Here is a 112,525-nt window from a genome sequence, read left to right on the forward strand (position 1 = left end):
TCCGCTGATCCGCCACCGTTTCAATCGCCACCGGAATCTCAAACAGCCGCGTCAGCACGTCCGGCTGCATGATGTCGGCTGGCGTACCGCGCATAAAAACGGCGCCGTTTTTCATGGCAATGATGTAGTCGGAATAGGCGGAGGCGAAATTGATATCATGAATGACCAGAATGATGGATTTGCGCAGTTCATCCGCCGCCCGTCGTAATTGCTGCATCATGGTCACGCTGTGTTTCATATCCAGATTATTTAGCGGTTCATCTAACAGAACGTACTGCGTATCCTGGCACAGCACCATCGCCACAAAGGCCCGCTGCCGCTGCCCGCCGGACAACTCATCCAGATAACGCTGTGCCAGCGGCAACAAATCCAGAAAATACAGCGCCTGCTCAATATGGTGTCTGTCCGCTTCCGTTATCCGTCCTTTTGACCAGGGATAGCGGCCAAAACTGACCAGATCGTACACCGTCAGCCGATGGGTAAAATGATTCTCCTGCCGTAGCACCGACAGCACTTTCGCCAGCTGTTCAGTGTGCGCCTCGTTCACCACCAGCGAATCGATTCTGATTTCACCGCTGTCCGGCGTCAGCAGTCGGCTCATCACCGACAGCAGAGAGGATTTTCCGGCACCGTTAGGACCAATGATGGCAGTGATGCCCGACGCGGGCAGGGTTTCATTGATATTGTTGAGAACAGAAAGCGTGCCGTAGCGCTTATTCACATTCACCACTTCAATCACGTTGCCACCTTTTTAAGCACCAGATAAAGAAAGAGTCCACCGCCAACACATTCAATGATGACGGACAGCGTGCCTGCCCTGTCCAGCAGTCGCTCCAGAATGAGCTGTCCGCCGGTCAGCGTAATCATGCCGATGAGTACCACGGCAGGCAGCATCTCGCGATGACGCCATGAGCCCATGGCGGGCCAGGCCAGATTCACGATCAACAAGCCCAGAAACGTCATTGGCCCCACCAGCGCGGTTGAGATCGCTACCAGCAGGGAGATGAGCAGCAACAGACCGGTCACGTAGCGCTGAACGGGCACGCCGAGTGCGGTGGCGGTATCGCTGCCCAGCGCCAGCACGTCAAGGCGATGGCGCATGCGCCAGATGATTACCGTCACAACAGCAATGACGCTGCCTGAGAACAGCAGGACGTCGCTGTCGGCGCGGGTAAAGGTGGCAAACATCCGGCTCTGTAAAACGGCAAATTCTCCCGGTGATAGCAGGCGCTGCATCAGTCCGGACAGACTGCGGAACAGCGTGCCGAACACCAGGCCTGCCAGTAAGACGCGCTGGAGTTCCAGCCCGCTGCGGTTAAATAACCAGCGGTAAAGCAGCGTGGCAAACAGCATCAGAAGCGCCGTTTCGCCCAGAAACTGCACCACAGGGTAGGTCTGGCTCAACGGCGACAGGTGAATAAAAAAGACCATCAGCGTCTGAAGTAAAATAAACAGCGACTCCAGCCCCATGATCGACGGCGTAAGAATGCGGTTTTGCGTGATGGTCTGGAAAAGCAGCGTGCTGATGCCCGAGGCAAACGCAACCAGCACCATAGTCAGTAAAATCTGCCCGCGGTGTTTCAGGAGATAGCCGATATTGCCCTGCAGGTTAAGGGTCAGAAACAGCGTGCAGAGCGCAATCGCGATGATGGTCAGCAAACACAGCCGTCCGGCAGGGGAGCGCATCCTGTTCAGCACGCGAGACGGCAGCGAACACTCAACGGCCATGGCGTTTCCCCTTCATAATCAGCAGCAGAAACACCGCCGCGCCCAGTACACCGAGCAACGTACTGACCGGGATCTCGAACGGCTGCACGATAAGCCGCCCCAGGATATCGCAGCTTACTACCAGCATAGCCCCCGTCAGCGCGACCCAGTGCACGGTGCGTCGCAGGTTATCGCCAGCCAGCAGGCTGACAATATTCGGCACGATTAACCCCAGGAACGGCAGGACCCCGACGACCACGATAACCACGCCGCTGATGAGCGCAATCATCGCCATGCCCGTGAGCTGAACACGACGGTAGTTCAGCCCGACGTTTACGGAAAAGTCATGCCCTAAACCGGCGACCGTGAAGCGGTCGGCAAGCAGGCCAGCGAGCAGGGCGATCATCCCTACTAGCCACAGCAGTTCATAGCGCCCCTGCATCACGCTGGAAAAATCCCCCGATTCCCAACTGCCCAGCGCCTGCAGCAGGTCAAACTGCATCGCCAGAAAGGTGGTGACCGAACTGAAAACGGCCCCCAACATGATGCCGGTCAGCGGCACAATAAGGGCGCTTTTCTGACGAACATGGGCGATTAACAGCATAAACAGCAGGGTACCGGCCAGGGCGAACAGGGCGGCAATGCCCATTTTGACTATGACGGGCGCGGCGGGATAAAACAGCATGACCAGCAGTAAGCCCAGGCCGGCGGACTGTGTCGTGCCCACGACAGAGGGCTCGACAAAACGGTTTTGCGTCAGCATTTGCATGATTTGCCCTGCAACGCTCATGGCGCTGCCAGCCAGCACCAGCGCGACCGTGCGCGGCACGCGACTCACCCACATAATCTCCCGCATGTCGGCATCGCGCCACACGTCCATCAGTGACAGCTGCGTGACGCCCGTCATCACACTGAGCATCATCAGCGCCCCCAGCAGGATCAGGCTAAAGCTAAAGGCCACGGACTTCATTCTGGGCGGACGCCGGCTGTGCTGAGTGCCTGCCTGATCTGCTCCATCATCAGGCTGTAACTCTGGATCCCGCCAGCGAGGTACAACGAGGCCGAATCCAGCCAGATTATCTGCTGTTTTTTCCATGCCGTGGTGCGGCGCACCAGCGGATTATCCAGTACCTGCCGGGCAGAAACGCCCGCCTTGCTGCCGATGGCGCTGTCGCGATCCAGAACGAACAGCCAGTCCGGATTGGCCTGCATGATGAGTTCGGGCGAAATGGCGTTTCCGTGTTTACTGGCGGTCGGCAGGGCGATGGCCGGTCTGAACTGCAGGACATCAAAAATAAAACCAAAGCGGGAATGCGGTGTGTAAGCACTGAGTTTGCCGCCGTTGACCATCAGCATCATGGCCGTGCCTGCCTGAGCCGCCTGGCGGCGAAGGTCAGCAACCTGCGCATCAAATCTCGCCAGAACGGTGCTCGCCTGCGCCTGTTTACCCATGATTTCACCCAGTTGCGTGGTTCGCTGACGCAGGCTGTTTAAAACATCATTGGGATCGATATCCAGCGATACGGTCGGCGCAATGTCGCTGAGTTTGTTATAGGCCGCCAGGGCTCTGCCGCCGGCCAGAATCAGATCCGGCCTGGCGCGGCTCAGGGCCTCATAGTCAGGCTCAAATAACGTGCCCGCATTGAGGTACTCATCACTGTTGTAGCGCGCCAGATGGGCCGGATAGCTTATCGCGGTCCGGGGCACGCCCAGCGGATGAATTCCTAACGCATCGGCACTGTCCAGCGTTACCGGGTTTAAGATCACCACACGTTGGGGATGCAGAGGAATAGCCGTTGTGCCCTGAAAATGCGACAGCTGGACGGTGGGCGCGTCGCTGGCCGACGCCAACGGCGCGCTCAGTAAGCAGGCGAGCGCCAGTAAACCTGCCAGACGGGAAAAACGCATACCTTCTCCTTGTACGTTGTCATTGTCCGTAAAAGTGTGCCCGGTTGTCGGGCTGACCATCCGCTTTCCGCCCTGGGTACGTGGTATGTTCAGCAGGGCGAGCGGACCCTCAGTGTTATCAGAACGAAGCCGTCACGGAGGCGTACAGCGTTCGTCCGGGAACGTAATAGTTATTGCCGCTGGTGGTACTGGCTGAGGGTTGCGCGGACACCGGATTTTTATCGAAAAGGTTATCGACGCCCATGTTGAATTTCAGATGCCTGGTCGCCCGGTACTGCCCGGACAGGCCATAAATCATATAGGCCTGGCGGATACGTGCAGTTGCGGTATTGCCGCGTGCGGCCTGATCCGCGCGGTTATTCAGCCCCAGCATTTTTCCGTAGTATTTGGCGGTCATCGACAGACTGATCGCCTCATTGACCTGCCAGTCCAGCGAGGACCAGGTGGCGAGTTTTGGTGTGGTCACCAACATGACGCCCAGTGTGTCTTCCGCTTTGATCATGCGCGTGAAAGTGTTATTCAGGGTCAGGCTTTTCAGCCAGGGGCCTTTCTCTTCCGTAATCAGAGGCACCGTCAGGCTGCCTTCCACGCCCTGCGTGCGGGCGGTATCCAGATTGACGCGCTTCAGCCAGTAGCTACCGGACGCATCGCCCGGAATATAGCCCACCGGCGCGGAAGCAATTTTGTCCTGAAAGCGGCTGTCAAAGAAGGTTAAGCCCACGCCCCATCCCGCATAATCGTACAGGGCGCCCACTTCCCAGTTCTGCGACAATTCAGGCTTCAGCGCGTCATTCCCCAGGGTATAACAGCTCCCGCCCTGGTAATCGGCATAGCCGTTACAGCCGGCACCGCGGGAGGTTTCGATAAAGCCTTTGCTGGCCTGACGTACGCTGGGCGCCTTAAAGCCTTCAGAATAGCCGCCTTTCAACGTCAGAGCGTCCGTGGCTTGCCAGACAAGATAGGCGCGCGGCGTGGTCCGGTTGCCGTAATCGGTATTATCCCGGCGCAGGCCCAGCGTCAGGGCCAGATCATCCCGCAGGTCAATCTGGTTTTCGATGAAGATGCCCGTGCTTTTCGCTTCGCCAGTATGTTTACCAAAGGTATCGGCCGCGTCGGCTGTCACGCCCAGCGAGCGTGGGTTATGCAGCTCTTCTTTTTTCCATTGCGCGCCCACGGTCAGGTTTTGGGGCAAACCGAGTTCGAAGGGCAGGTTGAGATCGCCTTCAATAATGGATTCTTTATTCCACAACGTGCTGTCCTCGCTGCCCTTCACCGCGCCGTTGGCGATAACCGGTACGTCCGACACCCAGTTTTTAAATTTATTCTGATAAGCGCTTAGCTTCGCCGTGCCAAATGCAAAAATGCCGCGGTAATCCAGCGCATAGTTTTCACGCTCAAGCTTACTGGCCCCGCGCAGATTAATTTCACTGCCGTTACTGGCGACGCCGGGAAGACCTTCTTCGGTTCCCTGCTGCGTAGAGATCGTCAGCCGATGCTGGCGGGTAATATCCCAGCCCAGTTCGGCACCGTAATTTTCATTCTTGCGTCCCTCCTGACCGCTTCCCCAGCGCAGTGCGCCGGTGTCGCTTTTATCCGCCTGGCGCTTATTCCATGAACCATTCAGACGCAGGTCAAACCCTTTCCCCAGTGGGCCGCCAACGCTACCTGTCCAGGTCTGGGTACTTCCCCGCTTATCGTCCTGCGGCTGGCGCGTGCCTGCGGTTAAGGTACCGTGCCAGACATCACTGTTTTTCTTCGTGATGATATTCACCACGCCGCCCATCGCATCCGAGCCATAGAGCGCGGACATCGGTCCCCGCACCACTTCGATGCGTTCAATGGCATCAACGGGGATCCAGTTGATATCGTCGAAATAGTTTTGCTGCGTGTTTTTGATGCCGTTGCTGGAGCTCATGCGTTTGCCATCAACCAGCAACAGCGTATACGCCGCTGGCATACCGCGCAGTTGAATACCTGAGCCCACATCTGTTCCGATGGCTTTGGATACGCCCGCGACACGTTCCAGCACATCCGCAAGATCGGTGGCCGATTTACCAACGTCCTGTGCCAGTTGCTGTGCGGTAATCACGGAAATTGATGCCGGAGCATCTTTCAGACGCTGTTCGACAGCTGAAGCCGTCACCACCATCACCTCTTCATCGGGATCAGTGATCTCCGGCTCAGCAAACGCAGGTGAAGCTATGCCAAAAACGGGAATGAACAGACTGGTTTTGATACGACGGGCGAGAGGGGTTAACGACGTCATAACGGTTAATCCTTTAACGGTTGTTTGTCCTGAAGATATTTACGGGCTGATAAACAGCATAAGGTGATATATAAATGGGAATCAAATCAATAATCATTATCAGTTGGCGGTGAAATAAATGCGCAGGGTAATTGCGTGGGAATTTTAATGATTCAGGATCGGCGGGAATGATCTGGAAGCGGGAAAGGGTAGTTGCTTTTTATGTAAGACAGGCCTTTGATATATAAAGATTTAAGACGAAGAATTTCTTCTTTTGCTGATTGGATTTCTGAATAATTCCCTGCCTGTAAGTTTCTTTTTAATATTATCTTTTTTTACGTTTTGGATGATATTTACGAAAGGTAAAAGATGTTCTTGCTAATTTATATGATTGTTAAGAGGTTGAGAAAAATGACTTGGATCAATAATAAGTCTGATTATGTGAAATATTTGATTCTGTTTTGTGAAATAAGCTGGCTTAGCATAATAGCGTTATTTAAATGAATAATGGTTTTCCCGTAATGCATTGAGGTCTACCATGACGCATGGGCCATTAAGTCAGTCAATATCGGATACCTGCAATAAATGACCATGCTTCTCTGGAACCGGTAAGTTTTGAATGCGGGTTTCAAAGGCACAGGAGGGGACAAAAAAGCCCGCAGGCTTGCGCCGTGTGGGCTTTCAGGGCTGGCGGAATCTGAATTGGCTATTTAATGTATTGAAATTATTTAACTAAGTTCTGAGTCATTTTTTCTTTGGTGCCTATACAGGTGCCTAAAAGCATTTTCACCTTTTCTGACGAAAAAGAAAGTGAGACAGGCAGGAAGATTAAATATGACAAAAGCAAGCTGATAGCGCTACCCCAGTTTGTCCAAGGGTGGCAACTAGGCCCCGTAGGTCATTGTTTTAGCGCCCTTTGCGCACAAGTATATTTAGACTGAAGGACGTGAATTGTCGTCGACAAAGACACGATTCCAAAGATACTGCCGCTGACTCTAATCCCTGATGTTTTAGGGCTCAACACTTTATGTGGATAAAATTAATTCGTTTGGTTTCCTCTATAGACAAGCTTACGAGTGCTTTGAGCTGAGTTTTGGTATGCTATAGGTTTGGATGTTGCAAGTTAACGTCTGGGTGAGGCTTGTAAGTGAATGATAAATATGCTGATTGGATAAGCAGAGAAGTAAAAATGCTAACAAATCGTTCTGTGTACGTAGATCCGTTTGTTCCCATAGCATCTATGCTTCAAAATAAATATGTCGAATAAAAGAGAGAAAAACCAAGCTTATCATGCACTTTAATAGGTTTTATTCTACCAGTTTTAGATTACGATAGGCTGGATGTAACAGCAATGCTGGCATGGGGTTACAAGTTAAATGAATGAAATTATAAGGAATTTTTAGCGTGAGTGCGTTAACCAATGACGTATTCATCAGTTTGGGTGAATTGACAGATGGGGTCGTAGCACAAACAGGGCCCACTTGACCTGCTCCCCGTTGATTAACACACCCCGATGTTAGTAATGTCTTCATAAGCCACATGAGGACATCCCCATGAAGAAGCGTTTTTCCGACGAACAGATCATCAGTATTCTTCGCGAAGCGGAAGCCGGGGTTTCTGCCCGTGAGCTCTGCCGTAAGCACGCCATTTCCGATGCCACTTTCTACACCTGGCGCAAGAAGTTTGGTGGCATGGAAGTCCCTGAGGTGAAGCGGCTTAAATCTCTTGAAGAGGAGAACGCCCGCCTCAAGAAGCTACTTGCCGAAGCCATGCTGGATAAGGAGGCGCTTCAGGTGGCTCTGGGGCGAAAGTACTGACGACAGGCCAGAAGCGGGAAGCCGTTGAGTTTATGTGTGATGCGACCGGTCTGTCGCAACGTCGTGCCTGCAGGCTTACAGGTTTGTCCCTGTCGACCTGCCGTTATGACGCTCAGCGTCCATCTGCTGATGCACATTTATCAGGGCGTATCACTGAACTGGCGCTTGAACGCAGACGTTTTGGTTACCGGCGCATCTGGCAGCTACTGCGTCGGGAGGGCCTTCACGTCAATCACAAGCGGGTATACCGTATTTACCACCTTAATGGACTGAGCGTAAAACGCAGACGACGCCGTAAAGAGCTGGCGACCGAACGGTTTCCGCTTCTACGTCCGGATGCGCCGAACCTGACATGGTCGATGGATTTCGTTATGGACGCACTGGCCAACGGTCGCAGGCTCAAGTGCCTGACCTGTGTGGATGATTTCACGAAGGAGTGTCTGACGATCACCGCTGCTTTCGGTATTTCAGGCATTCAGGTCACGCGTATTCTGGACAGTATCGCGTTGTTTCGCGGTTATCCGGCTACGATAAGAACCGATCAGGGCCCGGAATTTACCTGCCGCGCGCTCGATCAATGGGCTTTTGAGCATGGTGTGGAACTACGGCTTATCCAGCCGGGCAAGCCGACACAGAACGGATTTATTGAGAGCTTTAACGGCCGATTCAGAGATGAATGCCTGAACGAGCACTGGTTCAGCGATATCGTTCACGCCAGGAAAATCATTAACGACTGGCGGCAGGATTATAACGAGTGCCGTCCACATTCATCGCTGGATTACCAGACGCCAGCTGAATTTGCAGCGGACTGGCGAAACGGGAAATATGAAGAAAAACCAACCGACATTACTAACTGAAGGTTGTATCTAATCTTGGGAGCAGGTCACCACCACTGCATTAGTGCCACTCATTCGGCTAGATACTCCGCTCGGTTGTATGCTGCTACGATCTCGTCTTTCTTTGAATGAGCAAGTGCTGCTTCGAGAACTTCAACTCTGAATTTGCCGTATTCTTCTGCGGCTGTCCTCGCGATAGAACGCATATTGTGAGCTACAAGCCCACCTCCGAAGTCCATTTGAACAATAGCGGCATTGGCTGTTTGTTCATGCATATGGTTTAGAGGAGCCTTTATAATTGGGAAAATCCAATCTCTGTGCCCACTCACTGGTTTCATTGCTTCAAGGATACGCAAAGCTTCCCTGTTTAGTGGAACTTTGTAAATTTTTCTTATTTTCATCAAATCTGCAGGAATAGTCCAAATGCCATTGGCTGTATCAATGTCAGCCCACCTTGCACGAACGGCTTCACCCGGACGAACCCAAGTTAACAATTGCCATTCAATCAGTAGTCTTGTCTCCATACGTACAGAAGCATTGTTCAATGTAGCCAGAAAGCACGATAATTCAGAAGGAGGTAGTGCTTGCATATTCTGCTTTTTGGGCTTTTTAAAGCGCTGTGCAAGGTTATCAACTGGATTGAACTCAATGAGTTCTTCAGTAGCTGCCCAACGAAAAATTTCATTTAGTCGGGAGATAATACGCCTCAGGGTTCAAGAACCCCACGTTGTTCGATTGGGTCAAGCTGTTGCTTCAAGAGTTTGGGGCGAATCTCTTTTATCGGAACATTACCCAATCCAGGGAAGACGTTACGTTCAAGGCTACGCCAGATATCTGCTGCATGATCTTCTGAAATCCCTGACGTTCTTTTCTTCTCTTCGAGCCATTTTCTTGCCACCACCTGCAATGTGTGTTCAGTGGCCGCTTTTAGTGCATGCGCTTTATCGGCTTTATGGGTTTGCGGATCAATCTGCTGGGCGAGTAGTGCGAGGTAATGGTCTCTAAGAGAGCGAGCTTGCGCGAGGGTAAGGTGAGGGTAAGTTCCTAAACTCATTTTCGTTCGTTTCTTAGTCACACGAACCGCATACCTGAAGTACCAGTTTTTCTTGCCACCTTTCACGGTTGGCGATATGCGCAAAAACAAGCCGTCACCATCGAATAGATTAACTTCTTTCTCTACAGGCTTAGAGCTTTTGATTTGAGTATCATTGAGTTTAGTGACGACTTTCGGCATGTTTGGACCCTCAGATTTTGGACCCATGGGCGTTGGGTCCAAAACAGGGTGTCATATGGCGTGGATTCTAGCAACTCTCGGTGGACAGCTATGGACACAAAAAAGCCCGCAGGGCTTGCGCCGTGCGGGCTCTTAGGACTTCATCGGATGACTCTGGTAATCACCGATGGAGAATTTTGGTGGAGCTGGCGGGAGTTGAACCCGCGTCCCAAAACTCTATCCAGCATTGATTTAATTGAACATTTTCAAAAATATAATTTTCGCGTGCATTGTACGTGCATTTTCATGTCCTCTCAGTGTCCTTTCTCTGTCGCAATCGTCCCGAAGCCCTTAACTATTTTCCCGACTGTTTTCCTCCAACAACTGCAAGCTGCGTTGGTTGCTTTGATGTGTTTCCGTCATAATCTTTCAGATACGAACCGTAGTGCCTGAAAAGCATTTCCGGACCTTTATGGCCCATCTGCCCAGACAGCCAGTAAAGATTTACGCCGATACTGATATGCCGGGTCGCATAGGTGTGTCGTGTCTGATATGGATTTCGGTACCGAACCTGCGCGCGACGTAATGCAGGCATCCAGGCCTTTTTACGAATTGCGGCAGAACCGCTCCACGGCTCCATTGTTTTCGGATCCTCGAACACATATTCACTTCGCATAAAGGTGTAAGGCCGCATCCCCGTCAGCGCCGCCAGCGCCATTTCATCCAGTTCAACTTTACGGGTACCAGCTGCGGTTTTCGTGCCTTTGATGACACCCACTACACTCGCCTTTTGAACGTGTACCGTGTTGTGCACAAGGTCTATGTCCTGCCAGCGGAGTGCACACAGTTCAGAACTGCGGAGGCCGGTATGCATGGCGAACTGGAAGAGGTAACGCCATTGATCATGGGTGCAGGCTGCAAATATAGCTTTGGCCTCCTGTGGAGTGAACGGGTCAACGATATAATCGTCTTTGTCGTCGGACGTCTGTTTAGGCCGGTAGCGTGATGCAGTAACGAGCGACACCGGATTTAGTTCGATAAGCCCATCAGTAACGGCCTCGTCCAGCGCACTGCGGAGGAATGACAGCAGATTCCTGATGGTTTTTAACTTGGCATTTTTATTGCTGATCCACGTCTTCATAGCTCCGGCTGTCAGTTCGGTGACAGGCAGAGCATGAAGCGCGGACAATGACGTGATGCACTTCTGATAGCCATTAATGGTGGAGGGGGATAATTTGCGGTTTGTGCAGATCGTAATGTACTCGTCCAGGTATTCCCTGACCGTTTTCGTTTTCTTCACTTCACCGAACGTGGCCAGCTTCCTCGATTTTGGGAAGTAATCGCCGTACAGAAAAGTGCCCAGAGATATTTTATTTTGTATCTCGCCCAGAAGGCGATCGGCATATTTAATATTGCGTGGGTTTACCTCTAAACCGGAAAGGGGTTCCCGACAGAGAACCCCTTTAAAGGTGAAGGTAAGCTGAAGAGTGTCGCCGGTTTGGTGGCGGCGAACTGTCACGCCCCGCGGTAAAGCGGATCCCTGCTCTTTCTTGCCCATCTGTTTACCTCATCAAGATCAATCCAGCGCTCTTTAACGCCGTCCACTTTTAATACGTGAACACCCTCCTGCCAGATCTTCCTTTGTATCCGTTTGTTAATGGCTTCGACCGATTCGCCGGTGTTTTTGCAGTAGGTGGAAAGGGGAACACAATCAAGACTCATGCGATTTTCTCCTGTGAAAGAGGCGAACACATTTCCGGTAAATTGGCTCTTACAAGCGCCTCGGCAAACGGGGGCGGGACGGCATTGCCGCAGCGGGCAACCTGTTTATCTTTGGCATATTTGGTACCGCGATAATCCCTGTCGATGACATACCAGGAAGGGAAGCCCTGAGCGGCATAGAGCTCATGCGGCTGGAGCATGCGCATGCCGATATCGACAATCTGGTAATCAGTGCCATCAACCGTTACCAGACCAAAGCGGTCGTTTGTGGTCACCGTTCCCAGCGGTGCGTCCAGACCTACGCCGCCTTTTTCATTCCCGTAATACTTCATCAGGAAAGCCCGGACCTCGCCCAAGTGGTTACCGTTTGCCGTGATGGTGTGTGCCGGACTGTCAGTTGTCTGGCCCGTATTGGTGCCGCGAAACTTGATCAGGTTGGACGTGACGACAGCATGATGATTTCCCGTCGTCACTGTGTGAGCGGGTTCCTCAACGGAGCCGCCCGGGTGGCCCGTGTTGTTAACCATGATGTTAGCGGTAACCAGAGCATGATGATCCGTTGTGGTGACGGTATGCGCTGGCCCGTCAGCCGCGGCGCCGGGGCCGGTATAGTTGCCGCCGAAGTGCTTAGCCATAAACGCGGTAACCAGCGCACTGTGCCCGCCACCGCCAGCGGTGACCGTTGCTGCAGGTTCATTTACAGGGTGACCAACGCTATTGCCGAACTGACGTGAAACTAGCGGGGCTAATTGAGCCTCAACCATTCCCAGCGCATGACCGTTGCCGCCCGGACGTTTAGAGGTACCCGCCGTAATGGTAGGGACCGGTTCGGTAATATCCTGCCCGGTTGCACCGGTACGGAATTTTGTCAGATGTGGCGTGACTACTGCATAGCCCTGTTTGCGCGTGATTGTCTGTAGCGGGTCGTGCAGCGACTGTCCGCGAAAGCAGTCATAGCCACCTTTGCTGGTGGTGTGATTGCACTTGACGATAAACGGAGTCGGGTTGTCGAGCACGAACCGCTGGATGCCGCGCGCAATCCGTTTCATCGTGTTTTCTGCCAGTGGCTTACTGCGTCCAAATATGCTCGGACAGGGGATAGACCAGTCGATGCACTCGGCAGCCGTCCGCCATGGCTTGAGATGTCCGGACTGGACGGCCAGGCTTTTCGGATCACCGTGTGACGGCTCCGGCCACGTTACTGGTTCTCCGTCAGAGCGCATTACCATAAAGAAGCGTTTACGGATGGTTGGCGCGCCGAAATCGCAGGCGCGTAACTCCCGGTGTTCAACTGCATAGCCCAGGCCTTTAACCAGTTTTTGCGCATCGGCACTGTGCCGGCCAATTTGCAGGAAGTCGCATACCTCATCCAGCGAAGGGTGATCCGCATGTACGCCGTTACCCAGCATGCCGACGAAGGCGGCAAAGGTTTCACCCGCGCGGGCCGGGTCTGGTCGTTCCTCCGTAGGTAACAGTGGTCCCCAGGTTTTAAACTCTTCGACGTTCTCAAGCATGATGACGCGAGGCCGCTTTGCCAGCGCCCAGCGAACAACAATCCATGCCAGACCGCGAATTTCTTTTTTAACCGGCTTACTGCCTTTGGCTTTGCTGAAATGGCGGCAATCAGGTGAGAACCATGCCAGACCTACGGGCGCGCCTGCGGTCGCTGCCACCGGGTCAATGTCGAACACAGACTCACAGTAATGAAGCGTGTCAGGGTGGTTGGTGGTGTGCATGGCGATCGCGTTAGGATCATGATTAATAGCGATATCGACACTGCGGCCGGTTGCCATCTCAATGCCGGTGCTGGCTCCGCCGCCCCCGGCAAAATTATCGACAATGATTTCTCTCACAGGGTTTGTTCTCCGAAAGTGGCCGTCAGCGACTGAGCTGCAGCAATGATTTCTGTTGAGGGCTGGCGCTCCAGCAGCATACGGTTCATGTGATGCATGACCTTGCGCTGGTGCTCGGTAGCGATTGATTTAAGGCCTGGCAACTGATCGGCTAATAGCTGTACTTCGGCTGGCCAGACATCATTCGCTGACTCGGGGATAGGGACCGGAATATTTCGAGGCGTCAGACGTTGCGCGGCTCGCTCAATTTGAGCCATAAACGTGGCGCCGCGGGATTCCAGCAGATCACGATTGATGTAATCGAACTTTGGACCTCGCCAGGACTTATCGAAAACCGCGATAGCTGCCCCGAATCCGGCAGACGATTCGCTGGGCTGGCCTTCCTCTGGTCGATACCATACGGGCAGGTCAAAACTGATTCGGCCACGAATGAATGCGATATGGTCGGCATCTTCTGGCCACCAGACTTCGCCAGTTGCCGCTTTAATAAGAAAGACATAGCGGCCGCCAGCCTCCCGCATTTCCAGCGTATGGGCCATTATCTGGCGCATGCCGGTTATGTACTGCCCGTCGTGCTGTGAGGCGCGTGAATAGGGTGGGTTAGCGTAAGCAGCACCGTTTAACTCTGCCAGGCGTTCCGACCAGTTCTGCGAAAGTGCGTTATCTTCGGCGCTGTAATAAGACTCGCATTTGGCATTACTCTCATCGGCGAAGAGGTCCAGCACGAACGGTCCGAACATCGAGTTTATTCCCCACCAGAGCGGATCAGGCGTGCGCCATTGATCGCCAATTTTTTTAAGCTCGTGGGTGGGCTGGGCGCGCAAAGTCTCCAGCGCCAGACAATATGGCGATAGTTGGGTTGGTTCCATGCGTGGGATACCTCAAATCAGCGTTTGAATTTTCTTGATAAATCAATCTGGTAGTAAGAACAAAAATCCACTACATGTGGGCATTCGGCGGGAGTTTCGGTTTCGTTTACTACGTCGCAGCCACCTTCATGAAGGCAAATACAGTTCAGGCAACTGAGACGATTTTCAAAGCAGTTTTTTGCCATCTGGTAGCCATTGCACCGGCCACCACTAAAGCGATGCGGGAAATCATAGGCGGAACAGCAGCAGGTGACCTGCCGGCCCTCCAGTAGGCTTTCCCTGGGATAACTGAGTTTCCATTGACTCACCTCACTGGAGATAAAGCTCAAGGCAAAACATAGCGATGAGCAGCATGATCCAGACGACTCCACTAACGGCGACGTCGTATACAGGTTTGTGGTGCGCGTAATGCGCCAGGAGTTTCGATTTCATTTGTGAGGGACATTAAAAAACCGCTTTCGCGGTTTGGGATGAATCAGGTGCTTTTCCAGCCTGGCAGAAGCCTTTCTGAGTTTCTTTGCTCTTCGAGAAAATGCTCATGAGCAAAATTGAAGGCTTCATTTTCAGAGCTAAACAAGCGGTCGCTAAGGGGGTGCCAGTCACGTTCCTTAATAGCCCGACATAATGCCTTCCAGCCGCCCTCGACAGGTTTAATCATGTAGCCAGGAATATAGAGATATTCCTTGTTAAGATCCGGCCCAGATTCCCCAGGTTCAAGGAGATAAAAGGTTATGCCACCATTGGCAAATCGACGCATACCAGCCACCAAATTACTGTTTATTTATACAGTAATTTAGCGTCTGACCTCCGCACATTCAAGCTGAGAAATCGGCTCTCGTTTAAGCAGTTGTTCTTTAACGTGTTCACATGCGGCCAAGGTCGGAAAGATGTCTTCGCTTACAGGGACGGGCAGTACAGAGGAAATGATAAGGACGAAGCCGATCAACATGGCGATTCCTTATTTTCTGGCGGCTTTACATAGCCCGCTCTCACCAGTTCCACCAGCGACACGCCCAGCGCATCAGCATATTTTTCACAGGTCGCGATGCTGGGCGAGTCACGGTTTATGTTTTGGTAAACTGCGCGCTGTTTGTCACCACAGTTGACCGCCAACTGATGGACAGAAAGGCCGTTTTTGCGGCAGAGTTTTCGCACTGCCAGGTTTAGCGAAAATTTCTCAGTCATGCTGCGCACTCCTTTTTCTGTTGAGCAGCTGGATTAAGCCACAGGCATTCAATTCTTTTCACTGACCCTGAATGACCATTTGCTGTAGTGGAGCGGCTTACGCGTTTCCAGCTCGAGAGTAGGTCGTTATAAATTTCGCTGTCATAGCCGCAAAGTATTACTTTGCCACTCAGTGATTTAAGGAAGGAAAGCAATTTGATGTGTTCACTACTTGTTAATTCAAAACGGTAGGCACTATTTTTGGCGACGTTCACACGCGTTTCATGCATATAGGGTGGATCTACAAAATGCAAAGTGCTTTCAGTGTCATGATCTCTCATGCATTGAATTGCATCACGGTTTTCAACGAGCACACCTGAGAAACGGCTTGCTACGGCAACGAGGTTATCTGGTTGCCTTGCAAAGATAGCCTGAGCGGTAGCGCTATTCCGTTTTGTATCCAGTCTAAAACCTGTAGAGCCTTTTGTTGCTCCTGCGCTGCCAAAGCCCATCGCAGCGCGGACTATAGTTCGCCTGGCTCTTTCTACAGGATCCTCTGACGGTTGATATGCGTTATAAAATTCTTCACGTGAATAGGGCGTAAGCGCGCATGCCTCAATAAGCTTTAAGCTTTTGCTGGAATCACGAAGGACTCTGAAAAGATTGACTATTTCACCATCAAGATCATTATAAACCTCTGCTTCACTAGGTTCTTTTTTCAACAGAACCGACGCAGCGCCGCCAAAGGGTTCAACATAACAACGATGGGACGGAAAGTGACTGGTTATCCATGACGCTAAGCGAAATTTACCGCCGTGATAACGGATAACAGGATGTTTTATTTTATCCATCATAATCATCACCGTTATCTAATGGGCAATGTCGGCCGGAATGCTCGGGCTCGTTATCACGAATTTGCGGACATTGGCGGTGATAACATTCACCATCTTTTCCAGCCGCACAGTGTTCCAGTGGTGCATCCTGAACCTGAATGGCTTTTGCCACGCGCGCCTCTTCTACTGACACAAGCCGAATTTCCACTGGATGAACGGGGCCGGCCTTAAGTTGACCGCCGTCTAAAGTGCTCAACTGTGCAGCAATCAGATTGGCTTCAAACTCGCTCAGCTTACGCATGTAGCCCTGACCTGTAGCGGCATCAGTGAAAACAAATGCAGCATTAGATAGTTGTATTGTTTTAGCCATTACCATCCCCCCCAGCTATATTCGGAAGCAACTGGCCCAGGGGATTCACTGGCAAGAAATTGGGGATCTCCCGGCGCGCTTAGCACCTTTCCATCCTGAATGTATCCGGCGATGCTCAGCCCTTTCAGGCACATTTCGACTGTTTCGGCAGTAAGGCGAAGTCGGTTTAGCTGGTAGGTTTTGCGGTAAACGAATGCCCGCATCGCTTCCTCTTTCGACAGGTGATAACCAGAACGAGCGGCATGTTTAAGGCAGCGTTTAACCTGCTTGTCGCCTGGTTTACTGCGATACGTTCTCATCTGCTCTATCGACATCTGAGGCAGGTCCCAGGTGTGCCAGAAGGTTTTTTCCGTCTCGCGTATTATCACGTTTTCCCAAAGCATGACGACAGGGCGTCCCTGGCTATCGTTGCCCTCAACGTAGCGATAGCAAAATTTTTTCTCTTCCATTATTCACCGTCCTTAACTTTCAAATCGTTGTAACGTTGAAGGAAAAGCACACGTGCCTGGCGCGGGTTGAGCGGGGCGATAATGAATGTGGTATTTGCCTCAACACCATCCAGCATGGGCCAACGCTTGCCATCGTCTAAATCAAGGTCGCGGCGTTCGGTCGCGAGCATGACCAGATCCGCATTCTTGACCGGGGCGCTTATTGCGTGGGGTAAGCCGAATTTATCCGCTATGGCTTCCTCAACCGACTTGATCATGAGGCGGTAATCAGGCAGCAATTGCTTAAGCTGCGAATTAATGTCGCTGCAGTATGCCTCGGCGGCATCGTGCAACAGGGCTTCGAGCGCGAACTCTGGCTCTACCAGATAGCTGACGTGAACGGAGTGCTGCGCCACGCTGTAAAAGTCCTGCACATGACCGGTGAAGCGGCAGATGTTGGAAAGGGCGCAGGCGATGTCTTCAATGCAGATAGCATCCGCTGTCACATTGGTGTAATCGAAATGCTTGCCTGACTGAGTGGTTATCCATGACATAGTAAAATCTCATAAAAAAACCGCCTCAGATGCAGGCGGTTATGGTGAACGGCAATCAAAATTAAGGTTGTTTTTTGTACATCATCAGAACGGGATATCGTCGTCGAAATCAGGTGGAGGATTGCTATTATTACGAGGACCTCCACCAGCAGCCTGAGCTAATCGTGACTGTGGCTGTTGAGGTTGACCCCATCCATTGTTAACACCGCCACCTAACATTGAGCCCGGACCACTGTGCGTTTGCTGCGGCTGGCGTTCGTCTTTGTCAGTCAGTGAGGCAACGAGTTTATCCACCACCTCAGCGGGTAGGTTTTCTGTCGCTTCTTTATATGTTTTGCGGGTTTGTGGTCCAAAGGCCTGGCGAATTTCGAAGCGGTAACCGTCTTTTCCGTCCTGTTTGGTATAGAGAACTTTTTGCAGAACAAATCCGATGGGTTTGCCTTCCAGATCCTTGCAGTGATATTCGACTTCATTTTTGTCGTTACGGACTTCTGTAGCGTGTAGGGCTTTTGTTTTGGTCAGGCCCATAATCGCCTGAATCATTGCGTTCCCGCTGCGTAAGGGATTGCCGTCACGACCAACATAAGAAACACGCAGAAAGTTGATAGTGCCAACATCAGAATCAAGGGAAAACTCCATGGACTCTGATTTCGATTCGGCGTCTCGCGCCTGGGTAAAAATGGCTGATTTGATGGTACCAGCGTAAGCGCCACCCTCAGATGCGCCAGAAGGTCCGGCCGTCTTGGCTGATTCAGGATCGAATGTGAAAATTGGTTGCTGCATTATGCGGTTACTCCGTCATTAAGTTCGTAATAGTCCCGGATCGCCGTATCAACAGCGTTCAGGTCGTTATCAATCTGGAATTGGTCGAACAGGCCGATCGGGGATTTAACCGGGTCTGTGCCGTCTGACTGGGTGGTAAAGTAATAGCGACCGTCAGACACGCCAGTGCGCAGGGCAATACTGAACATCCCCTCAACCGTGATTTTCTCGTCCAGCATTTTGCCGATGGTCTTCATCTTGATTCGGCCGGCTGGTGTCTCTTCCGTGTGAGCGAGGAAATAAACAATCAGATCGTCTTCCGCTGCCTGCGCCGCCCGGATCACGTCCCATGCGCCGCCCCCAATCTCTGTGAACTTCTCGAACGACTTTTCACTGCGGCGCCGCATGAACTGGTTACCCATCACATACTGAAAATCGTCAACCACAACGAATTTCTTACCGGCGCGGCGGGCGTGGGTGATGATCAGCACAATGTCGCCAGGCACATCAGTAAAAAACACGTTGCCGGTTTTGGCGGTGAAATCGCGAGGTTTCCAGCCAGAGGATTTAAACGGGAGACGTTTGTTTTCCGGGTTAACGAGAAAGCCATCATCAGGTTTCAGGTGCATCAGGCTGGCAGACTTGCCTGAACCGGAATCACCCAGGATAAGAACCGGAATGCCCATATCAGCCCTCCAGGTAATGTTGCATGGTAAATTTCTGGTCTTCATCCAGATCCATATTTGCCAGCGCCCAGCGAAGATAACCCTGGTCCTGTCCGGCAATCTCTTCGAAGGTTTTGCCCTTATGCTTGCCAAAGCGCATCGTGTGAAGCAGGGAAGGCCGCGCAGATATGTCGCGCATCTGGGCTATCGTCAGGCGCGCGTCACGGTTCAGACGTAGCAGAAGCGCCGCTGTAACGTAACAGTCGTACAGCGCCCGGTGCGCGTGAAGGTTTTCAGGCACATCAACATCGAGCATGAAGTGATAACGCAAATACTGGTTGGAATGGCTTTCCAGCTCTGGATAAAGCTTGCGGGCCAGTTTGAGCGTGCAGATCCACGGCGCGGTTATCTGTGGCAGCTTTGGCCGGTCAAACGCGGCGTTGTGCGCCACGTAAACGTCGGCACCCAGATAACGATCAATTACATCGCTAAGTGGCGGGGCATCGGCAACCATCGCCTCAGTGATGTGATGCACTGCCATGGCGCCAACGGTAATCGGCTCGGGCGGCTTAACAAAATCGCTCATAGGGTTACACAGTTTGCCGCCAACGATGTCGATACTGGCCAGTTCACACACGCCACCTTCAAAGCTGGTAGTTTCAGTGTCGATCACGCGAATGATGGTGGACATTCAAAGCTCCTGATTTAGCGTCCGCGTTTGCTTCACGCTGGGCCAGCTGGTGGGCCAGCATTTCCAGATCTGCCGGACTGATTTGATTTTGCTCGCACAGCGCCAGGATGGTACTCAGCGCCAGCGAACGCATTGCCTCATTAAGGGCGAATTCAGTGGGGATGGTTGTCACTGTCATAGCAGGCACATTCCCGCCACCACACACAATGCGATAAGCAGCGGCGTCAGCCAGTGGCGCGGCTTTGGATGGAAATCAGCGCCCGTCAGGCGATGTTTGAACTGCAGGCGATCTACAGGGCTCATGAGATACGTCTCCTTGGTTTGCCCTGGCGCGCTGCCGGGACGCGGATTGTTTGCTGGTAAAGGTTTGCGCAGCCTTTGTCGCTGCAGAATGAACGGACCTCGCTGCGGTTCCAGAATCTGATAGCAACTTGCTTTATGTCCGTGGGGTGCCGGAACCGGGCGCAGTATTCGCACAGTTCCGATTCGATAAATTCCGTGCCTGACTCGAGTAACAGCCATTCGAAATGGCGTTCCCGCTGGCCGTTCTCATCGATGTAATAAACAAAGGTTTCATCCTCACCCTTATAATTCGGTTCGATTGTGCAGCCGTCGAAAACGACAACGAGGGCACCGATACGGATCGGCGTTCCCTCGGGCAGTTCGCTGATGCGCTGCCGGGTCAGTTTTGGGATGAAATTCATGGATACCTCGGAGCGCTGAAAAGCAGTCAAAAAAATGCCCCCGAGGCGGGGGCCAAAGACTACACAGCAATGTGGGGTTGTGGCGCCAGGTGCTGATCTTCTGGTTGTCTCGAAGGACTGCAATTCACCACAACGGGGAGAGCGCTACCTTTGACCACCTTACGCCGCATACCCGTAACGCTGCCTTTGCGACCTAACTACCACGCCGCCAGGGGAGGTTACACAGGTGCTGACACGCATATCCGGTGTAGCGCTCTTTCCGTTGTGTGCTGGCCCCATCCTCCAGCTTCAAGCCCGCGTTTACTTTTAAGTCCAACTGAACTGCTGCGGGATTCCGGACTTTGCCCTGGTGAGGCGAAAAACTTACTGACCAGTTCGTTTTGATGTTGCGCCTGCTATTTTACGCAGATCAAAAAAACTGATGAAGATTTGCGCTTTGCACACTACATCCCGCCAGTGTTGCCCGTTCGCCGCCTTCACTTTCGCGCGGGGGTAGCCTTCTCACCGACCGGATCGCGCCCGGTGATACGCCGCATTTATGCGTTGGGGTCTAAACAAGGTTCGTGTGCTGTTTCGACTTTGCGGATTGTTAAAGAGCAGAACAGCTGTCTGCGATGGGCTGCGTCTTGCTGTGCAATAAACGTTACCCCAAGGTAATCCACCTGTCTATACCCAAAGGTAAACAATTTAGGCGAAAAAGTTTACCTGATTGAAATTTCAGGTAATTTAATTTTTTGACTTGAGAGAGTTCAGATATAAAAAAACCCGCTTGAAGCGGGTTAGATTTGATGGCTTACGGTATTTTTTGCCACTTCACATCGATCACAGTGCCGATAATGGTGCAATTTCCGTCAATTTCAGTAATGGGGTATTGGGGATTAAGGGGCTTAAGGAACTTACGACCGGCATCCTCGATATACATTTTGAAGGTTGCCTCATTGTCATTCGTTAACTTGGCGACAACCAGTTTACCGCTTTTTGCTTCTTTGCTGGGATCCACCAAAATAATCATGCCTTCTGGCACGGTGAATCCAACCGGGGAAGTCATTGAATCACCACGAACCGTGAGCCAGAAAGATTGAGGACCAGCATTGATAGTTGTTTCTGGCCACTCGTCAATTTCATGTAATTTGTAGGGCTCTATAGCTTCTAGCCATTGCCCTGCGCTTACCCAGCTGATCAACGGGAATCCTTTCGTTTCTTTGTGTTTCTGTGCGAACTGGACATTTCCATGGCCATCATCAGAAATGCCATCCATCCAGCCACGCGGTAAAGAAAAAGCTTTTTCGATGACTTCAACCATATCATCCGCGATTCGCTTTTTACCTTTTTTACCATCTTCATAAAGCATGCGCGAGACGTAAGAAGGTTCTCTTTCGATTTTGCGAGCAACATCCACAGCTTTTCCGCCGCAGAACTCATCTCGAATCTGTATTAGGCGCTGACGCCTTTTCTCGTATTTGTCCATGTCCGACATCATAAATTTATTTACCCTGTGGTAAATGGCCTGCGGGTATTGCTTAAAGCGTTACCTGTGGGTAAACTCCATCAGATTAAAGGTAAACAGGAACCATGAGATGGAAGAGTTACGGATCTACCTAAACGCCCTATCTCTCAGTGAGCAACGCACTTTTGCGGATACGTGCGGAACAACCATTGGTTATTTGCGTAAAGCGTTGAGCAAAAACCATGAGCTTGGACCGGCGCTGTGCGTGCTCATTGAAAAAGCCAGTGATGGAAAAGTTACACGTAAAAACCTCCATCCTACTGACTGGGAAAGCATCTGGCCTGAATTAAAAGCGGCTTAATTTCAACAATTACGAGGGAAGAAAGTAAATGGAATCAACTGCAATTTCGAGCAATTCGGTACGTGTTAACTGTAAGCCGGAAACGCTGGAGAGCTTTTTTCACCGTGAGGCAATCACTCAAGGTAATAAGGCCCTGGCGCTCGATATGGGGATTCATCCTTCTGGTCTCAGTCGTCAGAAGATCCGCATCTGTCAACTGGCATGCCGAATGATTCACCAGCTGGGTTTGCCAGAGGGATGTATTGCGGCGCCGGGGTGTGAGCAAAACGTGATTCTGACAGGTGAAGAGGCGCGAACGCTCTTATCGATGCTTGAGAACATTCGTTTGAAAGAGGGGGGCGCTGGTGGATGAAAGGTTTGTTGAAACCGACAAGCGCTTTCAGGACAAGCGCGGCATTGTCGTGCGCATCATCAGTTACGACAGGCAGGAACGCAGGGTCATCTTCATGCGGCCTGATTACGAACATCTGTGCTGTGTGCCGAAATGGTACTTCGAGAAGTATTTCATTGAGGTGGGAAAGAGCGACTGAACAGCGCGAACTGTCCAGTCGTGTACAGCGTTGCTTTTGGGAAGCGAGGTTAATTATGCGACAAAAACGCCGTAAGCCGCAACAGGAAACTACTGTACATAAAGACATGGCGCGGGATGAACTCGCACGCCAGTATTCACCTGATGCCTGTCGGCTGCTACGTCAGGCACTGGAGCAGGCGAAGCGGGAGAGGTCCGGCCATGAGTAATACCGCAGAAATAATCCAATTTAGCGCCCGTCCGGGGCGTGAGGAGCAGCGCGTGGCCGATACCGAAGATGGCTTCATGCGTGTCGCTAATGAGCTTACCGATCAGCTGTTACTGGCTGATCTTACTGCTCGTCAGTTAAAAATCATGCTGGCCGTGATGCGTAAAACCTATGGTTTCAACAAGTCCATGGACCGGATTACCAATACCCAGATCGCTACAATGACGGGCATTCACCATACACACGTATGCTCTTCTAAGCGTCAGCTTATCGAGCGTGGATTTTTAGTCCAGGGTGGCTCGAAAGTGGGCATCAACAAGTATGTCTCAATGTGGGATATGAAGAAGATTAGCCAAAACAGCGAATGTTTAGCTGACTCAGCTAATAAAAGTTTAGCCGAAACAGCTAATACCCATTCGCTAAAACAGCTAAACACAAAAGACAATATTCAAAAGACAATAAATACAGATCCCCCTAAAGCCCCCAAGGGGGAATTTTCGGAGGAAGTTTTATCACAGGCAAAACAGGTCCTGGAGTATTACAACGAGGTCACAGGCACCACCTGCCGCTCTGCAGAAGCTTTTGCCGTTTTACTTACTGAACGTCCGTCCCGCGAAGCCTACACCGTTGATGACCTAAAGCTGGTGGTGCGCTGGGTCGCGGAGACGTGGAAACGCCGTAACGGTACGGTCGCCAAGCCCGCGAACATCTGCCGTGTGAACCGCTTTGACGGCTATCTGGCTGATGCCACCCAGTGGGATGAAAATCAGGTTGAAGTTGACTGCGATGCCGTGATCGATGCGTACAACGATTTAGCGGCCGGCCGTCTGATGTATGCCGAAATTGACGAAGACAGAGTGAAGGCTATCCGCCGTCTGGCGACACACTTCCCACGTGAAAAATCGGCAAACGAGTGTTTCCGCAATTATTTCAGCGCTTTTTTCAATGAGGCCCGCGCATCCTATTTCGGCAAAAGCAACAGCGGCTGGCATGCAAACTTCGACTGGCTGATGAAGCCTGACACGTTACTGATGATTCGGAGGGGCAACCATGTCTGATCTGTATCTCGAAGCCAGCGTGCTGGGTTGTCTGCTTCATTCCGGTTTGACGCCTGATGCCTACGATGTCCTGGCTACCGTCGAGCCAGCAGCATTCACGAACCCGTTTTACTCAAAGCTGTATACCGAGATTAAGCGCCAGGCGACGCAGAAAAAAATGATTGATGCGCTGCTGGTGGCTGAGGCCATGGGCAATGAAAACGGTATTTTTGCTGATGTGATGGAAACCATGAAGATGGTGCCCAGCGCGGCGAACATGAAAGGCTATGCAAAAAGCCTCAATGAAAAATACATGGTCCGGGGCTTTATCAGTCTCATGGAAAGCCATTACGAGAAGATCACCAGCGCCTACAACCATGATACCGCGATGGAAGGTATTCAGGACTTCACGCGCCAGCTGATGAACATCAGTCGGCCAGATGAAGAAGTGCTGCCGGTCCGCGCCAGTGAACTGCTTAACGGGTATATGGACACGCTGGAAAAACGCGTGGCCGGTGATGAAGAGTCGAACACCATCAAAACGGGCATTGATGATCTGGACGAAATCACAGGTGGTTTAAACGACACCGACCTGATCGTTATCGCTGCCCGCCCGGGCATGGGTAAAACCGAGCTGGCATTGAAAATCGCCGAGGGCATAGCCCAGCGCACTGTTTCTCTCGGTACTGAGCGGGTGCAGCGCGGCGTTCTGATTTTTAGCATGGAAATGCAGGCAGGCCAGATCATCGAGCGCCAGCTGGCGAATGCGTCCAACGTTTCAGTTTCCAAACTGCGCAAAGCCAGCCACCTTGACGATGAGGACTGGGGCCGGATCTCCATGGGGCTGGCTGAGCTTGCGAATCTCGATGTCTGGGTTGTCGATGCAACAAACCTCAGCATTGAACAAATCAGAGCGGTGGCCACACGTCATAAAAATCGTTATCCGGGTCTGTCGCTTATCCTGGCTGACTATCTGGGGCTCATCAAAAAGCCATCGGCAGAACGTAATGACCTGGCGATCGGTGAGATAACACGCGGCCTCAAAACCATGGCGATGGAGCTTAACACGCCCGTTATCTGCCTCAGCCAGCTGTCGCGCGAAGTTGAAAAGCGCCCGAACAAACGCCCTTTAAATGCCGATCTGCGTGACAGTGGCAGCATTGAGCAGGACGCAGACGGCATCTGGTTCATTTATCGCGATGGTGCCTATAACCCGGACAGCCCGGCCGCGCACCTGGCTGAAATCATTATCGGTAAAAACCGTCATGGCCCACAGGGTGGCGTGGTTTATCAGGAATTCCGAAACGGCCATTTCCGTGGAACAGATCAGGCAATAGCGGCGCAGCTTGCCCGCGAGAGACCGGCGCACGCTGGCCGGGATAAATCATCACGCAACGGTAATGAATCAACGGGGAGACTATTTTGATCAAAATTTATGACATCACGCCATTGGGCAAGCCCCGTCAGACTCAACGTGACCGCTGGGCAAAACGGCCGGCTGTCCTCCGGTACCGGGCATTTTGCGATGAGGTGCGCTTAAACCAAATCAAGTTGCCTGACAGCGGTTGTCACATCACGTTTGTATTGCCCATGCCCGACAGCTGGAGCAAAAAGAAGCGTGCGCAGTTCAGCGGCCAGCCCCACCAGCAAAGGCCCGATGTCGATAACCTGCACAAAGCGTTGATGGACGCCGTGTTTGAAGAAGACAGCGCCGTATGGGATGCACGTATTACAAAAATCTGGGGAGAAAAAGGGCAGATAAGGATCGAGAGCATTGCCTGAAATTATAAACGCAGCAAAATTCAGTAAGGAGAATCACCTTGAACCTTGAAAGCACGATAAAGTTTTTCGCACCAAAATCACCTATGTTCAGCGATTCTCCACGGGCAACGGCCAGTGACAGCCTGGATATTTCGGATGTGATGGCATCCTTCGGACTGACTGGCGCGCAGGCTCGTTTCGGATTTGAATTATTCCTGTCCAAGCATGGCATCACGTCCAGTGATCGCGCCGTAGAAATGTTAACTGAATTCGGTCTGAGTAAGGCGGGGCTTTTCCGGGCAGTCGCCGAACTCGATGAGAATATTAAACGCGAATTTGTGCAATTGCTCGCAACGTTTGCCTACATGGACTATTCGCGCAGCGCGGCAAGTACACGCCCCTGCACCTGCTGCGGTGGTACCGGGTTTATCGACGCGGAGGTATTCACCACTAAATCACACATGCCTTTTCCGGCGCGGGAGTTGGTGAAAGCCTCAGTACGTATGGGCGTCGAAGGCTTCGTACCGTCCAGTTATGAAAAAGTCAGAGAGGTAAGAGAGATTCAGCGTGTCCGTTGCGGCACCTGTGAAGGGAAGGGCATGATCAGCAATGCGTGTCGCTGTCATGGTAAGGGTAAGGTGCTGGACATTGAGCAGAGCGAGATTCAGGGCGTACCTGTCATGAAAACCTGCACGAAATGCACCGGCCGCGGCTATGCGCGCCTGCCTGCTGAAACTGTGCGCCGTGCTGTTGGGTATGCCGTTATGGCAGTGAGCCAGCCAACGTGGTCACGCAATTTCAAACCTTTCTATGAAGCGCTCATTACCCAGTGCCACAAGGAAGAGTCCATAGCGGGGGATATGCTACAGCGTGTGACCGGAAACAGTGAAATCAGGAATATGAAGCAATAAGATTTATCTCATGTATTGACGGCGTGAATAAAATGGACCATTATCACGCCAATGATGGGATTTCTCCGCGCTGTTCATCAGCGGGAAAAAACCGGACAGTTGCAAGTTGTGGATTAACTGAAAGCGCCCGCGGCCTTACCAGCCAGCGGGCGTTTTTGCTTTAAAGGCTTGTGAGGTGGCATGAAACAGATTGCTGTTTGTGCCTCCGGGCCATCGCTCACCAGAGAAGACTGCGCACTAATCAGTGACGCAGGAATTCCCCTGATTACAGTGAACTCCAGCTGGAGCGCCGCGCCTCAGTGCCGGTACATCTACGCCGGGGATCTGGACTGGTGGGATAAATATCACGCACAGATTTCATCTGCCGCAGAGCGCTGGACCTGTAACGAGCGGGCTGCTTCGCGTTATGGTTTGCGGCTTTTCGATACAGACACGTCTGGTACATTCAATTCCGGCCAGCGCGCCATTCTGTTTGCCATGCACCTCGGCGCTGAAAACATCATTTTGCTCGGCTATGACTGCTCGGTGACAAACGGGCTGCACTGGCACGGGGCGCACGACGGTATAAGCAATCCGACACCAGATAATGTCCGGCGCTGGCATAGCGAATTTGCGCGCATTGCAGATTCACACCCCCGCGCCCGGATAGTGAACTGCAGCAGACAAACCAGCCTCACCTGTTTCACCAGGGCGTCGCTTGAGGACGTAATCAGGGAAATTCATGAAACCAATATTCATTGATGGCATGCAGGGGCTGGGAGATTCGATTTATCAGCGTGCTTTTGTGAAGCAGTTGCCGCCCGGATCGTTCATCAAAACCGCGTGGCCGGAAATTTATCAGGATTTGCCAGTATTCACTGTGCGCAGTGAGACAACACTTCGTACACAGCGTAAGAACGAAGACAGTTCACGGGCTGACTGGCAGACGTTGCCCGACAGTTACGACACGCGCCGCATATTCTACGGGCCCGCTGAGCTTGAGCGCGGTTCTATCATCGATGCCATGCGCGAGCGTTTTCATACTGAGCCAGGTCAGTTCGATTTGCCATCGTTCCACGCTGGTCAGCATTACAGCGATAAGCCGGTTGCAGTCATCCGGCCCGCTACAGTGCGCAGTGAATGGCGTAGCGACTCCCGTAATCCGGATCCTGATTACCTTGTCCAGGCGTCCCGCATCCTGCGTCGTCACTTTTTCGTTATCAGTGTTGCGGATCTGGAAGAGGGAAAAGAGTGGCTGGTGGGTGAGAAGCCCGAAGCAGATTTGTATCTGCACAGCGGCGAACTGAATCTGTGCAGCCTGCTTTCACTGGTGGAAAGTGCCGCGGTCGTCGTCACGCCAGTTGGCTGGGCGCTGCCCGCTGCTATCTGTTACCAGACGCCTGTTTTTGTTGTGGCTGGTGGGCGGGGTGCGCATAACGCGCCTGATGTCGTGACTGACCACACAATGAATCTTCAAAACGTTGGCTGGGCGATTCCTGACAATTACTGCCGCTGCCATCAGTGGGACCATCAATGCGATAAGCGCATTACCGGATTCAGCAACAAATTTGAGGCCTGGCTGAATGAGAGAGTTTTATCAGAGAGTTGATAGCGAACTGGTGTTCTTTCCCGAGCTGGGGATAGGTCGCTATCCGGTACCGTACGAACGTCCTTATAACGTGGATTACTTCGAGCGCTATAAGAGAATGGCAGACACCGAAACCGGGCGCCTGCTCACACTGTCACGCATCGAGTTGATTGCGCGCCATTACCATGGACCTGTCCTTGATGTAGGGATTGGCGCTGGACAGTTTGTTGCCTCGCGTGCAATGACGTTCGGCTATGACGTCAACCCCGCTGGCGTGGAATGGCTGAAAGAGAAAGGGCTCTACCGGGATTTATATAAAACATCCTGTCCCGCGATCAGTATGTGGGATGTGCTCGAACATATCGACGATCCGGAAGCAGCAGTAGCCAGAGCCGGTAAATTCGTATTTGTGTCTATCCCGATTTTCCGTGACAGCGCGGACATCCTCCGCTCTCATCACTTCCGTAAAGATGAACATATCTGGTACTTCACCGACGAAGGTTTGCGTAACTGGTTCAGTAAGCAGGGCTTTGAATGCGTGGAACACAATCAGATGGAATGTGACCTGGGCCGCAAGGGCATTGGGACTTACGCATTTAAGCGCATCAACTAAATCCGCATTGCGGATCCTCACCATTGGCTACCCAGCGGCGGCAGGAAGCTTTTTCACTCGACATGTAAAAAGCTAACCGGGCTTGTCCAGTTCAGAAAGTAGACAATTCCTAATTGGATAAGTCCCCGTCTGGGGGTGGATATGAAAATTATGCCTGACAAAATTGCATCAGGGGTTACCTACTGCGCGTCGGGTGGCCTGGTCTGTAACGGCCTATTCAACTGGTATGACTGGGTTTATCACCTGGACTGGAATTTTATCGGTCTGGTCAGTGGCGTGATGCTCGGTATAGCGACCTTCGTCGTGAACGCTTATTACAAGCGCAAAGAGAGCAACCGTGAAGAGATGGCCAGAAAGTTCGAGGCAGAGCAGGAGAGTTTGCGCACTGCGGCGATCCAGAGTTATTTGAACCGCTCACCCTCGCATGACGAGGACAAAGCGCCCGAAGTAGTCGATACAGTCAATAAGGCTTTGAAGCTGGCGGAGAAAGCATAATGGCTATTTCACCTGCTTTACGTAAAAGCCTCATCACAGCAGCTGGTGGCGGTGCGTTGGCCATCGCGGCTGTTCTGGTTCCAGGTCTCGAAGGCAATTCTTACACGCCATACCGTGACGTCGGCGGCGTCTGGACTGTATGCAACGGCATAACCGGCCCGGACGTGATTCAGGGGAAAACATATACCCAAAAAGAGTGCGACGCGCTTCTGCAAAAGCACCTGCAGCCCTATGCCCGGTCGGTGGAAAGGTCCGTAAAGGTGCCGTCGAATGCATATCAGAAAGCCGCACTTATCAGTTTTAGCTATAACGTCGGCATTAATGCATTCGAGCACTCATCGGTACTGCGCAATCTTAATGCCGGTCGCTATCAGCAAGCCTGTGATGGCCTTCGCAGCTGGGTATATGTTGACCGCGTGAGGATTCAGGGGCTGGCGAACCGCCGTGACGTTGAGCGGGAGATCTGCAACTGGAGCATGAACCCATGACCTGGTTAATTATTAACTGGCGCGTTGTGCTGGCGTTCCTGCTGGTGGTGTTGATAGCGGCTTTATTACTTGCTGCTGCCCACTACCGTGATTCAACACTCAGAGTGGAGCAACAGCGCGATGCGGCAATCCAGCAGACAAAATCAGCCGAGGCTGTCACCAAAAATGTTATCTCTGCCGTTCGACTGTTTAACGATATTGCAGCCTCAACGCAGGGACAGAAACAGCAGGCCAACACCGACAGCGAAAACCGAATTGTTGTTATCCGTAAGGCGGTGGAGACAGACAAATGCGCTGCTCTGCCTGTTCCTGCTACCGCTGCTAACGAGCTGCGCACGCACAGAAACCAGATTCGTTCAGGTTCCACCAGTCCCGATCCCGGTAGAATTAACCGCTGATTGTCCGGTACCGGAAATTCCCGATCCACTTACGTGGGGTAGCAGCCTGGAATTAAACGAAAGGCTGTTAACCGTGCTGGGAAACTGCAACAAGGACAAGGCCAGCATCCGCAAAATCGAATTATCCCGACAAGGTAAATAGCCTCATGTTCACTACTACCGCACTTATTACGTGGGCGCTGATTGCGTTCGTCACTGGGTTTGCCGTTGGCTGGCTGGTGGGCCTGTTCCGCTGGAAAAACAGCCCTGTTAAAGCTGAGGCCGAATCAACAGCCATTCGTGACGGGTGGCAGGATGTTGAGCAACGTTTTCAGGCTCAGATTGACGAACTGAAAAGCAAACTGGCTGAGCAGGCCATCGCTCAGCCGCAGGAGGCGCAGAGTGAAGCGCCAAAAAAGATTTAAACGATGCCCTGTTTCGTTCCAACGGGGAGCAAACCAATAGCGAGGAAATAAAGATGCCAGATGATGTAATTGAAGATAACGGCTCATCAACAGTGGTGCCAGCCCCTGTAACTGTATCGACCGATAAAACAGATGCAGTGCTTGCCAAGGTGAAAGAACTGCTGAAAGTGGCAGGCCATGACGTTGAGTCTGTATTCGACGATGTTGTTGCACTGGCTAAAAAGCTGGCGTAATCATCACAAGGCGCATTCACGAGTGCGCCTGATGATGATTAATTCTACTTCACTATTAACATTGTTGGGGCTAATGTATGAGTTGAAAAACATGGGAGGTTAAATGCAAAACATACAGTCAGCAACATTGACAAAAACTTTGAAGTACATCTCAAAAAATGGCATTCAATTCAAGTATGAAATATACCAAAGTAGTGACGGTATGTGCTTGTTTGCAATGGTTTATAGGCTATTCGAATTAATAGAAGGCTCTGAAACTTGGGTATGGGCAATGCTTGATGAAGAGGTCGTCTTACGTACCGATGGCCAGCATCCTGACTTTGCAGCGCAGGATTCACGTAAACATTTCCAAGACAATTATGCAAGTGAGTAGTTTACTAATTACTCCTTGACTTACTTTTTACTATGCATTTTTGTTGATATTTCATGGCACATTAATTTGGGTAGAAATGAAATGACTAGTGACTATTCAGTTGAGCTTTATTCTGTAGGTGAAGAACATATTTATCGCGGTGTTGCGGAAATAAAAGAGGTGGGCACATCGTTGTACATCTATGGGCCTTCAAATAGCTTACGGGCTGTCCTCGATAAAAACGATATTAAAAATTTGCGCCCTATTCGTGACAATGAATAACGAATTGCAATTTGCATGCTTCTAACAAACCGCCTTAGGGCGGTTTTTTATTGCATTGATATCACGTAACTAACCTTTACCAGAGGTTGCAATGAATGGTCGACCTATGCCGCCCGGTGAGCTAATGGAAGAGTTTAAGCCATACATATCTCTCGCTCCGGCAAATGAAATTGGCTATTGGGTTCAGGATCAGATAGTCAGCCCAGAAGGGCGTCTTTATAACCCAGACCATGCTCACCTTGCCGAAGCTGATATTGGCTTTTTATGGGCGGCATCAGCTTTCATCAAAAAGGGCCGCACGGTATTAGGACAGGCCGAAGAAGTGATGATGCGTGCGGGTGGCTGGCAAAAAGCCCGAATGGAACAGCAGTTGTATGAATGGTTTGGCCGTAAACCTGATTTCATTATCACCCTGGCGGCTGATTTCTGTATGAACTGTAGCGATCTGGAGTTCTGTGCGTTGGTTGAGCATGAGCTTTACCATTTTGCACAAAAAACAGACGAATTTGGCGCTCCTGAGTTTACGCGAGATGGACAACCCAAGCTTTGCATGCGCGGCCATGACGTCGAAGAGTTCACGGGCGTTGTTCGCCGCTATGGCGCCAGCGAAGAAGTTAAGCAGCTTATCGACGCTGCCAGCCAACCAGCAGAGGTGGCAAACATAGACATAGCCAGAGCGTGCGGCACGTGCATGCTGAGGCTCGCATAAACCAGGACAGAGCAGGACGGATGGTAAACTATGGCGGCGCTTAAACCGGAAATTAAAGCCTTTATAGTTCAATCCGTTGCTTGCTTTGATACGCCATCTCAGGTGGCCGAGTCCGTCCTGAAAGAATTTGGCGTGAAGATCAACCGCCAGCAGGTTGAGCAACACGACCCAACGAAGGCCAGCGGTAAGAAGCTGGCAAAGAAATGGGTGGACATGTTCAACGACACGCGCAACAGGTTTCAGACGCAAATAGCTGATATCCCGATCGCCAATAAGGCATACCGACTACGGACGCTTGACCGCATGGCGACGCGCACCGAAACCATGAAAAACTTTGCACTTACTGCCCAGTTGATTGAGCAGGCGGCGAAAGAGGTGGGCGACGCGTACACCAACAAGTTGAAGGTGGAAAGCACCGGGGCAAACGGTGGGCCTATCAAAACTGAGAGCGTTTCGCTGACCTCTGACGAGGCTGCGGAGCTGTATAAGAAAATGATGGGATAACTACTGGAAATAGCGGTTTCGTCACCTTTTCGGGCTATGCATTTTCGAGCCTCTTTTATGCATCGTTTATGCAGTTCGTTTTCAGCTTTTCCCTAATGAATTCATCATGAAATACGCCTTTGGCAGCTAACTTCGCGTGAGTGCTGTTTCGCCAGTGCGGGTAACATCCCTTATGTTAAATAGGGGCCAAATGACCCCAAAAAAGCTAGCTGTGAGTTTTAACCACGTGCAATTCTTGCAGGCTCATCTTCAGCAACACGAAAACGCCAGTAAAAGCCAGATTTTACCCAAACGACATCTTCACGGTTGAGCTTTAGAAAAGCATTTAAAACAGGCCGTCCTAAAACCTCGTTGCCTTCACTGTTGATGGTTAGATGAGAAACATCATTACTTTTTATTAAGTGATCAACTACATCATCTTGATAAAGGCAACCATCTTTAACGAGTGCCGCTTGCATCCACTGAGCGACTTGTTCAGTGGTCATGCTAAACAGCCTCTAATGAGGCTTCTGAAAAATGTCCCCGCTCAAGTTTACGGCCTGCAAACCACTGACACCAGTAGGTATAAGTGTTCTGATTCGTATCGTGAACTGATTGAACGGTCATGTCGGGACCACCTGATTTGAGTTTCACTTGATCGCCAACATCAAACTGGTTGCTCATAATTTTCTCCTTTTGTGTATAAGCATATTTAATATGTTTCTTTTTATTAATTCTTTCAATAACGGTTGAATAAAATGCCGATCCCATTCCCGTTCGATTTCAAGAACCCTGACTATACGCAGGTGTTTGAATGGCGGATGGAGCGGTTACAGCGGATCCGCGCTAATCCCGAAGTGTTGCCAGCGCTGAAAGCGTTCTACCGCGATAATCCTGCCCAGTTCATTATCGACTGGGGCATTACGACAGACCCGCGAAATCTTGATTACGGCCTGCCCGTGTCCATCCCGTTCCTGCTGTTCCCCAAACAGGAAGAGTGGATTCACTGGATTATGGACCGCCGCGGCAAACACGAAAACGGCATCACCGAGAAAAGCCGTGAAATGGGACTGAGCTGGACCTCAATCGGCCTGGCCTGCTCCATGTGCCTATTCAATAAAGAAATGGTGATTGGCTTCGGTTCGCGCAAAGAGGAATACGTGGACAGTACCGGCGATCCTAAAGCGCTTTTCTGGAAGGCGCGTAAGTTCGTCGAAATGCTACCCGTTGAGTTTCGCGGCGACTGGAGCGCGAAGAAGCATGCGCCCTACATGCGTGTAGAGTTCCCGACTACCGGCGCAGTGCTCAAAGGCGAAGCGGGCGATAACATTGGGCGTGGTGACCGTACCACGCTTTATTTCGTGGATGAGGCCGCGTTCCTGATGCGTCCCATGCTGATTGAAGCCTCTCTGTCACAAACCACACGTTGCCGTATCGACCTCTCATCGGTTAACGGCATGGCGAACCCGTTCGCGCAAAAGCGTCACGGCGGGCGCATTCCTGTATTTACCTTTCACTGGCGCAGCGATCCGCGCAAGGATGACGAGTGGTACCGCAAGGAGTGCGAGAAGATTGATAACCCGGTTGTTGTTGCTCAGGAACTGGACCTTAACTACGCCGCATCGGCTGAGGGTGTGCTGATCCCGAGCGAATGGGTGCAGGCTGCTATCGATGCGCATATCCATCTGGGTATCCAGCCCACTGGCAAACGCCTGGGCGCAATGGACGTGGCCGACGAGGGCCGGGATAAAAACGCTTTCTCTTCGCGTCATGGCTTCCTGCTGGAGAATATCCGCGAGTGGTCAGGCGTAGGCAGCGACATTTACGGATCGGTAGAGAAAGTCTTTGGCTACTGCGAAGAGGACCGGCTCGAAGAGTTTCGTTTCGACGAGGACGGGTTAGGCGCGGGCGTGCGCGGTGATGCACGTGCCATTAACGAACTGCGCAAAGTAGCTCGCCGACCGATGATACTGGCCACGCCGTTTCGTGGCAGCGGTGGCGTGTTCGATCCGGATGATGAAGCGGTACGCGGCGACAACGGCCAACAGGCCCGACTGAATAAGGATTTCTTTGCCAATGCCAAGGCCCAGAGCTGGTGGTATCTGCGCAAACTCTTCCAGAACACCTATCGAGCTGTAAAGGAGGGGATGGCCTACAACCCCGACGAAATCATATCGATCAGCAGCGCCATGGCGAACAAAGACAAACTCGTTATCGAATTGTCTCAGCCGACCTACTCAATAAACGGCGTTGGCAAGGTCGTCGTGGACAAACAGCCTGACGGCACCAAATCGCCTAACCTGGCCGACTCCGTGATGATCAACTATGCGCCAATGAATAGCGATCTGGACATCTGGATGCGCCTGTAACGAGGAAACGATGGCACGTAAACAAAACAGCAGCGCCGCGCGTACTCCCCAGGCTACGGCGGACAGTTACGACAATTTCATGGCCCGCGTTGGCATGCAGCAGCAGAACCAGCACGCCGCATCGTCATACCGGGCAAATTTCACCAGCCGCAACCGGCTACAGATTGAATGGGCCTACCGCTCATCGGCCATAATTGGCTCTGCTGTGGATGCCGTGGCCGACGACATGACCCGCAAGGGCATTCGCATCACCTCAGAGATTGACCCGAAAGAGCGCGGTGTAATCGAGTCACTCTTTGATGAGCTGGAACTGTGGGACCGCCTCAACGACACGATCAAATGGTCGCGCCTCTATGGCGGTGCGGTCGGTTTCATCATGATCGAGGGCCAGGCTCCGTTTACGCCTCTGCGGCTGGAGACAATTGGCGAGGGCAAGTTCAAAGGAATACTGCCGCTCGACCGCTGGATGATTAACCCTAACCTGCAGCGTCGTATCAGGGATATGGGCCCAAACCTTGGGAAGCCTGAGCGATACGACGTGGTTACGACTGCAACGGGCATACCCGCCTGGAGCATTCATCACAGCCGCCTAATCCGTTTCGATGGCGTAACGCTGCCTTATCAGCAGGCCCAGACCGAAAACGAGTGGGGCATGTCTATCATCGAACGTATCTGGGACCGCCTGACCGCGTTTGACAGTGCAACCATGGGCGCGGCGCAGCTAGTCTATAAAGCCCATTTAAGGACATACAAGGTTGATAAACTTAGAGAAATTATCGGGTTGGGTGGGAAGGCATTCGAAAATCTGCTGAAAAATTTGGATCTCATACGCATGTACCAGAGCAATGAGGGCATGACCCTCATGGATGGTAAAGATGTTTTCGAGACCCACCAGTATTCCTTTGCTGGCCTCGACGACGTGATCAGCCAGTTCGCTGAGCAGATAAGCGGCGCGACGGGGATCCCGCTGGTCCGTCTCTTTGGCCAGTCACCAAAAGGTTTCTCTACCGGCGATGCTGACCTGTCGAACTATTACGACACCATCGGTACCCAACAGGAACGTCGGTTGCGTCAGCCGCTGCGTAAGCTGTTCGACGTCATGTATCGCTCTGAGCTGGGCAAGCCGTTGCCTGATGACTTCACGTTTGAGTTTAACCCGCTCTGGCAGATGTCGGATGTTGACCGCTCGACGGTGGCTGTTAATACCGTGAATGCTATCAGTACGGCATTCAACGATGGCCTGATGACTAAAAAGGCGGCTATGACCGACCTTCGCGAAGCATCCGATGTCACCGGCATAGGTGCATCAATTACCGACGAGGATATTGCTGATGCCGAAGAAGAAGACCCGCCAGGCATCGGAGAGATTGACGACCCGAAACCGCTCAAAGGCGGCGGAGACCCGGTATCAAACGAGCCTACGCAAGATAGCGCGAGCCGTGGGCGACATAGTAAATGGCCGCTACGATGGTTCAAATGACAGCGTTCTGGAAATCATCGATGCGCTGGAAAAATACAGCGACATCATCGACGGCTGGGCGAACCGCGTAGCGAAAGAGTTTGCGCTGGAAGTCGCCCGCCAGAACGATAAGGAGTGGCGGCAGCACAGCCAGTACATCAGCGCTGAGTTGCGCCATATCGTCCAGAACACGCCGATCGGCCAGGTGATGCAAAGCATCGTCGCCGAGCAGGTTAAGTACATCAAATCGCTACCCCTTGAAGCAGCAGACCGCATCTATGACATCCAGAACAAGGCGATTGAGGCGGTTGTAGCTGGTGGTCGTGCTGAGCCCTTTGCGAAGGAAATAGCAGCATCAGGAGATGTCGCAGCATCACGCGCGCGTCTGATTGCGCGTACTGAGATTGGCCGGGCATCCACTGCGCTGACACAGGCCCGCTCTCTTGCCCTTGGCTCAACAGGCTACATCTGGCGCACCGCCGAAGATGGTGATGTGCGTCACTCGCATGCGGAGATGGAAGGCAAGTTTGTCAGTTGGGATAGACCGCCAACGCTTGACGGTTTAACGGGCCATGCTGGCGCGCTGCCTAACTGTCGTTGTTACTGTGAGGTTGTTCTTCCTCATGCAAATGTCGTCAGCCTGCCAACGGGCGACAGGATCCGCCGTGTCATAACGGTTGATGGCAAACCAGTAAGGGTTGCCGCTATCAAAATCAAACGAGCTGCTTAGGCAGCTTTTTTTACGCCTGCAGGTAACCGATGAAATATCTCTTTAATACCCGCCTGGGTGAAACCCGTTACCGGCTGGCTGACGGTTCGTTGTTGTGTAAAGACGTCCCGATTGGCCGCACAGGTTCACAGCTTTACAGCGCGCTGGACCTGCCAAAGCTTGAGCCGGATTCAGACGGGGAAATCGTCGTCGAGCGTACCGCTGATGAGGTTTTCAGCCCGGAAACGCTCGCATCCTTCGAGGGTATGACTGTAACCATCCTTCACCCCGAGGATGAAGAAGGGAATATCAAATTTGTCGATCCGGAGAACTGGCGGGAATTAGCCGTTGGACACCTTCAAAACGTGCGCCGTGGTACCGGCTCACAGTCAGACCTGATGATTGCGGACCTCATCATCAAGGATGAAGAAGCGATCGACTACATCGAAAACGGGCTGCGCGAAGTTTCGTGCGGTTACGACGCCGAGTATCAGCAAACCGCCATCGGCAAGGCAAAGCAGTACCAAATCACCGGAAACCATGTGGCTCTCGTCCCAAATGGCAGGGCCGGATCACGTTGCGCAATTGGAGACAGAAACACGATGGCAACTAAACAAAACTGGTTCACTCGCTTAAAACGCGCTGTGAAAACAGGCGATGCAGACACCATGAATGAGCTTCTGGAGTCGCCGCCGTCGAGCATGACGGGCGATGAAGGTGGCGATTTACCGCAGGGCGTTAACCTCAGTATCAACCTGGCGCCACAGCATCCCATGCCGGATCGTGATCCGGAAATGGGTGGGCTCAAAACCGGCGACAATGAAGAACAGATTCCTGCCTGGGCGGCGGCGATCATCGCGCGTCTCGACAAGCTGGAGGGCAAAACTACCGACAGCAGCGAAGACGAAGAAGATAAGCGCAAAACGGGTGACTCGGACGATGAAGACAAAGAGAAGCCAGTGACCGCCACGGGCGACTCTGCTTATCGTGCAGAACTCATCATGCCCGGCATCGACCTTACCCAGGCCATGAAGCCCACGGCGTTCAAACGTCATGTGCTGGCCTCAGCCGATCAGGCGCTGGTGCGTCAGATTGTGGGTGATGCAGCAATTAAACAACTGCCAAAACCACAGGTCGAGATGGCGTTCACCGCTGTTTCTGAACTGGCAAAAGGCCGCAACACTCAGGCGCTGCGTACAACTGACAGCATGCGTAAGCCTGGCAACTCAAACGCTGAACTCAATCAGCAAAACAAAGATTTCTGGTCTAACCGCTAAGGAAAATCCATGAGCAATGCACTTCTCTACCGGATGCCTGTTGGCAAGGCCGGTTCAATCTCACGCCCGCAGGATTTGACGGTCGAGCCGGTCATTCTGAACTCAGCCAATCCTTTCTCTGCTTATGGGCTGGTGGGCAAGTTCGTCGACGGTATGTTTGTCCCTCTTAGCGACGGCGACACAGCCGCTGTTTTTCAGGGCATCTACGTTCGTCCTTATCCCACAACTTCTACGCCTGACATGGTTCGCCAGGTTGGCGCAGATAAAAACTTTCCCGGCGATGCAATGAAGCGCGGCTATATGACGGTCAGCGTTGGCGCGGATGCCACCACCATCACGAAGGGCGCGGCGGTAAACGTCGTTGTCAGTCTGGATTCATCCATCAATGTGCCGCTGGGTGGTTTTTCCGCTACGCCCATCAACGGCAAAACGGTCGTGCTGCCTAATGCGCAGTTCACTGGTGCGGGCGATGCCGATGGCAACGCCGAAATTTCCTACAAGATTTAAGGACTGAAAATGCAGACTTTTGACCAACGCACCATTGATGGCACTGGTGCCTTTCTGGTTGGGGAGCTTGAGCGCCTCGACCAGACACTGAATGCGCCTCTGGTTAGCTATACCTGGTCGCGTGACATCCAGTTACGTGAAGACGTTTCAATTGCCGACGATATTTCGAGCTGGACCAACACCAGTTTTGCCGCGGCCGGTTCTGGTGCGAATCCCAACGGAAAAAACTGGGTAGGTAAAGACTCGACCGCGATTGCTGGCGTGAGCGTCGATATCGATAAAGCCGGTAATCCGCTCAGCCTCTGGGGCATGGAACTTGGCTGGACTGTTATCGAACTGCAGGCTGCTGAACAGGTTGGACGCCCGATCGACACTCAGAAGTATGAAGGCATGCAGCTTAAGTGGCAGATGGATAATGACGAACAGGTTTACGTAGGTGACACCGCGCTGAACCTTAAAGGCTTGTTCAATCTCAATGGCGTCACCCTCAATAACGCGCCGAAAACGTGGGCTAACTCTACCAACGATGAAATCCTGGATAGCGTTAACTCGATCCTGACCGCAGGTTGGCTGGCATCTGCATATTCAGTGGTGCCGTCCAGTCTCCGCATTCCGCCTATCCAGTATTCATTACTGGCCAGCCGCAAGGTTTCAGAGGCGGGCAATATGTCGCTTCTGACCTACCTGGCAACAAATACCATCGCTTTCCATAACAATGGTCAGCCGTTGGATATTAAGCCGGTTAAATGGCTGGCCGGTCGGGGCGTTAGCGGTAAAGATCGTATGGTGGCCTATACCAACGATAAAAAATACGTGCGCTATCCGCTCATTGCGTTGCGCAGTATCCCGATCCAGTATCGTGGCCTTTATCAACTGGTTACCTATTACGGCAAGCTGGGTGCTGTCGAACCTGTCTACCGTGAAACCATTGCCTACTGTGATGGCATCTAATCCCCTTCATGCAGCCCCGTAAGGGGCTTATCTGGAGCCTCAAATGGCAAAGAAAACACAGGTAGAAATTTTGGTTCACAAGGCATTTTTATTCACCAGTCCAAAAGGGGAGCAGACACCATTTCTCGAAGGTCGCTATAACGTTGATAAGGACGTTGCTGACCACTGGTTTGTTGCGGCTCACTCAACTCAAACGGGCGGAACATCGACCAGTGGCAGTGATGAGGAATTACAGGGTCAGATCGACAGCCTTAAAACTGAACTGGATGAAAAGGCCAAAACCATCGTTGATCTGAATGAGCAGATTGAAGCGAAGGATAAAGCCAATTCGGTCCTGTTAGAACAGCTGGAAGCCGCTCAGAAAGCCCTGAAGGATAAATAATATGGCGAAGAATGAAACGCTACCCACGGTAGAACAGTTTCGCGTCGCTTTTCCTCAGTTCGCCGATCCGGCCAGATTTCCCGACATTCCTATCACTTTTCGCCTTAACCTTGCCGACATCATGCTGAGTGAAAAGACCACGGGTAAAGAGATGTTTCCTTACCTGGTGGGATTGTTTGTCGCTCATTACATGACGCTCTGGCTGGCTGACTCTAAGGCGGCATTGGTGGGCGGCGCGGGCGGTTCAACCAACGGCGTGCAGGCGTCGAAATCGGTCGATAAGGTCAGCGTGAGCTATGACACCGGCGCGACACTGAACCCTGACGCGGGATTCTGGAATAACACGCGCTATGGCGCTGAGTTCTGGCAGCTGATCATTATGTTCGGGGCCGGAGGCCGTCAGCTATGAAATCGGGGCTCACCATTCGCAGCGATAACGCTGCTGCCATTCTTGCCGCGCTTAAGTCCATCGCAGATAAAGATGTGCTGGTGGGCATCCCAGAAGAGAAAAGCGAGCGTGATGATGTGCCGTTCGGCAATGCCGGGATCGGCTACATCAACGAAAACGGTTCACCTAAGCAAAACATACCGGCGCGCCCTCATCTTGTTCCGGGCGTGCGTTCTGTTCAGGACCAGACCTTACCGGAACTGCGCGCGGCGGCACAGGCTGCGCTCAGCGGTAACGCGGCGGCTGCGGATCTGGCCCTTAATCGTGCCGGGGTTTTAGCTGCAAATGGTGTGAAGCGCTACATCACAATCACCAACTTCACGCCGCTGGCGGAATCCACGCTTGCCGCCCGGGCGAGTCGCGGGCGTAAAGGTGCTGCGCTCGAACTGGAACGGCGTGCTGCCGGGGAGGCGCCGGACAATGCCAATGCTCGACCGCTTATTGATACTGGCCAGTACCGGCGCGCCATTACCTCTGTCGTGAGGGCAAAAAATGCCAACTCTTGATGTTTCCGATGTGCTGATGTCGCCGGAGTTTTGCGACACAGAATTATGGTACCGCCGTAACGCCCAGACGGTCGATGCGGACGGGATGGCGTCAAATGAGGTCACACGACAGCAGTTTGCTGGCGTGGTGACGGTTGACCGCTCCCTGGAGGCCCGGCGTATGGAAGCCGGGCAGGTTATCGCTGGTGCAATTCTTGTCATCACCCCGACCCAGTTAATCAGCGGTAAAACCGCGCTGGATGCGGATATCGTTGAATACGCTGGCGCGGATTACCGTGTCACCTTCGTAGATCCGTATCCGCGCTATGGTGCCGGTTTTGTTCAGGCTCACTGTGAGCTACAGCCGTTTGACGGTGGCGCAAATGAGCAATGACAGCACGCAGGCGGGGTATCTGACGCCTGTCAGCGCGCCACAGGCTTACGATGAAACGCTGGAACGTCTGCTCAGCCGATGGGTAAAAGCGCTTTGTAGCCTTCCTGACGGGATGGTGCGACCGCGCTGGACGCCGGTTCAGGCGGCAATGCCTGCGCAGGAGGTTAACTGGTGCGGATTCGGGATCACCGGCTTTACCGGGGATGATTCCCCGGCGTTTGTGCAGCAGTCGGAAGATGATGCTCAGATGTGGCGCCATGAAATTGTTGAATGTATGGCCTCTTTTTATGGTCCGTCGAGCCAGCAAATTGCCACCCTGTTTCGCGATGGTATGCAGATCCCCCAGAACAACGCAGAACTAAACAGCATCGGATTGTCATTTTTTGATGCCAGTCCCGTTTCATCATTCCCCGAACTCATCAACAACCAGTGGGTGCGTCGCTACGACGTCACCGTGCGCATGCGCCGTAAAGTGATCCGCGATTATGGGGTTAAAAGCCTTATCGGCGGACAAATTTCAATCTTCGGAGAGTAACCTATGTCACAGGGATTACCTGTATCCAACGTGGTCAACGTTGATGTGCTGCTGTCGCCAACGGCGGCAACGGGGCGCAACTTTGGATCGCTGCTCATTCTCGGCACATCAACGGTTATCCCTGTGTCCGAGCGAATTCGCCTTTATACCTCATCCTCCGATATCGGCAGCGATTTCGGTACTGACAGCCCGGAGTATCAGGCAGCACTGGTCTATTTCTCACAGTCGCCCGCGCCAACGCAGGTTTATATCGGTCGCTGGGCTAAAACGCTCAAATCTTCCGAGGCGGGACCAGCCGAAACCATGCTGCAGGCCGTAAACGCCGCCCTGCAGTTTAACAACTGGTATGGCCTGGCAATTGCTGACAGCGCGAACCTGCAGGATGCTGATTTGCTGGCTGTGGCGGCAGCGGTTCAGGGTGCCAGCGTCAGCCGCATCCTGGCAGTATCAACGTCCGATCCGAAAGTGCTTAATACGGGCGATACGTCGAATATCGGCTACAAACTGAAAGCGGGCAGCTTTGGCCGCACGTTCTGGCAGTACAGTTCCACCAGCAAATACGCGGCGATTTCGGCGTTTGGTCGTGGCTTTACCGTTAATTTTAACGGCTTCAATACCGCCATTACGCTGAAATTCAAACAGGAGCCGGGCATCACTTACGAGGTGCTGACCAGCCCGCAAGCCGCCGCTATCGATGCCATTAACGGTAACGTTTATGTGTATTACGCCAACGACACCGCAATCCTTCAGCAGGGTGTTATGGCAAACGGCGATTTCTTCGACGAGCGACACGGCCTGGACTGGCTGCAGAACTATGTTCAGACCAATTATTTTAACCTGCTCTACACCTCCCTGACCAAAATCCCACAGACCGACGCTGGTGGAACGCGCCTGCTTGCGAACGTGGAAGATTCAATGGACCAGGCGGTAACAAATGGCCTGATTGCGCCCGGCGTCTGGACAGGTGGCCCGCTGGGCGAACTGTCGTCCGGCGATACGCTGACTAAAGGCTATTACGCCTACATTCAGCCAATGGCCCAGCAGGCACAGGCAGACAGACAGAAGCGAAAAGCACCACCTGTTCAGGTGGCCTGTAAGCTGGCCGGTGCCATTCATTATGGCGACGTCACGATCAACGTAGTGCGCTAAGGGGAAACTGATGGCTACTTATTCATTTATGGACGTTACGGCGTCCCTTACCGGGCCATCCGGCGCGCTTGACCTGGGTTATGGCTCAGCGAACTCCGATGAGGGGATCGTGGTTGCGATGTCAGAGGCAAAAAACACGATGACAACAGGTGCTGACGGCGAAGGCATGCACAGCCTGCATGCAGGCAAAGCCGGTACCGTCACCGTTAACCTGTTGAAAACATCCCCGCTCAATAAAAAGCTGTCAATCATGTACAACGCCCAAAGCCTTTCATCAACGCTCTGGGGTAACAACGTTATCGTGGTGCGTAACACAGCATCGGGTGACCTGGTTACTGCGCGCGGATGTGCGTTCCAGAAACAGCCGGATTTCAGCAATCCGAAAGTAGCAGGCATCGTTGCCTGGGTTTTTGACTGCATCAAAATTGATGAACTGCTCGGGGAGTATTAACAGATGGAATTTCAGATCAAAGGCATCGACTATCGCACTTCGAAACTCAGCGTTTTCGATCAGCTTAAAGTGTCGCGCAAACTGCTTCCTGTGCTGGCGGGACTCCTGGCGGAATATGGCAGCATTCGCGACATGATTCCAAAGAAGGGCGATAACGATGCCGATCCTGAGCATTACAGCGCGATTTTTGAGAAAGTCTTGCCCAAGGTAGCCGACCAGCTGGCAGCACTCAGCGAAGAAGACACCAACGCTATTATTTTTCCCTGTCTGGCAGTCGTCTCTCGCCGTCAGGACAAATCATCATGGGTGCCGGTTGCGCGCCAGAATGAACTGATGTTCGACGACATCGATTTGCTGAGCATGCTTCAGATGGTTGGTCGCGTGGTGGGCGACAGCCTGGGAAATTTTTTGCCCGCACTCCCCGACAAAGAGACGCCGCCCCCGCCAGCGGCCTGACGCTCGACACGCTTCCGGATGGTGAAGATTACCTGATGCGCCCGGTAGATGCCGGGTACATCAGTTATTCGGACCTTAAAAACGGCGCTTTAGATCTGGCAGACATTGCCCGCATGAATGACTGGCTGGATTTAAAAGCCGATAACAACGCGCGGATCCGCCGCTGGGAGCAACAAAACCAATGAATGCCGAAACCATCAAGGACTTTCTGGTCAGCCTGGGCTTTCAGGTTGATGAGGCCGGTTCACGTAAATTTAATGCTGTTGTGGCCGGTACCACGCTGCAGGTTGTGAAAATGGGGGCGGCCGTCGAAGGTGCGGCGCTCTCCATCCTTGCCTATACGGCAAAGATTGCCAGCGGTCTCGATCAGCTTTACTGGTCCTCGCAACGTACAGGCGCAACGGTCGCTGGTATACAGCAGATTGGCTATGCCGTTTCACAGCTGGGCGGTACCGCTGAGGGTGCCCGGTCATCGCTGGAGAGCCTGGCGCGCTTCATGCGTAACAGCCCTGGCGCTGAGGGGTTTCTCAATCGTCTCGGCGTGCAGACCCGCGACGCCAGCGGCAATATGCGCGACATGGCCAGCATTTTCACGGGTGTGGGCGACAAGCTACGCAACATGCCTTATTACCGGGCGAACCAGTATGCCCAGATGCTGGGCATTGATGAAAACACGTTGCTGGCCATGCGCCGTGGCGTGGGCCAGTTCAGTGCGCAGTATGCGCAGATGGCGAAGGCGATCGGCTTCAACGCCGATCAGGCTGCTGTCAGTTCTAACCGCTTCATGACGTCACTGCGTTCATTCGGCCAGATGGCATCGATGGCACGGGATAAAATCGGTTCCAGCCTCAGTGAGGGCCTGGCGGGTTCCATTGATAACCTGCGCAAACAGGTCATCGATAACTTCCCGAAAATAGAGCAGGCCATCACCAGTGGCGTTAAAGGCATACTGTGGCTGGCTGACGTGATAGGGCGTGTCATCTTTCGCCTTATTGAGGCCGCTGGCGATATAGAAAGTTGGTGGGCATCGCTGGATAAAGGAACCAGGCAACTGATTGAAGTGTTTGGGGCGCTGGTTATTGCCTGGCGAATCCTGAATACCGCTTTCCTTACTTCTCCCATTGGCATTATTACGATGCTGGGTGCTTCCATACTGGCGTTGTATGACGATTACAGAACGTGGAAGGAAGGCGGGAAGTCGCTGATAGACTGGAAAAAATGGGAACCTGAAATAACCAGTGCTGTTAAGGCAATTAAGGATCTCAAAAACTCTCTTCGCGATGCAGGCGACCAGCTTGCCCGCCTGCTCAACATCGATTTAAGTAACTGGACACTGAAAGGCGACATCCAAAACCTGACCAGACAATTTGGTGAGTTGGGCAAAATGTTGTCGATGATTGGTGATCTGATGAGTGCCATCAACGAAGGGCGATGGGTCGATGCAGCACGCATCGGCAGTCAGATTTTACATCAGGGCAAAGGCAATGCTGATGCGCTTCCGGCTGTTTCTTCAAGCGCTGAGGGTGCAGCCGACTGGTTGAAGGATAAAACAGGCTTTGATCCGCGCAGCATTGGTCAGACGGTAAATGGCTGGTTCGGAGATGTTAAACGACCTCAGCCAACGAAAGCGGGCGCCGCGTTACTCGGCTGGATGCAACCGGCATTACAGCGGCTTGAGCAACTGTACCGACTACCCGAAGGTTTGCTGCGTAGCGTGGCAATCGCGGAATCGTCTGGTGACCCTATGGCGATGTCTGGCGCTGGCGCAGAGGGACTTTTTCAGTTAATGCCCGGAACTGCCAGAGATTTGGGTTTGCGGAACGGTGAAGCATTCGATCCGATGAAGTCAGCACAGGCCGCAGCTAAATACCTTTCGCAGTTGCTTAAATCCAACGGCGGCGACCTCAGCAAAGCGCTGGCATCGTATAACTGGGGGATTGGTAACGTGCAGAAGCACGGCATGGCGCTGTTACCCGAGGAAACCCGCAACTATATCCCACGAGTGATGAGCAACATGCCGTCTGGTGGTGCCCAGGTCAGCCAGGAAACAAACATTTATATCCATGGTGTGACAGATCCGGGAATGGCCGGTAAAGCCGTTGCCGATCAGCAGACGTCCGTCAATTCTCGTTTAAGCCAGACATTATCAACGGGGCCGCGTTAATGGATATTTTATCAACGCTGTTTTCTCTGCAGAGTCGAAAAATAGGGATGATGATCCCCGATGTGGTAGTGAGCGAAAAGCACAGCGACACGCTGGAAATTACGGAACACCCCGTCGAGGATAAAGCCCCGGTAGCCGATCATGCTTTTCGCCGGCCTTCTGAGGTTGTCATGGAGGTGGGGTTTGCCGGGGGCGGTTCTCTGCTGGATTTGGTCAACCTGTCGCCCGTTGGCCTCAGCATTGGCCTTAGCCCCAAAGAGGTTTACGCCGAGTTGCTGACGCTGCAGCGCAGCCGGGTTCCGTTCAGCGTCACAACGGGCAAGCGCATTTATAACAACATGCTGATCAAGGTGCTGGAAGTCATAACCGACAAGCAGACAGAAAATGTCCTGTCAGCGACTTTAACGTTGCGCGAGGTGTTGATCACGTCCACTAAAACCATTTCAGTGGCGGACAAAGCGGATATGAGTCAGGGCGTCAGCACGTCCGCCATTCAAAACTCTGGTGTTAAATCTTCGAAGCCGGTTAATCAGTCGCTTCTTTCTTCTATAGCCGGTCTCTTTTAGGGGGCGCAATGCAGGCTAACGAAATTCCGCTCTCACCGGATAATCAGCAGTTCAGCACTGACATTAATGGTGTGAGCTATCAAATCCGCTCTCTGTGGCGCGACAGCGCTGGATGGGTTGTCGATTTGATGGACGGCAGCGGTGCGCCAGTCGTTTCAGACATTCCACTGGTGACCGGGACCAACCTTCTTTCGCAATACGCTTATCTTAATCTCGGCTTTGGCCTGGTTGTGGTCTGTGATGATCCGGGCCAGGACTATCCAGCTAAAACCGACCTAGGCATAAAAAGCCATTTACTGGTCGTCACGGAGTAATCATGTCTCAAAACTGGATGCGTCATTTCGAGTTGCAGATCCTGTCTGAAAACGGGCAGGGCATCAGCCTCAGTGATTTTAAGGTCGTATTTAATATCACCTGGACTGACACGCGCTGGCCGCGTGTGGCAATGGTGCGGATCTACAACCTGTCAAAAGACACCAGCTCGCGAATCCTGGGTAAAGAGTTTGCGAAAATTAAAATCATCGCGGGCTATGATGGTCTTGCTCAGACGACAGACGAAAGCCAGGTCGGAAATGTCAGCCAGCTTTCAGCCGATCAGGTTGGCCAGACGGGCGGCACCAATTTCGGTGAAATTTTCAGTGGCGATATCCGCTTTACGATTACCGGACGCGACAACCCGACAGATACGTGGGTGCTGATTCAGGCCATTGACGGGCATCAGGCGTTTATGAATGCCACGGTCTCTAAAACCCTCGCAGCCGGTTATACGGTCGCGGATGTGCACGCTGCTGCCATGGACAGTTTTAGTCCCTTCGGCGTCAGTCAGGGCATCACCGGCGATATGCCGCCGACTGTGTTCCCGCGCGGTCGCGTCATTTATCAGTCCACACGTGATGTTATGGACAACGTGGCCGCGCAAAGCGGTGCTACCTGGCAGCTGGTGGACGGACAGGCACAGATGGTGCCAACCAATAAATACATTCATGAAGCGGTTGTGTTAAACAGCGACACGGGCCTGATCGGGATGCCGCAGCAGACCATGGGTGCTGGCGTCAACGTTCGCTGTCTCATCAATCCCAACATCCGGCTAAACGGGCTGGTGGAAATCGATCAGGCGTCAGTTTACCGGGCGAGTCTGTCGGCGGACGAGGTTAAAGCGCTGCCCAGCCGTGCCGATGAAGTGAATACGAACGGCAACCTGTCGGTGAACGGAACGCTGCAACAGCCTGCAAGTATTGCGGCTGATGGCGTGTATATCGTTAAGGCTATCGATTATACTGGTGATACCAGAGGCCAGCCGTGGTATATGGATTTGATGTGCTTTGCGCGCGGTTCGGCTGACCTTCAATCGGCAGGAACTTTAAATAGGAGCGCAGGAGAGTGAAAGGAATTGTACTTATAGCCTTTTCTGTACTGACTTTTGCAGCTACAGCCAATGATGACCAGCCCAGACCACTGATGCAGTGTGGTCCCTTTACTTTGTCATCAAGTAACGATGGATTCATGCATATCAATAATGTTCGGCCTGAAACCCAAAAGTTCAGATTTTTAGGTGAACAGGGAGACTATAAAAATTTATCGTATCAATGGATGGTGCAGCGCGGCGATGCGCCCGGCTGGTACGGTATGGACTACATCAAGCGCAATGGCAAAGCCATCCTGAACGTTGAATCCATCCGCATTAACATGGATCAGCCAAGGATATTTAGCACATTCAATTGCCACAAAATTAACTAAGGTATCTAATGACAACTCTAGCGCAAATGAATAAATGGACGCAAAATCAGCAGTATAATAATATCAATAATGAGCTTTTTGACATTGAAGTCGAGTTATTTGAATCGCCAGATGATTTTGATTACTGGCAGGGACATATTAAAGTATCCCATGCAACATATGGAAATATTAACTTCGTATGTTATCTTCCTAAAGAATATTTCAATACTTTTTCTTATGCACAGCTTATGATTATGAGTGGTCCCCTAAGCCGAGTTAAGTCAATCCTTGACACTGCTAATGGTGGAAGTTTTCCAAGAAATATGTATAGAAGTCCTGATGGATGGATGCTGTTCTAAATAAACCCGCCTCGGCGGGTTTTTTTATACCCGGAGAAAAGTAAATGGCGGTAACCCCTCAGTCTCTGGCCGGTGGTGAAGAGCAGGCGATGAAAGTCCTTTCGGACACCATCTTTTCAGTGCTTCGCGTCTCCATGCCTGGAATCATCGAGTCATTCGACCCGATTGCGTGCACATGTAGCGTACAGCCCGCGCTAAAAGGTCAGGTTGCAGACGAGTTAGGCAATTTTAAATCGGCACTGTTGCCGGTGCTGGTGGACGTTCCTGTAATTTTCCCACGTGGCGGCGGTTGCACAATCACTTTTCCGGTGAAAGCTGGCGATGAGTGCTTGGTCATTTTTTCTGATCGCTGTATCGATTTTTGGTGGCAAAACGGTGGCGTGCAGGAGACTGTCGATCAGCGCCAGCATGATTTATCCGATGCTTTTGCAATCGTTGGGCCTCAGTCACAGGCAAACGTGATTGGCAGCGTGAGCACAACAACCCTGCAGATGCGAACGGACGACGGGGCGGCTTATATCGAACTGGATCCTAACAGTCATTCTGTAAACGTTGTGGCGCCGGGCGGATTCAACGTTACGACGCCGCTGGCCACATTCAGCCAGGCAGTAACGATTTCGGGGCTGTTAACGTGGGCTGGTGGAATGGTGGGCAGTATTATATCTGGCACGGCGGCAAAAATTACGGGCGCTATCCAGTTTTTCGGCACGCTCTCTTCGAACGGCAAAGACATCAGCGATGGCCACACGCATAAGGGTGTGCAGAAAGGTACTGATAATACAGGCGGGGTGAACTGATGCGATACCGACGGGAAGATGACGACGGCGATTATACGTTTGGTCAGGGTGATGACACCTGGCTGATTAACTCACCGGAGGCAGTGGCGCAGGCCGTTAAGACCAGGTTTTTGCTCTGGTACGGTCAGTGGTTTCTCGATACAACAGCAGGAACGCCATGGGTTCAGTCCGTGCTCGGAAAGCAGAAGCCCGAAACCTACAACCTTGCCATACGTCAGCGCATCCTTGAAACACAGGGCGTTAACTCAATCATTTCATTCACCACTGACCTCAACACTAAAACTCGCCGGGTGACGTTCACGGCGACGATCGACACCATCTACGGGACAACGACCGTTAACAGCGAGGCGTAATGGCTCTCAACTTAGACACGCTGGGTTTATCGGCAACGGTAAACGCCCAGGGGATCAGCGCGCCTGATTACCAGACAATCCTGTCCACTATCACTGGCTATTTTCAGCAGATTTACGGCACGGATGCTTACATTGATCCGGACAGTAAAGACGGGCAGATGATATCGCTTTACGCACTTGGTATTCATGACGCCAACAATACCGCGATTCAGGTTTACAACTCGTTTTCCCCGTCAACAGCCATGAACGACGCACTTACACGTAATGTCAAAATAAACGGTATTGGCCGCAATGGTGAGACGCGTTCTGTGGTGGATTTGGTCTGTACTGGTACTGCTGGCCAGACCATCACTAATGGCTCAGTAAGGGATGCGAATAACATCATCTGGAATTTGCCAGCCTCGGTCACCATACAGCCGGTAGGTCAGGTTACAGTCACAGCTACATGTGCGACGCCTGGCGCAGTTGCGGCGATGCCGGGAACAGTGAACCAGATAAACACGCCGACTCGCGGCTGGACATCTGTTACCAACCCGTCAGCGGCGACGGTAGGCACAGCTGTGGAGCAGGATTCAGCACTGCGGATCCGCCAGAGTCAGAGCGTTGCGTTGCCATCTCTCACCCCTTTTGCAGCGCTGGACGGTGCGATAGCCAACGTGGCAGGTGTGACACGTCACAAGCTCTATGAAAATGACACAGGAAGTCAGGATGCAAACGGCCTTCCGGCGCATTCGGTCGCGGCCATTGTCGATGGTGGAGACGTCACCGCTATCGCCCAGACTATCATCGGCAAGAAAGGACAGGGGGTTTCCACGTTCGGTAGCACATCTGTTCTGGTGCCGGATTTTTGGGGGAATCCACACACGATTTATTTTTCCAGACCTTCGCCGGTGCCTGTATTCGTGGCAATCACGCTTAAGGTTTTCACTGGGTACACAACTCAGGTAGGGAACGACATAAAAACGGCGATAGCGGATTATATTAACTCGCTTTCCATTGGTGATGATGTCTTGCTCTCCCGTGTGTATTCTCCGGCTAACCTGGGTGTTATGAGCGGCGGTGAAAGCCGGTATTACGACATCAACAGTCTCCAGATCGGGCGGACTGCTGGTGGCGTGACTGCCGCCAACATCATCACAGCTTATAACGAGGCCGTAACGTGCTCAGTGGACAACATCGCGATTACGGTGACGTCATGAGCAAGTACACCGATCTGATTACCAACTATCACGCCGGAAAGCCTAAGTTTGTTGCCCATGTAGACCTTTCTACACGTCCATTTTCCGATGTATCTACAGCCCTGAACGGATTGCTTACAGCCTTCGATATCGACACAGCTGTAGGCAAGCAACTGGATATCCTCGGCGAATGGATTGGCCGTTCTCGCATCGTCAGTCAGCCTATTTCCGGTATTTACTTTTCATTCGACACGGACGGGCTCGGTTGGGATCAGGGAGTCTGGCAGGGACCGTATGACCCGGATGCAGGTTTTACCAGCCTTAGTGACGATGTGTACCGCGTTATTCTGAAAGCCAAAATTGCTATCAATAACTGGAATGGTCAGAACGAAACGCTGCCTCCCATCCTTAATACGGCGCTGTCCGGTTCCGGCCTGAAAATGCAAATCGTCGATAACCAGGACATGACGATATCCGTCTGGGTATTCCCGGAAACCGATATCAGTAATGTCTCTCTGGAGCTCATATCTGCCATCAGACAAGGCTACCTGACGGTTAAAGCCGCTGGCGTCTGGGCTGGTGATATTCAAACACCCTCAATACTCACTCCATCGGCTGGAAGTCAGTTCTTTGGTTTCGATCTCGAAAATGAATACATAGCCGGATTTGATGAAGGCGCATGGGAGAAAAAACTGTAATGGCTACTAATAATTTCAAAGCGTTCGCGACAGCCAATGGTGCCAACGTTACAGCACAATCAGATTATGAGGCGTTGACTGCCCTGTTAACTGGTTTTCAGAGTGGCAAGGCATCAGCTGCGCAAATAAATAAAGCGCTTCGTCAAAGCAGTACAATTGCAGCTGTTTTAGCTCAGTACATTGCAAACAATTCCGGCAATGATGTATTGGATAACGGTGATACAGCAGGCATCCTGGCTAATCTGATTTTAGCCATCCAGTCATCTGTTAAAGGTACCGCACTTCCGCTTCTCACAGGAATTACTGGTGAGGCGCGCAATGTCAGAATGAGTGTTACCACGGCCTCAGCTACAGCTACGATTACCGCTGATGAAGTGATTGTGAGTACAGGACTGGGTGGAAATCAGTACCGCGTAGCCAACGTAAACAAAACCATCAACATCGGCACTGCCGGGTTAGGGGGAATGAACACTGGATCTGCGCCAAATCCGGGGTTTGTAGCCATCTACCTCGTTTATAATCCCACAACAGGCGACTCTGCGTTGGTGGCGGTGAACGCAACATCCTCAAAGGCTCCTGAAAGCTTTGGTATATTCAGTCAATTTCCGGCCTATACGGCAAGTGCTCTGCTGAGTGTATGGCGCTGCTACTCCGGAACACTTGCAGTTGGAGAACAGTTCGGAAGGTCAATTTACACAGCCGATCTTACTCTCGTTGCCCTGTCAGGGAACGTTAGTTCGTTAACCGTCTTGAACATTTCACCCTACATCCCCTTAAATGCGAAAGTATGGAATGGATATGGTTTGATCAACGGAACTTCATCGGCGGTGAATAATAACTTCACAATCTCAGGCACGTCAGGTTCGGTAGGTATAGTCGCTATCGGTACGGGAAACTCAGGAAATTTGTCTTCATTTGCTGATGTGCCTATTCCCGTTCCGCAAACAACCTACTATCTGATGCAAACGAGTGGAACTTTTTCAAATGGTTCAATCCACACTACAGGGTACAAAATATGACATCGGTTTATGTTGTTTTTAAGGACGATACTCAAAAAGAAGTGGCTACAGCATTTCCGGGCCCACAGGATGAAAGCGTTTACCCCGGAATTACTGAGCTTGATGATGAAGATGAGCGGTACACAAGTTTTATGCAAAAAGCTAACAGCTTCTTCGGAGCAACGACCTGAACGGCTTTTTAATACTGATACAGTTAGAGAAGGGAATGGGCTGAAAGTAACGAAGGTTTTTTTTACAATTAGACACAAACAGAAAAGCCTCGGACCGAAGTCTGAGGCTTTTTCTTTGGATCCAACTGCGCGTGCATTTCACGTGCACTTGTTTTTCTTATCAAGGTCCACTTACTGTCTGGTCAGTGTCCGTAAATGGTTGTTCTGACTACCATTGTCCGGGTGTGGTCCTGTCAAAAATGGTGGAGCTGGCGGGAGTTGAACCCGCGTCCGAAATTACTACACCGTCGGCACTACATGCTTAGTCCAGTCTTTACATTCGCCGGTCAGCTGCGGACGGACACGCCACTGACAGACTAGCCTGATTAAGTTTAACGCTTCAACCCCAGGCAGGGCATCCACGCGATCTCTTTTGGGTTTGACCTCTCTTGATCCCCGTCCTAAGAGCGGAGGCTAGGGAGAGAGGGCTCTCAGCAGGTTATTAAGCTGCTAAAGCGTAGTTTTCGTCGTTTGCGACTATTTTTTTGCGGCTTTTTACGAGGCCAACCGCCCCTCGGCATGCTCCTAAGGCTTCACAATCCCGTCGAATCCAGAATCAGCCCCAGAACTTCAAATACTAGCAAAAAAGCGTATCGAATTCCAGTATTTAACGATTGGCATTCTTCATAATACGCGCTTTGTCCATTTGCCATTCACGATCTTTGATGTCGTTACGCTTGTCGTGTTCTTTCTTACCGCGAGCCACGCCGATTTTTAACTTACACCAGGCGTTTTTCCAGTAGAGCGACAGCGCAACAACGGTATAGCCCTCGCGATTAACGCGGCCATACAGTGAATCCAGCTCACGCTTTTTCAACAGCAGTTTACGGCTGCGGGTAGGATCGCAGACTACGTGCGTTGAAGCCACGGCGAGCGGCTGGAAGGTTGAACCGAACAGATAGGCTTCGCCATCGCGCAGCAAAATGTAGCTGTCGCTGATGTTCGCTTTACCTGCACGGAGTGATTTAACTTCCCATCCCTGTAGCGACAAACCGGCTTCGAACTCTTCTTCAATGAAGTATTCGTGGCGGGCGCGCTTGTTCATGGCAATGGTGGCAGAACCGGGTTTGTGTGCTTTTTTCTTTGTCATAATGCCGCGTATTTTACATCACTTGGTCGGTTATCGCATCCCCAGTCCAGCGGGGCAGCAGGAAACAGGGTATTCTAGCACACCATGACAATGAGGAATTTTTGTTTAATCGCTGAAAATGCTATTATTTAGCGGTTTTGTGACGAACAGGAACCATTATGGCTCAGATTAGTCGTTCGGCGCTGGTCCCCTTTAGCGCCGGACAAATGTACCAACTCGTAAACGATGTCGATGCCTATCCGCAGTTTCTGCCGGGCTGCACCGGTAGCCGCGTGCTGGATGCCTCTGAAAATCAGATGACGGCGTCAGTCGACGTGTCTAAAGCGGGCATCAGTAAAACCTTTACTACCCGTAATACGCTGACCGACAACCAGAGCATTCATATGCAACTGGTCGACGGCCCGTTCCGCAAGCTGACCGGCGGATGGCGCTTTATCGATCTCGGCGATGATGCCTGTAAGGTCGAATTAAGCCTGGAGTTTGAGTTCACCAATATGCTGGTTGAAATGGCATTCGGTCGCATCTTCAAAGAACTGGCCAACAGCATGGTGCAGGCGTTCACGCAACGCGCCAAAGAGGTTTACAGTGCCTGATATCTCGGTTGAGGTGGTGTACGCCCTGCCTGAAAAACAGTATCAGCAGTACGTAAAGCTGGAAGAGGGCAGTACGGTCGAGCAGGCCGTCAAAAAATCAGGTTTGCTTGAGCTGCGGCCTGATATCGACCTTGCCAGCAATAAAGTGGGCATTTACAGCCACCCGGTGAAACTGACGGATATCGTGCAGGAAGGCGATCGGGTTGAGATCTACCGTCCGCTGATTGCCGACCCGAAAGAACTGCGTCGTCAACGCGCAGAACGCGCGGCCAGCAGCAAGAAATAACCGGTCAGATCGAAGAACATGAAAAAGGCGCTGATGAGCGCCTTTTTGCTTTCTGCGGGTTAATCACCGCCGCGATAGCGACGGTCAGAATCAACCGTTAGCCTTCTTGCGAGGACAGGGCAGGTTTATTGTCGATGTTGGTCAGCACACCGCTGCGGTCGAAGGTCAACGTCAGTGTCTGCTGTTTGACCTTCTCATGGCCAGGTTCCTGACGGAATACGTAGTACCAGACATTGCTACCAAACGGATCTTTCATCATCGGCGTACCCAGTGTATAGGCCACCTGCTGCTGAGTCATGCCGGTATGAATCTTGGCAACATCATTGGCAACCAGATAGTTTCCCTGATTGATATCGGGACGATAAACCACGCGCTCTAAAGTGGAGCATCCGGCGGTCATCGTCAACATTACCACTGCCGCGGCAGTCAGCGTTTTACAGCGCATCTATACATTCCTTTTCTGGGGCCAAACGCCTTTTACAGGCTGTTCTTCTGCCATCAAATTCTGAACTCTGCCTGCGGCAGGCTTTATTATTCAGGCGACAATAGCTGTCGATGATAATAAACCTTTTCGCTATTGGAAACCTCTACAGAGCATGCATATGACCACGCTGTGTTAAAAAAGTGCATATCAGGCGGCTAAAAGTTCTTTAGCATTAGCCAGCGTGTTGCGGGTGACCTCGCTGCCGCCCAGTAAACGCGCCAGTTCCTGCAAACGTGCGCGCTTGTCCAGCGGCTGCATATGGGTTTCCGTCATTTCGCCGTCAGTCTCTTTGCTGACAAAGAAGTGCTGATGTCCGCAACCGGCGACCTGCGGCAGGTGCGTAACGCACATCACCTGTGTTGATTCGCCCAACTGGCGCAACATCTTGCCGACGACGGCGGCGGTAGGGCCGCTGATGCCCACGTCAACTTCGTCAAAGATCATCGCCGGGGTTTCCATCTTGCGGGCCGTAATCACCTGAATGGCCAGCGCAATACGTGACAGCTCACCGCCGGAAGCAACTTTGCCCAACGGCTGTAAAGGCTGCCCGGGGTTGGTCGTCACCTGGAAATCAATGCGGCTTGCGCCATCCGCCGTTAACTGATCGGGATTAAACACCAGTTCGATGGCAAAGCGGCCGTGCGGCATCGAAAGCAAATGCATGCTCTGGGTAATTAACTGCTGAAGCTCATCCGCAAAGCGGCTACGTTGTTCGTGCAGTCGTTCCGCGCACTGTAAGGCCGCCTGATAATGTTCGGTGACCAACGTTTGCAGACTTTCCTGATCGCTTTCCTGCTGGGATAACAACTCTGCTTCATCCAGCAATTGCTGATGGAGAGCGGGTAAGCCTTCCGGCGTGACATGGTGCTTACGCGCCAGCGCGATTTGCCGCGAGATACGCTGTTCCAGTTCATAAAGGCGATTGGGATCCAGATCGAGGCTGTCGCAGTAGTGACGCAGTTCGTCGCTGGCTTCGCTCAACTGAATGGCCGCTTCTTCCAGCAGGTTATAAACCCCGCTGACCTTGTCATCCAGTGCGGTAAGCTCTGACAGCATCTGACGTGCGCTGTACAGCATGCTGTTGAGGTTGGTGTCATCGCTGTCAGCCAGAAGCTGAAGTGCCTGCTGGCTGGTTGAAAGCAGCTGTCCGCTGTTGGCCAGGCGTTTGTACTCTTCGTCGATCTGCTCGAACTCACCTGCCTGCGGGGCAAACTCGTTCAGTTCTTTGAGCTGGTACTGCAGTAATTCGCGACGGGATTCACGTTCCTGCGCCTGCTGCTGATGCTGCGCCAGGGTACGGCAGCTCTGATGCCAGGTCTGATACGCCGCACGCATCTCAACCAGCAGCGCGTCATGCCCGGCATAGGCATCCAGCAGGTGTTTTTGATGGTCGGGCTTGAGCAGCAACTGGTGCGCGTGCTGGCCATGAATCTGAATCAGCAACTGGCCTAAATCGCGAAGCTGTGAAAGCGGAACCGCCGTGCCGTTAATAAAACCGCGTGAGCGGCCATCGGCACTGATCACGCGGCGCAACAGGCACTCATTGCCATCATCCAGTTGGTTGTCGCTGAGCCAGCGCTGAGCGGAAGGCGAGGCTTTGATTTGAAAGCGCGCGCATAAATCTGCGCGGTTGGCACCCTGACGCACCATATCGGCATCCGCGCGACCGCCGAGGCACAATCCGAGCGCATCGATAGCAATAGATTTACCGGCACCGGTTTCACCGGTAATGGCCGTCATGCCACGTTGAAAATCAATGTCGAGCTCACGAACGATAGCGAAATTGCTGATGGTCAGTTGTGCCAGCATAGCGTCACCTGTATGAATAAACACATATGGTTTTTCATACAGTATAAACTGGTTTTTTATCCAGTAAAGAGGGCGCGCTCACTTTCAGAACAATTTTTTTGACCAGCCCAGTTTGGAACTCAGCGTGTTGAAATAGCTGTAGTTTTTGGGATGGATAAGATTGAGATGGTTTTCGCTGCGGCGGACCAGCACATCTTCCCCTTCCTGAATAGGCAGCGCAATCTGGCTGTCGCAGCTGATTTCCAGGTCGTTGCGGCGGGCCGAAAAGCGCAGGCGAATGGTGCTGCTGCTGTTAATCACCAGAGGCCGGGCCGATAAGGTGTGCGGAAACATGGGCACAATCGTTATCGCGTCCAGCGACGGCGTTAAGATCGGGCCCCCTGCGGACAGGGAATAGGCCGTAGATCCGGTCGGCGTAGAAATGATCAGGCCGTCTGAGCGCTGTGAAAAGGCAAACACCTCATCAATGTACACTTCAAACTCGATCATGTGGGCGACTTTGCCCGGATGGAGTACCACTTCATTAATTGCGCTGCCGATGCGGGGTGAACAGTCGGTTTTGCAGACCTGCGCTTCCAGCAGAAAGCGGCTTTCCACAAAATAATTGCCGTTCAGCACGTCATCAAGCTGATGGTGCGCGTTATCCGGATCCAGATCCGTCAGAAATCCCAGATTGCCGCGGTTGATGCCAATCACTTTTATGTCATACCGCGCCAGTACTCTGGCTGCGCCTAACATATTACCGTCGCCGCCGACCACGACGGCTAAATCCGCCTGCTGGCCGATTTCTGCCAGCGTGCCAGTCTGGACATCGTCCAGTGAGAGTTCCTGCGCAATCTGCTGTTCGACAATGACACGGTAGCCCTTACCGGTCAGCCAGCGGCACAGCATTTCATGCGTGGTGAGCGCGGTGGGATGGCGTGGATGGCCCACAATTCCAATGCAGTTAAAGTGTTTGTTCATCGAGTGGGTCTTCCTCATAAGCCAAATCGGCACGATGATGTGACGTGTTCCCTTGAAACCGCCAAACCAATCCCCATAATAAGCCAACCAGCGAAGTGAATGTGCAAAACGCGGAGAAATTCATGAGTAGTAAAGAACAGAACACCCCAAACGAGCAAGTCTCAGACGAAATTCAACAGGAACAACAGCAACCTCAGGACGCGGAGACAGCAGGTGAGGTGGATCCGCGTGATGAGTGCATTGCTCAGCTCGAAGCTGAGTTAGCGCAGTTGCAGAACGGCGTGCGTGACGCGCAGCTGCGTGCACAGGCAGAGATTGAAAATGTGCGTCGTCGTACCGAGATGGACATTGAAAAAGCGCACAAATTTGCGCTGGAGAAGTTTGCCAATGAGCTGCTTCCGGTGATTGACAGCCTGGAGCGTGCGCTGGAGCTGGCGAACAAAGAAGATGAGAAATCCGCTTCGATGGTGGAAGGCATTGAGCTGACGCTGAAATCGCTGCTGGGCGCAGTGCGTAAATTCGGTGTTGAAGTGGTCGGTGAAACCGGCGTCCCGTTCAACCCTGAAGTCCATCAGGCGATGTCGATGATGGAATCTGACGAGGTGGAGCCTAACCACGTGATGATGGTGATGCAACGCGGTTATACCCTGAATGGGCGTCTACTGCGTCCGGCCATGGTTGCAGTGGCCAAGGCGAAAGCCTGATTGTAGCCTCATCTCACAACGGCCGCGCACTGACGCGGCCGTTGTGTTCAGGCTGCCGGGTCAGGTAAAACTGGTGTCCAGTCAACAGGATCTCTGCCGCTTTCTTTTAACAGGGCGTTAGTTTTTGAGAAATGCTGGCAGCCAAAAAAGCCGCGGTGTGCCGAAAGGGGAGAAGGATGCGGCGCCTGCAACACATGATGGCGCTGGCGATCAATGATGCTGCCTTTCTTCTGCGCATGCGAACCCCACAGTAAAAAGATTACCCCTTCACGCTGCGCGTTAATCGCGTCAATCACCCTGTCGGTAAAGGTTTCCCAGCCCAGCCGGGCATGAGAATGCGCTTTGCCCGCTTCCACCGTTAACACGGTATTCAGCAACAGCACGCCTTGCTCTGCCCAACTGGCCAGATAGCCATGACTGGGTTTCTCAAAGCCCGGAATATCCTGCTGCAGCTCTTTATACATGTTCTGAAGGGAAGGCGGAATGGGCACGCCCGGTAATACAGAAAAAGCCAGACCATGTGCCTGATTCGGCCCGTGGTAAGGATCCTGACCCAAAATCACCACTTTCACATCGCCTAACTCCGTTAAGCGAAAGGCATTAAAGACGTCTTTTTGCGGCGGATAAACGGTCACGCCTGCAGCCCGCTGGTTGGCGACCTGTTTCAGGGTTTCAATGAAATAGGGCTTCTCTTTCTCTTCAGCCAGCACATCGTGCCAGGTCAGCTTTGCAGCCATAATCAACTCCCTTGTGTTCTGAACGCTAAGCTTAGCTGTTCAGTATCCAGACATGAAGCCTAAAATTATTTTAAAAATTCAATAAAATGTAGTCCCGCTACGTTTTAAAAATCAATCGCTTAGCAATGTGGCCAAAAAGCGCCCGATTGTACTTGATTCAGGTCAAAACTAACGTCATGAGCGAGTGATATACCAGTTGCTCATCATTGATTTATTGACGGTATTGGTCCAGCCAATGCCTTGCAGGAGAAACTGAGATGATCACAGGTATTCAAATTACCCAGTCACACAATCCGGCCTTAGTGAATTCGTTCTGGCTGTTAGATGAAGAAACCGCTCAGGCACGCTGTCTGTGTGCCGTAGCAGGCTATCAGGACGATCAGATTGTCGCGATTGGTGAGTTAGGGGACATGGCTTACCGTGAAGTACCGGTCGAGATTAAACCCCAGGTGCGCGTGGAAGGCGGGCAGCACTTAAACGTTAACGTCCTGTGCCGTGAAACGCTGGAAGACGCCGTGAAACATCCTGAGAAGTATCCGCAGCTGACCATTCGTGTTTCCGGGTATGCCGTGCGCTTTAATTCGCTGACGCCTGAACAACAGCGTGACGTCATTGCCCGAACCTTTACGGAAAGTTTATAAACTGCCTGTGTGCTGAAATAAAACGCAGCGCCAGAAGGACAAATTTCTACACGTTAACAGACAGATAGAACATGACTGTCGTCGGGTGAAATATCCAGCCGGGCGGCTTTATGATGTTTGATGCTGAATGGAGACGAAACCGGGCTTTACCCACCTGAACAATGAAAAATCGCCTCTCAGGAGGCGATTTTTTTAGAAGCGTGCTGTTTTATTCCGCGTTCTCACTGCCGGATGAGCTGCCACTTGGCTTGCGGCGTTTACCGACATTTTTAAGATCGCGATGGCGTTTTTTCACCCGCGGTTTCTCTTCTTCTTTGGCTTTTCGCTCTGCACGCTTCGCAAGCGCCTTTTTCGACGGTTTTCCGGTAGTTTTTGGCGAAGGCGCACGTGTGACCGGACGCAGCTCGTCAATCACCCGTGCTTTAATCGGCTCGTCAACGTAGCGACTGACTTTACCCAGCAGCAGATGGTCATGGGCTTCGACCAGCGAAATGGCGATGCCTTTACGACCGGCACGGCCCGTACGGCCGATGCGGTGCAGATAGGTATCCGCCGTGCGTGGCATATCGAAGTTAATCACGTGGCTCACATCCTCCACGTCAATCCCGCGTGCGGCGATATCGGTGGCGACCAGCACGTTTACCCGACCTTCCACCAGACGTTTAATCGCCTCATTGCGTTTAGCCTGGACCATTTCCCCTTCCAGGTAGCTGGTGCGGATTCCGGCATCATGCAGCCAGCTGACCAGTTCATGCAGGCGTTCACGTTTACGCACAAACACAATGGATCGGGTCACTTCCGGCTGCTTTAACAGGTGAACCAGCAGTTTGGTTTTGTGCTCAAGATCGTCGGCGCGGTGATACCACTGCTGAATTTTCTTACGCTCGCGACGGCTGGGATCGGCTTCCAGTTCAACCGGTTCGTTCAGCAGGCGCTCGGCAAAATCTTTAATATGCTCGCCTTCCAGCGTAGCGGAGAACAGCATTGTCTGTTTACGCCAGCGCGTTTCACCGGCGATGGTTTCGATATCCTGGGCAAAGCCCATGTCCAGCATGCGGTCTGCTTCATCCAGGATCAGCGTTTCCACTGCGCGGCAGTCAAAGTTTTCTTCTTTGATGTACTGCAGCAGACGGCCGGTGGTGGCAACCACAACGTCCTGATTTTCGCTGAACACTTCGGCGTGGTTCATAAAGGCCACGCCGCCGGTGATAGTGGCGATATCCAGATGCGTATGTTTCGCCAGTTCCCGCGCCTGGTCGGCAACCTGCATCGCCAGTTCACGGGTGGGCGTTAAAATTAAAATACGTGGCGGGCCAGACTTCTTGCGTGGAAAATCGAGCAGGTGCTGCAACGCCGGTAATAAATACGCGGCGGTTTTCCCGGTCCCGGTAGGTGCCGAACCCAGAACGTCGCGGCCCTCCAGCGCGGGGGGAATGGCAGCAGCCTGAATTGCTGTCGGGCGCGTATAGCCTTTCTCCTGCAGCGCTTCAAGCAGGCTTTCGTCGAGTTCAAGTTCGGAAAATGTGGTTACGGTCATGTTCTACCTCAGTTTGGGGCGCTGATTATAGACAGATCGGACATAATCTTCATCTGTTTATCGGTATTGACTGCGTCAGATTACGTTAACGGCGTGAATTCCCCAACCTGGCACGTTACACTTGGCGCCAGCTATACGGCAGAAAAACAGGTGAATGGTCGCTGAGTATGATGCAGGACAAGCCGCAGGCGCGGCCGCAGTTAAAAAAGAACGGGTTTACCTTCAAGCAGTTTTTTGTCGCACACGATCGCTGTGCAATGAAGGTCGGTACTGATGGCATTCTGCTGGGCGCGTGGGCACCGGTCGCCGGGGTAAAGCGCATCCTTGATATCGGTACCGGTTCGGGCCTGATTGCGCTGATGCTGGCCCAGCGAACGCATTCTGATGTGGTGATCGATGCGGTGGAGCTCGATGCCGACGCTGCGCAACAGGCCAGCGAGAATGCCTGTCAGTCACCCTGGGCTGCGCGTATTCATGTTCATCAACAGGATATCGCGCAGTGGGCGGAAAACAGCAATACGCGCTATTCACTGATCGTCAGTAATCCGCCTTACTTTACACCTGGCGTGGCCTGCTCAACGTCGGCACGCGACAGCGCACGCGCGACCGGTACCTTAAACCATCAGACCTTATTACGTTGCGCAGCGTTGCTCATAGAAGAAGAGGGCTTCTTTTGTGTGATATTGCCTGAGACGACAGGGCAGGAGGTGATTGCGCAGGCACAATCGGAGGGCTGGCATCTGCGCTTTCGCTTCGATGTGGCGGAATATGCTCACCGTCCGCCGCATCGTGTATTGCTGGGGTTTTCACCCAGTCCGGGTGAAACCCTGTTTGAACGCCTGGCTATCCGCGATGCCGACCGGCAGTATTCTGACGCCTGGCAAAGCCTGACGCGTGACTTCTATTTGTTTATGTGATCGCCGGGCTGCAGGACGGTCGGTTGCGCTTCCGCCAGCGTATCGGGATAGTCGCGAATAAAATGCAGTCCGCGGCTCTCTTTGCGTTGCAGCGCACAACGCACCATCAGCTCTGCCACCTGTACCAGGTTGCGCAGTTCCAGCAGGTTGTTTGACAGCCGGAAGTGGCGATAGTACTCGTCGATTTCCTGTTGAAGCAGGCTGATGCGGCGCAACGCGCGTTCCAGCCGCTTAGTGGTACGGACAATGCCGACATAATCCCACATAAACAGCCGTAGCTCATGCCAGTTATGCTGAATGACCACGCGCTCATCGGCATCATCCACCTGGCTTTCATCCCATGCCGGTAAACGATCTACGGTCTCCGTTTCAGGTAAGATCCGCATCAGATCCTCCGCGGCAGACCAGCCATATACCAGACACTCCAGGACAGAATTTGAGGCGAGGCGGTTGGCACCGTGCAGCCCGGTATAACTGACTTCACCGATTGCATATAAAAAATCGATGTCGGTGCGGCCATGCCGATCGACGACCACGCCACCACAGGTGTAATGCGCGGCGGGCACCGCAGGGATTCTGTCCTTTGTCAGATCAAAGCCAAAGGTCAGCAGTTTTTCGTAAATCATCGGGAAGTGGGAACGGATGAAGGCCGGCGGCTGGTGGCTGATATCCAGATACATGCAGTCTACGCCCAGCCGTTTCATTTCATGATCGATGGCGCGGGCGACGATATCGCGCGGGGCCAGCTCCGCGCGTTCGTCGAAGTCAGGCATAAACCGCGAACCATCGGGCCGCACCAGCCAGGCGCCTTCGCCGCGCAGGGCTTCCGTCAGCAGAAAGTTTTGCGCCTGCGGATGAAACAGGCAGGTAGGGTGAAACTGGTTAAATTCCAGGTTAGCGACCCGGCATCCTGCTCGCCAGGCCATCGCAATGCCGTCACCAGAGGCGACATCAGGATTCGTGGTGTACTGATAAACTTTGGCCGCGCCGCCCGTGGCCAGCACGACGGCGCGCGCCTGGCAGGTTTCGACCCGTTCGCGATTGCGGTTCCAGATCCAGGCCCCCATTACCCGGCGGGGGCCCGGTAAGCCCAGTTTGTCTGACAGGATCAGATCCACCGCGTTAGTGCGTTCCAGGATGCGGATATTCGAATGACGCAACGCCTGGCCGACCAGCGTGGTTTCCACTTCCCGGCCGGTGGCGTCGGCGCTGTGCAGAATACGGCGATGGCTGTGGCCGCCTTCTCGCGTCAGGTGGTAACGCATTTCACCGCCGGCCTGAGGATCGGTATCAAACGCCACGCCATGATCGATCAGCCACTGCACGCAGTGCCGCGCATTGCTGGCGACAAATGAAACAGCCTCACGATCGCACAAGCCCGCCCCGGCAATCAGCGTGTCTTCAACGTGAGAATCCACGCTGTCAGTTTCATCAAACACTGCCGCAATGCCGCCCTGCGCATACAGCGTTGAGCCTTCATTAACCTGCGCTTTACTGAGCACAGTGACCCGGTAATGCGAGGCCAGCCGCAACGCCAGTGACAGTCCCGCCGCACCGCTGCCCACAATAAGCACATCACACTGATAATCTGAGGGGGAGAATGTTGTCATAGCGTTTAATTTACTAAACAAGAATGACCCGAGCATAAGCCTTTGATGGTTTTTTGTGAAGTATTTTGAACACGCAAGCAGGCGTAATAGCGGACTAAATCTAATTTATGAGATATATCAAATGGTTAGTTGTTTAACCGTTTAAAATCCGTTTTTCATACCAAACTTAATCGAATACAAGGATTTAAAGATGAAAAAGCGGCTGTCATAGGTTACTCTGCCTGCGATTTGCGCGTGTTACATTGAACGAAAATCAACAAACTGTGTAATCCTGCAGCAAAGCGGCCGAAAATGAACTTTTCGCCACGTAATGACTCAAAGCGCATGCTTGCTCAATAGCTGTGTGCTGGCAGTTCCTTAACGCATAAGAAAGTATTTGGGGAGACTTTACCTCGGATGAGCGAGCAGTTAGCGGACCAGGTTCTGGTTGAACGGGTTCAGAAGGGGGATCAAAAAGCTTTCAACTTACTGGTGATCCGTTACCAGCATAAAGTCGCGAGCCTGGTCTCACGGTATGTGCCTTCAGGCGATGTGCCTGACGTCGTTCAGGAATCATTTATTAAGGCGTATCGGGCACTGGATTCTTTCCGTGGCGATAGCGCGTTTTACACCTGGCTGTATCGGATTGCCGTGAATACAGCCAAAAACTATCTGGTTGCTCAGGGACGCCGTCCGCCTTCCAGCGATGTTGATGCAATTGATGCGGAAAATTTCGAAAGTGCGGGTGCGTTAAAAGAAATTTCGAACCCTGAGAACTTAATGTTGTCTGACGAACTGAAACAAATCGTCTTTCGTACCATCGAGGCGCTTCCTGAGGACTTGCGAATGGCAATTACCCTCAGGGAACTTGACGGTCTGAGCTATGAAGAGATCGCCGTCATTATGGATTGCCCGGTGGGCACGGTAAGGTCACGTATTTTCCGTGCACGTGAGGCCATTGATAATAAAGTTCAACCGCTTATCCAACGTCAGTGATAACGGCTACTGGAAGGGTATTAGGCATGCAGAAAGAAAAACTTTCCGCTTTAATGGATGGTGAGGCTTTAGATAACGCGCTGATTTCAGCCCTGTCTAAGGATGCAGATCTACAAAAAAGCTGGGAACGCTACCATCTGATTCGCGATACCATGCGTGGCGATGTTGGTGAACACCTGCATTTTGATATTTCTGCTCGCGTTGCCGCTGCCATCGAAAACGATCCACAGCGTAATGTGACGTCCCTGATTCCTGAAGCACAGCCCGAGCCTTCTCGCTGGGAAAAAATGCCGTTCTGGCACAAAGTTCGCCCCTGGGCGGCCCAGATTACGCAGGTCGGCGTCGCAGCCTGTGTTTCCCTGGCGGTAATTGTGGGTGTTCAGCACTATAACCAACCCACCAACGGCAGCGTGGAAAGCTCTGACTCACCGGTATTCAACACCTTGCCAGTGATGGGCAAAGCGTCACCTGTCAGTCTGGGGGTCCCCTCGGATATGTTTGGTTCAGGCAATGCCTCACAACAGGTGCAGGACCAGCGTCGCCGCGTGAACGCCATGCTGCAGGACTACGAACTTCAGCGCCGTCTGCACGCCGATCAGCTGCAGTTCGAAACCAATGCGCCAAAACAAGCGCAGGCCAATGTACCGGGTAATCAGTCATTAGGAATGCAGCAGCAGTAATGAAGCCGCTATGGTATGCCGTTAGTCTTCTGACGGGCAGCCTGTTGTGGTCCACTGCCGCCCCAGCGCAGGTTTCTGCGTCTGGGGCGTTATTACAGCAGATGGAGCAGGCAAGTCAGACGCTCAACTACGAATTCGCCTACATCAACGTTTCCCGTCTTGGTATGGAATCGCTCCGTTATCGTCACGCAGTAATCGACGATCGCGTCTATGCACAGATTCTGCAGATGGACGGTCCGCGTCGCGAAGTCATTCAGCGCGGCAACGACATCAGCTATTTCGAACCGGGTATTGAGCCTTTCTCGCTTCCCGGCAATCACATCGTCGATGCGTTGCCATCGATTATCTACGCCGACTTTGCCAAGCTTGATGCGGCTTATGACTTTATTACCGTCGGCCGTTCCCGCATTGCCGATCAGATGTGTGATGTGGTGCGCGTAGTGTCGCGCGATGGCACGCGCTACAGCTATGTTGTATGGCTGGATGTGGATACCAAGCTGCCGCTGCGCGTGGATCTGCTGGATCGTGACGGTGAAACGATGGAACAGTTTCGCGTGATCAGCTTCGCGGTGGATGATGGCGTACGCAACCTGATGCAGGGCCTTGAAAAAGCCAATCTGCCGCCGTCGCTCTCATTAACCAAATCAGACAACGCGACGCTGGACTGGGAGCCCGCCTGGCTTCCCGCAGGGATGACGCTCGTTTCCCAAAGCCGGCGTATGCTTCCCGCGTTAAATAAATCCCTTGAATCCCGGCTGTACAGCGATGGTCTGTTTAGCTTTGCTGTAAACGTTACGCCGGCAGATAAAAACAGCGTCGCACAGACATTGCGCACGGGACGTCGTACGGTGGAAACCGTAATACGCGATAATTACGAAATTACGGTCGTTGGCGAGTTACCGCCTGCGACGGCCAAACGTATCGCGGACAGTGTTAATCCTGGGGCAAAAAAATGATGAGAGAATGGGCCACCGTGGTGGCATGGCAGGATGGTATCGCCACACTGCATACCGAAGCCAAAACCTCCTGCAACAGCTGCCAGGCACGTAAAGGCTGTGGCAGCCATATGCTGAATAAGCTGGGGCCAAAGAATGCGCATGTGATGCAAATCGCCAGCAGCAAGCCCCTGGCTCCGGGCCAACGTGTCGAACTGGGCATCAAAGAGAGCAGCCTGCTCGGTTCGGCACTGCTGGTATACATGACGCCGCTGTTTGGCCTGTTTCTGTTCGCGGGGCTGTTCCAGGCCCTGTTCGGCAGCGACCTGGCCGCCGCCTGCGGCGCGCTGTTAGGCGGAGTTGGCGGCTTTATCGTCGCCAAAGGCATTTCCATGAAATTTGGCGATCGTGAGGCCTTCCAGCCGGTTATCCTCAATATCGCCTTGCCCCCAGATGCGCTTCGTGTTGAAAGCGAAGCCTGACCCCTGCTTAAGCCGCACTTGTTGCGGCTTTTGTCTTAAGCCTGACGTGCAAAAAACTGTTTCGTTTCCACGACGTTCCATTCTTTTATGCGCGGCCTTAACAGTGTAATATGCGTCGTCATTAATGAGGCTGACAGGATTGTGGGTTAAGAGCGATCTTCCTGAATGTGTCTGTGCTCAGGTTTCTAACTGATTCTCTACGTGAAGATATCTCTATAAATGAAGCACATAAGAAATTTCTCCATCATCGCCCACATTGACCACGGTAAATCCACGCTCTCTGACCGCTTGATTCAGATCTGTGGCGGATTAACTGACCGCGAGATGGCCGCGCAGGTTCTGGACTCAATGGACCTTGAGCGTGAACGTGGTATTACCATCAAAGCACAGAGCGTGACGCTCGATTACAAAGCCCAAGACGGCGAAACTTACCAGCTCAATTTTATCGACACGCCGGGACACGTTGACTTCTCATACGAAGTTTCCCGCTCACTGGCCGCCTGTGAGGGTGCGCTGCTGGTGGTGGATGCCGGACAGGGCGTTGAAGCGCAAACCCTGGCTAACTGCTACACCGCGATTGAGATGGATCTGGAAGTCGTGCCGGTGCTGAATAAAATTGATTTGCCTGCCGCCGATCCTGAACGTGCTGCACAGGAAATCGAAGATATTGTCGGTATTGATGCCACCGATGCCGTGCGTTGCTCGGCGAAAACCGGTGTCGGCGTACCTGAAGTGCTGGAGCGCCTGGTGCGCGATATTCCGCCGCCAGAAGGCGATCCGGAAGGGCCGCTGCAGGCACTGATTATCGACTCCTGGTTCGATAACTACCTGGGTGTTGTCTCGCTGGTTCGTGTGAAAAACGGCACCATGCGTAAAGGCGATAAAATCAAGGTACTGAGTACCGGCCAGGTTTATAACGCCGATCGACTGGGCATTTTCACGCCGAAGCAGGTTGACCGCACTGAACTGAACTGTGGTGAAGTCGGCTGGCTGGTCTGCGCCATTAAAGACATTCTGGGCGCGCCGGTGGGCGATACCCTGACAACAGCACGTAACCCGGCGGACAAAGCGCTGCCTGGCTTTAAAAAAGTGAAGCCACAGGTTTACGCCGGTCTGTTCCCGATTAGTTCTGATGACTACGAAGCGTTTCGTGATGCGCTGGGCAAGCTGAGCCTGAACGATGCTTCTCTGTTCTACGAGCCAGAGAGTTCAACCGCGCTGGGCTTTGGCTTCCGTTGCGGCTTCCTGGGTCTGCTGCACATGGAGATCATTCAGGAACGTCTGGAACGTGAGTACGATCTCGATCTGATCACGACCGCACCGACGGTGGTGTACGAAGTGGAAACCACGGGCGGCGAAGTCATTTATGTGGACAGCCCCTCGAAGCTGCCACCGCTCAATAACATTGAGGAGTTGCGTGAACCGATTGCGGAGTGTCACATGTTGCTGCCGCAGGAATACCTCGGCAACGTCATTACGCTGTGCATCGAGAAACGTGGCGTTCAGACAAATATGGTTTACCACGGCAATCAGGTTGCGCTGACCTATGAGATTCCAATGGCTGAAGTGGTGCTCGACTTCTTTGACCGTTTGAAATCAACATCGCGCGGCTATGCTTCACTGGACTACAATTTTAAACGTTTTCAGGCCTCTGACATGGTGCGCGTCGACGTGCTGATTAACTCAGAACGTGTTGATGCGCTGGCGCTGATTACCCACCGTGATAACGCACCTTATCGTGGACGTGAGCTGGTTGAGAAAATGAAAGACCTCATCCCACGTCAACAATTTGATATTGCGATTCAGGCGGCAATCGGCAACCACATTATCGCTCGCTCAACCGTTAAACAGCTGCGTAAGAACGTCCTTGCCAAGTGTTACGGCGGTGACGTCAGTCGTAAGAAAAAGCTGTTGCAGAAGCAGAAAGAGGGTAAGAAGCGAATGAAGCAGGTCGGTAACGTTGAACTGCCGCAGGAAGCATTCCTCGCCATTCTGCATGTCGGAAAAGACAGCAAATAAGGATCTTAAATGGCTAATATGTTCGCGCTAGTCCTGGCGATAGCGACATTGATTACTGGTATTCTCTGGGTGATCGATCGTATCAAGTGGGCACCACAGCGCCGGGCGCTGCAGGCGGCACAGGCGCAGTCAGGCGGCACGCTCGATAAAAAAACGCTGGCAAAAATGGCGCCTAAGCCGGGCTGGATTGAAACCGCTGCCTCCGTATTTCCGGTGCTGGCCGTGGTATTCTTTGTGCGCTCATTTGTGTATGAGCCTTTCCAGATCCCGTCAGGATCGATGATGCCCACGCTGCTGATTGGTGACTTTATTCTGGTCGAGAAGTTTGCTTACGGCATTAAAGATCCGATTACGCAAACCACGCTGATCCCTACCGCTCATCCTAAGCGTGGCGATATTGCGGTCTTTAAATACCCAAAAGATCCCAGCCTGGACTACATCAAGCGCGTGATTGGCCTGCCGGGCGATCGTGTAACCTATGATCCCTACAGTAAAACGCTGACTATTAATCCGGCCTGCGATAATGGCAAGCCTTGCAGCAAAGCGTTGCCCGTCACCTACAGCAACATTGAGCCAAGCAAGTTTGTTCAGACGTTTAGCGGGTTTGATGGTAACGAAGCCGGTAACGGGTTCTACCAGGTGCCGCTGAATGAAACCATGCGCGGTGGATTACGTCTGGCCACGCGCAAAGAAACGCTGGGCAATGTGACGCATGACATTCTTTTGGTGACGGAAGCACAAAGCCAGGCGAGCATGTACTATCAGCAGCCCGGCCAGCCGCAGGCGAGCTGGGTTGTGCCGCAGGGGCAGTATTTCATGATGGGTGATAACCGTGACAACAGCGCCGACAGTCGCTACTGGGGCTTTGTTCCCGAGCGCAATCTGGTCGGTAAAGCGGTCGCCATCTGGATGAGCTTTGAAAAACAAGAAGGGCAGTGGCCAACCGGCGTACGACTGAGTCGTATCGGCGGTATCCATTAAGCCAGCCTGAGAGTCAGGCAAAATAGGGTGGCCTCCGTCATGGGGGCCACTGCACACCAAACAGAATGTGTTGGATTCTCAGCCCTGTTTGGTATGCAGAGTGACAGACGCAAAACAGAACTGGAATCGCATGAACCCCATCCTGATTAACAAGCTTCAGCGCAAACTGGGCTACACTTTTACACATTCTGAACTTTTACAGCAGGCGTTGACGCATCGCAGCGCCAGTAGTAAGCATAACGAACGCCTGGAGTTTTTAGGCGATTCGATTCTGAGCTACGTGATTGCAAATGCGCTCTACCACCGTTTTCCGCGTGTGGATGAGGGCGACATGAGCCGCATGCGCGCGACGCTGGTGCGCGGTAATACGCTGGCAGAGATGGCGCGTGAATTCGATTTGGGTGAATGCCTACGTCTGGGGCCCGGCGAATTAAAAAGCGGCGGCTTCCGTCGTGAATCTATTCTGGCGGACACCGTGGAAGCGCTGATTGGTGGTGTCTTCCTCGACAGTAATATTCAGACGGTCGAAAAGCTGATCCTTGACTGGTATCAGACGCGCCTGGACGAAATCAGTCCGGGTGATAAACAAAAAGATCCGAAAACGCGCCTGCAGGAATACCTGCAGGGCCGTCATCTGCCGCTGCCAAGTTACTTAGTGGTGCAGGTTCGTGGCGAAGCCCACGATCAGGAATTTACCATTCACTGTCAGGTGAGTGGCATGGCAGAACCGGTGGTGGGCGTGGGCTCCAGCCGCCGTAAAGCTGAACAAGCAGCGGCTGAACAGGCGCTGATTAAACTTGGTCTGGAATAACAGTATTATCCCGGCGCCGCAACCGGCGCTGAAAACCTCAGGACTCGAATGAGCGAAAATGTTACATACAGCGGCTTTGTCGCGATAGTTGGCCGGCCTAACGTCGGTAAATCCACCTTACTGAACCAGTTACTGGGGCAGAAGGTTTCAATTACGTCGCGTAAGCCGCAAACCACCCGTCACCGCATTATGGGCATCCATACGGAAGGCGCTTATCAGGCGATTTACGTGGATACGCCCGGCCTGCATATGGAAGAGAAGCGGGCGATCAACCGCCTGATGAACCGTGCGGCCAGCAGTTCTATCGGTGACGTTGAACTGATCATCTTTGTGGTTGAAGGCACGCGCTGGACGCCCGACGACGAGATGGTGTTAAACAAGTTGCGCGATGGCAAAGTGCCGGTTCTGCTGGCGATCAATAAAATCGACAACATCCAGGATAAAAGCGTCCTGTTACCGCATCTGCAGTTCCTCAGTGAGCAGATGAACTTTATTGATATCGTGCCGGTTTCGGCCGAAAGCGGTAAAAATGTCGACACCATCGCCGCCATCGCCCGCAAGCATCTGCCGGAATCTGACCATCACTTCCCGGAAGATTACATTACCGATCGCTCACAGCGCTTTATGGCATCCGAAATTATCCGTGAAAAGCTGATGCGTTTCCTCGGTGCGGAACTGCCTTACTCGGTCACAGTCGAAATCGAACAGTTTGTGTCTAACGCGCGTGGCGGTTATGACATCAACGGTTTGATTCTGGTCGAGCGCGAAGGGCAGAAAAAAATGGTGATTGGCAATAAAGGCGCCAAAATCAAAACCATTGGTATTGAAGCGCGTAAGGACATGGAAGAGATGTTCGATGCCAAAGTGCATCTCGAACTGTGGGTTAAAGTTAAATCCGGCTGGGCAGATGACGAACGTGCGCTGCGTAGTCTGGGTTACACAGACGATCTCTGAATAAATGGAAGGCTGGCAACGCGCCTTTGTGCTGCATAGTCGTCCTTTCAGCGAAACCAGTCTGCTGCTTGACCTGTTTAGTGAAAGTGAAGGCCGTGTTCGTGTCCTGGCAAAAGGAGCGCGATCACGGCGTTCTCAGTTAAAAGGCACGCTTCAGCCTTTTACCCCGCTGCTGGTGCGCTGGAGCGGTCGTGGTGAGGTGAAAACGCTGCGCAATGCCGAAGCGGTTTCGCTTGCTCTCCCCCTCAGTGGTATCACGCTTTACTGCGGCCTGTACGTCAACGAGCTGTTGTCTCGGGTACTGGAACAGCACATCCCCTTTTCCGACCTGTTTTTTGACTATCTGCAATGTATCCAGACGCTGGCCGCCGCCGAGGGTTCACCCGAACCTGCACTGCGTCGTTTCGAGCTGGCGCTGTTGGGGCACCTTGGCTATGGCGTGGATTTCCTGCACTGCGCAGGCAGTGGTGAACCGGTCAGTGAAGACATGACCTACAGCTACCGGGAAGAAAAGGGCTTTATCGCCAGTCTGGTGCTCAATCAGCGCAGCTTTACAGGTAAACACCTGCAGGCGCTCTCCACGCGTGAATTTCCCGATGCGGATGCCCTGCGCGCGGCGAAGCGCTTTACCCGCATGGCGCTAAAACCCTATCTGGGGGGCAAGCCGTTAAAAAGTCAGGAGCTTTTCCGTCAGTTTACACCGAAAAAAAAGCCCGATATTGCCGGCGAGCCCTGATGCGGGTCGTAGCGGAATCGCATCAGGGCGCGTTACACTCCATACAATGACCATAATGAACCGAGGATTGTCATGGCTGAGTTACTGTTAGGCGTTAACATCGACCACATTGCTACCGTCCGCAACGCGCGTGGCACCCATTACCCTGATCCGGTCCAGGCGGCCTATATCGCCGAACAGGCGGGCGCGGATGGGATCACGGTGCACCTGCGGGAAGATCGCCGCCACATTACCGACCGCGACGTGCGTATTCTGCGTGATACCATCGAAACGCGGATGAATCTCGAAATGGCGGTCACCGATGAGATGCTGAATATCGCGTGTGATATCAAACCGCACTTCTGCTGCCTGGTGCCGGAAAAGCGTGAGGAAGTGACCACCGAAGGCGGACTGGATGTCGCCGGACAACAGGAAAAACTTAATGCCGCGGTAAAAAAACTCAGTGAGGCGGGCATTTTGGTATCCCTGTTTATCGATCCCGATCACCGGCAAATCGAAGCGGCTGTCACCAGCGGCGCGCCTTATATTGAAATTCATACCGGTGCCTATGCTGAAGCCCCTGAAGGCCCGGCACGCGACGCTGAGCTGGCCCGGATCCGTCAGGCGGCCACCTTTGCGGCCAGCCGCGGATTAAAAGTTAACGCCGGTCACGGTCTGACTTACCACAATGTCCTGCCGATTGCCGCGCTGCCGGAAATGCATGAGCTGAACATCGGTCATGCGATCATTGGTCGGGCGGTGATGAGCGGCCTGCCTGACGCCGTCAAAGCCATGAAACAGCTGCTGCGAGAAGCGCGTCGCTAATGGCTATTCTGGGACTGGGCAGCGATATCGTCGAAATAGAGCGGATTGCCGATGTGATTTCTCGCTCTGGCGATCGACTGGCGCGTCGCGTGCTGAGTGAGGCCGAATGGCAGCAGTATCAGCAGCATCGTCAGCCGGTGCGTTTTCTGGCTAAACGTTTCGCCGTTAAAGAAGCGGCAGCCAAAGCGTTTGGCACCGGCATTCGCGGCGGACTGGCATTCAATCAGTTTGAAGTTTACAACGATGCGCTGGGTAAACCGCTCCTGCGTTTTTTCGATCATGCTGCTGAGGTGGCGCAGCGGCTGGGTGTACAGCATGTCCATGTCACCCTGGCCGACGAGCGCCACTATGCCTGTGCTACGGTCATTATCGAAAGCTAACCGTGCAGGGCAACAAACTTATCCCACAGCGCATCGCGTGATTCGATGTGCTGGGGATCCGTCACAATGGTGTTATCAATAGGGCAAACCCGCTGGCAGGTCGGCACATCATAATGTCCCACACATTCGGTACAGCGGCTCACCTCAATCTCATAAATCATCTGACCCATCGAAATAGCCTGGTTCGGGCATTCGGGTTCACACATATCGCAGTTAATGCATCGTTCTGTAATCAGTAAAGACATCGCGGTTTCTGAGTCAGTAAAGGGAGCAGGGCGTTTCTGCGGCGAACAAGTATGCTCGCCACAGCACCCGAAATAACGCCGTTATAGCACGATGGATCGCCTTCTCCTCGTCACTCAACTAAGGGATCCGGGTCAGGCGCGCTACGCTGCGTACAATAACACAGCGTGTTCCTCGCAAACATGATGCAGATAAATGAACACTCATGTAAGCGGAACGTTACCGGGCCGTTATGAGGATATCGCGCGCCCTGAGCCCGGCGCGGCTAAATCAGCTTCTTCACCAGCGCCTCGCTGTGGCGAATATGGCTGGACGCGCGCTCAGGATCGTTCTGTACCAGCGCCATAAAGAGCAGGTCCGTTAATGCCAGCTGGGCGGTAGTCGAGGAGATCGCGGCGCTGCGCGTACTTTGTTCCTCTGCAACGGTGTACAGGCAGTGCGTGGCGCACTGCTGCAGTGTGTTAGGCGTGAAGCCGGTAAAGGCCAGCACGTCCGCGCCCACCCGCACTGCTTCCTGCGCGGCCAGGTTAATCTCACGACGTTCACCCGTGTAAGAGATCGCCAGCAGCACATCGCCGGATGACATGGCCTGTACGCTGGCCAGCAGCGCGTGCATGTCCTGCTCCGCGACGGCATTGATACCAATCTTCATCAGCTTCCAGGAAAAATCTTTTGCCACCAGGCCGGATGCGCCGATTCCGACCAGTAAAATACGGCGTGCGCGCTTAAGCAGCTGCAAGACGGCATTCAGCTTCTCTTCGCTGTTGATATCCAGGGTCGCGCGAATGGCCGACAGCTTTTCTGTCAGTAATTTTTCGCCCACAGCCTTAAGGGGATCGTCACTGAGGATCTGATTATGCACGGTGATGGCATCTTTATCGGCCAGCGATTCGCTCAGTGCCAGCTTGAGTGCCGGAAAACCTTTATATCCCAGTTTTTGCGCAAACTTAACGACGCTGGACTGACTGACGCCAGCTTCTTCTGCCAGCTTTTGTGAACTTAAATGCCGTGCCCGATCCGGTTGTGACAGTAAAAAATCCGCCAGCCGGCGTTCGTTCAGCGCCAGTGAAGGATAAAGCTGGCGAATGCGCAGCAATGAACTCATGCCCAGTCCTCATGATGTAGCGGTGCGTCCGCAAGGAATAAATGATTCTAAAAGCATTGTAGCCACTGGAATAAAAAATGACAGTCATCGCCTCGCTGCGCGAAGATGACTACAATAGAGGCTGTTGATGCATATTCGTTAAAAAGGAGAGCTGTTTGACCAACGAGAGACAACGTCGCGTGGTGTTTTTCGACCTTGATGGCACATTGCACCAACAGGATATGTTTGGCACTTTCATGCGCTATTTGCTGCGCCGCAAGCCCCTGAATCTGCTACTGGTCGTGCCTTTGCTGCCCGTCGTCGGCGCGGGGCTGCTGTTCAAAGGGCGTGCGGCCCGCTGGCCGATGAGCCTGTTGCTCTGGTCAATCACCTTTGGCCGATCTGAAACCACCCTGTTACGACTGGAGGCCGAGTTTGCTCAGTGGTTTCGCCAGCGCGTGAAAGCGTTTCCGGTGGTGCAGAAGCGTCTCAGCGAGTACCTCAGCAGCGATGATGCGGATGTGTGGCTGATTACGGGCTCGCCGCAGTCGCTGGTGGAGCAGGTCTATTACGATTCGGCGTTTCTGCCCAGAGTAAAGTTGATTGCCAGCCAGATGCAGCGCGGCCTGGGGGGGCGCGTACTGAAATTGCGCTGTCTGGGCCACGAAAAAGTGGTGCAGTTAGAAGAACACATCGGCACACCACTGCAACTCTATAGTGGTTACAGCGACAGCAAGCAGGACAACCCGTTATTGTTCTTTTGTCAGCACCGCTGGCGCGTCACGCCGGCGGGTGAATTGCAGCAGTTAGAATAACCTGTACTGTGCTTCGGTTTTGCCGGCATGCCCGGTATAATGCGCCGCTTTTTGCTGCCGGGAGTGGTTCGTGTGACACAAGAACAAGATGAATACTGGATGCGCCGGGCGCTGACGCTGGCGCAACGCGCATGGGATGAGGGCGAGGTGCCGGTAGGCGCCGTCCTGGTTCACGGCGACCGCGTCATTGGCGAAGGCTGGAACCGGCCTATCGGTCAGCATGATCCCACCGCGCACGCAGAGATTATGGCGCTTCGTCAGGGCGGGAAAGTACTGGAAAATTACCGTCTGCTGGATACCACGCTTTATGTGACGCTGGAGCCGTGCGTCATGTGCGCCGGCGCGATGGTGCATAGCCGGATAGGTCGTCTGGTTTATGGCGCGCACGATGTGAAAACCGGCGCAGCCGGTTCGCTGATTGACGTGCTGGGCCATCCGGGGATGAACCATCAGGTAAGGTTAGATCACGGCGTGCTGGAAGACGCGTGCGCGGCGCTGCTGAGCGACTTTTTCCGCATGCGTCGTCAGCAACAAAAAGCGCTGCGACAGGCGCAGCGCGAAAGCTAATTCATTGCCACTTGTGGCGAAACGGCAGGATAGCCTTTGCCCATCTCCGCTTCCAGCGCGGCCTGCTGGGCAAGGCGCTTTTCCTGCTCCTGCAAATAGCCCACCAGGCTAATCTCATATTTACGAATATTTTCCACGTAGTTATACGCTTCCTGGCCCCGCGCGTAGCCGTAGGTCGTTTGCGCGTAATAACGCTTCTGGCTCAGCATCGGCAGGCGCAGTTTCACATCAGCCCAACTGTCCGGGTTGCCACCCTGTTTTGCCGTGAGCTTACGGGCATCCAGCATATGAGCATAACCCATGTTGTAGGCGGCCAGCGCAAACCAGATACGTTCGTCTTCCGGAATGGACTGCGGGACTTTATCCATCATATTTTGCAGATACTGGCTGCCGCCGCGAATACTTTGCTCAGGATCGGTTCGATCGCCCACTTCCACGCTGTCGGCGGTATTGCGCGTCAGCATCATCATGCCGCGCACGCCGGTCGGTGATGTCGCCTGCGGATTCCAGTGTGATTCCTGATAGGAGATAGCGGCCAGCAAACGCCAGTCGATATTACTGGCGTATTTCTCAAATAACGGTTTGATATCAGGCAGAACCGTATCAATCGCACGCAGGAAGGTGCGCGTATCCACATAATCAAAGGTGCCAACGTGCCCGAGGTATTTCTCTTCCAGCCGCGCCATTGCGCCTTCTTCGCCCATGCCATTAAAGAAATCCAGCATGGCCGCGTTCAGGCTGTCGTCGCTTTCGCGGGGCATATACCACGTCACCGGCTCTTCATCCGTGACGTCAAAGGCGACCGCCAGTTGTGGATGGATGCGCTGAAGCAGTGCGATGGTGACGGAATCGCCAATCGTATAATCCAGCTTGCCCTCGGCGACGGCCTCAAGTAGCGCTTTCGGGCTTTGATCGGTCGAGATAGCCCAGTCAAGGTCGGGATAGTGATCCGCTCTGGCGCTCTTAAGTGTAGACAGATAAGCCGATCCGGAGGCAACGACGAGCCGTCCCTTTAAATCGCCCAGGTTTTTCGGGCGAGTTTTATCCACACGATAAACCAACTGCTGGGAAACGCTGTAATAGCTGGGGCCCGTCTGATAGCGGTTCAGTCGCTCATTATTATAGATAAGGCCTGCGGCCAGCAAATCGGCTTTGCCGTCGTCAAGCGCATCAAACAGGTCGCTGATATTCGCGCGCACCGTGATTTCCAGCCTGACGCCCAGATAACGGGCGAAACGCTTCGCCAGCTCGTAATCCATCCCGGCCGGTGCTTTATTCACGGTGTAGTAAGTCAACGGCGAGTTTACGGTACTGACCCGTAGCACTCCCCGTGATTTAATCTGTGAAATCGTATCCTGCCCGCTCCCATGCCAGGGAATGGACGGCCACAGTGCCAGTGCTAACAGCACGGTGAGCAGACCGATAAACAGATAATTTAATTTCAGGCGTTTCAAATAGTTATCTCTCGATGGCTCCAAGGCCTCTGTCTTTTAAGGCAGTATTGATCTTGTTTTAACTCCCAGAGCGAGGGGCATTTTGCGCAACAAACTGAGGCAGAGCAACTTATAAAGCAATTTTTGCGCAATTATCAGCCAAATCTTGTTGGCCATAAATTTTGCGCAAACGGTTTCGTCGCGGAGTGGCTTTCTCTATAATACGCCCCGTTTTCCCCCTGTTGCGCCCAATGAAGCGTCGCACCCGGCGTTTCAAAGACGAGAGATCTTATGATGGAAATTCTGCGTGGTTCGCCCGCCCTGTCGGCATTTCGTGTAAACAAACTGCTGGCCCGCTTTCAGGACGCTCATCTGCCGGTGAGTGATATTTACGCTGAGTACGTCCATTTTGCCGATGTCAGCGCGCCGTTGAGTGAGGATGAAAAATCCCGTCTGCAGCGCCTGCTCAAGTACGGTCCTTCTCTCGCTGAACATGCGCCACAAGGGCGTTTGCTGCTGGTCACGCCACGTCCAGGCACCATTTCGCCATGGTCTTCAAAAGCGACAGATATTGCGCATAACTGCGATCTGTCACAGGTCCGTCGACTGGAGCGCGGTCTGGCGTTTTATGTTCAGGCACCCCAGTTGACGGAAACCCAGTGGCAAACGCTGTCAGCGCTGCTGCATGACCGCATGATGGAAACGGTGTACAGCGACCTCCATCAGGCCGAACAACTGTTTGCCCACCACGAACCTCAGCCGGTCAAAAGCGTTGATGTGTTGGGTGAAGGCCGTCAGGCACTGGTTCATGCCAATACATCGCTGGGCCTGGCGCTGGCAGACGACGAAATTGACTACCTTCTGGCAGCCTTTACGAAGCTGGGCCGTAACCCTAACGACATCGAACTCTATATGTTTGCTCAGGCGAACTCCGAGCACTGTCGTCACAAGATTTTTAACGCCGACTGGATTATTGACGGCGAAAAACAGCCGAAATCGCTGTTTAAAATGATTAAGAACACCTTTGAGCAAACGCCGGATTATGTCCTGTCGGCTTATAAAGACAATGCGGCGGTGATGGAAGGCTCTGAAGTAGGACGCTTCTTTGCGGATGCCGAAAACGGGGAATATGGCTACCACCAGGAAGCGGCGCATATTCTGATGAAGGTCGAAACGCATAACCATCCTACGGCGATTTCGCCGTGGCCTGGCGCGGCAACCGGCTCCGGCGGCGAAATTCGTGACGAAGGGGCGACCGGACGGGGCGCGAAGCCGAAAGCCGGTCTGGTCGGCTTCTCGGTGTCGAACCTGCGTATTCCGGGCTTTGAGCAGCCGTGGGAAGAGGATTTTGGCAAGCCCGCGCGCATCGTCAGCGCACTGGACATTATGACTGAAGGCCCTCTGGGCGGCGCGGCGTTTAACAACGAGTTTGGCCGTCCTGCATTGAATGGCTATTTCCGTACCTATGAAGAACAGGTCAACAGCCACAACGGCACCGAACTGCGCGGTTACCACAAGCCGATTATGCTGGCGGGTGGCATCGGGAACATCCGTGCCGATCACGTCCAGAAAGGCGAGATTACTGTCGGGGCAAAGCTGATCGTACTGGGTGGATCGGCAATGAATATCGGTCTGGGCGGCGGGGCGGCCTCATCTATGGCGTCGGGCCAGTCTGACGCTGATCTCGATTTTGCCTCCGTACAGCGTGATAACCCGGAAATGGAACGGCGTTGCCAGGAAGTGATTGACCGCTGCTGGCAGTTAGGCGACGACAACCCGATTCTGTTTATCCACGATGTCGGTGCGGGCGGGCTGTCGAACGCCATGCCTGAGCTGGTCAGCGATGGCGGTCGCGGTGGACGTTTCAACCTGCGTGATATCCTCAGCGATGAGCCAGGGATGAGCCCGCTGGAAGTCTGGTGTAATGAATCGCAAGAGCGTTACGTCATGGCGGTGGCACCCGAAAAGCTGGCTGAATTTGCGGCGATTTGCGAGCGTGAGCGCGCGCCTTTTGCGGTTATCGGTGAAGCCACAGAAGAGCAGCATCTGACGCTCAACGACAGCCACTTTGATAACAGCCCAATTGATATGCCGCTGGATGTGCTGTTGGGGAAAACCCCGAAAATGACACGCGATGTCGTCAAACAGCAGGCGCAGGGCACACCGTTACACCGTGATGGCATCGTCTTAACGGAGGCGGTGAATCGCGTTCTGCACTTACCGACCGTGGCGGAAAAAACCTTTCTGATCACCATCGGCGATCGCAGCGTGACCGGCATGGTGGCACGGGATCAGATGGTAGGACCCTGGCAGATCCCGGTAGCCAACTGTGCGGTCACGACCGCCAGCCTCGACAGCTATCATGGTGAAGCGTTCGCTCTGGGCGAACGCGCGCCGGTGGCGCTGCTCGACTTTGCCGCCTCAGCACGACTGGCGGTTGGTGAAGCGCTGACAAACCTGGCCGCCACGCCCGTGGGGTCATTGAAGCGTGTGAAACTCTCGGCAAACTGGATGTCAGCCGCGGGTCATCCGGGCGAAGATGCGGGCCTGTATGACGCCGTGAAAGCTGTCGGTGAGGAGCTGTGTCCGGCACTGGGCATTACTATCCCGGTGGGTAAAGACTCCATGTCGATGAAAACCCGCTGGCAGGAAGGCACTGAACAACGCGAAATGACGTCGCCGCTGTCGCTGGTGATTACCGCCTTTGCTCGTGTCGAAGATGTTCGTCGCAACGTGACGCCTCAACTGATGGCGGATCAGGACAACCTGCTTCTGCTGATCGATCTGGGTAACGGTGCCAATACCCTGGGCGCAACCGCGCTGGCGCAGGTGTATCGTCAACTGGGCGACAAGCCTGCCGATGTACGTGATGCACAGCAGCTGGCAGGCTTCTTTAATGCGATGCAGGCGCTGGTCAGCCAACAGAAACTATTGGCCTACCATGACCGTTCCGATGGGGGCCTGCTGGTCACGCTGGCAGAAATGGCCTTTACCGGTCACTGCGGTGTAGATGTTGATATCGCGGCGCTGGGCAGTGATGCGCTGGCGGCGCTGTTTACTGAGGAACTGGGTGCAGTCATTCAGATCAAGGCCGCCGATCGTGAAGGTGTCGAGCAGATTCTGGCTCAACATGGACTGGCGCAGTGCAGTCATGTGCTGGGCAGCGCACAGCTGGGCGATCGCTTCGTGATTCGTTCAGGCGACAGTGCTGTGTACAGCGAAAGTCGCACCACGCTGCGTACCTGGTGGGCGGAAACCACCTGGCAGATGCAGCGTCTGCGTGATAACCCGGCCTGTGCTGATCAGGAACATCAGGCAAAACAGGACGACAACGATCCGGGTCTTAACGTCAGCCTGACCTTCAGGCCGGAAGAGGACGTTGCCGCGCCGATGATTGCGACAGGTGCCCGTCCGCGGGTGGCCGTGCTGCGTGAGCAGGGTGTTAACTCTCATGTGGAAATGGCCGCAGCCTTTGACCGCGCAGGCTTTACCGCCGTGGACGTTCATATGAGCGATCTGCTGGCAGGACGCATCGATCTGGAACGTTTCCAGGCGTTAGTGGCCTGTGGTGGCTTCTCTTACGGTGACGTACTGGGAGCCGGTGAGGGCTGGGCGAAATCTATCCTGTTCAACCCGCGTGTGCGCGATCAGTTCGAAGCCTTCTTCCATCGTCCGCAAACGCTGGCGCTGGGTGTTTGCAACGGTTGCCAGATGATGTCCAACCTGCGCGAGCTGATTCCTGGCAGCGAACTGTGGCCGCGCTTCGTGCGTAATCAGTCTGAGCGCTTTGAAGCGCGCTTCAGCCTGGTTGAAGTGGCCGCCAGCCCGTCATTACTGCTGGATGGCATGGCGGGTTCGCGGATGCCTGTTGCGGTATCACACGGAGAAGGTTTTGTAGAAGTGCGCGATGGTACTCACCTGGCGGCGCTGGAATCCAAAGGGCTGGTGGCGCTGCGCTTTGTGGACAATAGCGGTAAGGTGACGGAAACCTATCCGGCCAACCCGAACGGTTCGCCAAATGGCATCACTGCCGTGACCAACGAAAGCGGGCGCGTCACCATTATGATGCCGCATCCTGAGCGTGTTTTCCGTACGGTCAGCAACTCCTGGCATCCGGCGGAGTGGGGGGAAGACAGCCCATGGATGCGCATTTTCCGTAACGCGCGCAAACAACTGGGTTAATTGTCGTAAAAAAAATGGGGAGGCCATGTGCCTCCCTTTTTTTATGGGCACGAGATGTTGGCAAAAGGAGACAGCCGTCACCTTTTGATGTCGCTGATTGGTGACATCTATCTCTATGATTTTACTATACGGCAGAGGTACGATGAAAATGTGTTGGCATTTGGCGACACATTTGCCAGACCAGATGGTCTGAATGGGCCGCTTTCACTGCTCGCTTACCTGCAAGAGCCTGAACAGAAAGGGGCTTTTATTGTTGGCATGATCTTTGCTATAATTATCGCGCTGCTCATTCGCTTGTTTATGAATGCCACCGCGCTGCGGTCAGAGCTCATAAAGCCCGAATGACGCACCAAACGGAGCCTGCCGTCCACCACACCGATAATCGTATGCATTGCATCGTTATCAAGCATCGGACGTAACGTTGAGTTAGGCTCCACCCATTCTCACGCGTGGCTAAGGCGGCGCGTCTGCGGCAGGCCAGATGGTCTGCCGTTTTCTTTTCTGCCTCTTCCTTCTCCGGGCCGACTCCGCTAGCATCCGGTAAGCGTATCTTTATGGAAGCCGTCGCGTGAAAAAATGGCGTTTTTTCCCCCAATCTCTGCGTCAGCTGGTGCTGATGGCCTTTTTGCTGGTGCTCCTGCCCTTACTGGTACTGGCCTGGCAAGCATGGGAAAGCCTCTCCGCACTCAGCAATCAGGCGGCGGACACTAACCGCAACACCTTTACCGATGTCCGGCGCAGCGAAGCCATGGCACGAACCGCCATTGAGCTGGAGCGCAGCTATCGTCAGTATTGCGTACTGGGTGATGCCTCGCTGGCGAAGCTGTATCAGACGCAGCGGATTCGTTACAGCCAGATGCTCAGCTCCCATGCTGATAATCTGCCCGATTTACCGGCTTTTAAGACGCTACGGGACACGCTGCCGCTGTTGGAAACCCTGCAGTGCCAGAACGGTAATCCGATGGGCAGTGCTGCGCAGGCGCTTGACCGTTTTTCCGCAACCAACGCACAACTGGTGCACGACACGCGGGAGGTGGTATTCGCCCGCGGCTTACAGCTGCAGCGCGAAATCGCCGATCGCGGTCAGTTCTTTGGCTGGCAGGCGCTGATTCTGTTCATTATCAGCCTGACACTCACGCTGCTGTTTACCCGCATGATCATCGGTCCGGTCAAAAGTGTCGAACGGATGATTAACCGCCTTGGCGAAGGGCGGGAACTGGGCAGCAGCATGGTGTTTCGGGGGCCACGGGAATTGCGTTCGCTGGGGCAACGTATTGTCTGGCTGAGCGAGCGGCTGCACTGGCTTGAATCTCAGCGACACGAATTTTTACGCCACCTTTCACACGAACTGAAAACCCCGCTGGCCAGTTTGCGTGAAGGCACGGCGCTTCTGGCGGATGAAGTCGCGGGCGTGCTAAATCCGGAGCAGAAAGAAATCGTCTCCATACTCGATACCAGCAGCCGTCGTTTGCAGTACCTGATTGAACAATTGCTCGACTACAACCGCAGGCTCGCTGATGGGCCAATCACGCTTGAGGCGGTCAAACTGGACGATATTGTGCATGACGTTGTGAATGCCCACGCCCTTTCGGCGCGTAACAAACAGATGCATGTTGAGATCGATCTGAAGGCCACAGATTGCCTGGCTGAGCCTATGCTATTAATGAGTGTGATCGATAACCTCTACTCTAACGCCGTGAACTATGGCAATGAATCCGGTAACATCTGGCTTCGTAGCCAGCAGCAGGGCGATACAGTCATCATTGAGGTCGCTAACAGCGGTACGCCCATTCCCGAGCATGAGCAGGCAATGATTTTTGAGCCCTTTTTTCAGGGCAGCCATCAGCGCAAAGGGCCGGTTAAAGGCAGTGGGCTGGGGTTAAGTATCGCAAAGGATTGTCTGCGCCGTATGCACGGCAACCTGCAACTGGTCAGCCGCGATGACGCGGATGTTTGTTTTCGCATTGAACTGAATACCACCGCCGGGAAAGTCTGAAGTATGAAATTTTTTGCCGCGATTCTTATAAGCGCACTGAGCACCCTGATGCTCAGCGGCTGTGCCTCCTCACCGGCGACCTCGGCATCCCAGCCCGCACCAAACTCTGTCGCGGTGCCTGAAACGCGCCTGGTGGATTATCTGACAACCCGCTGTAGCGATATCTGGCATATTGAAAACACTGCCGCGCTTGCCAATCCCCTTTACTGGATGCGCAGTATTGACTGCGCCGAACGACTTTCGCCCGCGGAAGCCCGCGCCGAGGCGCACCGCTGGCCAGTAGACAGCTGGTCGCGAGCCTTTAAACAGGGCGTACTCATGGCAAATGGCAACGTAACGCCACTGGAACGGCGCGACTATATCACCGAGCTGGACAGCTACAGTGAGCAGTTCCCGCAAAACCTGCGGGCACTCATCCAGCTCTGGCGCAGTAACCAGGCGGCACAGCTGGATTTAAGTGCGCTACGTTCGCGGTACGTCCATCTGCAGCAGAGCAGCGATGCGCAGACGGACGCGCTGCGTCAGCAGCAGATAAAATTACGGCAGCAGTTAAGCGATACGCAAAGCAAGCTGGAGCGGTTAACCGATATCGAACGCCAGCTTTCGTCGCGCAAAACCTCAGAGATGCCAGAAGGCAGTCATGGAACGGCGTTGCCACAAGAGGAAGAGCAGTAATGATAAAACATGCGGCACATCTGCTGCTGGTGGATGATGATCCCAGCCTGCTGAAACTGTTAGGGATGCGGCTGAGCAGCGAAGGCTATCAGGTGACCACCGCAGCCAGTGGGCCTGACGCGCTTCGGCTGTTGCAGAAAGAGAAAATCGATCTGGTGATAAGCGATTTGCGCATGGATGAGATGGACGGCCTGGCGCTTTTTGGCGAAATCCAGAAACGCCATATGGGCTTGCCGGTCATCATTTTAACCGCACACGGTTCGATTCCAGAGGCCGTCGCGGCAACCCAGCAGGGCGTATTTAGCTTTTTAACCAAACCGGTCGATCGCGATGCGCTTTATAAGGCAATCGATGAAGCGCTCGCGCAGCGCGTCCCGGTCAGCGACGACCGCTGGCGGGAAGCCATCGTAACACGCAATCCTCAGATGCTGCGCTTACTTGAACAGGCGCACATGGTTGCTCAGTCGGATGTCAGCGTGCTGATCAACGGGCAAAGCGGGACGGGTAAAGAGGTGCTGGCGCAGGCTATCCATGCTGCCAGTCCGCGCGCCGACAAGCCGTTCATCGCGATCAACTGTGGTGCCTTGCCCGAGCAGTTGCTGGAATCGGAGTTATTTGGTCACGCGAAAGGTGCCTTTACCGGTGCGGTCAGCGCACGCGACGGCCTGTTTAAAGCGGCCGAAGGCGGGACGCTGTTTCTGGACGAAATCGGCGATATGCCGCCCGCGCTGCAGGTTAAACTGCTGCGGGTCATACAGGAGCGTAAAGTCCGGCCGCTTGGCAGCAACAACGATATTGATATCAATGTGCGGATTATCTCCGCCACGCACCGGGATTTACCGAAAGCGATGGAGAAAAACGAATTCCGTGAAGATCTCTTTTATCGCCTGAACGTCGTTAACCTGAAAATACCGGCGCTGCATCAACGTACCGAGGATATTCCGCTGCTGGCTAATCATCTGCTGCGCCAGGCCGCGGACCGTCACAAACCGCAGGTGCGCAGTTTTTCGGTGGATGCGATGAAGCGCCTGATCTCCGCCAACTGGCCTGGTAACGTGCGTCAGTTAGTGAATGTGATTGAACAGTGCGTGGCGCTCAGTTCCTCGCCGGTGATCAGCGATGCGCTGGTAGAGCAGGCACTGAGCGGCGAAAACAGCGCATTACCAACCTTTGTCGAGGCGCGTAATCAGTTTGAACTCAATTACCTGCGCAAGCTGTTGCAGATGACCAAAGGAAATGTGACCAACGCGGCGCGTCTGGCTGGACGTAACCGTACTGAATTCTATAAGCTGCTGTCACGTCACGAACTGGACGCCAGTGACTTTAAAGAGTAATTTTCTGCCGCACCAGCCTGCAGCATGGCCAGCGACATTTATACTTAAAAAATCCCTCTGACCACGGAGGGCGCGAGGAAAGGGTCTGACATGAAAAAGATCGATGCAATAATTAAACCATTCAAACTTGATGATGTGCGCGAAGCGCTTGCTGAAGTCGGCATCACCGGGATGACCGTAAGCGAAGTGAAAGGCTTTGGCCGCCAGAAAGGGCACACGGAACTCTACCGTGGGGCAGAGTATATGGTGGACTTTCTGCCGAAGGTGAAAATTGAAATGGTGGTAGGCGATGATATCGTGGACACCTGCGTCGAAACCATCATGCGCACCGCGCAAACCGGCAAAATTGGCGACGGCAAAATCTTTGTTTTCGATGTCGCTCGCGTGGTGCGTATCCGTACCGGTGAAGAAGACGAGGAAGCGATTTAATCCTTTTCAGAAGCGAAGCTTGCTTCTGAACTGCGACTGCGATGCGGGACAACGTTTATCGCTGGTCAGTGTGCCCCTGCCTGATTTCAGGAAGGGGCAATAATCAGTCATTTCCAGCACGTTATCATCTGGGCAACATTAACTTCAAATTGTACAACTCACTTATTATCTCTTTGTATCGCATTAATTTTTTGGTTTTTTATTTCGATTAGCATGTTGTTTGTTATTTAAGGTTAATGTTCTTTCATTTGGCTATTAATCTAAATCAAAAACGACTAATGATCTTAACGTTATCATGGCGTTTTTATAATTGGGTGCAGTTAATCATAGCCTTATGTTCTCGCGTGTTATAACTACGGCCGTTAATAAAGGGACGTGTAATTTACTCTCTTAATATCTACAGGAAAACCGAAGGCGCGTTGACAGAAAATGACTTATACAATGAAAGTAAAAGGGATAATGATATTCGCTCTGATTCTCGCATCCTGTCAGACCGTTTCCGGCGAAGATGCGCTTTACAGTAAAGTATTAACCGCTTCGCATTATCATGATAGTAAGGGCTTATCAGACAGCGATTACGACAAAATAGGGGAGCTTATAGCCCAGGGGGAAACCCGCTGGATAAGACTTTATCCCGTGTTAAGCAAATCGCCATTCTTAGGGATGACCTCTTTTCAGGAAAGTTTAAATATTGTCATGGCCTGTGCTTTACCTGAGAATCCCAACGAGGTGTTAAAATTTGTTGATGAGGCAAATATTGATCACATATGTGCAGCGCCTTTTATCGAACCGGGCCGTGATGAACTGCGTGACTATTTTAACGAAACATTCCCGACATTACATAAAGCTTTGCCAGAAGGATACTGGAAACAATCCTGTTTGCTGAAACTAAGAAAGGCCCTCGCTGATACATTGCCATCAATAAAAGAAAGTTAAACTCTGCTATTTCTTCCCATGCGTTAACGATTACCCGGCTCAATAGTGGTAAGTAAAACGCTGCCATGCGTGCGAAAGCGCCTGGATAGGCGGTAATCTGTTCCGCTATGAAAATATGTCCGACTCCGACTCCGACTCCAACGCGTCGCTCTTCACGCATGAACACAGTAATACGCACGAAACGGCTCCTTACTTTCAGCGTATAACAGATGCCAGAAGGGCCGTTCATAGCCGCAAATTACATTACCTTATGCGGACCAAACACCTCATAGTGAATCCTGTCCGCCGTCACGCCGACCGCCAGCAGCTGCTGAACGACGAACTGCATAAAGCCCAGCGGCCCACAAAGATAGAAGTGGGTATTCACCTCCTGCAGACGTGGTGAAACGCTCGCCAGATCCATAAGGCCTTGCGCATCATAACGACCTGCATCGCCCTGATTTGGCTCGCGATACCAGATATGTTGGGCAAAATCAGGCAACAGGTCACCGGCCGCGCGCACTTCATCTGCAAAGGCATGCTGCTGGCCGTTTTCAGCGGCATGTAACCAGTTGACCGCTGCCGGGTGCTGCCGGGTAGCCAGCGCATGCAGCATGGCCAGCATCGGCGTTTGCCCTACGCCCGCTGAAATCAACGTGACCGGCGTCGTCGGACTTGCCTGGAGAAAAAAATCCCCGTGTGGAGGCGTCAGCTGAATCTCATCGCCTGCTTTGGCCTGTTGATGCAGCCAGCCTGAGACTGTTCCCCCGGCTTCCTGTTTTACCGCAATTCGGTAGGTCTGCGCATTGCTGACGGTGGTGAGTGAGTACTGACGAATTTGCTGATAACGGAAGCCCGCTGGCTGCAGATGCAGTGACACATACTGCCCCGGCCTGAAGGACGCAATGGGTTTACCATCAACAGGAGCGAGGGTAACGCTTTTGATCACGTCACTTTGTTGCTCAATCGCGCTGATGAAGAAGGCTCTCGTGCCGCGCCAGCCGCCTTGCTGGTGTGCCGATGCCTGATAAAGGGCTTCTTCACGCTGGATAAATATATCGGCCAGCACTGTGTAGGCGCGTCTCCAGGCGGCGAGCACCGCTTCGCCAGGATTCAGCATGGCGTCGATAGAGGAGAGTAAATACTCACCCACAATTTTATATTGCTCAGGTTGGATCGTCAGACTGGCGTGCTTTTGGGCAATTTTTTCGACGGCTGGCCGTAGCGCCGTCAGATTGTCCAGATTGGCCCCGTAGGCGCAAATCGCATTAAACAGCGCTTCACGCTGTGCGCCATTGCGCTGGTTGGCCCTGTTAAAGACATGCTTTAACTCTGGATGATGAGAGAGCATCTGACTGTAAAAATGGGCCGTCAGATCGGGGCCGCATGCCGCAATCGCGGGAAGGGTGGATTTCACAATGTGAATCGTCTTGGCATCAAGCATGGGAATACCTCACTTAAAGTTGCATTTTAAATGCATCTTATGGCCGGGCGTTTTGTTCTGTAAATAGCGTTGTGGTTTACAGGAAGACTGAGCGGCAAATTTTCAGACGGAGAAATGGAAAATTTCCGTTACAGGGTGCGGGGAAAAACAGCGGGAAACCGCTTGCAAAGCGAGCCAAAAACACATCGCCAATGCGAAGCCAAACGTTTGCGTAAAAAGAGGGGATTGGCCCTACCGTCCCCTGGTAAAAGGGTTTACACTGTCTGCCTTCGCCCTTTGGGGGCGTAATTTGCCGATTTAAAGATAGCCAGTCAGGAGATGCGGATGTTAAAGCGTGAAATGAACATTGCCGATTATGATGCCGAGTTGTGGCAGGCGATGGAGCAAGAGAAAGTGCGTCAGGAAGAGCACATTGAACTGATTGCTTCTGAAAACTACACCAGCCCGCGTGTAATGCAGGCGCAAGGTTCACAGCTCACCAACAAATATGCTGAAGGCTATCCTGGCAAACGTTATTACGGCGGCTGCGAGTATGTAGATATTGTTGAGCAGCTGGCTATCGATCGTGCGAAAGCGCTGTTTGGTGCAGATTATGCCAACGTACAGCCGCACTCAGGTTCACAGGCTAACTTTGCTGTGTTTACCGCCCTGCTGCAGCCAGGCGATACCATTCTGGGTATGAACCTCGCGCACGGTGGTCATCTGACGCACGGTTCGCCTGTTAACCTGTCGGGCAAACTCTACAATGTCGTGCCTTATGGTATCGATGAAACCGGTAAAATTGACTACAACGAACTGGCTGAGCTGGCAAAAACGCACCAGCCTAAGATGATCATTGGCGGTTTCTCTGCGTACTCGGGTATTTGCGACTGGGCCAAAATGCGCGAAATCGCAGACAGCGTTGGTGCCTGGTTGTTTGTGGATATGGCGCACGTTGCGGGTCTGATTGCGGCTGACGTTTACCCGAACCCTTTACCGCACGCGCACGTTGTGACTTCTACAACCCACAAAACGCTGGCCGGTCCGCGTGGCGGCATCATTCTGGCGAAAGGTGGCGACGAAGAACTGTACAAAAAGCTTAACTCTGCGGTTTTCCCTGGCGGCCAGGGCGGCCCGCTGATGCACGTCATTGCGGGTAAAGCCGTGGCGTTCAAAGAAGCGATGGAACCCGAGTTCAAAACCTACCAGCAGCAGGTGGCAAAAAACGCGAAAGCGATGGTCGAGGTCTTACTGGAACGCGGTTATAACATCGTGTCAGGCGGCACTTACAACCACCTGTTCCTGATTGATCTGGTGAGCAAAAACCTGACCGGTAAAGAAGCGGATGCGGCACTGGGCCGTGCCAATATCACCGTGAACAAAAACAGCGTGCCGAACGATCCGAAAAGCCCGTTTGTCACCTCCGGTGTACGTATCGGTACCCCAGCGGTCACGCGTCGTGGCTTTAAAGAAGCGGACGTGCGTGAACTGGCCGGCTGGATTGCTGACGTGCTGGACGATGTGAACGACGAAGCCACGATTGAACGCACGAAGCAAAAAGTGCTGGATATCTGTGCGCGCTTACCGGTTTACGCCTGATCCCGTCAGGTGAGTCAACGGTTGAAAAAGGATGGCCCCGGCCATCCTTTTTTATTGCCCGTCTCACGTGGCTCTGACAAAGTATCGACCTCTTAACACGACCGGTCACACTATTGCTGGAGGGAACATGGCAATCGGCTCCGCCAGATGGCTTGGATTAAGCTATTTCACCTACTTTTTTTGTTACGGTATTTACCTGCCTTTCTGGGGCGTCTGGCTAAAAGGCGTGGGACTGAACCCCGAACAAATTGGCCTGCTGCTTGGCTGCGGCATGGTGGCGCGTTTTGTAGGCAGTTTGTTCATCGCCTCGCAGGTTAAACATCCTTCTCAACTGATTACGGCGTTGCGGCTGCTGGCGCTGCTGACCTGTCTTTTTGCCGTGGGATACTGGACTGGACAACAGTGGTTGTGGCTGCTGTTAGTGATGACCGGCTTTAATCTGTTTTTCTCCCCGCTGGTGCCTTTAAGTGATGCGCTGGCGGCGACCTGGACGCAACAAATTGGTCTGGCCTACGGGCCGGTGCGCCTCTGGGGTTCTCTGGCCTTCGTCATCAGTTCGTCGTTGACCGGTATGCTGGTGACGGCTTTTTCATCCCAGGCGATTTTAATGCTACTGTCAGCGGGCGTCATAAGTATGCTGGCGGGTATGTTGCTGACGCCGCAAACACACCCTCAGGGCAGCGAACGCAAGAGCAACGTCAGCGGTGGCTGGCAGGCCTGGCGCGATCTGATACGGGAAAACGCGATCTGGCGTTTCATGGTGTGCGTCACCCTGCTGCAGGGAGCGCATGCGGCCTATTACGGCTTCAGCGCGATCTGGTGGCAGGAAAGTGGCTATTCCGCCTCGCGCATTGGTTATCTGTGGTCGCTTGGCGTGGTGGCAGAAATTGTGATCTTTGCGCTGAGTCACCGTCTGTTTCACCGCTGGCAGGCGCGCGATTTACTGCTGCTGTCCGGCGTTTGCGCGTTAATTCGCTGGAGCCTGCTGGGGGCCAGCACGGCACTGCCGGTGTTGATTGTGGCGCAAATTCTCCACTGCGGTACGTTTACGGTCTGCCATCTTGCAGCCATGCGTTTCATTGCTTCACGGCAGGGTGCGGAGGTGATTCGGTTGCAGTCGCTCTATTCGGCGCTGGCGATGGGCGGCGGTATCGCCGTGATGACGATGATTTGTGGCGTGCTGTTTACCCATCTTCATGGACAGCTGTTTTGGGTGATGGCGCTGGTGGCGCTGCCTGCGCTGTTTCTGCGCCCGCGTCAGGACTCCAGCAAATAACGAATGCGTTGCTGATGATATTCGGTCAACGGCAATTCTGCGTGGATCAGCGGGGGCGAAAACAGCGGCAGGGAGGTGACGTAAGGCGAGATGATCAAATCAACTTCGCGCGGCGCGCCGTCGCGCTGAAAGTCATCCACATGCTGATAGGTGATATTAACGGGTAATAAGGTGATTTCCCGGATCTGCTGCTCAACGTCCTGTTCCAGCGCCGGATCGTCACCCGTCAGGAGCAGCACCTGTTTTTCCTGAAGGGCGCTGCTCTGCATCAGCCATGCACCAAAAATAATGGTTATCAGACTGACTTCTTCCGGTTTAAAACAAATCGCGTATTCCTGCTCAAACGCCACCAGCGCCTGCTGAGTGGTTCGCAGCAGGCGCGGATAAAGCCTGGTTACGTCTTGTGCCACACTGTCATCAATGCCAATAGTAAAGTAAGTGCGATCCAGCGCCTGCGCCAGGTGCGTATACAGTTGCTGCTGGAGTTCGGCACGTTCAGGAAAAGGGGTGCCTGACGAAGCCTCGAAGTCATCGATCAGCTGATGCGTGGCGCGCATGAGCCGCTGTTCACTGGCGTGACGGATGGCGTCCGGATGCGGCGCGTGGATGAGGCTGAACAGTAATGTCCAGAAGTCGGTTTCACTCGCATCCGGTGCGAGATGGCACCGTTTTTTCCAGTGACGAATGACATCAGTGGCCGCGCGGCGCTCCGCCTTCATCGCCAGCCAGGCCTGCTGTTGTGCAGTAAAGAGGGCAGGCTGGCGCTGGCACAGGCCGTATTTCATAAATATTTGTAAAAAGAGTTGATCGCGTGTACTGAAAGGGCGATCAAGGCACAGGCTGCAGTGCTGGATGAGTGCCTGTAGATTGGTTTCATCGTAGAGCGCCTTCTCAATTTTCATTTGCTTAAGGCGCTGGCGAAGCGGTGTCGCAAAATGCTCACAGACAAACGTCTGCGACAGACGCAAACTGCGCCGCAGGTTATGTATAAGACAAATTCGTCTGTCCAGCTCTGTACCATGAATGCGCAAGCTGCCATCCACCATTTGGTGAAGTTCCAGTTGATGATAGCGCTGTATCTCATCACCCACGGCGGCAATATCTTGCCTGGCGGTGGCAGCATCCACGCCGTTAAGCAGGCTTAACCGGGTGAGCGTCAGCACGGGAGTGGGCAGAAACAGCAATAACAACAGGTGGCAGCGACGCTGAGAAACGGTGAAGAGTGGTGCTGAAGATGTAGCAGAACTCATCAATCAATATTCCCGCTGGCTATTTTTAGCTAAGAATAGTCAACTGCCCTGACCGGTGAAGGGTTTACCCGGTTTTTTGTTCAGAGGTTTAAGGCGGGTCACAAAATTTTGTTACTTATGAAACCTTTTTATCAGGAACGTTACTTTATAACATTATGAAACGCATGTTTTTCGCACTGCTAACCCTGATAAGTTCGTCAGCACTGGCACATCCTCACAGCTTTATTGATATGAAAACGGAACTGGTTGCTGACGGCGATCGGTTTACGGGCCTGAAAATGATCTGGACCATGGATGAAATTACCTCCGCCGATCTTCTTTACGACGCGAGCGATGCGAAACCGGGCACCGTGGTCTGGAAAAAACTGGCAGCCGGCGTGATGGCGAATGTGCTGGGACAACATTATTTTTCTGAAATCTGGCATAACAAGCAGCGGGTGAAGTTCTTGAATCTACCAAAAGAATACAATCTGTCACGCAGTGGCAACAAAGCGGTGCTGGAGTTTGTGTTGCCGCTGGCCGAGCCACCCACATTAACCGGTCAGCGCTTTGAGATTCTCACCTTCGATCCCACGTATTTCGTCGACATGTTCTATGACAAGCCTGACGCCTTAACCGTGCCGCCAGCGTTGCAGTCACGCTGCGCCTTCATCTTGCATACGCCAAAGCCGAATGACTCGTTGAAGCAGTATGCCTTATCGCTCGACAAGGCCGATGCGCCACCCGAAGAGATGGATCTGGGCAGGCAGTTCGCGCAAACGGTGATTCTGACATGTCACTGACGACCATAGCGCGGCCCAAAAAACGGCTGTGGCCACTGGCAGTATTCATGGTCGGGCTGGTGACGGCGGTCAGCGCGATCTGGCTGTACTGGCCGCAAATTCTGCTGCAAAGTGTGCTCTGGCAAAAAATTCTCAACCGCGAGATGACGCAGCTCCTGCAACAGGTCGCCGAACATCCGCACCGGGCTGGCCTGTCATTACTGGCGTTTAGTCTGGTGTACGGCATCCTGCATGCGTTAGGACCTGGGCACGGTAAGGTTGTTATCACCACTTTCCTGGCCACTCATCCGGCAAAACTGAAAACCAGCATGAAGCTGACGCTGCTGGCATCGCTGTTACAGGGTTCAGTCGCGATTGTTCTGGTAACCCTGATGCTGGTGGTATTGCACACCTCATCACGCCAGTTGCATCTGAGCAGTTTCTGGCTGGAGAAGGGCAGTTATCTTCTGGTGATTGCCCTGGGAATCTGGACAGGTTATCGGGCGGTCAACTCTCTGTGGCGACTGTTCCGACCGAAACCGGCGATGAACATTCGTGCTCTGCATCCACACCATCATCATGATGATCAGTGCGGCTGCGGTCATGCTCATCTGCCCAGTGCACAGCAGGTAGCCGGTGCCGTTAACGTGAAAACCCAGTTACTGGTGGTTCTGTCGATGGGGCTGCGGCCCTGTTCAGGAGCCATTATGATGCTGCTGTTTGCTAAGGTGATTGGCGTTTACCTCTGGGGCGTCCTCTCGGCGGCGGTGATGGCGATGGGAACGGCCCTGACCATTTCGGCGATTGGTCTGCTGGTGCAGCGATCGCGTTCGCTGGCGCAACGGCTGAGTGCAAACAGCCACATAAGCGATCGCGCACGCAGTCTGTTGCCTCTGTTGGCTTTGCTGGGAAGCGTCATGTTAATCGTTGCGGGCTGTGCGTTATGGCAATCTGCTCAGCCGGGGTTGGCGGGCGGCATCCGGCCTTTCTGATTTCTATAGCAGCGAAAAGCGTTTTTCGCTGCTCATTCTGCAATATTTTCCTCACTATTTTTTATTTTTCTGCTGACTGTTTAGTGGTGAAATTTGTTTTCACTGTCTACGCTGTTAATAGTTAAATCACCTCCCAATAATGGGATGAATAAAAACGGAACGATTCCGTGCTTTGCGAGGAAAATATCTCATGGCTGATACCCGTATTAATAATGGCTACACCGATCCGCTGGTAACTGGAACAGCGGGTTTGCCCCTAAAACGTATTTCATGGAGTGCCGTTTTTGCCGGTGTTATTTGCGCACTGATAATTCACATATTATTAACTCTGCTGGGAACAGCTATCGGCGCGACGACTATTGATCCCCTGCAGGAAGGCAATCCGTTTAAACATCTGGGCACCGGTGCGCTGGTGTGGACGGCGATTGAAATGCTTCTCGCCATCGTCGCGGGCGCCTATGTTGCCGGACGTCTGGCACAGCGCGAAGGCGCGCTGCATGGGTTACTGATGTTTGGCATCAGCACGGTGATAACGATTTATTTAGCCGTCAGTCTTGCCAGTAGCGTATTAGGCGGTGCGATGAACATTCTGGGCACGGGCTTCCAGGCTGTCGGTCAGGGTATTTCAGCCGCTGCGCCATCTGTTACCCAAATGGCAAAAGACAAGCTGCAGGAAAACAATATTAATTTAAATGACATGCAGCGTGAGCTGGAAACGACGCTGCGTCAAACAGGCAAGCCTGAATTACAACCTGAAAAACTGAAGCAGGATGCGAATAATGAAGCGCAGAATGCAGAGAACCAGGCAAATAACACCGCTAATCATCCGCAAACCGCAGACACGGATTTAGCTAACTGGTTTAAAGGCGTTATTGATCGTCATGCTGATACATTACAGGCAGCCGATCGTGAGGCGTTGAAAAATATTATTAAAGCGCGCACCGGCAAAAGCGATCAGGAAGCAGAGCAGATCGTTAATCAGGCAGAGCAGAGCTATCAGCAGGCTATGCAGAAATATCAGGAGCTGAAACAGCAGGCAGAGCAGAAAGCCCGTGAAGCCGGTGAGCAGGCGGCTAAAGCGACAGCGAAAGCCAGCTGGTACGCCTTCTTTATCCTGATTATTGAAGCAGTCCTGGCAGGCGTGATGGGCATGGTGGGACGTCGTACTCAGCCACGTCAGGTGTTGGCGAACGAACGTCGCTAACCGAAAGGCGTTAAAAAAGGCGGCACAGAATGTGCCGCCTTTTTCTTTAGCGCTTCAGCGCTTCGCTCAGTTCATCGCGCATGGACGACAGCAGCGCTTTAACCACACGAGGATTACCGGCCACAATGTTACCTGAATGCAGGTAACCATGATTGCCGGTGAAGTCAGTAACCAGTCCGCCCGCTTCACGCACCAGCAGTTCACCCGCGGCAAAATCCCACGGTTTCAGACCGATTTCAAAATAGCCATCCACACGACCTGCGGCAACATAGGCCAGGTCCAGTGCGGCAGAGCCGGTACGACGGAAGTCCGCACACTGTGTGAACAGTTTGGTCATGATGTTCATGTAAGCCGGCGCGTGCTGTTTTAGCTTGAACGGGAAACCGGTCGCCAGAATGGTGCCATCCAGATCGCGAGCGATGCTGCCGCGCAGACGGTAGCCGTTAAGCTGCGCGCCCTGGCCACGTACGGCACTGAACAGTTCATTACGCATAGGATCATATACCACCGCCACTTCAGTACGGCCTTTAATGCGTACGGCGATAGAAACAGAGAAGTGGGGCAGGCGTTTGATAAAGTTGGTCGTGCCATCCAGCGGATCGATTACCCATTGAATGTCCTGATCTTCACCTTCAAGTTCACCACTCTCTTCAGTAATAATGGTGTGCTTCGGGTAGGATTTACGAATCACTTCGATAATCAGGCGTTCTGCGTCGCGGTCAACATTGGTTACGAAGTCGTTACTGCCTTTCTGGCTGGCTTCGACGGCGTCCGGGGTTTCATAATTCTTGGCAATTAAATTTCCGGCCTTGCGCGCTGCGCGCACGGCAATGTTGAGCATTGGATGCATCGGTATCTCTCGCTGGATGTTAAAGAACGGGGAAAACGGCGCGGAGTATAGCAGGGTGTTCGGTAAATGTCCTGCTTTATGTTAGAGTACGCGTCATCATTTTCTGACCGATCCCAATTATGCTGCAAAATATTCGTATCGTACTGGTAGAAACTTCTCACACCGGCAACATGGGCTCCGTCGCGCGCGCGATGAAAACTATGGGCTTAACTAACCTCTATTTGGTCAATCCGCTAGTGAAGCCGGATTCACAGGCTATCTCGCTGGCTGCCGGGGCCAGTGACGTGATTGGCGAGGCGAAAATTGTCGACTCACTGGATGACGCGATTGCCGGATGCAGTCTGGTGGTCGGCACCAGTGCACGTTCCCGCTCGCTGCCGTGGCCGATGCTGGATTCACGTGAATGTGGCCTGAAAAGTATTGAAGAGGCCCGGCAGGCCCCCGTCGCCCTGGTATTTGGTCGTGAGCGTGTCGGGCTGACTAACGATGAATTGCAAAAGTGCCATTATCATGTGGCCATCCAGGCGAACCCGGAATACAGCTCGCTTAACCTGGCGATGGCGGTGCAGATCATTGCCTATGAAGTCCGCATGGCCTGGCTGCAGGCGCAGGACAACGCCAGTCCCAAACCGCAGTACGAGGAATCACCTTATCCGCTGGTTGACGACCTGGAGCGTTTCTACCAGCACATGGAACAGATGATGCTGGAAAGCGGATTTATCCGTGAAGCCAATCCCGGCCAGGTAATGAGCAAGCTGCGTCGTCTGTATACGCGTGCCCGTCCTGAGCGCGACGAACTCAATATTCTGCGCGGGATGCTCGCCTCGTTTGAGAAGCGTAAAGGACCGAAACAAAACGGCCCTGAATAGTTGAGTAAAACGCCAGGTTAAATAGTTGAGTAAATTACTTGGTTAAATAGTTGACCAAATTACTCGGGAATGTCAGACTTGCCGTCATCTTCGCTAATCCTCCGATAACCGGACGCTATTGAGGTTGTATGCTATGAGACTGACATCCAAAGGACGTTACGCTGTTACCGCTATGCTGGACGTTGCCCTGCATTCTCACCAGGGCCCTGTTCCACTGGCTGACATCTCTGAACGCCAGGGTATATCGCTCTCTTATCTGGAGCAGCTGTTCTCGCGGTTACGTAAGCACAATCTGGTATCCAGCGTTCGTGGTCCGGGTGGCGGTTATCTGCTGGGCAAAGAAGCCAGCGCGATTGCGGTGGGTGAAGTGATCACCGCGGTTGATGAATCTGTGGACGCCACCAAATGCCAGGGCAAAGAAGGCTGTCAGGGTGGCGAGCGCTGTCTGACCCATGTGTTGTGGCGTGACCTGAGTGTCCGTATTAGCGAATTCCTGAACAACATTACGCTGGCTGAGCTGGTGAATAATCAGGAAATCCTGGATGTGGCCGACCGCCAGAATGCTAACGACAATCGTCGTTTCCAGCACGCCCGCGCACAGGAAATCAACGTTAACCTCCGCGCCTCCTAATCCTCTGCTTCTCCGGCCCTTACTGCTAACGCGGCAGGGGCTGAATCTGCTATAAATACGTATGATTTTTTATACGGAGCTGTAGCGCAATGAAATTACCGATTTACCTGGATTATGCCGCCACGACGCCGGCCGATCCGCGTGTGGCCAGCAAAATGATGCAATTCCTGACGCTGGATGGCACGTTTGGTAACCCGGCCTCCCGTTCGCACCGTTTCGGCTGGCAGGCAGAAGAGGCGGTGGACGTTGCGCGCAATCAGGTCGCGGAGCTGGTCAATGCTGACCCACGTGAAATCGTCTTCACCTCCGGGGCCACCGAATCCGACAATCTCGCCATTAAAGGCGCAGCCCATTTCCACCAGTCGCGTGGTAAACACATCGTCACCAGCGTAACCGAACATAAAGCGGTCATTGATACCTGCCTGCAACTTGAACGTGAAGGCTTTGAGATCACCTGGCTGACGCCAGCAGCGAATGGCCTGATCGCGCCTGACGACCTGCGCGCCGCGCTACGTGACGACACGGTGCTGGTTTCCATCATGCATGTGAATAACGAAATCGGTGTGATTCAGGATATCGCTGCGCTGGGCGCCCTGTGCCGGGAGCGGGGCATCCTGTTCCACGTGGATGCGACGCAAAGCGTCGGGAAACTGGCTATCGATCTCGCTGAACTGCCTGTTGATCTGATGTCGTTTTCCGGTCATAAAGTTTATGGTCCTAAAGGCATTGGCGCGCTCTATGTCCGTCGTAAGCCGCGTATCCAGATTGATGCGCAGATCCACGGCGGCGGTCACGAGCGCAATATGCGATCGGGCACCTTACCGGTGCACCAGATTGTCGGCATGGGTGAGGCTTACCGCATTGCCAAAGCGGTGCGTGAAGAAGAGATGGCTCGCTTGTCGCTGTTGCGTGACAAACTGTGGCACGGCATCCGTGAGACAGGCGGCGTAACGGTGAATGGTGATTTGCAACACAGCTGCGCCAACATACTTAACGTCAGTTTTGCTGATGTTGAAGGTGAGTCGTTGATCATGGCGCTGAAAGATCTTGCGCTGTCGTCCGGATCGGCCTGTACTTCCGCCAGTCTGGAACCTTCCTATGTTCTGCGCGCACTCGGTCTGAACGAAGAACTGGCCCACAGTTCACTTCGCTTCTCACTGGGGCGGTTCACCACTGAAGAAGAGATCGATTATGCCATTGCGCTGGTGCAGAAGTCCGTGACGCGCCTGCGTGAACTCATGAAGTCATAATCAGGCCTGAAGAGGCTGACCACTGCGCACCGGCAACGCCTGCGGTGTGCGGCGTAACATCTGTATGAAAAGCCGTCGCTAAAACAGGCTGGATGAAACGAATAACAAATACGGAGCCCTACAATGAGTACACAACCGATGAATATCACGCTCAGCAACCAGCCCGCCGATGCGCGCTGGGGTGAAAAAGCACTGTTAAGCAGCAATGAAAACGGTATGACCGTGCACCTGCGTGAAGCCGATGCGTTGATGAGCATCCAGCGTGCCGCGCGTAAGCTGGATGGGCAGGGCATTCGTCATGTTGCCCTGACGGGCGAAGGCTGGCATCTGGAGCAGTGCTGGGCCTTCTGGCAGGGCTATCGCAGCCCGAAAGCCAAAAACAGCGTTGACTGGCCGCAGTTGGGTGAACATGAACAGGCGGAATTTGATCGCCGCCGTAAGATCGTAGGCTGGGTGCGCGATACGATTAACCTGCCTGCAGATGATTTAGGGCCAGAGACGCTGGCACACAGTGCCGTAGATTTACTGAGCGAGTTAGGTGGCGAAGCGGTCAGCTATCGCATTACCAAAGGCGATGATTTACGTGAGCAAGGCTATATGGGCCTGCACACGGTAGGACGGGGCTCAAACCGTCCGCCGGTTTTCCTGGCACTGGATTTTAATCCCACCGGCGACAGCGAAGCGCCGGTTTACGCCTGCCTGGTCGGTAAAGGGATTACCTTCGATACCGGTGGCTACAGCCTCAAAACCAGTGCCACCATGGACTCCATGAAGTCAGATATGGGCGGTGCCGCGACGGTGACCGGTGCACTGGCCATGGCCATCGCGCGCGGACTGAAAAAGCGCGTCAAACTCTACCTGTGCTGCGCGGATAACATGGTCAGCAGCAACGCCTTTAAGCTGGGTGACATCATTCGTTACCGCAATGGCAAGTCGGTAGAAGTGATGAACACCGATGCGGAAGGTCGTCTGGTCCTGGCAGATGGTCTGATCGATGCCAGCGAGCAGAATCCGACGCTGCTGATCGATGCGGCAACGCTGACCGGTGCCGCGAAAACGGCGGTGGGCAATGATTATCACGCCTTGTTTACCTTCGACGATGTGCTGGCGCAGTCGGTGATGGGCAGTGCGGTCAGTGAAAACGAACCGTTCTGGCGTTTGCCGCTGGCTGAGTTCCATCGCAGTCATCTGCCGTCAAACTTTGCCGATCTGAATAACATCGCCAGCCCGGCACATTCTGCCGGTGCCAGCAGCGCGGCGGCGTTCCTGTCCTATTTCGTCAGCCACTATCAGCAGGGCTGGTTACATATCGACTGCTCGGCGACGTACCGTAAGAGCGCGGTCGATCAATGGTCGGCAGGCGCAACCGGGCTGGGCGTGCGCACTATCGCCAACCTGTTACTGAAATAAATGCAATCTCCGCGGTGACCTGGTCACCGCTTTTTGAAGGTAGAAGTGAATGATGAACCGTCTTGAAGAGGTGCTGAAGCTGGCCGCCACGGAGCCTGCCCATCGTCCTGAGTTTTTTCAGCTACTGCTGGAGGCTGATGCATGGGTGCCGGGGGAAAGCACCCAGCAGCAGTTGGATGCCAGCACGCCTGTCGACCTGCAGCACTGGGAAAAAGAAGATGGCAGCAGTGTGATCCCGTTTTTTACCTCCGAACAGGCGATGAGCGAGGCGATCAACGATGAGCAGCCTTATGTGCGGCTGCCGGTACGTACGCTGTTTGAAATGACCCGTGGCGAAACGCTGTTTCTTAATCCAAAGTTGCCCACGGGCAAAGAGTTTTCTGCGGCGGAAATCAGTCATCTGCTGGGGGAAGAGGGCAGTGCCCTGATGCAGCAAACGGTGCTGGAAGGCGGTCAGTCACTGCTGCTGTCAGAAATCGCGGAACCGCCCGCGCAGATGATCGACTCGCTGACGCAGTTGTTCAGCAAATACAAGCAGGTTAAACGCGCTTTCATTGCCAGCATTCGTGAACAGGCGGATGATGTGCCTAATCTGTTGATTGGTATTGAAGCGGACAGCGATATTGAGGCAATTATTCAGGCGGCCGGCAGCGTAGCCACCGATACATTACTGGATGATGCACCCATTGATGTGTGTGAGATTACGGCAGAGGACCGCGGAATCAGTCACTTCTTTACCGCGCACATTACGCCCTTTTATGAACGCCGCTGGGGCAGTTTCCTGCGTGAGTTCAAAGGTGGTCAGCGGATCATCTGACACACTGCGCGGCCTGTTCGGCCGCGCGTTTACCGTTACTTCGCAATCGGCAAATCATCCCGGCTGCCCCATTCGGACCAGGATCCGTCATACAGCGTCACTTCCCTTGCACCCAGAGCCGTCAGCGCCAGAATCAACACCACCGCAGTCACGCCAGAGCCACAGCTGGCTACGATGGGTTTGCTGATATCCACACCGGCTTCCGCAAAGCGTGAACGCAGTTCGGCTTCCGGCTTGAGTGCGCCCTGCTCGACCAGGGTATTCCAGGGCAGATTAAGGCTGTTGGGAATGTGCCCACGGTGCAATCCCGGACGGGGTTCATCGACCTCAGCATTAAAACGGTTCGCCGCGCGCGCATCGACAATTTGCGCGCCGCCTTCATGGCTAATCAGCAAGACATCCGTCAGGCGTTTCACCAGGCCCTCATCGAACTGTGCATCAAACTCACCTTCCGGCAGACTGACCTCGCCCTCAGCCAGCGCATAACCCGCCGTTTTCCAGCCCTGCAGACCGCCAGCCAGAATGGAGACCTGCGCCACGCCAAAGGCGCGCAGCATCCACCACGCGCGGGGCGCAGAAAACAGATTGCCTTCATCATAAACAATCAAATGCTTATCACTGTTGATGCCCAGTTCGCGCATCGCCACCGCGAAGCTTTCGGCCCGGGGTAACATGTGGGGATAAGGGCTGGTGTGATCGGAAAGCGTTTCAATATTGAAAAAAGGCGCACCAGGCAAATGCTCCGCCAGATATTCTTTTTGAATATCGCGCGTGGCTTCCATGCCCGGCGGCAGCATACGCGCATCCAGAACCTGGAGCGTGCCGTCATTAAAATGTTCTTGTAACCAGTCGGCGGACACAAACAGTGGCGTCGTCATAACAACCTCTTCTCTGCAATCTGTGATGCCAGTGTCGGGCAATGTGCCCACCATCTCAAGAGAAGCGTTGATTAAATGCGAAGGTTGATGTGAAATCGTGCAGCATTATAAAACAATTCCCCTGGGGCACGGTGAAGGATTTACCATGAAACAACGCATTAACCGGCTGCTGTTCAGCATGCTGATCGGCGGGGCGCTGCTGTCTGCCGCCACGTTACCTGCTTTTTCCGTCAGCGCTGAAACGCCTGCCGCCAGTGCGCAGGTCAGTAAGCCGCTGAGCATTATCGACCTCTCCGAGCTCCAGCTCGATGGTGCCGCCGCACTGGTGTTAACGTTCAATCAGCCGCTTGATGATAAGCAGGACGTGGCCAAAAAAGTCCGGCTTACGGACGATCAGCGCGGCAAGGTGGATGGCGGTTGGGAGCTGTCCGGGAATCGCAAGGCGCTGCGTTTTCGCCATCCTGAACCCTCACGGCACTTTACTGTGACCGTCGATCCGGGCTTGCGCGCCGCCAGTGGTGAAACGCTGACCGCGGCTTACAGCCAAAAAATCACCACGCGCGACATTGAGCCGATGGTGGGCTTCGCCAGTCGCGGTTCTTTGCTACCATTGCGTATTGCGCAGGGCCTGCCGGTGCTGGCCTTGAATGTCGATCAGGTGGATGTCGATTTTTTCAGGATTAAAAACGCGGGCCTGGCGCAATTCCTGTCCCAGTGGAATAACGGGAGTAATCTCTCAACCTGGCAATCTCAGGAGCTGCTTAAAACCAGTGAGCTGGTTTACAGCGGCCGCTTTGAGCTTAACCCGGCACGTAATACGCGGGAAAAACTGCAGCTGCCGCTAAAAGACATCAAGCCGCTTCAGCAACCGGGCGTTTATCTGGCCGTGATGAAACAGGCCGGCACGTATCATTACAGTATGCCAGCCACGCTCTTCACCCTGAGCGATATCGGCCTGTCACTGCACCGTTTTCCGGGCCAGTTTGAGCTGTTTGCCCAGAGTCTGGAAAACGGCGATCCGCTCTCAGGCGTCAATGTCAGAGTCCTGAACGATAAAGGGCAGGTCCTGCAAAACGGCACCAGCGACAGCAGCGGGCATGTGCGTCTGAAAGCCGAAGACAAGGGCAAGTTCCTGTTGGCAATACAGGGCGATCAAACCTCCCTCATCGATCTGGCTCGCCCGGCATTAGATTTAGCCGAATTTCCCGTGGCGGGACCGGAGGGCTATGACAAGCAGCTGTTCGTGTTTGGCCCGCGCGATATCTACCGTCCCGGCGAAACGGTGATCGTCAATGCGCTGCTGCGTGATGCTGATGGCAAACCGTTACCGGCCCAGCCGGTTAAAGCCGAAGTGGTACAGCCCGACGGTGAAGTGGTGCGCACCTTTGTCTGGCAACCGCAGGACGGGTTGTATCAGCAGCGATTCAGCCTGCCCACGACCGCCATGACTGGTGGCTGGATGCTGCGACTTAACACCGGTGATAACCTGCCGCGTCAGTGGCATTTCCGCGTCGAAGATTTCCTGCCAGAGCGCATGGCGCTGACGCTGAAAAACGATGAGCAACCTCAGCCTGCCGATGCGGATATCACCTTTAACGTTGAGGGGCGTTATCTCTATGGTGCGCCTGCGGCGGGGAATGCGCTGCAGGGGCAGCTCTATCTACGTCCTGCCCGGGACGCGGTGGCAGCGCTGCCTGGCTATCAGTTTGGGGATATCACTGAGGAGGGCGTCAAACGCAGCCTGGGTGATGTGGATATCAAACTGGATGCGAACGGCAAAGCCCAGCTAACCGTCGAGAATCAGTGGGACCAGCTTCACTCGCCGCTAAACCTGATTTTACAGGCCAGCCTGCTGGAAACGGGTGGACGGCCTGTGACCCGACGTGCCACTCAGGCGATCTGGCCCGCGGAGGCGCTGCCGGGCATTCGCCCCCTGTTCGGCAACAAGTCGATCTACGATTACCGCAGTGACAGTTATCGCGATGAGCCGACCGTGCCGGAAAACAGCCTGGCCGATTTTGACATTGTTTACGCCAACAGTCAGGGCGAAAAGCTGGCGGCAGAAAAGCTGAATGTGCGCTTGATTCGCGAACGTCGTGACTACTACTGGAGCTTCTCTGACAGTGAAGGCTGGCAGTCACGCTACGACGCGAAAGATCTGCAGGAAGATGAGCGATCGATTACGGTGCCCGCTGAGGGCAGTACCAAAGTCAGCTTCCCGGTCGAGTGGGGCAGCTACCGACTGGAAGTGCAGGCGGGTGAAAAAATTGTCAGCAGCGTGCGTTTTCAGGCGGGCTATGACTGGCAGGATAATACTAATGGTACGGGCGCTCTGCGCCCGGATCAGGTCAAACTCCGCTTAGACAAAGCCGCTTATCAGCCCGGAGAAACCGTGCATCTGCAGGTGGAATCGCCCACGGCCGGTAAGGGCTATCTGATGGTTGAGTCCAGCAGCGGCACGCTGTGGTGGCAGCCGCTGACCGTTCCGCAGGGCGGGACGACGGTGGATGTGCCGATTGCCAACAGCTGGCAGCGTCACGATCTCTATTTTAGTGCCATTGTCGTACGGGAAGGGGACAAGACCAGCGGCGCTACGCCAAAACGTGCCGTCGGACTGCTACATCTGCCGATGGCGACCGACGCGCGCCGCCTGACCCTGACGCTGGATGCGCCCGAAAAGGTTCGCCCTGAGCAGAACCTGACGGTCAATGTGCAGGCCAGTCGTGAAGGCGGCCCGCTGCCGGAGAAGGTGCATGTGCTGCTGTCGGCGGTGGACAGCGGGGTTTTGAGCGTGACGGATTACAAAACCCCGGATCCCTGGCAGGCCTTTTTCGGCCGTAAACGTTATAACGTCGACCAGTACGATGTGTTTGGGCAGTTGATTGAAGGCGGCGGACGCCTGGCAGCGCTGCGCTTTGGCGGCGACGGCGAAGACGACACGCTGACGCGCGGCGGCAAGAAACCCGTTACCCACGTCAACATTGTGGCGCAGCAGCTACAGGCTGTTACGCTGGATAAAAACGGCAAGGGCTCGATCACGCTCCCTGTCCCGGCATTTAACGGTGAACTGCGCCTGATGACGCAGGTCTGGAGCGATGACAGCTTTGGCGCGGCAGAGCGCAAGCTGGTTGTGGCGGCGCCGCTGGTCAGTGAACTGGCCACGCCGCGCTTCCTGGCCAGCGGCGACAGCGCATCGCTGGCGCTGGATATCACCAACCTGACTGATTTACCGCAAACGCTGAAGGTGGATCTCGCAGCCCGGGGGCTGATTGCGCTGTCCGGCGCGGCCACGCAAAACGTGACGCTGGCCAAAGGTGAGCGGAAAACGCTACAGGTGCCGGTCACCGCGCAAAATGGTTTTGGTGACGGTGACGTTCAGGTCACGATTTCGGGCCTGAATCTGCCGGGTGAGCAGGTGCGGCCCAGCCAGCAGCAGTGGAAAATTGGCGTCAGGCCCCCTTATCCGGCCCAGACGCTCAGTTTTGACGCGGTGATCAACGGTGAGCAGCCGTGGCAGGTAACGGCTGCAGCCTTTGCCGGCCTGGACGCGGCTACGCTCAGTGGACAACTGACGCTGAGTAATCGCCCACCGTTGAATATTGCGCGCTATATCAGTGCGCTTTATGCCTATCCCTACGGTTGTCTGGAGCAAACGGCGAGCGGGCTGTGGCCATCGTTGTACACCAGCCAGGCGCAACTTACCGCCATGGGTATCAAAACCAGCTCTGATGAGGTTCGCCGGGCAGCGGTGGAAACCGGTATTGCCCGGTTGGCGGGCATGCAGCGCGCGGACGGCAGCTTTGGTTTATGGGGCAAACAGAGCGAAGAAGAATTCTGGTTAACGCCTTACGTAACGGATTTCTTACTGCGCGCCAGTGAGGCGGGCTATGCGTTGCCTGATGAGGTTGTCAGCCGGGCGAACGCGCGCCTGCTGCGTTATCTTCAGGACCCGGCGCAGATCACCGGAGGCGGCAGCCAGCACGTCGAAGCGTTACGTTTCAGCGTGCAGGCTTATGCCGGACTGGTGCTGGCGCGCCAGCAGCGGGCACCGCTGGGTGCCTTACGTGCGCTGTATGAAAAGCGTGACAAGGCCCAGTCGGGCCTGGCGCTGATGCAGTTGGGCATTGCGCTGAAGCTAATGGGTGATGAACAGCGTGCGCAACTGGCGGTGATGCAGGGGGCAACGCTGCCACGCGCTGAGAACCGCTGGTTTGGCGACTACGGCAGTACCGTGCGCGATCAGGGCATGATGATTGCGCTGCTGGCTGAAAATCAGCTGCAGCCGGACCTGCAAAACAGCCTGCTGCTGTCACTGTCTAAAGAGGTGACGGGCAAGCGCTGGTTCTCTACTCAGGAGAATAATGCCCTTTACCTGGCGGCCCGGACGCTGCAAACCGCCAACGGGCAACGCTGGCAGGCGCAACTTCCGGGTAGCGATCAGCCTGTGAGTGGAGATGCGCCGCTAAATAAAGGACTGGATCATCAGCAACTGACTCAGGGCGTTGACGTACGTAATGTCGGCAGCACGCCGCTGTACGCCAGTCTGAACGTGGTCGGCTATCCGCTGAGTCCACCTGCGCCAGTCAGCCATATGATGGCGATTAAACGCGAGTACTTTACGCTGGATGGGCAGGCTGCCGATTTGAATAATCTGCGCAGCGGAGAACTGCTGGTGGTGCGCCTGACGGTCTCAGCCAAACGCAGCATTAGCGATGCGCTGGTGGTGGATTTATTGCCCGCCGGTCTGGAGCTGGAAAATCAGAACCTGGCGGACAGCAGTGCCAGTCTGGGGGACAGCGCCGATGCCTTAAAAGAGAGCATGATGGATATGCAACAGGCCAGCATCAGGCATATTGAGTTCCGTGATGACCGCTTTGTTGCCGCTCTGGCCGTCGATACGTATCGTCCCACCACGCTGATTTATCTGGCGCGGGCAGTTACACCGGGGCGCTATCAATTGCCCCCGCCGCAGGTGGAATCCATGTACGTGCCCGAATGGCGCGCCATTGGCAGCACACCGCAGCAGCTGCATGTACAGTAATCGGGTGCGTGCGTGATCAGGCACATCAGAAAGCGGTGGCTGCTGGCGCTGCCGCTTTGTGTTCTGGGGCTGCTGCTTGCGCTGCTGATACTGGACCGGCTGTCACCACTGCCGCTTAAAGCGGTCCAGCCTGCGCGAGTGGTGGTTGCGGAGGACGGTACGCCGTTGTGGCGATTTGCCGACAGTCAGGGGATCTGGCGCTATCCGGTCACGCCGGAAGAGGTTTCGCCCGCCTATATCCAGGCGTTGCTGACCTATGAAGATCGCTGGTTCTGGTATCACCCTGGTATTAATCCGCTGTCTGTGCTGCGGGCCGCCTGGCAGAATCTTCGCTATCGTAGTGTGATTTCCGGTGGCAGCACTTTAACGATGCAGGTGGCACGGCTTATCGACCCGCAGCCGCGGACGCTGCGCGGCAAGCTGATTCAGACATGGCGTGCCCTCCAACTGGAGTGGCACCTGTCAAAACGCGACATCCTGACGCTTTATCTTAATCGCGCGCCCTTTGGCGGCACGCTGGAAGGTATTGGCGCAGCCAGCTGGAGCTGGCTGGGCAAATCCCCGTCGCAGTTAACCCGCGGGGAAGCCGCCTTGCTGGCCGTGCTGCCGCAGTCACCCAGCCGCCTGCGGCCCGACCGCTGGCCGGAACGGGCTGAGGCGGCACGTAATAAAGTGCTGGACCGTCTGGCGCAATATCACGTCTGGTCTGCGCGTCAGGTGGCCGAGATCCGCCAGGAACCGGTCTGGCTGCCACCACGGCAAATGCCGCAGATGGCACCCTTGCTGGCCCGACGGCTGTTGTCGATCAGCACTCACGAAAAAATCGTCTCAACGCTGGACCCGTCGCTGCAGCGTGAGCTGGAAAGTATGACGCTGAACATCAAAAATCAGCTGCCGCCGCGCACCTCGCTGGCCATTCTGGTGGTCGATCACACCACCATGGCCGTACGTGGGTATGTTGGTTCCGTTGACTTTGCTGACGACAACCGCTTCGGGCATGTCGATATGATTGCCAGCGTACGCTCACCGGGATCGATCTTAAAACCCTTTGTTTATGGCATGGCGCTGGATGACGGGCTGATTCATGCCGAGTCGCTGCTGCAGGATGTGCCGCGCCGTTTTGGCGACTACCGTCCGGGTAACTTCGATACCGGTTTTCATGGGCCGGTCAGCGCCAGCGAAGCGCTGGTGCGTTCCCTTAATCTGCCTGCGGTGCAGGTGCTGGAAGCGCTGGGTCCCAAAAATGTCGCGGCCCGCCTGCGCAATGTCGGGCTTAACCTGCGCTTTCCGCCCGGCGCCGAGCCGAATTTGTCATTGATCCTGGGGGGCACCGGCGCGCGCATGGACGAGATCGTTGCGGCGTACAGCGCTTTCGTGCGTCGGGGCAACGCCGCGCAACTGCGCTGGATGCCCGATCAACCGTTGCAGCAGCGGCCTCTGCTTTCGCCCGGCGCGGCGTGGATTATCCGCCGTGTCCTGGCGGGTGAAGCGCAGCCTGCGGGCAAAGGGAACCTGCCTGCGGTTGTACCGCTGGCGTGGAAAACCGGCACCAGCTATGGCTATCGCGATGCCTGGGCGGTGGGCATGAATCCCCGCTATCTGATCGGCGTCTGGGTTGGCCGTCCCGATGCAACGCCCGTCGCAGGGCAGTTTGGTTTTGCGTCTGCCGTTCCCGTGATGAATCAGGTAAACAGCGTACTAATGAACCGTTTAGCCGGACAGGAGGTGCCCGTTGATCCTCGTCCCGCATCGGTTACGGTGGCCAGCATCTGCTGGCCGGGCGGACAGCCGCTGCCTGTGGGCGATGAAAACTGCCGCCAGCGCCGCCAGAGCTGGGTGTTGAATGACACGTTGCCGCCCACCTTGCTGGCATCGGGCCAGGAAAGCCTCAGCGGTTTACGGTTGCGCTACTGGCTAAATGACCAGGGCCGCCGCGTGGCGGCTGACTGTCCGCACGCTGTCAGCCACGATCGTTTACTGTGGCCCTTACCGCTGGAAGCCTGGCTACCCTTGCAGGAGCGACGGCGTCAGCGGTTACCGGCTATCGACAGTCAGTGCCCGCCACTTACGCAGGGCAGCAGTGCGCCGCTGATTGTCACAGGCGTCATTGACGGGCAACGGGTGCAGCCGTTGCCGGGTAATTCCACCCTGGTCATGCCGGTTGCGGCACAGGGCGGGCAGGGTAATCAGCGCTGGTGGTTTTTGAACGGTGAACCCGTGACGGCGGAAAACCAGAGCGGCACGCTGTCGCTGCGTCTTGATCGCTCTGGTGACTATCAACTGGTGGTGATGGATGAAGCCGGGCAGCTTGCGACCGTTAACTTCACACGGGGATGATGGTTTTTTGCGCTAAATCAGATTTGAAAGCCTTCCGCATCGACACAGATCAAGATTTTTCAAGAAATTATGGGTTCTGTGATAGGCAACGTCACACTCAACCCCTATAATCGGCGCCGTTTCTTAGCCGGGGCGTGCGCCCTCGGTTTCTTCAGAACGTCAAGACAGAGGTCATCATGGCAATCGAACGTACTTTTTCTATCATCAAGCCAAACGCCGTCGCGAAAAACGTGATCGGTGCTATCTACAACCGTTTTGAAAGCGCAGGCTTCAAAATCGTTGGCGCAAAAATGCTGCAGCTGAGCAAAGAGCAGGCTGAAGGTTTCTACGCAGAGCACCAGGGCAAGCCGTTCTTCGACGGTCTGGTTGAATTCATGACCTCTGGCCCGGTTGTGGTTTCTGTACTGGAAGGCGAAAATGCCGTTCAGCGTCACCGTGACCTGATGGGTGCAACTAACCCAGCCAACGCACTGGCCGGTACACTGCGTGCTGACTATGCTGACAGCTTCACCGAAAACGCTACTCACGGTTCTGACTCTGCAGAGTCTGCAGCCCGTGAAATCGCGTACTTCTTCGGCGAAAACGAAATCTGCCCACGTACCCGTTAATTACTGACGCGTAAACGGCTTTACAAAAATCTGCTGACCCGCGGTCACTCGCACCTGTTATCGGGCAGCAGATGTTGTACAATATTGCGCCTTCATTGAGCCAGCTTAGTGAAGGCGTAATTTTTTCTTTTCCCAACCGCGCCATAACGTGTAACAACGAGGCCAGAGAACACTATGTCCGAACAGATTGTGACGCCCGCGTCCACCTCACCGCTTTCCGTTTCGCCCAAAAGCCAAAAAATTAACCTGCTGGATCTTAACCGTCAGCAGATGCGCGAATTCTTTGTGTCCCTGGGTGAAAAACCGTTCCGTGCCGATCAGGTGATGAAGTGGATTTACCACTACTGCTGCGACGATTTCGAGCAGATGACCGACATCAATAAAAAGCTGCGTAACCGCTTAATGGAACTCACCGAAATTCGCGCGCCGGAAGTGGCCGAAGAGATGCGTTCAACGGACGGCACCATTAAGTGGGCTATTCGCGTGGGCGATCAACTGGTGGAAACGGTATATATCCCGGAAGGCGACCGTGCCACGTTGTGCGTGTCCTCCCAGGTGGGCTGTGCACTGGAATGTAAATTCTGCTCAACGGCACAACAGGGCTTTAACCGCAATCTGCGCGTCTCCGAAATTATCGGCCAGGTCTGGCGTGCGGCAAAAATTGTCGGTGCAGCCAAACTGACCGGCCAGCGTCCTATCACTAACGTCGTGATGATGGGCATGGGCGAACCTCTGCTCAACCTGAATAACGTCGTCCCGGCAATGGAAATCATGCTGGATGACTTCGGTTTCGGTTTATCAAAACGCCGTGTGACGCTGTCGACCTCGGGCGTGGTTCCGGCTCTCGACAAGCTGGGTGACATGATTGACGTGGCGCTGGCTATCTCGCTGCATGCGCCCAATGATAAACTGCGCGATGACATCGTGCCGATTAACAAGAAGTACAACATCGAAACCTTCCTGGCGGCAGTCAAACGCTATATTGGTAAATCCAACGCCAACCAGGGACGTGTCACGATTGAGTATGTGCTGCTGGACCACGTGAACGACAGCACCGATGATGCGCATGAGCTGGCGGCACTGCTCAAAGAAACACCGTGCAAAATTAACCTGATCCCCTGGAACCCCTTCCCGGGCGCACCTTATGGTCGCAGCTCAAACAGCCGCATTGACCGCTTCGCTAAGGTGTTAATGGACTATGGCTTTACCACCATTGTGCGTAAAACCCGCGGGGACGATATTGATGCCGCCTGTGGTCAGCTGGCGGGTGAAGTCATC

General features: G+C 53.6%; 126 protein-coding genes, 1 other RNA gene and 1 pseudogene (2 of these 128 running past the window's edge). 87 read left to right on the forward strand and 41 right to left on the reverse strand.

The genetic code is table 11. From position 1 onward, the window contains the following. The 5 genes from C1N58_RS02220 to C1N58_RS02240 form a co-directional block, all read right to left on the reverse strand. Positions 1-739, reverse strand: the 5' portion of a protein-coding gene (locus tag C1N58_RS02220; protein WP_058709023.1) for an iron ABC transporter ATP-binding protein. It extends 20 nt beyond the left edge of the window; the window shows 739 of its 759 coding nt (coding positions 1-739); its start codon is at positions 737-739; the stop codon falls past the left edge of the window. After that, positions 736-1,728, reverse strand: a complete 993-nt coding sequence (locus tag C1N58_RS02225) for an iron chelate uptake ABC transporter family permease subunit (protein ID WP_050504840.1) — start codon at positions 1,726-1,728, stop codon at positions 736-738. Before C1N58_RS02225 ends, C1N58_RS02220 begins: the two co-directional genes overlap by 4 nt. Beyond that, positions 1,718-2,677: an ABC transporter permease gene (locus C1N58_RS02230; protein WP_054633283.1), complete on the reverse strand. Its 960-nt coding sequence runs from the start codon at positions 2,675-2,677 to the stop codon at positions 1,718-1,720. The genes C1N58_RS02225 and C1N58_RS02230 overlap by 11 nt, the downstream gene beginning before the upstream one ends. Beyond that, positions 2,674-3,615: a siderophore ABC transporter substrate-binding protein gene (locus C1N58_RS02235; protein ID WP_058702319.1), complete on the reverse strand. Its 942-nt coding sequence runs from the start codon at positions 3,613-3,615 to the stop codon at positions 2,674-2,676. The genes C1N58_RS02230 and C1N58_RS02235 overlap by 4 nt, the downstream gene beginning before the upstream one ends. 118 nt (positions 3,616-3,733) lie before the next feature. Next, positions 3,734-5,881: a TonB-dependent receptor domain-containing protein gene (locus C1N58_RS02240; protein WP_394564527.1), complete on the reverse strand. Its 2,148-nt coding sequence runs from the start codon at positions 5,879-5,881 to the stop codon at positions 3,734-3,736. Positions 5,882-7,413: 1,532 nt separating this feature from the next. Here C1N58_RS02240 and C1N58_RS02245 point away from each other — a divergent pair. Beyond that, a protein-coding gene (locus C1N58_RS02245; RefSeq protein WP_394564528.1) for an IS3 family transposase occupies positions 7,414-8,534 on the forward strand; the annotation gives its coding sequence in 2 pieces (ribosomal slippage) (positions 7,414-7,672 and positions 7,672-8,534; 1,122 coding nt in all). A gap of 50 nt (positions 8,535-8,584) precedes the next feature. Here the strand turns inward: C1N58_RS02245 and C1N58_RS02250 are convergent. From C1N58_RS02250 to C1N58_RS02340, 19 genes and pseudogenes are all read right to left on the reverse strand, one after another. Beyond that, positions 8,585-9,103, reverse strand: coding sequence for a tyrosine-type recombinase/integrase (locus tag C1N58_RS02250; protein WP_394564865.1), 519 nt, complete (start codon positions 9,101-9,103; stop codon positions 8,585-8,587). Between the two features lie 60 nt (positions 9,104-9,163). Then, positions 9,164-9,747, reverse strand: a pseudogene (locus tag C1N58_RS02255) (integrase arm-type DNA-binding domain-containing protein); the annotation flags it as partial. Positions 9,748-10,081: 334 nt separating this feature from the next. Next, positions 10,082-11,284, reverse strand: coding sequence for an Arm DNA-binding domain-containing protein (locus C1N58_RS02260; RefSeq protein WP_394564529.1), 1,203 nt, complete (start codon positions 11,282-11,284; stop codon positions 10,082-10,084). Next, the gene (locus C1N58_RS02265; RefSeq protein WP_024471313.1) at positions 11,242-11,448 is read right to left on the reverse strand and encodes a hypothetical protein; all 207 of its coding nucleotides are present in this window, start codon (positions 11,446-11,448) and stop codon (positions 11,242-11,244) included. Before C1N58_RS02265 ends, C1N58_RS02260 begins: the two co-directional genes overlap by 43 nt. After that, positions 11,445-13,301: a DNA cytosine methyltransferase gene (locus C1N58_RS02270; RefSeq protein WP_394564530.1), complete on the reverse strand. Its 1,857-nt coding sequence runs from the start codon at positions 13,299-13,301 to the stop codon at positions 11,445-11,447. Before C1N58_RS02270 ends, C1N58_RS02265 begins: the two co-directional genes overlap by 4 nt. Beyond that, on the reverse strand, positions 13,298-14,170 hold the full coding sequence (locus C1N58_RS02275) for a phage N-6-adenine-methyltransferase (RefSeq protein WP_110957191.1): 873 nt from the start codon (positions 14,168-14,170) through the stop codon (positions 13,298-13,300). Before C1N58_RS02275 ends, C1N58_RS02270 begins: the two co-directional genes overlap by 4 nt. Before the next feature lie 475 nt (positions 14,171-14,645). Continuing rightward, positions 14,646-14,927: a hypothetical protein gene (locus tag C1N58_RS02280; RefSeq protein ID WP_110957193.1), complete on the reverse strand. Its 282-nt coding sequence runs from the start codon at positions 14,925-14,927 to the stop codon at positions 14,646-14,648. Between the two features lie 185 nt (positions 14,928-15,112). After that, complete coding sequence (locus C1N58_RS02285) at positions 15,113-15,355, reverse strand: helix-turn-helix domain-containing protein (protein ID WP_394564531.1); 243 nt, start codon at positions 15,353-15,355, stop codon at positions 15,113-15,115. Beyond that, the gene (locus C1N58_RS02290) at positions 15,352-16,188 is read right to left on the reverse strand and encodes a DNA adenine methylase (RefSeq protein WP_394564532.1); all 837 of its coding nucleotides are present in this window, start codon (positions 16,186-16,188) and stop codon (positions 15,352-15,354) included. The genes C1N58_RS02285 and C1N58_RS02290 overlap by 4 nt, the downstream gene beginning before the upstream one ends. Beyond that, positions 16,178-16,537 carry a hypothetical protein gene (locus C1N58_RS02295; RefSeq protein ID WP_394551354.1) on the reverse strand — a complete coding sequence of 120 codons (360 nt, stop codon included), beginning with the start codon at positions 16,535-16,537 and terminating at the stop codon, positions 16,178-16,180. The genes C1N58_RS02290 and C1N58_RS02295 overlap by 11 nt, the downstream gene beginning before the upstream one ends. Further along, positions 16,537-16,986, reverse strand: a complete 450-nt coding sequence (locus C1N58_RS02300; protein WP_394564533.1) for a hypothetical protein — start codon at positions 16,984-16,986, stop codon at positions 16,537-16,539. The genes C1N58_RS02295 and C1N58_RS02300 overlap by 1 nt, the downstream gene beginning before the upstream one ends. After that, the gene (locus tag C1N58_RS02305; protein WP_394551358.1) at positions 16,986-17,519 is read right to left on the reverse strand and encodes an HD family hydrolase; all 534 of its coding nucleotides are present in this window, start codon (positions 17,517-17,519) and stop codon (positions 16,986-16,988) included. Before C1N58_RS02305 ends, C1N58_RS02300 begins: the two co-directional genes overlap by 1 nt. Before the next feature lie 84 nt (positions 17,520-17,603). Continuing rightward, entirely contained in the window at positions 17,604-18,302 is a 699-nt protein-coding gene (locus C1N58_RS02310) for a hypothetical protein (RefSeq protein WP_394551360.1), read from the reverse strand. Beyond that, complete coding sequence (locus C1N58_RS02315) at positions 18,302-18,967, reverse strand: ATP-binding protein (RefSeq protein WP_394551362.1); 666 nt, start codon at positions 18,965-18,967, stop codon at positions 18,302-18,304. Before C1N58_RS02315 ends, C1N58_RS02310 begins: the two co-directional genes overlap by 1 nt. A gap of 1 nt (position 18,968) precedes the next feature. After that, positions 18,969-19,637 (reverse strand): exodeoxyribonuclease X, encoded by a 669-nt coding sequence (gene exoX / locus C1N58_RS02320; RefSeq protein ID WP_394551364.1) that lies wholly within the window; start codon positions 19,635-19,637, stop codon positions 18,969-18,971. Beyond that, positions 19,606-19,815 carry a hypothetical protein gene (locus tag C1N58_RS02325; RefSeq protein WP_128392019.1) on the reverse strand — a complete coding sequence of 70 codons (210 nt, stop codon included), beginning with the start codon at positions 19,813-19,815 and terminating at the stop codon, positions 19,606-19,608. The genes exoX and C1N58_RS02325 overlap by 32 nt, the downstream gene beginning before the upstream one ends. Beyond that, positions 19,812-19,940, reverse strand: a complete 129-nt coding sequence (locus tag C1N58_RS02330) for a hypothetical protein (protein WP_257793782.1) — start codon at positions 19,938-19,940, stop codon at positions 19,812-19,814. The genes C1N58_RS02325 and C1N58_RS02330 overlap by 4 nt, the downstream gene beginning before the upstream one ends. Continuing rightward, positions 19,937-20,341: a hypothetical protein gene (locus tag C1N58_RS02335; protein WP_394551367.1), complete on the reverse strand. Its 405-nt coding sequence runs from the start codon at positions 20,339-20,341 to the stop codon at positions 19,937-19,939. The genes C1N58_RS02330 and C1N58_RS02335 overlap by 4 nt, the downstream gene beginning before the upstream one ends. A 793-nt stretch (positions 20,342-21,134) precedes the next feature. Then, a complete protein-coding gene (locus tag C1N58_RS02340; RefSeq protein WP_110957205.1) occupies positions 21,135-21,821 on the reverse strand; it encodes a LexA family protein in 687 nt (228 codons plus the stop codon). A gap of 97 nt (positions 21,822-21,918) precedes the next feature. Between C1N58_RS02340 and C1N58_RS02345 the strand changes: the two genes are divergently transcribed. The 20 genes from C1N58_RS02345 (at position 21,919) to C1N58_RS02440 (ending at position 32,640) form a co-directional block, all read left to right on the forward strand. Continuing rightward, the gene (locus C1N58_RS02345) at positions 21,919-22,149 is read left to right on the forward strand and encodes a transcriptional regulator (protein ID WP_028715519.1); all 231 of its coding nucleotides are present in this window, start codon (positions 21,919-21,921) and stop codon (positions 22,147-22,149) included. 28 nt (positions 22,150-22,177) lie between these two features. Continuing rightward, on the forward strand, positions 22,178-22,501 hold the full coding sequence (locus C1N58_RS02350; protein ID WP_394551370.1) for a hypothetical protein: 324 nt from the start codon (positions 22,178-22,180) through the stop codon (positions 22,499-22,501). Next, positions 22,494-22,679, forward strand: coding sequence for a DUF4222 domain-containing protein (locus C1N58_RS02355; protein WP_394551372.1), 186 nt, complete (start codon positions 22,494-22,496; stop codon positions 22,677-22,679). The genes C1N58_RS02350 and C1N58_RS02355 overlap by 8 nt, the downstream gene beginning before the upstream one ends. Before the next feature lie 55 nt (positions 22,680-22,734). Further along, on the forward strand, positions 22,735-22,887 hold the full coding sequence (locus C1N58_RS02360) for a hypothetical protein (protein WP_264272045.1): 153 nt from the start codon (positions 22,735-22,737) through the stop codon (positions 22,885-22,887). After that, positions 22,880-23,944, forward strand: a complete 1,065-nt coding sequence (locus C1N58_RS02365) for a replication protein (protein WP_394564534.1) — start codon at positions 22,880-22,882, stop codon at positions 23,942-23,944. Before C1N58_RS02360 ends, C1N58_RS02365 begins: the two co-directional genes overlap by 8 nt. Next, complete coding sequence (locus C1N58_RS02370) at positions 23,937-25,349, forward strand: replicative DNA helicase (RefSeq protein ID WP_089517263.1); 1,413 nt, start codon at positions 23,937-23,939, stop codon at positions 25,347-25,349. Before C1N58_RS02365 ends, C1N58_RS02370 begins: the two co-directional genes overlap by 8 nt. Then, positions 25,349-25,705, forward strand: coding sequence for a RusA family crossover junction endodeoxyribonuclease (locus tag C1N58_RS02375; protein WP_041456118.1), 357 nt, complete (start codon positions 25,349-25,351; stop codon positions 25,703-25,705). The genes C1N58_RS02370 and C1N58_RS02375 overlap by 1 nt, the downstream gene beginning before the upstream one ends. Positions 25,706-25,743: 38 nt before the next feature. After that, complete coding sequence (locus C1N58_RS02380; protein WP_193553033.1) at positions 25,744-26,595, forward strand: antitermination protein Q; 852 nt, start codon at positions 25,744-25,746, stop codon at positions 26,593-26,595. A 180-nt stretch (positions 26,596-26,775) separates the two neighbouring features. Further along, complete coding sequence (locus C1N58_RS02385; RefSeq protein WP_394564535.1) at positions 26,776-27,336, forward strand: motility associated factor glycosyltransferase family protein; 561 nt, start codon at positions 26,776-26,778, stop codon at positions 27,334-27,336. After that, a complete protein-coding gene (locus C1N58_RS02390; protein ID WP_227008715.1) occupies positions 27,317-28,183 on the forward strand; it encodes a hypothetical protein in 867 nt (288 codons plus the stop codon). The genes C1N58_RS02385 and C1N58_RS02390 overlap by 20 nt, the downstream gene beginning before the upstream one ends. Next, positions 28,158-28,775, forward strand: coding sequence for a methyltransferase domain-containing protein (locus C1N58_RS02395; protein WP_227008716.1), 618 nt, complete (start codon positions 28,158-28,160; stop codon positions 28,773-28,775). Before C1N58_RS02390 ends, C1N58_RS02395 begins: the two co-directional genes overlap by 26 nt. A 141-nt stretch (positions 28,776-28,916) precedes the next feature. Then, positions 28,917-29,270, forward strand: a complete 354-nt coding sequence (locus C1N58_RS02400; protein ID WP_089517265.1) for a class II holin family protein — start codon at positions 28,917-28,919, stop codon at positions 29,268-29,270. Then, complete coding sequence (locus C1N58_RS02405) at positions 29,270-29,758, forward strand: lysozyme (protein WP_089517266.1); 489 nt, start codon at positions 29,270-29,272, stop codon at positions 29,756-29,758. The genes C1N58_RS02400 and C1N58_RS02405 overlap by 1 nt, the downstream gene beginning before the upstream one ends. After that, on the forward strand, positions 29,755-30,156 hold the full coding sequence (locus tag C1N58_RS02410) for a DUF2570 domain-containing protein (protein WP_394551348.1): 402 nt from the start codon (positions 29,755-29,757) through the stop codon (positions 30,154-30,156). The genes C1N58_RS02405 and C1N58_RS02410 overlap by 4 nt, the downstream gene beginning before the upstream one ends. Positions 30,157-30,302: 146 nt before the next feature. After that, complete coding sequence (locus C1N58_RS02415) at positions 30,303-30,560, forward strand: hypothetical protein (protein ID WP_089517267.1); 258 nt, start codon at positions 30,303-30,305, stop codon at positions 30,558-30,560. 53 nt (positions 30,561-30,613) lie between these two features. Beyond that, positions 30,614-30,793 carry a hypothetical protein gene (locus tag C1N58_RS02420; protein WP_089517268.1) on the forward strand — a complete coding sequence of 60 codons (180 nt, stop codon included), beginning with the start codon at positions 30,614-30,616 and terminating at the stop codon, positions 30,791-30,793. 103 nt (positions 30,794-30,896) lie between these two features. Beyond that, on the forward strand, positions 30,897-31,166 hold the full coding sequence (locus tag C1N58_RS02425) for a hypothetical protein (protein WP_089517269.1): 270 nt from the start codon (positions 30,897-30,899) through the stop codon (positions 31,164-31,166). Positions 31,167-31,247: 81 nt separating this feature from the next. Next, positions 31,248-31,427 carry a hypothetical protein gene (locus C1N58_RS02430; protein WP_157982872.1) on the forward strand — a complete coding sequence of 60 codons (180 nt, stop codon included), beginning with the start codon at positions 31,248-31,250 and terminating at the stop codon, positions 31,425-31,427. 91 nt (positions 31,428-31,518) lie between these two features. Continuing rightward, on the forward strand, positions 31,519-32,136 hold the full coding sequence (locus C1N58_RS02435) for a putative metallopeptidase (protein WP_089517270.1): 618 nt from the start codon (positions 31,519-31,521) through the stop codon (positions 32,134-32,136). A gap of 30 nt (positions 32,137-32,166) precedes the next feature. Beyond that, positions 32,167-32,640 carry a DUF2280 domain-containing protein gene (locus C1N58_RS02440; protein ID WP_028715505.1) on the forward strand — a complete coding sequence of 158 codons (474 nt, stop codon included), beginning with the start codon at positions 32,167-32,169 and terminating at the stop codon, positions 32,638-32,640. Positions 32,641-32,858: 218 nt separating this feature from the next. Here the strand turns inward: C1N58_RS02440 and C1N58_RS02445 are convergent, their stop codons facing one another. Together C1N58_RS02445 and C1N58_RS02450 are read right to left on the reverse strand one after the other, a co-directional pair. Continuing rightward, positions 32,859-33,125 carry a DUF6953 family protein gene (locus C1N58_RS02445; protein ID WP_089517271.1) on the reverse strand — a complete coding sequence of 89 codons (267 nt, stop codon included), beginning with the start codon at positions 33,123-33,125 and terminating at the stop codon, positions 32,859-32,861. Between the two features lies 1 nt (position 33,126). Then, on the reverse strand, positions 33,127-33,303 hold the full coding sequence (locus C1N58_RS02450; protein WP_089517809.1) for a YodC family protein: 177 nt from the start codon (positions 33,301-33,303) through the stop codon (positions 33,127-33,129). Between the two features lie 74 nt (positions 33,304-33,377). Here C1N58_RS02450 and C1N58_RS02455 point away from each other — a divergent pair, with 74 nt between their 5' ends. Genes C1N58_RS02455 through C1N58_RS02585 form a run of 27 tightly spaced genes read left to right on the forward strand, consistent with a single transcriptional unit; the run spans position 33,378 to position 53,211 of the window. After that, the gene (locus C1N58_RS02455) at positions 33,378-34,988 is read left to right on the forward strand and encodes a TerL protein (protein WP_089517272.1); all 1,611 of its coding nucleotides are present in this window, start codon (positions 33,378-33,380) and stop codon (positions 34,986-34,988) included. A gap of 10 nt (positions 34,989-34,998) precedes the next feature. After that, positions 34,999-36,468 carry a DUF1073 domain-containing protein gene (locus C1N58_RS02460; RefSeq protein WP_089517273.1) on the forward strand — a complete coding sequence of 490 codons (1,470 nt, stop codon included), beginning with the start codon at positions 34,999-35,001 and terminating at the stop codon, positions 36,466-36,468. Then, positions 36,428-37,177 (forward strand): phage head morphogenesis protein, encoded by a 750-nt coding sequence (locus C1N58_RS02465; RefSeq protein WP_089517274.1) that lies wholly within the window; start codon positions 36,428-36,430, stop codon positions 37,175-37,177. The genes C1N58_RS02460 and C1N58_RS02465 overlap by 41 nt, the downstream gene beginning before the upstream one ends. 29 nt (positions 37,178-37,206) lie before the next feature. Next, the gene (locus C1N58_RS02470) at positions 37,207-38,433 is read left to right on the forward strand and encodes a DUF2213 domain-containing protein (protein ID WP_394551343.1); all 1,227 of its coding nucleotides are present in this window, start codon (positions 37,207-37,209) and stop codon (positions 38,431-38,433) included. 9 nt (positions 38,434-38,442) lie between these two features. After that, the gene (locus C1N58_RS02475; RefSeq protein WP_089517276.1) at positions 38,443-38,940 is read left to right on the forward strand and encodes a structural cement protein Gp24; all 498 of its coding nucleotides are present in this window, start codon (positions 38,443-38,445) and stop codon (positions 38,938-38,940) included. Between the two features lie 9 nt (positions 38,941-38,949). Further along, on the forward strand, positions 38,950-39,891 hold the full coding sequence (locus tag C1N58_RS02480) for a DUF2184 domain-containing protein (protein ID WP_238493742.1): 942 nt from the start codon (positions 38,950-38,952) through the stop codon (positions 39,889-39,891). 43 nt (positions 39,892-39,934) lie between these two features. Beyond that, positions 39,935-40,273: an STY1053 family phage-associated protein gene (locus tag C1N58_RS02485; RefSeq protein WP_394551340.1), complete on the forward strand. Its 339-nt coding sequence runs from the start codon at positions 39,935-39,937 to the stop codon at positions 40,271-40,273. Position 40,274: 1 nt separating this feature from the next. Further along, positions 40,275-40,682: a DUF4054 domain-containing protein gene (locus C1N58_RS02490; protein WP_394551338.1), complete on the forward strand. Its 408-nt coding sequence runs from the start codon at positions 40,275-40,277 to the stop codon at positions 40,680-40,682. Next, the gene (locus tag C1N58_RS02495; protein ID WP_394551336.1) at positions 40,679-41,227 is read left to right on the forward strand and encodes a hypothetical protein; all 549 of its coding nucleotides are present in this window, start codon (positions 40,679-40,681) and stop codon (positions 41,225-41,227) included. The genes C1N58_RS02490 and C1N58_RS02495 overlap by 4 nt, the downstream gene beginning before the upstream one ends. Then, the gene (locus C1N58_RS02500) at positions 41,214-41,600 is read left to right on the forward strand and encodes a head-tail adaptor (protein ID WP_394551334.1); all 387 of its coding nucleotides are present in this window, start codon (positions 41,214-41,216) and stop codon (positions 41,598-41,600) included. The genes C1N58_RS02495 and C1N58_RS02500 overlap by 14 nt, the downstream gene beginning before the upstream one ends. Next, positions 41,590-42,135, forward strand: coding sequence for a phage neck terminator protein (locus C1N58_RS02505; RefSeq protein ID WP_394551332.1), 546 nt, complete (start codon positions 41,590-41,592; stop codon positions 42,133-42,135). The genes C1N58_RS02500 and C1N58_RS02505 overlap by 11 nt, the downstream gene beginning before the upstream one ends. A gap of 3 nt (positions 42,136-42,138) precedes the next feature. After that, positions 42,139-43,284 carry a DUF3383 family protein gene (locus C1N58_RS02510; RefSeq protein ID WP_394551330.1) on the forward strand — a complete coding sequence of 382 codons (1,146 nt, stop codon included), beginning with the start codon at positions 42,139-42,141 and terminating at the stop codon, positions 43,282-43,284. 10 nt (positions 43,285-43,294) lie between these two features. Further along, positions 43,295-43,735 (forward strand): DUF3277 family protein, encoded by a 441-nt coding sequence (locus tag C1N58_RS02515; RefSeq protein ID WP_028715493.1) that lies wholly within the window; start codon positions 43,295-43,297, stop codon positions 43,733-43,735. A 3-nt stretch (positions 43,736-43,738) separates the two neighbouring features. Beyond that, positions 43,739-44,191: a phage tail assembly chaperone gene (locus C1N58_RS02520; RefSeq protein ID WP_394551328.1), complete on the forward strand. Its 453-nt coding sequence runs from the start codon at positions 43,739-43,741 to the stop codon at positions 44,189-44,191. 35 nt (positions 44,192-44,226) lie between these two features. Further along, positions 44,227-44,376: a DUF6889 family protein gene (locus C1N58_RS02525; RefSeq protein ID WP_028715491.1), complete on the forward strand. Its 150-nt coding sequence runs from the start codon at positions 44,227-44,229 to the stop codon at positions 44,374-44,376. Then, complete coding sequence (locus C1N58_RS02530) at positions 44,373-46,355, forward strand: lytic transglycosylase domain-containing protein (protein WP_394551326.1); 1,983 nt, start codon at positions 44,373-44,375, stop codon at positions 46,353-46,355. The genes C1N58_RS02525 and C1N58_RS02530 overlap by 4 nt, the downstream gene beginning before the upstream one ends. Then, positions 46,355-46,921: a phage baseplate protein gene (locus tag C1N58_RS02535; protein ID WP_394564536.1), complete on the forward strand. Its 567-nt coding sequence runs from the start codon at positions 46,355-46,357 to the stop codon at positions 46,919-46,921. The genes C1N58_RS02530 and C1N58_RS02535 overlap by 1 nt, the downstream gene beginning before the upstream one ends. 8 nt (positions 46,922-46,929) lie before the next feature. Then, on the forward strand, positions 46,930-47,235 hold the full coding sequence (locus tag C1N58_RS02540; protein ID WP_394564537.1) for a phage baseplate plug family protein: 306 nt from the start codon (positions 46,930-46,932) through the stop codon (positions 47,233-47,235). Between the two features lie 2 nt (positions 47,236-47,237). Then, positions 47,238-48,305, forward strand: coding sequence for a hypothetical protein (locus C1N58_RS02545; RefSeq protein WP_394564538.1), 1,068 nt, complete (start codon positions 47,238-47,240; stop codon positions 48,303-48,305). Beyond that, positions 48,302-48,658 carry a hypothetical protein gene (locus C1N58_RS02550; RefSeq protein ID WP_394564539.1) on the forward strand — a complete coding sequence of 119 codons (357 nt, stop codon included), beginning with the start codon at positions 48,302-48,304 and terminating at the stop codon, positions 48,656-48,658. Before C1N58_RS02545 ends, C1N58_RS02550 begins: the two co-directional genes overlap by 4 nt. A gap of 8 nt (positions 48,659-48,666) precedes the next feature. Beyond that, the gene (locus C1N58_RS02555; RefSeq protein WP_394564540.1) at positions 48,667-48,996 is read left to right on the forward strand and encodes a hypothetical protein; all 330 of its coding nucleotides are present in this window, start codon (positions 48,667-48,669) and stop codon (positions 48,994-48,996) included. A 44-nt stretch (positions 48,997-49,040) separates the two neighbouring features. Further along, on the forward strand, positions 49,041-49,793 hold the full coding sequence (locus C1N58_RS02560; protein ID WP_394564541.1) for a Gp138 family membrane-puncturing spike protein: 753 nt from the start codon (positions 49,041-49,043) through the stop codon (positions 49,791-49,793). Continuing rightward, positions 49,793-50,146 (forward strand): hypothetical protein, encoded by a 354-nt coding sequence (locus C1N58_RS02565; RefSeq protein WP_394564542.1) that lies wholly within the window; start codon positions 49,793-49,795, stop codon positions 50,144-50,146. Before C1N58_RS02560 ends, C1N58_RS02565 begins: the two co-directional genes overlap by 1 nt. Continuing rightward, positions 50,146-51,345: a baseplate J/gp47 family protein gene (locus tag C1N58_RS02570; protein WP_394564543.1), complete on the forward strand. Its 1,200-nt coding sequence runs from the start codon at positions 50,146-50,148 to the stop codon at positions 51,343-51,345. Before C1N58_RS02565 ends, C1N58_RS02570 begins: the two co-directional genes overlap by 1 nt. Beyond that, positions 51,342-52,022, forward strand: a complete 681-nt coding sequence (locus tag C1N58_RS02575) for a DUF2612 domain-containing protein (protein WP_394564544.1) — start codon at positions 51,342-51,344, stop codon at positions 52,020-52,022. Before C1N58_RS02570 ends, C1N58_RS02575 begins: the two co-directional genes overlap by 4 nt. Then, complete coding sequence (locus tag C1N58_RS02580; protein ID WP_394564545.1) at positions 52,022-53,041, forward strand: hypothetical protein; 1,020 nt, start codon at positions 52,022-52,024, stop codon at positions 53,039-53,041. Before C1N58_RS02575 ends, C1N58_RS02580 begins: the two co-directional genes overlap by 1 nt. Then, entirely contained in the window at positions 53,038-53,211 is a 174-nt protein-coding gene (locus C1N58_RS02585) for a hypothetical protein (RefSeq protein WP_394564546.1), read from the forward strand. The genes C1N58_RS02580 and C1N58_RS02585 overlap by 4 nt, the downstream gene beginning before the upstream one ends. Positions 53,212-53,451: 240 nt before the next feature. On the opposite strand, the gene ssrA is transcribed toward C1N58_RS02585, so the two are convergent. Both ssrA and smpB read right to left on the reverse strand, forming a co-directional pair. After that, positions 53,452-53,814, reverse strand: a transfer-messenger RNA (tmRNA) gene (gene ssrA / locus C1N58_RS02590). Positions 53,815-53,857: 43 nt separating this feature from the next. Further along, entirely contained in the window at positions 53,858-54,340 is a 483-nt protein-coding gene (smpB, locus tag C1N58_RS02595; RefSeq protein ID WP_033740943.1) for an SsrA-binding protein SmpB, read from the reverse strand. Positions 54,341-54,498: 158 nt separating this feature from the next. Here smpB and C1N58_RS02600 point away from each other — a divergent pair, with 158 nt between their 5' ends. Then, positions 54,499-54,933: a type II toxin-antitoxin system RatA family toxin gene (locus C1N58_RS02600; protein ID WP_006120491.1), complete on the forward strand. Its 435-nt coding sequence runs from the start codon at positions 54,499-54,501 to the stop codon at positions 54,931-54,933. After that, positions 54,926-55,219 (forward strand): RnfH family protein, encoded by a 294-nt coding sequence (locus tag C1N58_RS02605; protein ID WP_394564547.1) that lies wholly within the window; start codon positions 54,926-54,928, stop codon positions 55,217-55,219. The genes C1N58_RS02600 and C1N58_RS02605 overlap by 8 nt, the downstream gene beginning before the upstream one ends. A gap of 97 nt (positions 55,220-55,316) precedes the next feature. On the opposite strand, the gene bamE is transcribed toward C1N58_RS02605, so the two are convergent. The 3 genes from bamE to nadK form a co-directional block, all read right to left on the reverse strand. Beyond that, positions 55,317-55,664 carry an outer membrane protein assembly factor BamE gene (gene bamE / locus C1N58_RS02610; RefSeq protein WP_394564548.1) on the reverse strand — a complete coding sequence of 116 codons (348 nt, stop codon included), beginning with the start codon at positions 55,662-55,664 and terminating at the stop codon, positions 55,317-55,319. A 186-nt stretch (positions 55,665-55,850) separates the two neighbouring features. Then, positions 55,851-57,512: a DNA repair protein RecN gene (gene recN, locus C1N58_RS02615; RefSeq protein ID WP_058701191.1), complete on the reverse strand. Its 1,662-nt coding sequence runs from the start codon at positions 57,510-57,512 to the stop codon at positions 55,851-55,853. A gap of 84 nt (positions 57,513-57,596) precedes the next feature. Further along, positions 57,597-58,475 (reverse strand): NAD(+) kinase, encoded by an 879-nt coding sequence (nadK, locus tag C1N58_RS02620; protein ID WP_006120497.1) that lies wholly within the window; start codon positions 58,473-58,475, stop codon positions 57,597-57,599. 122 nt (positions 58,476-58,597) lie between these two features. On the opposite strand from nadK, the gene grpE reads away from it, so the two are divergent. After that, positions 58,598-59,179, forward strand: a complete 582-nt coding sequence (gene grpE, locus C1N58_RS02625; protein ID WP_394564549.1) for a nucleotide exchange factor GrpE — start codon at positions 58,598-58,600, stop codon at positions 59,177-59,179. Positions 59,180-59,226: 47 nt separating this feature from the next. Here grpE and ung read toward each other — a convergent pair whose 3' ends face one another. Continuing rightward, on the reverse strand, positions 59,227-59,916 hold the full coding sequence (gene ung / locus C1N58_RS02630) for a uracil-DNA glycosylase (RefSeq protein ID WP_054633312.1): 690 nt from the start codon (positions 59,914-59,916) through the stop codon (positions 59,227-59,229). A gap of 257 nt (positions 59,917-60,173) precedes the next feature. Here ung and grcA point away from each other — a divergent pair, with 257 nt between their 5' ends. After that, positions 60,174-60,557: an autonomous glycyl radical cofactor GrcA gene (grcA, locus tag C1N58_RS02635; RefSeq protein ID WP_394564550.1), complete on the forward strand. Its 384-nt coding sequence runs from the start codon at positions 60,174-60,176 to the stop codon at positions 60,555-60,557. Between the two features lie 208 nt (positions 60,558-60,765). On the opposite strand, the gene srmB is transcribed toward grcA, so the two are convergent. Next, entirely contained in the window at positions 60,766-62,094 is a 1,329-nt protein-coding gene (srmB, locus tag C1N58_RS02640; RefSeq protein WP_033740936.1) for an ATP-dependent RNA helicase SrmB, read from the reverse strand. 167 nt (positions 62,095-62,261) lie between these two features. On the opposite strand from srmB, the gene C1N58_RS02645 reads away from it, so the two are divergent. Further along, positions 62,262-63,011, forward strand: coding sequence for a tRNA(1)(Val) (adenine(37)-N(6))-methyltransferase TrmN (locus tag C1N58_RS02645; protein WP_054633313.1), 750 nt, complete (start codon positions 62,262-62,264; stop codon positions 63,009-63,011). Here the strand turns inward: C1N58_RS02645 and nadB are convergent. Continuing rightward, positions 62,996-64,657: an L-aspartate oxidase gene (gene nadB, locus C1N58_RS02650; RefSeq protein WP_394564551.1), complete on the reverse strand. Its 1,662-nt coding sequence runs from the start codon at positions 64,655-64,657 to the stop codon at positions 62,996-62,998. The two genes, C1N58_RS02645 and nadB, sit on opposite strands and share 16 nt — an antisense overlap. Before the next feature lie 360 nt (positions 64,658-65,017). Between nadB and rpoE the strand changes: the two genes are divergently transcribed. The 11 genes from rpoE (at position 65,018) to acpS (ending at position 74,378) form a co-directional block, all read left to right on the forward strand. Next, the gene (gene rpoE, locus C1N58_RS02655; RefSeq protein WP_006120509.1) at positions 65,018-65,596 is read left to right on the forward strand and encodes an RNA polymerase sigma factor RpoE; all 579 of its coding nucleotides are present in this window, start codon (positions 65,018-65,020) and stop codon (positions 65,594-65,596) included. 26 nt (positions 65,597-65,622) lie between these two features. Beyond that, on the forward strand, positions 65,623-66,276 hold the full coding sequence (gene rseA / locus C1N58_RS02660) for an anti-sigma-E factor RseA (protein ID WP_054633315.1): 654 nt from the start codon (positions 65,623-65,625) through the stop codon (positions 66,274-66,276). Further along, positions 66,276-67,232: a sigma-E factor regulatory protein RseB gene (rseB, locus tag C1N58_RS02665; RefSeq protein WP_006120511.1), complete on the forward strand. Its 957-nt coding sequence runs from the start codon at positions 66,276-66,278 to the stop codon at positions 67,230-67,232. Before rseA ends, rseB begins: the two co-directional genes overlap by 1 nt. Further along, entirely contained in the window at positions 67,229-67,693 is a 465-nt protein-coding gene (rseC, locus tag C1N58_RS02670; protein WP_039340029.1) for a SoxR-reducing system protein RseC, read from the forward strand. Before rseB ends, rseC begins: the two co-directional genes overlap by 4 nt. A 219-nt stretch (positions 67,694-67,912) precedes the next feature. Further along, positions 67,913-69,712 (forward strand): translation elongation factor 4, encoded by a 1,800-nt coding sequence (lepA, locus tag C1N58_RS02675; RefSeq protein WP_039340027.1) that lies wholly within the window; start codon positions 67,913-67,915, stop codon positions 69,710-69,712. A gap of 9 nt (positions 69,713-69,721) precedes the next feature. Then, positions 69,722-70,693 carry a signal peptidase I gene (gene lepB, locus C1N58_RS02680; RefSeq protein WP_394564552.1) on the forward strand — a complete coding sequence of 324 codons (972 nt, stop codon included), beginning with the start codon at positions 69,722-69,724 and terminating at the stop codon, positions 70,691-70,693. A 130-nt stretch (positions 70,694-70,823) separates the two neighbouring features. Then, entirely contained in the window at positions 70,824-71,504 is a 681-nt protein-coding gene (rnc, locus tag C1N58_RS02685; protein WP_006120517.1) for a ribonuclease III, read from the forward strand. Positions 71,505-71,552: 48 nt separating this feature from the next. Next, entirely contained in the window at positions 71,553-72,458 is a 906-nt protein-coding gene (gene era, locus C1N58_RS02690) for a GTPase Era (RefSeq protein ID WP_033740928.1), read from the forward strand. Positions 72,459-72,462: 4 nt separating this feature from the next. Further along, on the forward strand, positions 72,463-73,194 hold the full coding sequence (gene recO, locus C1N58_RS02695) for a DNA repair protein RecO (protein ID WP_039340024.1): 732 nt from the start codon (positions 72,463-72,465) through the stop codon (positions 73,192-73,194). Positions 73,195-73,266: 72 nt separating this feature from the next. Then, positions 73,267-73,998: a pyridoxine 5'-phosphate synthase gene (gene pdxJ / locus C1N58_RS02700; RefSeq protein WP_394550404.1), complete on the forward strand. Its 732-nt coding sequence runs from the start codon at positions 73,267-73,269 to the stop codon at positions 73,996-73,998. Further along, positions 73,998-74,378, forward strand: a complete 381-nt coding sequence (gene acpS, locus C1N58_RS02705) for a holo-ACP synthase (RefSeq protein WP_006120525.1) — start codon at positions 73,998-74,000, stop codon at positions 74,376-74,378. Before pdxJ ends, acpS begins: the two co-directional genes overlap by 1 nt. On the opposite strand, the gene C1N58_RS02710 is transcribed toward acpS, so the two are convergent. Together C1N58_RS02710 and C1N58_RS02715 are read right to left on the reverse strand one after the other, a co-directional pair. After that, a complete protein-coding gene (locus tag C1N58_RS02710) occupies positions 74,375-74,623 on the reverse strand; it encodes a YfhL family 4Fe-4S dicluster ferredoxin (RefSeq protein WP_394564553.1) in 249 nt (82 codons plus the stop codon). The genes acpS and C1N58_RS02710 overlap by 4 nt on opposite strands. Before the next feature lie 263 nt (positions 74,624-74,886). Beyond that, positions 74,887-75,726 carry a MurR/RpiR family transcriptional regulator gene (locus C1N58_RS02715; RefSeq protein WP_006120655.1) on the reverse strand — a complete coding sequence of 280 codons (840 nt, stop codon included), beginning with the start codon at positions 75,724-75,726 and terminating at the stop codon, positions 74,887-74,889. A 155-nt stretch (positions 75,727-75,881) separates the two neighbouring features. On the opposite strand from C1N58_RS02715, the gene yfhb reads away from it, so the two are divergent. Next, a complete protein-coding gene (gene yfhb / locus C1N58_RS02720; RefSeq protein ID WP_039340020.1) occupies positions 75,882-76,520 on the forward strand; it encodes a phosphatidylglycerophosphatase C in 639 nt (212 codons plus the stop codon). 72 nt (positions 76,521-76,592) lie between these two features. After that, a complete protein-coding gene (tadA, locus tag C1N58_RS02725) occupies positions 76,593-77,087 on the forward strand; it encodes a tRNA adenosine(34) deaminase TadA (RefSeq protein WP_006120653.1) in 495 nt (164 codons plus the stop codon). Here tadA and mltF read toward each other — a convergent pair. Continuing rightward, positions 77,084-78,541, reverse strand: a complete 1,458-nt coding sequence (mltF, locus tag C1N58_RS02730) for a membrane-bound lytic murein transglycosylase MltF (protein ID WP_033740922.1) — start codon at positions 78,539-78,541, stop codon at positions 77,084-77,086. The two genes, tadA and mltF, sit on opposite strands and share 4 nt — an antisense overlap. A 270-nt stretch (positions 78,542-78,811) precedes the next feature. On the opposite strand from mltF, the gene purL reads away from it, so the two are divergent. The 7 genes from purL to C1N58_RS02765 all read left to right on the forward strand — a co-directional run bounded on the left by purL (position 78,812) and on the right by C1N58_RS02765 (position 88,072). Continuing rightward, positions 78,812-82,702 carry a phosphoribosylformylglycinamidine synthase gene (gene purL / locus C1N58_RS02735; protein ID WP_394564554.1) on the forward strand — a complete coding sequence of 1,297 codons (3,891 nt, stop codon included), beginning with the start codon at positions 78,812-78,814 and terminating at the stop codon, positions 82,700-82,702. Between the two features lie 54 nt (positions 82,703-82,756). Then, complete coding sequence (locus C1N58_RS02740; protein WP_394550406.1) at positions 82,757-83,047, forward strand: hypothetical protein; 291 nt, start codon at positions 82,757-82,759, stop codon at positions 83,045-83,047. A gap of 223 nt (positions 83,048-83,270) precedes the next feature. Next, positions 83,271-84,698: a sensor histidine kinase gene (locus C1N58_RS02745; protein WP_394550407.1), complete on the forward strand. Its 1,428-nt coding sequence runs from the start codon at positions 83,271-83,273 to the stop codon at positions 84,696-84,698. 3 nt (positions 84,699-84,701) lie between these two features. Then, positions 84,702-85,373, forward strand: a complete 672-nt coding sequence (qseG, locus tag C1N58_RS02750) for a two-component system QseEF-associated lipoprotein QseG (RefSeq protein WP_033740913.1) — start codon at positions 84,702-84,704, stop codon at positions 85,371-85,373. Further along, positions 85,373-86,707: a two-component system response regulator GlrR gene (glrR, locus tag C1N58_RS02755; protein WP_205955571.1), complete on the forward strand. Its 1,335-nt coding sequence runs from the start codon at positions 85,373-85,375 to the stop codon at positions 86,705-86,707. Before qseG ends, glrR begins: the two co-directional genes overlap by 1 nt. 90 nt (positions 86,708-86,797) lie before the next feature. Beyond that, the gene (gene glnB, locus C1N58_RS02760; protein WP_003848647.1) at positions 86,798-87,136 is read left to right on the forward strand and encodes a nitrogen regulatory protein P-II; all 339 of its coding nucleotides are present in this window, start codon (positions 86,798-86,800) and stop codon (positions 87,134-87,136) included. A 429-nt stretch (positions 87,137-87,565) separates the two neighbouring features. Beyond that, positions 87,566-88,072: a hypothetical protein gene (locus C1N58_RS02765; RefSeq protein ID WP_394550408.1), complete on the forward strand. Its 507-nt coding sequence runs from the start codon at positions 87,566-87,568 to the stop codon at positions 88,070-88,072. Between the two features lie 238 nt (positions 88,073-88,310). Here C1N58_RS02765 and hmpA read toward each other — a convergent pair whose 3' ends face one another. After that, positions 88,311-89,495, reverse strand: coding sequence for an NO-inducible flavohemoprotein (hmpA, locus tag C1N58_RS02770; protein WP_277282956.1), 1,185 nt, complete (start codon positions 89,493-89,495; stop codon positions 88,311-88,313). A gap of 324 nt (positions 89,496-89,819) precedes the next feature. On the opposite strand from hmpA, the gene glyA reads away from it, so the two are divergent. Together glyA and C1N58_RS02780 are read left to right on the forward strand one after the other, a co-directional pair. Then, on the forward strand, positions 89,820-91,073 hold the full coding sequence (gene glyA / locus C1N58_RS02775) for a serine hydroxymethyltransferase (protein WP_033740908.1): 1,254 nt from the start codon (positions 89,820-89,822) through the stop codon (positions 91,071-91,073). Between the two features lie 127 nt (positions 91,074-91,200). Next, positions 91,201-92,349 (forward strand): 3-phenylpropionate MFS transporter, encoded by a 1,149-nt coding sequence (locus C1N58_RS02780; protein WP_394550409.1) that lies wholly within the window; start codon positions 91,201-91,203, stop codon positions 92,347-92,349. Here the strand turns inward: C1N58_RS02780 and csiE are convergent. Further along, positions 92,331-93,599 (reverse strand): stationary phase inducible protein CsiE, encoded by a 1,269-nt coding sequence (gene csiE / locus C1N58_RS02785; RefSeq protein WP_058707699.1) that lies wholly within the window; start codon positions 93,597-93,599, stop codon positions 92,331-92,333. The genes C1N58_RS02780 and csiE overlap by 19 nt on opposite strands. A gap of 155 nt (positions 93,600-93,754) precedes the next feature. On the opposite strand from csiE, the gene C1N58_RS02790 reads away from it, so the two are divergent. The 3 genes from C1N58_RS02790 (at position 93,755) to C1N58_RS02800 (ending at position 96,556) form a co-directional block, all read left to right on the forward strand. Beyond that, positions 93,755-94,381 (forward strand): DUF1007 family protein, encoded by a 627-nt coding sequence (locus C1N58_RS02790; RefSeq protein ID WP_110268118.1) that lies wholly within the window; start codon positions 93,755-93,757, stop codon positions 94,379-94,381. Then, positions 94,372-95,352, forward strand: coding sequence for a nickel/cobalt transporter (locus C1N58_RS02795; RefSeq protein ID WP_039340000.1), 981 nt, complete (start codon positions 94,372-94,374; stop codon positions 95,350-95,352). Before C1N58_RS02790 ends, C1N58_RS02795 begins: the two co-directional genes overlap by 10 nt. Positions 95,353-95,542: 190 nt before the next feature. Next, positions 95,543-96,556 carry a TIGR04086 family membrane protein gene (locus C1N58_RS02800; RefSeq protein ID WP_039339998.1) on the forward strand — a complete coding sequence of 338 codons (1,014 nt, stop codon included), beginning with the start codon at positions 95,543-95,545 and terminating at the stop codon, positions 96,554-96,556. 46 nt (positions 96,557-96,602) lie between these two features. On the opposite strand, the gene suhB is transcribed toward C1N58_RS02800, so the two are convergent. Next, positions 96,603-97,406, reverse strand: a complete 804-nt coding sequence (suhB, locus tag C1N58_RS02805; protein WP_006120639.1) for an inositol-1-monophosphatase — start codon at positions 97,404-97,406, stop codon at positions 96,603-96,605. A 119-nt stretch (positions 97,407-97,525) separates the two neighbouring features. Here suhB and trmJ point away from each other — a divergent pair, with 119 nt between their 5' ends. The 5 genes from trmJ to sseB all read left to right on the forward strand — a co-directional run bounded on the left by trmJ (position 97,526) and on the right by sseB (position 102,383). After that, positions 97,526-98,275 carry a tRNA (cytosine(32)/uridine(32)-2'-O)-methyltransferase TrmJ gene (gene trmJ, locus C1N58_RS02810; protein WP_006120638.1) on the forward strand — a complete coding sequence of 250 codons (750 nt, stop codon included), beginning with the start codon at positions 97,526-97,528 and terminating at the stop codon, positions 98,273-98,275. Positions 98,276-98,408: 133 nt separating this feature from the next. Beyond that, positions 98,409-98,906 (forward strand): Fe-S cluster assembly transcriptional regulator IscR, encoded by a 498-nt coding sequence (gene iscR, locus C1N58_RS02815; protein ID WP_006120637.1) that lies wholly within the window; start codon positions 98,409-98,411, stop codon positions 98,904-98,906. Positions 98,907-98,995: 89 nt separating this feature from the next. Next, complete coding sequence (locus tag C1N58_RS02820; protein ID WP_033740900.1) at positions 98,996-100,156, forward strand: IscS subfamily cysteine desulfurase; 1,161 nt, start codon at positions 98,996-98,998, stop codon at positions 100,154-100,156. Between the two features lie 123 nt (positions 100,157-100,279). Next, a complete protein-coding gene (gene pepB, locus C1N58_RS02825) occupies positions 100,280-101,566 on the forward strand; it encodes an aminopeptidase PepB (RefSeq protein WP_033740899.1) in 1,287 nt (428 codons plus the stop codon). Positions 101,567-101,618: 52 nt separating this feature from the next. Next, positions 101,619-102,383, forward strand: a complete 765-nt coding sequence (sseB, locus tag C1N58_RS02830; protein ID WP_172677643.1) for an enhanced serine sensitivity protein SseB — start codon at positions 101,619-101,621, stop codon at positions 102,381-102,383. 35 nt (positions 102,384-102,418) lie between these two features. Here the strand turns inward: sseB and sseA are convergent, their stop codons facing one another. Beyond that, positions 102,419-103,261, reverse strand: coding sequence for a 3-mercaptopyruvate sulfurtransferase (gene sseA, locus C1N58_RS02835; RefSeq protein ID WP_006120633.1), 843 nt, complete (start codon positions 103,259-103,261; stop codon positions 102,419-102,421). Positions 103,262-103,406: 145 nt separating this feature from the next. Between sseA and C1N58_RS02840 the strand changes: the two genes are divergently transcribed. The 4 genes from C1N58_RS02840 to C1N58_RS02855 all read left to right on the forward strand — a co-directional run. After that, on the forward strand, positions 103,407-108,302 hold the full coding sequence (locus C1N58_RS02840; RefSeq protein WP_394564555.1) for an alpha-2-macroglobulin family protein: 4,896 nt from the start codon (positions 103,407-103,409) through the stop codon (positions 108,300-108,302). A 12-nt stretch (positions 108,303-108,314) separates the two neighbouring features. Beyond that, complete coding sequence (pbpC, locus tag C1N58_RS02845) at positions 108,315-110,639, forward strand: peptidoglycan glycosyltransferase PbpC (protein WP_394515049.1); 2,325 nt, start codon at positions 108,315-108,317, stop codon at positions 110,637-110,639. Between the two features lie 176 nt (positions 110,640-110,815). Further along, entirely contained in the window at positions 110,816-111,247 is a 432-nt protein-coding gene (gene ndk, locus C1N58_RS02850; protein ID WP_003848684.1) for a nucleoside-diphosphate kinase, read from the forward strand. Positions 111,248-111,421: 174 nt separating this feature from the next. Beyond that, on the forward strand, positions 111,422-112,525 hold the 5' portion of the coding sequence (locus C1N58_RS02855; RefSeq protein ID WP_033740892.1) for a bifunctional tRNA (adenosine(37)-C2)-methyltransferase TrmG/ribosomal RNA large subunit methyltransferase RlmN. Its footprint extends 66 nt past the window's final position; the window shows 1,104 of its 1,170 coding nt (coding positions 1-1,104); it begins with the start codon at positions 111,422-111,424; its stop codon lies beyond the right edge, outside the window.

This window comes from Pantoea sp. SGAir0180 (assembly GCF_043546245.1).

Coding starts and splice junctions, on each gene's coding strand:
- C1N58_RS02225 (WP_050504840.1), bottom strand. CDS start 1,728: ATGGCCGTTGAGTGTTCGCTGCCGTCTCGCGTGCTGAACAGGATGCGC.
- C1N58_RS02230 (WP_054633283.1), bottom strand. CDS start 2,677: ATGAAGTCCGTGGCCTTTAGCTTTAGCCTGATCCTGCTGGGGGCGCTG.
- C1N58_RS02235 (WP_058702319.1), bottom strand. CDS start 3,615: ATGCGTTTTTCCCGTCTGGCAGGTTTACTGGCGCTCGCCTGCTTACTG.
- C1N58_RS02240 (WP_394564527.1), bottom strand. CDS start 5,881: ATGACGTCGTTAACCCCTCTCGCCCGTCGTATCAAAACCAGTCTGTTC.
- C1N58_RS02250 (WP_394564865.1), bottom strand. CDS start 9,103: ATGCAAGCACTACCTCCTTCTGAATTATCGTGCTTTCTGGCTACATTG.
- C1N58_RS02260 (WP_394564529.1), bottom strand. CDS start 11,284: ATGGGCAAGAAAGAGCAGGGATCCGCTTTACCGCGGGGCGTGACAGTT.
- C1N58_RS02265 (WP_024471313.1), bottom strand. CDS start 11,448: ATGAGTCTTGATTGTGTTCCCCTTTCCACCTACTGCAAAAACACCGGC.
- C1N58_RS02275 (WP_110957191.1), bottom strand. CDS start 14,170: ATGGAACCAACCCAACTATCGCCATATTGTCTGGCGCTGGAGACTTTG.
- C1N58_RS02280 (WP_110957193.1), bottom strand. CDS start 14,927: ATGCGTCGATTTGCCAATGGTGGCATAACCTTTTATCTCCTTGAACCT.
- C1N58_RS02285 (WP_394564531.1), bottom strand. CDS start 15,355: ATGACTGAGAAATTTTCGCTAAACCTGGCAGTGCGAAAACTCTGCCGC.
- C1N58_RS02290 (WP_394564532.1), bottom strand. CDS start 16,188: ATGATGGATAAAATAAAACATCCTGTTATCCGTTATCACGGCGGTAAA.
- C1N58_RS02295 (WP_394551354.1), bottom strand. CDS start 16,537: ATGGCTAAAACAATACAACTATCTAATGCTGCATTTGTTTTCACTGAT.
- C1N58_RS02300 (WP_394564533.1), bottom strand. CDS start 16,986: ATGGAAGAGAAAAAATTTTGCTATCGCTACGTTGAGGGCAACGATAGC.
- C1N58_RS02305 (WP_394551358.1), bottom strand. CDS start 17,519: ATGTCATGGATAACCACTCAGTCAGGCAAGCATTTCGATTACACCAAT.
- C1N58_RS02310 (WP_394551360.1), bottom strand. CDS start 18,302: ATGCAGCAACCAATTTTCACATTCGATCCTGAATCAGCCAAGACGGCC.
- C1N58_RS02315 (WP_394551362.1), bottom strand. CDS start 18,967: ATGGGCATTCCGGTTCTTATCCTGGGTGATTCCGGTTCAGGCAAGTCT.
- exoX (WP_394551364.1), bottom strand. CDS start 19,637: ATGTCCACCATCATTCGCGTGATCGACACTGAAACTACCAGCTTTGAA.
- C1N58_RS02325 (WP_128392019.1), bottom strand. CDS start 19,815: ATGACAGTGACAACCATCCCCACTGAATTCGCCCTTAATGAGGCAATG.
- C1N58_RS02330 (WP_257793782.1), bottom strand. CDS start 19,940: ATGAGCCCTGTAGATCGCCTGCAGTTCAAACATCGCCTGACGGGCGCT.
- C1N58_RS02335 (WP_394551367.1), bottom strand. CDS start 20,341: ATGAATTTCATCCCAAAACTGACCCGGCAGCGCATCAGCGAACTGCCC.
- C1N58_RS02340 (WP_110957205.1), bottom strand. CDS start 21,821: ATGATGTCGGACATGGACAAATACGAGAAAAGGCGTCAGCGCCTAATA.
- C1N58_RS02345 (WP_028715519.1), top strand. CDS start 21,919: ATGGAAGAGTTACGGATCTACCTAAACGCCCTATCTCTCAGTGAGCAA.
- C1N58_RS02350 (WP_394551370.1), top strand. CDS start 22,178: ATGGAATCAACTGCAATTTCGAGCAATTCGGTACGTGTTAACTGTAAG.
- C1N58_RS02360 (WP_264272045.1), top strand. CDS start 22,735: ATGCGACAAAAACGCCGTAAGCCGCAACAGGAAACTACTGTACATAAA.
- C1N58_RS02365 (WP_394564534.1), top strand. CDS start 22,880: ATGAGTAATACCGCAGAAATAATCCAATTTAGCGCCCGTCCGGGGCGT.
- C1N58_RS02370 (WP_089517263.1), top strand. CDS start 23,937: ATGTCTGATCTGTATCTCGAAGCCAGCGTGCTGGGTTGTCTGCTTCAT.
- C1N58_RS02385 (WP_394564535.1), top strand. CDS start 26,776: ATGAAACAGATTGCTGTTTGTGCCTCCGGGCCATCGCTCACCAGAGAA.
- C1N58_RS02390 (WP_227008715.1), top strand. CDS start 27,317: ATGAAACCAATATTCATTGATGGCATGCAGGGGCTGGGAGATTCGATT.
- C1N58_RS02395 (WP_227008716.1), top strand. CDS start 28,158: ATGAGAGAGTTTTATCAGAGAGTTGATAGCGAACTGGTGTTCTTTCCC.
- C1N58_RS02400 (WP_089517265.1), top strand. CDS start 28,917: ATGAAAATTATGCCTGACAAAATTGCATCAGGGGTTACCTACTGCGCG.
- C1N58_RS02405 (WP_089517266.1), top strand. CDS start 29,270: ATGGCTATTTCACCTGCTTTACGTAAAAGCCTCATCACAGCAGCTGGT.
- C1N58_RS02410 (WP_394551348.1), top strand. CDS start 29,755: ATGACCTGGTTAATTATTAACTGGCGCGTTGTGCTGGCGTTCCTGCTG.
- C1N58_RS02415 (WP_089517267.1), top strand. CDS start 30,303: ATGTTCACTACTACCGCACTTATTACGTGGGCGCTGATTGCGTTCGTC.
- C1N58_RS02420 (WP_089517268.1), top strand. CDS start 30,614: ATGCCAGATGATGTAATTGAAGATAACGGCTCATCAACAGTGGTGCCA.
- C1N58_RS02425 (WP_089517269.1), top strand. CDS start 30,897: ATGCAAAACATACAGTCAGCAACATTGACAAAAACTTTGAAGTACATC.
- C1N58_RS02430 (WP_157982872.1), top strand. CDS start 31,248: ATGACTAGTGACTATTCAGTTGAGCTTTATTCTGTAGGTGAAGAACAT.
- C1N58_RS02435 (WP_089517270.1), top strand. CDS start 31,519: ATGAATGGTCGACCTATGCCGCCCGGTGAGCTAATGGAAGAGTTTAAG.
- C1N58_RS02440 (WP_028715505.1), top strand. CDS start 32,167: ATGGCGGCGCTTAAACCGGAAATTAAAGCCTTTATAGTTCAATCCGTT.
- C1N58_RS02445 (WP_089517271.1), bottom strand. CDS start 33,125: ATGACCACTGAACAAGTCGCTCAGTGGATGCAAGCGGCACTCGTTAAA.
- C1N58_RS02450 (WP_089517809.1), bottom strand. CDS start 33,303: ATGAGCAACCAGTTTGATGTTGGCGATCAAGTGAAACTCAAATCAGGT.
- C1N58_RS02455 (WP_089517272.1), top strand. CDS start 33,378: ATGCCGATCCCATTCCCGTTCGATTTCAAGAACCCTGACTATACGCAG.
- C1N58_RS02460 (WP_089517273.1), top strand. CDS start 34,999: ATGGCACGTAAACAAAACAGCAGCGCCGCGCGTACTCCCCAGGCTACG.
- C1N58_RS02470 (WP_394551343.1), top strand. CDS start 37,207: ATGAAATATCTCTTTAATACCCGCCTGGGTGAAACCCGTTACCGGCTG.
- C1N58_RS02475 (WP_089517276.1), top strand. CDS start 38,443: ATGAGCAATGCACTTCTCTACCGGATGCCTGTTGGCAAGGCCGGTTCA.
- C1N58_RS02480 (WP_238493742.1), top strand. CDS start 38,950: ATGCAGACTTTTGACCAACGCACCATTGATGGCACTGGTGCCTTTCTG.
- C1N58_RS02485 (WP_394551340.1), top strand. CDS start 39,935: ATGGCAAAGAAAACACAGGTAGAAATTTTGGTTCACAAGGCATTTTTA.
- C1N58_RS02490 (WP_394551338.1), top strand. CDS start 40,275: ATGGCGAAGAATGAAACGCTACCCACGGTAGAACAGTTTCGCGTCGCT.
- C1N58_RS02495 (WP_394551336.1), top strand. CDS start 40,679: ATGAAATCGGGGCTCACCATTCGCAGCGATAACGCTGCTGCCATTCTT.
- C1N58_RS02500 (WP_394551334.1), top strand. CDS start 41,214: ATGCCAACTCTTGATGTTTCCGATGTGCTGATGTCGCCGGAGTTTTGC.
- C1N58_RS02505 (WP_394551332.1), top strand. CDS start 41,590: ATGAGCAATGACAGCACGCAGGCGGGGTATCTGACGCCTGTCAGCGCG.
- C1N58_RS02510 (WP_394551330.1), top strand. CDS start 42,139: ATGTCACAGGGATTACCTGTATCCAACGTGGTCAACGTTGATGTGCTG.
- C1N58_RS02515 (WP_028715493.1), top strand. CDS start 43,295: ATGGCTACTTATTCATTTATGGACGTTACGGCGTCCCTTACCGGGCCA.
- C1N58_RS02520 (WP_394551328.1), top strand. CDS start 43,739: ATGGAATTTCAGATCAAAGGCATCGACTATCGCACTTCGAAACTCAGC.
- C1N58_RS02525 (WP_028715491.1), top strand. CDS start 44,227: ATGCGCCCGGTAGATGCCGGGTACATCAGTTATTCGGACCTTAAAAAC.
- C1N58_RS02530 (WP_394551326.1), top strand. CDS start 44,373: ATGAATGCCGAAACCATCAAGGACTTTCTGGTCAGCCTGGGCTTTCAG.
- C1N58_RS02535 (WP_394564536.1), top strand. CDS start 46,355: ATGGATATTTTATCAACGCTGTTTTCTCTGCAGAGTCGAAAAATAGGG.
- C1N58_RS02540 (WP_394564537.1), top strand. CDS start 46,930: ATGCAGGCTAACGAAATTCCGCTCTCACCGGATAATCAGCAGTTCAGC.
- C1N58_RS02545 (WP_394564538.1), top strand. CDS start 47,238: ATGTCTCAAAACTGGATGCGTCATTTCGAGTTGCAGATCCTGTCTGAA.
- C1N58_RS02555 (WP_394564540.1), top strand. CDS start 48,667: ATGACAACTCTAGCGCAAATGAATAAATGGACGCAAAATCAGCAGTAT.
- C1N58_RS02560 (WP_394564541.1), top strand. CDS start 49,041: ATGGCGGTAACCCCTCAGTCTCTGGCCGGTGGTGAAGAGCAGGCGATG.
- C1N58_RS02565 (WP_394564542.1), top strand. CDS start 49,793: ATGCGATACCGACGGGAAGATGACGACGGCGATTATACGTTTGGTCAG.
- C1N58_RS02570 (WP_394564543.1), top strand. CDS start 50,146: ATGGCTCTCAACTTAGACACGCTGGGTTTATCGGCAACGGTAAACGCC.
- C1N58_RS02575 (WP_394564544.1), top strand. CDS start 51,342: ATGAGCAAGTACACCGATCTGATTACCAACTATCACGCCGGAAAGCCT.
- C1N58_RS02580 (WP_394564545.1), top strand. CDS start 52,022: ATGGCTACTAATAATTTCAAAGCGTTCGCGACAGCCAATGGTGCCAAC.
- C1N58_RS02585 (WP_394564546.1), top strand. CDS start 53,038: ATGACATCGGTTTATGTTGTTTTTAAGGACGATACTCAAAAAGAAGTG.
- smpB (WP_033740943.1), bottom strand. CDS start 54,340: ATGACAAAGAAAAAAGCACACAAACCCGGTTCTGCCACCATTGCCATG.
- C1N58_RS02600 (WP_006120491.1), top strand. CDS start 54,499: ATGGCTCAGATTAGTCGTTCGGCGCTGGTCCCCTTTAGCGCCGGACAA.
- bamE (WP_394564548.1), bottom strand. CDS start 55,664: ATGCGCTGTAAAACGCTGACTGCCGCGGCAGTGGTAATGTTGACGATG.
- recN (WP_058701191.1), bottom strand. CDS start 57,512: ATGCTGGCACAACTGACCATCAGCAATTTCGCTATCGTTCGTGAGCTC.
- nadK (WP_006120497.1), bottom strand. CDS start 58,475: ATGAACAAACACTTTAACTGCATTGGAATTGTGGGCCATCCACGCCAT.
- grpE (WP_394564549.1), top strand. CDS start 58,598: ATGAGTAGTAAAGAACAGAACACCCCAAACGAGCAAGTCTCAGACGAA.
- ung (WP_054633312.1), bottom strand. CDS start 59,916: ATGGCTGCAAAGCTGACCTGGCACGATGTGCTGGCTGAAGAGAAAGAG.
- grcA (WP_394564550.1), top strand. CDS start 60,174: ATGATCACAGGTATTCAAATTACCCAGTCACACAATCCGGCCTTAGTG.
- srmB (WP_033740936.1), bottom strand. CDS start 62,094: ATGACCGTAACCACATTTTCCGAACTTGAACTCGACGAAAGCCTGCTT.
- C1N58_RS02645 (WP_054633313.1), top strand. CDS start 62,262: ATGATGCAGGACAAGCCGCAGGCGCGGCCGCAGTTAAAAAAGAACGGG.
- nadB (WP_394564551.1), bottom strand. CDS start 64,657: ATGCTCGGGTCATTCTTGTTTAGTAAATTAAACGCTATGACAACATTC.
- rpoE (WP_006120509.1), top strand. CDS start 65,018: ATGAGCGAGCAGTTAGCGGACCAGGTTCTGGTTGAACGGGTTCAGAAG.
- rseA (WP_054633315.1), top strand. CDS start 65,623: ATGCAGAAAGAAAAACTTTCCGCTTTAATGGATGGTGAGGCTTTAGAT.
- rseB (WP_006120511.1), top strand. CDS start 66,276: ATGAAGCCGCTATGGTATGCCGTTAGTCTTCTGACGGGCAGCCTGTTG.
- rseC (WP_039340029.1), top strand. CDS start 67,229: ATGATGAGAGAATGGGCCACCGTGGTGGCATGGCAGGATGGTATCGCC.
- lepA (WP_039340027.1), top strand. CDS start 67,913: ATGAAGCACATAAGAAATTTCTCCATCATCGCCCACATTGACCACGGT.
- lepB (WP_394564552.1), top strand. CDS start 69,722: ATGGCTAATATGTTCGCGCTAGTCCTGGCGATAGCGACATTGATTACT.
- rnc (WP_006120517.1), top strand. CDS start 70,824: ATGAACCCCATCCTGATTAACAAGCTTCAGCGCAAACTGGGCTACACT.
- era (WP_033740928.1), top strand. CDS start 71,553: ATGAGCGAAAATGTTACATACAGCGGCTTTGTCGCGATAGTTGGCCGG.
- recO (WP_039340024.1), top strand. CDS start 72,463: ATGGAAGGCTGGCAACGCGCCTTTGTGCTGCATAGTCGTCCTTTCAGC.
- pdxJ (WP_394550404.1), top strand. CDS start 73,267: ATGGCTGAGTTACTGTTAGGCGTTAACATCGACCACATTGCTACCGTC.
- acpS (WP_006120525.1), top strand. CDS start 73,998: ATGGCTATTCTGGGACTGGGCAGCGATATCGTCGAAATAGAGCGGATT.
- C1N58_RS02710 (WP_394564553.1), bottom strand. CDS start 74,623: ATGTCTTTACTGATTACAGAACGATGCATTAACTGCGATATGTGTGAA.
- C1N58_RS02715 (WP_006120655.1), bottom strand. CDS start 75,726: ATGAGTTCATTGCTGCGCATTCGCCAGCTTTATCCTTCACTGGCGCTG.
- purL (WP_394564554.1), top strand. CDS start 78,812: ATGATGGAAATTCTGCGTGGTTCGCCCGCCCTGTCGGCATTTCGTGTA.
- C1N58_RS02740 (WP_394550406.1), top strand. CDS start 82,757: ATGTTGGCAAAAGGAGACAGCCGTCACCTTTTGATGTCGCTGATTGGT.
- qseG (WP_033740913.1), top strand. CDS start 84,702: ATGAAATTTTTTGCCGCGATTCTTATAAGCGCACTGAGCACCCTGATG.
- glrR (WP_205955571.1), top strand. CDS start 85,373: ATGATAAAACATGCGGCACATCTGCTGCTGGTGGATGATGATCCCAGC.
- glnB (WP_003848647.1), top strand. CDS start 86,798: ATGAAAAAGATCGATGCAATAATTAAACCATTCAAACTTGATGATGTG.
- C1N58_RS02765 (WP_394550408.1), top strand. CDS start 87,566: ATGACTTATACAATGAAAGTAAAAGGGATAATGATATTCGCTCTGATT.
- hmpA (WP_277282956.1), bottom strand. CDS start 89,495: ATGCTTGATGCCAAGACGATTCACATTGTGAAATCCACCCTTCCCGCG.
- glyA (WP_033740908.1), top strand. CDS start 89,820: ATGTTAAAGCGTGAAATGAACATTGCCGATTATGATGCCGAGTTGTGG.
- C1N58_RS02780 (WP_394550409.1), top strand. CDS start 91,201: ATGGCAATCGGCTCCGCCAGATGGCTTGGATTAAGCTATTTCACCTAC.
- csiE (WP_058707699.1), bottom strand. CDS start 93,599: ATGAGTTCTGCTACATCTTCAGCACCACTCTTCACCGTTTCTCAGCGT.
- C1N58_RS02790 (WP_110268118.1), top strand. CDS start 93,755: ATGAAACGCATGTTTTTCGCACTGCTAACCCTGATAAGTTCGTCAGCA.
- C1N58_RS02795 (WP_039340000.1), top strand. CDS start 94,372: ATGTCACTGACGACCATAGCGCGGCCCAAAAAACGGCTGTGGCCACTG.
- C1N58_RS02800 (WP_039339998.1), top strand. CDS start 95,543: ATGGCTGATACCCGTATTAATAATGGCTACACCGATCCGCTGGTAACT.
- suhB (WP_006120639.1), bottom strand. CDS start 97,406: ATGCATCCAATGCTCAACATTGCCGTGCGCGCAGCGCGCAAGGCCGGA.
- trmJ (WP_006120638.1), top strand. CDS start 97,526: ATGCTGCAAAATATTCGTATCGTACTGGTAGAAACTTCTCACACCGGC.
- iscR (WP_006120637.1), top strand. CDS start 98,409: ATGAGACTGACATCCAAAGGACGTTACGCTGTTACCGCTATGCTGGAC.
- C1N58_RS02820 (WP_033740900.1), top strand. CDS start 98,996: ATGAAATTACCGATTTACCTGGATTATGCCGCCACGACGCCGGCCGAT.
- pepB (WP_033740899.1), top strand. CDS start 100,280: ATGAGTACACAACCGATGAATATCACGCTCAGCAACCAGCCCGCCGAT.
- sseB (WP_172677643.1), top strand. CDS start 101,619: ATGAACCGTCTTGAAGAGGTGCTGAAGCTGGCCGCCACGGAGCCTGCC.
- sseA (WP_006120633.1), bottom strand. CDS start 103,261: ATGACGACGCCACTGTTTGTGTCCGCCGACTGGTTACAAGAACATTTT.
- C1N58_RS02840 (WP_394564555.1), top strand. CDS start 103,407: ATGAAACAACGCATTAACCGGCTGCTGTTCAGCATGCTGATCGGCGGG.
- ndk (WP_003848684.1), top strand. CDS start 110,816: ATGGCAATCGAACGTACTTTTTCTATCATCAAGCCAAACGCCGTCGCG.